Genomic DNA, 92,709 nt, shown 5'->3' with positions numbered 1-92,709 from the left:
AAAAGCATACGAGGTCCCAAAATCGCCAAGTCCAAGGAATGGCTGGAGGGCAGGGCTGCAAATGCTCATGTGTCGACGGCTCGCGTGCTTAAGGCCCATAAAAAGAAAACACCTTGAAAGGGCTGGCCCTTACGGCGACTCACTTTTTTTTCAAACGCCAAAAAAAAGTAAGCAAAAAAAGGCTCGCCCCGAGCGTCCGGCCCCTCGCTTAGGCTCGGCGTTCCTTCGTTCCGGTATTCATCTGGGGGCATCGCCTCCGGTCGGCTTCGCTTCGACCTCCTCTCGATGTGTTCGACTGCGTCGAACGGCGCTACGCGCCTACCCCCCAGATGAACACCTCCACTCAGCCTCCCGATGGGGCGGGCAAAGCAAGATCAAAATCAAAAGCTGCAGGCGAGCTAACGCTCGGCCTGTTGAGTGGTGAGAAGCGAAAGGCGTACGCCGATCCCCTGTGGGAGTGAGCCTGCTCGCGATGACGGCCTGACAGCCGACCAATCTCTTTCTGCCAAACATCCGATCCCTGTGGGAGCGAGCTTGCTCGCGAAGCTGTTGATCTTGCCGTTGCCGTTGCCGTTGCCGTTGCCGTTGCCGTTGCCGTTGGCTTTGGCTTTGGCTTTGGCTTTGGCTTTGGCTTTTGACGTTGATCTTGATCTTTCGCCCCTTCGGCAGGCCGAGCGGAGGTGTTCATCAGGGGGTAGGCGCGTAGCGCCGTGCGGCGAAGCCGCACACATCGAGAGGAGGTCGTCGCGAAGCAGGCCGTAGGCGATGCCCCCTGATGGACACCGTAGCGAGGGAACACTGAGCTTTAGCGAAGTGCCGTACGCCGGGGCGAAGCCTTTTGCTTACTTTTCGCTGGGCCGGCATTCCGGCGTTTGGAAAAGTGAGTCGCTGTAAAAGCGAAACCGTAATCAGCCGTTACCGCAGCAACGGATATGTACACCAAACCCAAAACCCAATCACCCCACCTGATACCGAATCATTCAGCACCCACCCATATCCCCCAGGTTAACAAAACATAACGTGGCGTCGATTGTCAGACCTTTCCAAACCCCGATAGGATAAGCCAGCTTCCGAAGGGGCTCTAGATTGCGTATTTCAGGACTATGCTCCAGAAAAGGCAATCCCAAAGAGCATCCCTTATGGCGCCCAGAAAGGTTGAACAACCTAACAATAATAATGGGGGAAGGTCTATGAGTGAGCCTGTCATGGGTGTGGGTATCTGCCGCCCGCCGGCATTACGCAAATTCGCGTTGCTGGCTACAGCGCTCTCGCTGTTGGGCTGTGCCGTGCTGTCGGCACCTGTGCTGGCCGCTGCTGCGCCAGCATCCGACATTGTTTATTCCGTTGAATCCGCCAAAGCCAGCAAGAGCCTGATGCTCGACGTCGTGCACGCCGGCAAGCGCCTGGTGGCGGTCGGTGATCGCGGGCACATTTTATATTCAGATGACCAGGGCGCGACCTGGACCCAAGCCAAGGTGCCGACGCGGCAACTGCTGACGTCGGTGTATTTCGTCGACGACAAACACGGTTGGGCCGTCGGCCATGATGCGCAGATCCTCGCGAGCGAGGACGGCGGCGTTACCTGGACCAAGCAATTCGAAGATTTGAAACGCGAATCTCCGCTGCTCGACGTCTGGTTCCAGGACGTCAACAGCGGCTTTGCCGTAGGCGCTTACGGCGCGTTGCTGGCCACCACCGACGGCGGCAAGAACTGGGAAGATGTCAGCGATCGTCTGGATAACGAAGACCAGTACCACCTCAACGCCATCGCCGCGGTCAAGGATTCCGGGCTGTTCATTGTCGGCGAGCAGGGCAGCATGTTCCGCTCCGCCGACTGGGGCCAGACCTGGGAGAAGCTTGAAGGTCCCTATGAGGGCTCACTGTTTGGCGTGATCGGCACCGCTCAAGGCAATACGCTGCTGGCCTACGGGCTGCGGGGCAATCTGTTTCGCTCCACCGATTTCGGTACGACCTGGGAGCCGATTGAGCTCAAGGCCGCTCGCGGTGCGCTGGAATTCGGTCTGTCCGGCGCGACGCTGCTCGACGACGGCTCCATCGTGATCGTCGGCAACGGTGGCTCGGTGATCCGCAGCAACGACAACGGCGAAACCTTCAGCGTGTTCAACCGTCCGGATCGCATTTCCGTTTCGGCAGTCACCGCAGCGGGCAACGGCAATCTGATTCTGGCAGGACAGGGTGGCGTTCGCGTCACCTCGCCAACCGGCGCAGAGAACGGAAAAAATGGGTCGTCCAAATGAGCCGGGCAAATAATAAGAAGGCGGGTCTATGACATCCTTGAGCACTCATCATCATGACAAGGCGACGTTTCTCGAACGCCTGATTTTCAACAACCGCCCGGCAGTGATCGTCATCTGCCTGCTGGTCAGTATCTTCCTGTTCTGGCAAGCGACGCTGATCCGGCCGTCCACCAGTTTCGAAAAAATGATCCCGCTCGAGCATCCGTTCATTCAAAAGATGATGGAGCATCGCAACGATCTGGCGAACCTGGGCAACACGGTGCGCATCTCGGTGGAAGCCACTGATGGCGACATCTTCTCCAAGGAGTACATGGAGACTCTGCGTCAGATCAATGACGAGGTGTTCTACATTTCCGGGGTTGACCGTTCCGGTCTCAAGTCGCTGTGGAGCCCGAGCGTACGCTGGACCGAAGTGACAGAGGAGGGCTTCGCCGGTGGTGAAGTGATTCCGCAGAGCTACAACGGCTCCCAGCAAAGCCTCGATCTGTTACGCAATAACGTGCTCAAGTCCGGTCAGGTCGGGCGTCTGGTGGCCAACGACTTCAAGTCGAGCATTGTCGATATCCCGCTGCTGGAGTCCTACCCGGACCCGCAGGACCAAGGCAAGTTGCTGGCGCTGGACTATCGCAAGTTCTCTCACGAACTCGAAGACAAGATCCGCAACAAGTTCGAAGCCCAGAACCCTAACGTGAAGATCCACATCGTCGGTTTCGCCAAGAAAGTCGGCGACCTGATCGATGGGTTGGTCATGGTGGTGATGTTCTTCGGCATCGCCTTCATCATCACGTTGATCCTGCTCTACTGGTTCACCAACTGCATGCGCAGCACCGTGGCGGTGTTGAGTACCACGCTGGTGGCGGTGGTCTGGCAGCTCGGTTTGATGCACTTCTTTGGTTTCGGGCTCGATCCCTACTCGATGCTGGTGCCGTTCCTGATCTTCGCCATCGGTATTTCCCACGGTGTGCAGAAGATCAACGGTATTGCCTTGCAGTCCAGCGAGGCAGACAACGCCCTGACTGCGGCGCGGCGCACGTTCCGTCAGCTGTTCCTGCCGGGGATGATTGCGATCCTCGCGGATGCGGTGGGTTTCATCACGCTGCTGATCATCGACATCGGCGTGATTCGTGAACTGGCCATCGGCGCGTCTATCGGCGTGGCGGTCATCGTGTTCACCAACCTGATCCTGCTGCCGGTGGCGATTTCCTACGTTGGCATCAGCAAACGCGCGGTCGAACGCAGCAAGAAAGACGCGCACCGCGAACACCCGTTCTGGCGTCTGCTTTCGAATTTTGCCAGCCCGAAAGTGGCGCCGGTGTCGGTTGTCCTGGCCTTGTTGGCCTTCAGTGGCGGCCTCTGGTACAGCCAGAACCTGAAAATCGGTGACCTGGATCAGGGCGCTCCGGAACTGCGTCCGGACTCGCGCTATAACAAGGACAACAACTTCATCATCAGCAATTACTCCACCAGTTCCGACGTGTTGGTGGTGATGGTCAAGACCAGGTCCGAAGGCTGCTCGCGCTACGAAGCCATGGCGCCGATCGACGAGCTGATGTGGAAGATGCAGAACACCGAGGGCGTGCAGTCGGCGATTTCGCTGGTGACCGTGTCCAAGCAGATGATCAAGGGCATGAACGAAGGCAACCTGAAATGGGAAACCCTGTCGCGTAACCCGGACGTGCTGAACAACTCGATCGCTCGGGCTGATGGTCTGTACAACAACAGTTGCTCCCTGGCGCCGGTACTGGTGTTCCTCAACGATCACAAGGCCGCCACGCTGGATCGCGCCGTACATGCAGTGCAGGACTTCGCCAAGGAGAACAACAAGGAAGGCCTGGAATTCATCCTCGCGGCCGGTAACGCCGGGATCGAAGCGGCCACCAACGAGGTGATCAAGGAATCAGAGCTGACCATCCTGATCCTGGTGTACATCTGCGTGGCGACCATGTGCATGATCACCTTCCGTTCATGGGCGGCGACGTTGTGTATCGTGCTGCCGCTGGTCCTGACCTCGGTACTCGGCAACGCCCTCATGGCCTTCATGGGCATCGGCGTGAAAGTCGCGACCTTGCCTGTCGTGGCACTCGGGGTGGGGATTGGCGTGGACTACGGGATCTACATCTACAGCCGCCTGGAAAGCTTCCTCCGTGCCGGTCTGCCGTTGCAAGAGGCGTACTACCAGACGCTGAAATCCACCGGTAAAGCCGTGCTGTTCACCGGCCTGTGCCTGGCGATCGGCGTGTGCACCTGGATCTTCTCGGCCATCAAGTTCCAGGCCGACATGGGCCTGATGCTGACCTTCATGCTGCTCTGGAACATGTTCGGCGCACTGTGGCTGCTACCAGCGCTGGCACGCTTCCTGATCAAACCGGAGAAACTGGCGGGGCAGAAGGGCAACTCGCTGTTCGCTCACTGATTCCAGGCTGTAATAGAAAAGCCGCAACCTCAGGGTTGCGGCTTTTTTATGGGTGCCAAGCGCGGATCAGCGTGGTTCCAAGGGTAGAAAACTTTGCTCGGCCAAGGATTTAGTGATGAATCCATGATGTATTTCGATCTTTTGTTTCGGGTCCTTGGCCTTCGCCAAGGCCGATTCATAGGTTTCGTAGCGTTGCTCCCTGGTTTTCAAGTGTGCCTGGGTGTAGTTCGCCTTGGCATCGTTGGCCTTTGCGTAGTGAAAATGACCATACCACCAGGGTTGGTTTTCACGGTTGAGCAAGACGTACTCCTGCACGAAATCCTTGCGCCCGGTTTTCAGCTGAACCCGTGCGCCAATGATTCGCGCGTAAAGTTGGTTGTGATGTTGCAGGTATTCCAATCCCTCGCTGGTGGGAGCCTGGTACAACGTCATGCGGGTGCGCAGTTCCGTCGCCTTGTTCTCCAGAACCCGGGCCTTGTCCCGCAGTTCGGTGAGAAGTGTGGCGTCTTTTTCGCCGGTTGACGGGGCGTGCTCATGGTTTTCCAGCTTGTCGGCGAAATGCATGAGCTTTTGCCCTTCACGCTGCAACTGCTCTTCGATTTCCTTGGGTGAGCTTGCACGTTGTGCGTAGCCCTCGATCTTCCTGACCTGCTCATCGACTTTCGCCAACGCTTTGCGGGCGTCGCCCTTGAGTTGCGGGTAGGGGCGGGAGGTGGCTTTGGGTTCCGGTGTTTTGGCTGCAACCATTTCGACCCAGACATCGGGCGAGTCTTCACGGAAAGACGTCAAGGGGCTGTCTTCCATAGGCCCTTTTATGTCAACGATTTCGCCGCCCTGATTGTCGGTGTTCGGGCGAACGTCGCCAATCAACATACCTTTGGACGTTTTGATCACCTTTTTCCGGCTGGCCGTGGAAGGCTTCCTGCCACCGGCTGTTCCTTTCGAAGTACCCGCTTCTTGCGTGGATGATTGCGCCTGTGCGGGTGACGACCTTTGAAGTTCATCGGCCAGGCGCTGCTCGGCATCGACGCGCAATTGCTCGATGATCTCGCGCAAGCGGTTGAACGCCGGCATATGCAACTCATCGGCGCTGAAGATTTCGATACTCCCCAGGGCGTCCTGCGCCTTGTTGTAGCGGTCGACTAGGTTGTCGAGCACAGCGATGCGGTCCGAGGATTCATAAACATGGGCAGACTGTAATTCCGCATGGGACCGGGACAGCATCACCAAGGGGTCGATGGCTGCTTCCAGGGCGGTGGTGGTGTCGCTCAGGAGTGTCTGGACGCTGAGGATTCGCAGGGTAATCAGTTGAAAAATCTTGACCCTTAGGGCTGTCAGCTCGTTTTCCGGTCGACCCTTGTTCAACTCTTCCAGCGCTTGCGCACCCAGCTGGGGGATCTGTTCAAGTTCTTGCAGCCGCTTGTCCACTTCTTCATAGGACTTGATCATGACTTCATTGATTTCGCTGGTTGTGCGTACAAAGTCGAGGTAGCGATCCCAGAGTCCTTCGTCCCCGGTAATCAGCGCCTCATAAAGTCGCCCCGCGGTGCTGAACTCAGAGGAGTTCGCGTTGGCGGCTTCACGATCATGGTCAGCCATGACAATCCGTTTACGTTCATTTTTGATGATGTTGCCCAGCAATACGCTGCGCATTTTTTCGTCGACAGGTAGGCCCGTCAAGGCGCTTTTTTCCTTGATGCCGGCGATTAGCGTTACATAGCTTTGAGTCTGGATGTCCAGCTCCTGGACGTACCGCTGGCGGAAAGTGGAGCGCTCTTGCTCAGTGCTGGAAGGGCTCTTGAGTTTCAACTGTGCCAGGTTGTCGGCAATGTCGACGCGTCTTACCGTGCGATCCTGCTGATCGAGAAAGTCCTGAAACTGCTGCTCCAGCTCCCCGATTCGCTGTTGTTGTTGCTCGCGCAACGCATCAATTCTTTTTTTGCGGCCACCGCCGAGCAGTTTCAGCCCTTGGTCCAGGGTCCATCTGCCCTGGCCATCGGACTTCAGTTTGAATCCGAGATGATCAGGATGTTCAGGGTGTACCAGATAGACCTCGCCAAATCCCGGTACGATGCTCACGCGAAAAAACAGGGCTGCGACGGTGGCGTGCCATTTGTCGTTGATTCGGTACAGCCCTTTGAATGGGCCGGAGGCAATCGGGTCTGGCAGCTTAGCCGGCCACGGAACCCGCACGGCCTTGAGTTTTTCGAACAATCGGGCCGAGGCTGAATCGCGAGCGGTGGACAGGCTGAAGTCCAGCAGGGTGTTGCCACTGCCCGGTGGCTCGGAGGGTAATCCCGGCGAAGCCTCGGTGATTTCAGCCCTGGTTGTATCGAAGGGGTGCGCGGTGGGCTGACGCAATGGGGCCAACACCTGCGCAAACTCTGGGGCAGCGTTGGGGGGGAGTGCGTTGGGGCTGGCTTCGCGAAGTGGCGCATGCAGCAGTAACAGCCCAATGTTGAGCAACACATCGACCCAGGCTTGCTCCCGCGACATGGCGTCATCGCTGTCCAGTGCTGGCAGGTCCTGGATCAGGCTATGGGTAATTTGCAGCATCCAGCCCACCAGCATGGCAGGGCCGCGCGCCAGGGGTAAAAGCAGGTTGTTGAACAGCAGCCAGCCACCTTCGAGGATGATCGCCCAGCGGCTCTCGGCATTGGACACCGATTGCCGGTCAGCCAGTTCGACCAATGCACGGGCATTACTATCGAACAATTGCATTAGCAACCGACCGTGTTCCAGCGCCGCGATCCAGTCGGCGGCGGCTTCGTTGCCTGCCAGAATCGCCGGTTTCGGCTTTTGAAGTGGTACGAAATCATCGCCAATGTGGAAGTGAGTAATGTGTGGTTCGTTGAATCCGTTGTTGTCGTAGACAGGTCGTGCACGGTCCGTCAGCCACGTCAGTACGCTGCTCTGCAATTGACCCGGTTGCGCAATGGCGCGCCACAGGGCTTGGCGGGTCGGGAATTGCTGGAGCGCCGGAACATACAGCGGCCGGTAGAGGATGTGCGGACCATCGGCGTGCAGATCACGGGGCTCGATGATGAACATGTTGCTGACCACGTCGCATTCGGCCTGTGGCTTTCTTTGGAAAGCCAGGGGGCGCAGGACAATTTCCTGCTCGTCCACGAATCGCTCAGCCGTGGTGCCGTGCATCAATGCTTCGACGTAGCGATAGCCCTGACGAGTGAAGCCTTGTTCAGCCTTGATCGCCTGTTCCAGGGCCAACATCGGCAAGTGAACGGCAAGCTCCAGGCCGAACAGTCGCTGGCGTTCCCGCGCTTGCGGGGTGTCGTCAAGCAATTGGGCCTGAATAAACTCAGGGTAGTGTTTGCCAACATTCACTCGGTTGACCAGATCCAACAGATAAGCCTCTGTGACCCAGTCTGGAATCACCAGGCCTGCGGTGTGACGGATGGTTATTCGGCCATTGGGTCTACTGGCCAGGTTATTGATTGCCAGTTGGGTCAACGACATTTTGGTCCGGTGAATATAACCGCTGCCCAAGTCGCCGACGGGTACATGGAAGGTGAGCTCCAGCTGATCGGCGTCATAGTCGGGGGCGGTGGGTCGATCTTCGCTCATCTGTTGACGCAGGGCTTTTTTGGCGAAGGTATGAAGGTCGTCGATACCTGTCTGAAACGAGCGGCCTGCCGCCTGTTGCTTGAGGCTTGCGAGGGCCAGCACCTGTTTGCGATAGGCCATGCGGTCGGTAGCTTCGGCCTTTTGCAACCACTGGGGAATCGTTTTCTGTATCAGGGGAAGGTGAGTGAGGTCTGTTCCAATGCTCGCCTGGGCGCCAATGAATCGCGTGGCCGGATCGGTGATGGCCTCGTAGCGTTTTTCCAGGTCGTCCAGGCTAGTGCGTGCCGGCAGCGTCAGCGCGGCCAGGTCATCGAGCTGTTGGTTCAGCAGCAGGGCTGCCTGGGTGTCGAAAAGGTTGCCGTCAGGTTCGTAACGTTTCCAGGCAATGGCATCGGCCATCAGGCCCGGTTCAAACCGTGTGCACCAGGCCCGCCCGAACGCCTCAAGGGACGGAAATGATTCGATGCCACCGGACACGCTACACAGCAGACGGGTTTCACCGCAGATCAGCAAAATGTCAGGACTTTGCAGGCTGACCGACAGCTGATTTTTGCTCAACGTGGTTTCGATGAAGCAGGCGTGAATCCTGCCTTTGGACCCGGGAGCCTCAAGGCGCTGCTGTTTATCGGGGTTGTTGCAGAGCTCGGTGAGGAGGTCGGCTTGCAGGCTGTTGGTTGACGAGTGGCGAACAGAGGAGGTTTTCAGCACGCCGGCCAGCAAATCAGCAATCCATTGCCAGCGACTGACGCTATTGTCGGTCGCTGCGTTCCAATAGGCACTGAGGTCTTCCTGGAAGCCGATATGAACAGTGGCGGTCAATTCAGCCATGATGCCCGCGATAATTTGCATATCAGGTTCGCGACGGCGGGTGCTATCGACCGACAGGCGCACGGGCGCTTTGTTGGTTAGAAAACACTGGCGACCGTACTGTTCGTCCAGCCGCGGTGCAGTGCCGCTCGCCAGGTAGTTGAGCGCCACGTCGAGCAACAGGGTGAGCGTCCAGCCGCCCCCGGGGAACGGCTGTGCGAGACGAGTGCGCTCGGGATCGAAATCCAGTGACGGATATTTTTCCAGCAGGCTGCTCTGGAGCAGGTGGGCGGTTACCGAGCGTAATGTCGGACGAGTGCCGAACTGTGCACTGACCGCGCGGGCTGTGACGTCGGTATACGCCGTGGTGTCCGGCGATAGAGCTGTAGGCATGATGCAATCCTTTGCATGATTGGAATCATGAGCCTACGGAACAGGCGATTGCCGGGTGCGGTAGCCGGATACCGCACCCTCATTGGTTGAACAGGGTAGTGCCCCTGACTGCCGATTACTCGGGATCAGCGCCCAGCACCGCATTCAACGCACTACGCGCATCATCCAGCTGCACCAACGTCGCATGCCGCGCACCCAGCGCATCCCGGTTCTCGATCGCCGTCAGAATCGCCTTGTGCCGGGGCAATGCCAGTTCATGCAGATTCGGTCGCTGGTTGGAATGCTTCAAGGCTTCGGCAATCGCCACGGATAGCATGTTGCACAGGTTGGCCAGCAAGTCGTTATGGGTTGCATCGGCAATCCGGCTATGGAAATCCAGGTCCGGTTGCAGCAGCGCTTCCGGCGTCGGCGCCGCTTCCATGCGTTGGTAGGCTTCACCGATGGAGGCGATGTCCGCGTCCGTGGCGAACTGCGCGGCGAGGGCGGCCGCGGCGGGTTCGATGATGCTGCGCACGCTGGTCAGCAAATCGAAGAATTCATTTTGCGGGCTGCTTTGCATCAGCCAGTGCAGCACATCCGGATCGAGCATGTGCCATTCCTTGCGCTGCTTGACCACCGTGCCCACTCGCGGACGGGAATACACCAGACCCTTGGCGACCAAAACCCGGGTGGCTTCGCGCAGGACTGGCCGACTGACCGCGTACTCTTCGCATAACAAGGCTTCGGCGGGCAGTTTGTCACACGGCTTGAAACGTCCGGAAACGATCTGCATGCCCAGTTCCTGGACGATGCGCGAGTGCATGCTTTTGCGGTCGGAAGGTTTGCGGTAATCCATGGGGAACGGCGCGATCCTGTGGGGTGGGGTGCCGCGCATGATAACAGGCGCGGCGAGGACGGTCGCCAGAGCAAGCACAGTCCTGAATCAGATGAAGATCAAAATGTGGGAGCGGGCTTGCTCGCGAAGAGGCCATCACATGCGACATTGTTGTTGCATAAGCTACCGCCTTCGCGAGCAAGCCCGCTCCCACAGGGGAGTTGTGGGTTTAGTGAGAGTGGCGCGGGACTTCAGAGCCACGACAGCCGACCAGGAAGTCGAAATCGCAACCCTGATCCGCCTGCAGGACATGATCGATGTACAGCTGACGATAACCGCCCACGATCAATTGCTGCGGCGGTTGCAGATCGGCCATGCGCGCCGCCAGTTCGGCGTCTGAAATGTCCAGGTGCAGACGACCGTTGGCGCAATCGAGTTCGATCCAGTCACCTTCTTTCACCGTCGCCAAAGGTCCGCCAGCGGCCGCTTCCGGGGCCACGTGCAGAACGACAGTGCCGTACGCCGTGCCGCTCATGCGCGCATCGGAAATGCGCACCATGTCCGTCACGCCCTGGGCCAGCAACTTGGCGGGCAAGCCCATGTTGCCAACCTCGGCCATGCCCGGATAACCCTTCGGACCGCAGTTCTTCATCACCAGAATCGAGTTGGCATCCACCTCCAGCTCCGGATCGTTGATCCGCGCCTTGTACATGTCGAAGTTTTCGAACACCACCGCCCGCCCACGATGTTGCATCAGTTCGGCGCTGGCGGCTGAAGGTTTGAGCACCGCACCCAGTGGTGCGAGGTTGCCGCGCAACACACAGATGCCACCGTCGGCGCGGATCGGGTTGTCGAGGGTGCGGATCACTTCGTCCTGGCCATAAATCGGCGCGTCCTTGGTGTTCTCGCCGAGGGTCTTGCCATTGACGGTCAAAGCATTCGGATGCGGAATCAGGTTGGCTTCACCCAGGCGACGCAGTACCGCTGGCAGGCCACCGGCGTAGTAGAACTCTTCCATCAGGAAACGCCCGGACGGTTGCAAGTCGACGATGGTCGGCATGCCGCGACCGATGCGGGTCCAGTCATCCAGATCCAGCTCGACGCCGATGCGCCCGGCAATGGCTTTCAAATGGATCACGGCGTTGGTCGAACCACCGATGGCAGCGTTCACGCGAATGGCGTTTTCGAAGGCTTCTTTGGTGAGGATTTTCGACAGTTTCAAGTCTTCGCGAACCATCTCCACCGCGCGCATGCCGGACATGTGCGCCAGCACATAACGACGCGCATCGACCGCTGGAATCGCCGCGTTGTGGGGCAGGGAAGTGCCCAGTGCTTCAGCCATGCAGGCCATGGTCGACGCGGTGCCCATGGTGTTGCACGTGCCGGCCGAACGGGACATGCCACCCTCGGCCGCAAGGAAATCGTCAATGGTGATGGTGCCCGCTTTCACTTGCTCGCTGAGCTGCCAGACCACGGTGCCCGAGCCGATGTCCTGGCCCTTGTGTTTGCCGTTGAGCATCGGCCCACCGGTGACGACGATCGCCGGCACGTCGCAACTGGCCGCGCCCATCAACAACGCCGGGGTGGTTTTGTCGCAGCCGGTCAGCAGCACAACGCCGTCAATCGGGTTGCCGCGAATGGCTTCTTCGACGTCCATGCTCGCCAGGTTGCGGGTGAGCATGGCGGTCGGGCGCAGGTTCGATTCGCCGTTGGAGAACACCGGGAATTCCACGGGAAAGCCCCCAGCCTCGATCACTCCACGTTTGACGTGCTCCGCAATCTGGCGGAAATGCGCGTTGCACGGGGTCAGTTCCGACCAGGTGTTGCAGATGCCGATGATCGGCTTGCCGTGGAACTGGTGGTCGGCGATGCCCTGATTCTTCATCCAGCTGCGGTACATGAAGCCATTCTTGTCGGCGGTGCCAAACCATTGGGCGGAGCGCAGGGTGGGTTTCTTATCAGACATGATCGGTTCTCTTATTGTATGACTATATTGTTCGAGCTGAGGTGTAACATAGGCGCAAATTCGGCTGTTTGGAAGTGTTGTTGCGTAAATAGTATTACTATATAGTCCGTTTCAACGGAGGGATTGCCCTGGCGGTTTTCCACGAGAGGCGTCCCCCGAGGTTCTATAACAACAACAATCGGAGACCGATCTCATGAGCCAGGAATTGCGGCTTATTCGTCGCATCACGCTAAAACTGATCCCCTTCCTGATCCTGCTGTACCTGATCGCCTATGTGGATCGCTCCGCCGTAGGCTTCGCCAAATTGCACATGGGCGCCGACCTCGGCATCGGTGACGCCGCTTACGGGCTGGGTGCCGGGCTGTTTTTCATTGGTTATTTCCTGCTGGAAATCCCCAGCAACCTGATGCTCGAACGCTTTGGCGCGCGGCGTTGGTTCGCGCGGATCATGGTCACCTGGGGCGCCATCACCATCGGTATGGCCTTCGTCCAGGGGCCGCACAGTTTCTATGTGATGCGTTTTATGCTCGGCGCGGCGGAAGCCGGGTTCTTCCCGGGCGTTCTCTACTACATCACCCAATGGTTTCCGGTGCGCCATCGCGGCAAGATCCTCGGGTTGTTCATCCTTTCCCAACCCATCGCCATGTTGATCACCGGCCCGGTGTCCGGTGGTCTGCTCGGCATGGACGGCGTACTTGGCCTGCATGGCTGGCAGTGGCTGTTCATGGTCATCGGCACCCCGGCGATCCTGTTGACCTGGCCAGTGCTGCGTTGGCTGCCGGACGGTCCGAAACAGGTGAAGTGGATGGACCAGGCCGAAAAGGACTGGCTGACCGGCGAACTGAAAAAGGATCTCGAGGAATACGGCCAGACCCGCCACGGCAATCCGTTGCACGCCCTCAAGGACAAACGTGTCTTGCTGCTGGCGCTGTTCTATCTGCCGGTGACCCTGAGCATCTACGGCCTGGGTTTGTGGCTGCCGACCCTGATCAAGCAGTTCGGTGGCACGGATCTGGTGACCGGTTTCGTGTCGTCGGTGCCGTACATCTTCGGGATCATCGGGTTGCTGATCATTCCGCGCAGTTCCGACCGCTTGAATGATCGCTACGGCCACTTGGCGGTGCTTTACGTGTTGGGCGCCATCGGCCTGTTCCTCAGCGCCTGGCTGACCGTGCCGGTGCTGCAATTGGCGGCGTTGTGCCTGGTGGCCTTCGCGCTGTTTTCCTGCACAGCAGTGTTCTGGACGTTGCCGGGCCGTTTTTTTGCCGGCGCCAGTGCCGCGGCCGGAATCGCTTTGATCAATTCGGTGGGCAACCTGGGTGGCTACATCGGTCCGTTCGTGATCGGCGCGCTGAAGGAATACACCGGCAACCTGGCTTCGGGCCTGTATTTCCTTTCGGGTGTGATGGTGTTCGGGCTGGTGTTGACCGGTGTGGTCTATCGCCTGTTGGAACGCAAGCACGTGCTGCCGGCCGATCAGTTCGCTGCCAGCGCCCGGGGTGCTACCCGCACCTAAGGATTCACACCTATCAACTGTGGGAGCGGGCTTGCTCGCGAAGACGGAGTGTCAGTCGCCGGTGATGTCGGATGTGACGGCCTCTTCGCGAGCAAGCCCGCTCCCACAGGGTGCGATGCCAACTTCAAGATTGTTCACAGGAGAAGATTCATGCGTTTAGTTCAGTTCGAATTGAGTAACGGCGAGCGCCGGGTGGGCGTGGTCGAGGACGGTCTGGTGCGCGAAGTGCAGGACGCGCGCACCGTTCGCGATCTGGCGTTGGCCGCGATCGAGGCCGGCGTCAATCTTGAGCAACAGGTGAAAACCCTGGGCCTGGGCATCAGCCATGACTATGCCGAACTGCTGGCCAAGTTGCGAATCCTGCCGCCGCTGGATCACCCGGACCCGGCACACATGCTGGTCAGCGGCACAGGCCTGACCCATTTGGGCAGTGCGTCGGCCCGGGACAAGATGCATCAGCAAGTCGGCGACGAAGCCGCGATGACCGACACCATGCGCATCTTCAAATGGGGCGTGGAGGGAGGCAAACCGGTAGCGGGGCAGGCCGGTGTACAACCGGAATGGTTCTACAAGGGCGACGGCAGCATCGTCGTGCGTCCGGGCCAACCGTTCCCGTTGCCACCGTTCGCCGAAGACGCGGGGGAGGAGCCGGAACTCAGCGGGCTCTACGTCATCGGCCACGACGGCAAACCGTATCGACTCGGTTTTGCCGTGGGCAACGAGTTCTCCGATCACGTGATGGAACGCAAGAATTACCTGTACCTGGCCCACTCCAAATTGCGCAGTTGCAGTTATGGCCCGGAACTTCGGGTCGGTGAACTGCCGAAGCATCTGGCGGGCACCAGCCGCATCCTGCGCGACGGCGAAGTGCTGTGGCAGAACGAGTTTCTCAGTGGCGAGGCCAACATGTGTCACAGCCTGGAAAACCTCGAGTACCACCATTTCAAGTACAGCCAGTTCCTGCGCCCGGGCGATGTACACATTCACTTCTTCGGCACCGCGACCCTGTCCTTTGCCGATGGCATTCGCACCCAGCCGGGTGACGTGTTCGAGATCAGCCAGGCCGAGTTCGGTGCACCGTTGATCAACGGGATTGCACCGGTTGAAGCAGCGTTCGAGCCCGGCACTGTTGGCACCCTTTAAGGAGATAGGCATGACCCGAATTCTTGGTCACAACTACATCGGCGGTCAGCGCAGTGCGGCCGGTCAACTCAATCTACAGAGCATCGACGCCAGCACGGGCGAAGCGTTGCCGTTCGATTTCTCCCAGGCGACGCCGGAAGAAGTCGACGCCGCCGCCAAGGCTGCCGCCGCGGCTTACCCGGCCTATCGCAGCCTGAGCGCCGAACGTCGGGCGCAATTTCTCGACGCGATTGCCGATGAACTGGACGCGCTGAGCGATGACTTTGTGGCGCTGGTCTGCCGCGAAACCGCGCTGCCCGCCGCTCGGATTCAAGGCGAGCGCGGTCGCACCAGCGGCCAGATGCGCCTGTTCGCCAAGGTGCTGCGTCGCGGTGATTTCTACGGTGCGCGGATCGATCTGGCGTTGCCTGAGCGCAAACCGTTGCCGCGCCCGGACTTGCGTCAGTACCGCATCGGCCTTGGGCCGGTCGCCGTGTTTGGTGCCAGTAACTTTCCGTTGGCGTTCTCTACGGCCGGTGGCGACACCGCGTCGGCGTTGGCCGCCGGTTGCCCGGTAGTGTTCAAGGCCCACAGCGGTCACATGGCCACAGCCGAGTTCGTGGCCGACGCGATCATCCGCGCCGCTGAGAAAACCGGGATGCCGGCCGGCGTGTTCAACATGATCTACGGCGGTGGGGTTGGCGAAGCGCTGGTCAAGCATCCGGCGATTCAGGCGGTTGGCTTTACCGGTTCGCTCAAGGGCGGCCGTGCGTTGTGTGACATGGCCGCAGCCCGTGCGCAGCCTATTCCGGTGTTCGCCGAAATGTCGAGCATCAACCCGGTAATCGTGTTGCCGCAGGCGCTGCACGTTCGCGCCGAATCGGTCGCTCGTGACCTGACTGCTTCGGTGGTCCAGGGTTGCGGTCAGTTCTGCACCAATCCCGGTTTGGTGATTGGTATTCGTTCGCCGCAATTCACCACATTCGTGCAACAGGTGGCGGGGCTGATCGGCGATCAACCGGCGCAAACCATGCTCAATGCCGGGACCCTGAGCAGCTATGGCAAAGGCCTGCAAAAACTCCTCGCTCATCCGGGCATCGAGCACCTGGCCGGCAGTGCGCAACAGGGCAATCAGGCGCAACCGCAGCTGTTCAAGGCCGATGTCAGCCTGTTGATCAATGGCGACGAAGTGCTGCAGGAAGAAGTGTTCGGCCCGACCACGGTGTTCGTCGAGGTCGCCGATCAGGCGCAACTCAGCGCCGCGTTGAACGGCCTGCACGGCCAGCTGACGGCGACGATCATTGGCGAGCCGGCGGACTTCGAGCAGTTCGCTGAGCTGACGCCGTTGCTGGAACAGAAGGTCGGACGGATCCTGCTCAACGGCTATCCGACTGGCGTGGAAGTCTGCGATTCAATGGTCCACGGCGGTCCGTATCCGGCCACTTCCGATGCGCGCGGCACCTCGGTGGGCACCTTGGCCATCGACCGTTTCCTGCGCCCGGTGTGCTTCCAGAACTACCCCGACAGCCTGCTGCCGGAGGCCTTGAAGAATGGCAATCCGCTGCGTATTCAGCGGTTGGTGGACGGGCAGCCGTCCCGCGACGCGCTGTAATCGCCAAGCACAACCCCCAGTGGGAGCGAGCCTGCTCGCGAATGCGGAGTGTCAGTCGATATCAACCTTGGCTGATACACCGCTTTCGCGAGCAGGCTCGCTCCCACATTTGTTCGGGGTTGTGTGTGAGTTTAGTGACCGACACGGAGTTGCTCCTGCATTGAGCTATCATTGCGTCTTTCCCATTCAAAGATTGACTGCCATGACCGCCCCAACCGACACCTTGCTCGCCACCCTCGAACACTGCGATATGGTGGAAATCGACGGGCTGCATGCCTTCGAATTCTCCCTCGATGAAGACGATAACCTGCACATCGAATGCCTGGACGGTCGTGTGTCCAAGCACTGGGAATTCTCCCCGGCCGAGGTCGAGGCCGCGACCTTCGATCCAGACCTGCAAAGCTGGCTGATCACCGGCAGTTCCGGCGAGCACCGGTTGGTGTGCATGACCGCGTTCCGCGGTGATGACGATGAGGAAGAAGCGAATGAGGATGCGTAAGCTCTGGCCATTGTTGATGGCCGGCAGCGTCGGCGCGATGGGTTTTCAGGTTGCGTCGGCCGACGACTATCAGTTGCTGGTCGGTTCCTACACAGCCGGTCAGAGCCAGGGGATTTATCGCCTGAACTTCGACAGCGCTACCGGGCAGATCGACGCCAAGCCGTTGCAAGTGATCAAGAGCGAAAACCCATCCTGGCTGACCCTGTCCAAGGATCAGCGTCAGCTGTTCGTGGTCAACGAAAACGGCCCGGGACAGACCGATCCGGTAGGGCGCGTCAGCAGTTATGCGATCGATCCGAAAACCCATGAACTGAGCCTGATCAATCAGGTGCAGAGCCTGGGCAACGAGCCGACGCATTCGGGCCTCAGCGCTGAAGCCAGTCACCTGTTTGTTAGCAACTATTCGGTGTCTGAAGATCCGGGCGGCACCCTGGCGGTGTTGCCGGTGGACGCCGATGGCAAACTCAAACCCGTGGTGCAGATGAGCAGCCATCCATCGAGCCGGGTCAATCCTGAACGGCAGATGTCGGCACACGTGCATTCCACGGTGTCCTCGCCGGACGGCCAGTATGTGTTCTCCAATGACCTGGGCGCTGACAAGATCTTTGCCTACCGCTTCGACCCCAAGGCTAACCCGGAACTGCCCTTGACCGCCGCTACACCGGCGTCCGTCCAATTGCCACCCGGCAGCGGTCCGCGTCATTTGCTGTTCAGCGCCGATGGCAAACACGCGTGGCTGACCATGGAAATGAGCGCGCAGGTTGCGGTGTTCGATTACAAGGATGGCCAACTCAAGCAAACGCAGATGGTTGAGCTGGCGGCGGGGCAACCCGTTTCGGACAAGGCAGCCGCTGCACTTCACGCGTCAAGCGATGGCAAGTTCCTCTACGTTAGCAACCGTGGGACCGCCAATCAGTTGCTGGTGTTCGCCATCGATCCTGCGACCGGGCACCTCAAGGAACTGCAGCGCCGTTCCGTAGACGGTGATCACCCGCGCGAGTTCAGCCTCGATCCGAGTGGCAAGTTCTTGTTGATCGCCAATCAGAAAAGCAACCAGATTGTCGTCGTCGAACGCGATTCAAAGACAGGCCTGCTGGGTAAAACCGTGCAAAAACTGCCGATGGATGCCCCGAGCGACCTCAAGTTCATGGTGCGTCAATAAGCCGCAGGCCCCGGTTGATGGGGCCTGCATCCTTCTATTAATGACGCTGATATCTGCTAATGCTACAAAAGATTTCAAGGCGCCAACCTCGAAGGTTAAGTTTGCTTCACGGCCCCACCGGGCAAGCAAGCCAACTGAATCCGAGGAACACCGCCATGAACTTCAATCTCTTCTCTGTAATCGCCGCTTCCGCAATCTCTGCCACCGTTGCGTTGCCAGCCAGCGCCAACGTTGAAATCAGCGACAAAAAATCCCACGCCCAAAGCTACACCCAGAAATACCTGCAACAGAGCGCCAACTTTTACGCGGCTCTGGATCACAAGACCCAAGGCTGAAATTTGAACCCTGCACCTTTTATGCAGGAGCGAAGTCACTTGAGTGGATCGAGCTGAAAAGCTTTGAGAAACCTGAGTGATGTCGCTCCTGCATAACGCGTTTACGACAGCATTATATTGCCATCAATGTAATGCTTGATATCACATGGCCACACGTTTAAATTTGACGCTGATTTTTTGACTCCTTCTCCTGATAAGGATCGACAGCATGGCAATGCGTCTGGCCGTGGTTCTTCTGTTTCTCTATTCCACTCCCATTCTTTCGGCTGCCCAGCCCGTTACAGACGAGCCGGATGCGGCCCGTGAACGCATGATTAGTTTTATTGAAGACTGAGATAGTTTGGTTTAATGATTAACGAAGCTGATGGTTACTATGGGTAATCCTGAGTGGTTACCACCGGTTTTTTGATCGATTCTGTGGGCATCGAAACATGCCTGCGGAGAACATCATGGCCAGCGCAATCATCACTTCTGCCAAACACGGCGCCTACCTGGCTATCGCTCTTTATGCGGTGCTGGTGCTGGTTGTCAGCCTCTCGCCACAATCGCGTCAACCGCTAGAAGCGCCGATTCAGGTCGCTCGTCCCGGCATTCAGTTTGAACACCGTTCGCAAACCGCGATGGTCGATCAGGCTGAACTCGCGGGAGTCGCCGGGGAATGAAAGGGCACAGACTTTGGGTCATCGCCTTCCTGGCGTTCATGACCAATGGATCTTCCTTGTTGGGGATCGGACAGGGCTCGGCGGGGTCGGTGGCACGGACTATCGAAGCCAATCACAACCTTGCTCGTAACATTGAAACCGCGAAGGCCTTGGGGCTGCTGGCCGGGAATCCGCCAATCGAACGCCAGAACGACTTCTTCGGGCCGTTCCACGTGGATTGCTCGGTATTGGAGATGTGCTCGGTATTGGCCTGAATGCCAGCGGCCACAATGGACCGCTACTTTGCCATTACTCCGATGAAAAGCTCCGACTCCAGAAACCGCTGCAACCAGGCCTGCAAACGGCGATAGGGCGTCTGCCCAAACCACTCGCGATCGACATGGGCGAACTGCCGCACGAACGGCATCAGTGCCACATCCGCCAGGCTCGGATGCTCGGCCAGCAAGAAGTCGCGTCCCTCCAGCAACTCATCGAGCCTGCGCAAAAACACCTCGCCCTCAGCTCGATAAAACTCCATTGGCTGTTCGGGGTATCGCTCGGCGTACTTGTAGCGATTCAGGTGCACTTTGAACACCTGATCGTTTTCTTCGATCAACCCGGCGATGTGTTGCTGCCCGACAGGATCGTCCTTGAGCAACCAATCCTGCGGATCATTCTGCGCCAGGGCCCAGTGCATGATCGCCAGGCTTTCATCGATCACCTGACCGTCGACGCTCAGCACCGGCACCGTGCCTTTGCTCGACAGCGCAAGCATTTCGGCAGGTTTGGCCTTCAGACTGACCTCGACAATGCTCACCGCAACCCCGGAGTAGCGCAGGGTCATGCGCGCCCGCATTGCGTAGGGGCAGCGGCGGAAGGAATACAGCGTATTCATTTCACCTCCAGCGTACTCAGGCCGTTGCCCTGACGGCGGACCTGAATCTGCACCGGAATCCGTTCATGCATTTCCTGTACGTGTGAAATCACCGCGACTTTTCGTCCCTGGGCTTGCAAGCCGTCGAGAGCATCCATGGCCAGTTGCAGGGATTCCGGATCGAGGCTGCCGAAGCCTTCGTCGATGAACAACGATTCGATTTTCAACGTGCTCGATGCCATCGACGCCAAACCGAGCGCCAGGGCCAGTGACACCAGGAACGTCTCGCCGCCGGACAACGAATGCACCGAACGCAGTTCATCACCCATCTCGGTGTCCATCACCAGCAAACCGAGCATGCTGCCGCCACGTTTGAGGCGGTAGCGCCGCACCAGTTGCCGCAACTGAACGTTGGCGTGATGCACCAGCAGGTCGAGGTTGTAGGCCTGGGCGATCTTGCGGAAGGTGTCGCCCGTGGCCGAACCGATCAGGGCATTCAAACGTGCCCAGCGCTGGTATTCGGTATAGGCGTCGGCAATCTGCTGCGCGAGGGCCTGATTGGCGTTTTGCCGGCGCTGATCCTCGGCCTGTTCGGCGCGCAGTTCGGCGCAACGGTGTTCGCTGGCGGTGAACTGGTTTTGCAATTCGGCAAGCGCCGTCGCCAGCTGTTCGAAGTCGAGATTGCCGTTGTGCTGTGCCTGGTGATTGAGCAGACGCTGATCGCGTTCCTGTAACAGGACCTTGGTTTGTTCGATAGCTTTTTCGCTTTGCTGCAATTGCCGGCGCAGTTCGCTGAGCTGCTGGTCGTCGACACTCAGCAGATCTTCCAGACCACCGTCATCCAGCTCCGGATGCAATGCGCGCCATTCGGCAATCTTGCCGCTCAGCTCGCGATCTTCGGTGTCCAGTGCCTGCGAGCGTTCCTGCTGAGCCTTGAGTTCGGCGCCCAGCTGCACCAGCCGCGTGCGCACGGTTTGCAATTCCTGATTGGCCGTGGCTTCGGCATTGCGGGCCTGTTCGACGGCTTGATCCAGTTGCTGCTGCCACTGCTCGGCGCTGGCGTGTTCGCCGAGCAATTGCGTGAGTTTTTGCTGGCAGGCCTGTTGCTGGTCGGCGAGGGCGGTGAACTGCTGGCGGGCCGTTTCCAACTGCTGGAGGCGAGTGAGTTGGCGGTCCTGTTCTTTCTCCAGCGTTTGCTGCCGTTGTTGCTGTTCGCTGAGTTCATCGCGTTGCTGATCGAGTTGTTCCAGGCGCTGGCTGATCTGCCGGTCCAACTGCATGAAGGTCGCGGCCGGCTCGTTGCGCAGCGCTTGCAGCGTATCGGCCGGGAGCAGGGTGCTGAACGCCGTCAACTCCTCGTCCAGACGCTGGCGATCACGGCTCAACTCACGTTGCTGGTTGGCCAGGTGCTGGGCCGCTTGCTGGCTCGCCGCTTCAGCGCTACGCAGTTGCTGTTGAAGGCGCGCGGCGTCTTGCTGCAGGGTGAGCAGGGCGGTTTGCCGTTGTTCGTCCTGAGTGATGCTTTGGTTCAACTGGTTATTTTGCTGCACCAACCAGGCATCGCGTTTAGCCGCATCCTGCGTGAGCAATTGCGCAGACAACGGATGGGCTTCAAGGCTCGGTGCCAGGCTCTGTTGCTGCGTCGCGAGGTGTTCTTGCTGTTGCAGCAACTCCTTTTGCTGAGCAATCACGCCGCCCACTTCAGCGCGCAGGTCAGTGAGCTTTTCTTTCAGCAGGTCGACGGCTTTCTGGGCGTTGGCCTGTTCGCTTTCATCATGCCGGCCAAGGCTCTGCAGCAGGGCTTCGGGCTGATGATAGGGATGGTCGGGACTGCCACAGACCGGGCACGGCTGATCGTCCTGCAACTGCTCGCGCAGTTCTTCGACACTGGCGCTGCGGGCCAGGCGCTGGCGCTCCAGCAGTTCGCGGGTGACGCTCAGGGTCTGTTCGGCAATGACCAATTCGTTCTTGGCTTTCACGCCGTCCTGGGTCAGACGTTCTCGTTCTTGCTGAGCGGTGAGCTGGCGCTGCTGGAGTTCGGACGCGCGCTTGTCCAGTTCCTGCTGACTGGCCCACAGGCGTGTCAGCTCCTCAAAGGCTCGCTGCTGCTTGCGGTTGTCTTGCAACAGACTCCCGAGAATCCGGATCTGCTCGGCCACCGCTTCCGGTTCGGCGCCGGCTTCCTTGTACAGCACTTCAAGGCTCTGGCGCTGAGTGGACAGGTCCTCGGCGGCGCGAGCGGCGCTTTGTTCCAGGGCGGCCAGTTCGGCCTGGCCCTTGTTCAGGCGATTGCCGATCAGCATCAACTGTTGCAGGCGATCACGGTAGGCGTTCCAGGCATCGCTCAAGGGTGCTAGAGGGGTGCTTTGTTCAAGCTCCCCGGCAATCCGCTGCAGACGTTCGGCGACCTGTTTCTGTTGGTCGAGCAGGCCTTGGATCGTGTTTTGGCCCTGAGTGCAGGCCAGTTCCGTCTGCTGCTTGAACTCGGCACTGAGGCTGGCGTCCTTGACCAGACGGGCGAGGGTGCTTTGCTCTTCGAAGGCCTGACGCAGCAGTGGCGCGCTGGTGGTGTGTTGGCCTTGGGCTTCGACGAGTGCCGCCTGCGCGGCGCTCAGGCTGTGTTCGAGTTGCGTCTGGCGCTCGTTCAACTCGGTTTGCTGTTGGGTGTGTTGCTGAATCTGCGCGGCCAGCGGTGTGAGCTGGGCGGTGAGTTCAGTCTTGCGGGCGAACTGGTGCCGTTGGGGGGCCAGTTGCTCCAGGCGAGTCAGCTTCAAACGTTCGCCGGCCAGACCTTCCCAGTGCTGCCGGGCCGATTGCAGCTGCTCGGTGGCGCTCTGTTGTTCGTCCTGCAACTGACGCAAGTCCTTGAGCCAGGTGTGTTGCAGCTCCAATTGCTTGAGTTGCGCTTGCTGGGTCTTGAGTTGTTGCTGTGCCTCGTTGAAGCGTTCATCGAGTTCCGCGCGCGCTTCGGGCGACAGCGGCGTCACGCCGGTGGCCTGGTCCTGCAACAGCTTGTGGGTTTCGCGAGCCTCTTTGGTTTTGTCGAACGCCCGGCGACCGAGGCGCGTATACAGCGCGGTGTCGGTGAGTTTTTCCAGCAGTTCGCTACGTTCGTTGTCGTTGGCCTTGAGGAAAGCACTGAATTCACTCTGGGCCAGCAGCACCGCGCGGGTGAATTGCTCGAAGTTCAGGCCCAGAACGGATTCGAGCTGGGTTTTGAATTCAACTTTCTGACTGGCCAGCAGTTGATCCAGATCGATGTCGCGCAAACTCTGACGGCTGGCTTGCAGCTTGCCGCCGGCCTTCTCCCGGGCGCGATTAGCTTCCCAGCGAGCGCGGTAGCGACGGCCATCGATGCCAACGAAATCGACTTCGGCATACCCTTCACCCGTGCCGCGACGCAGCAATGTGCGGGGGTCGCCAGTGCTGATCTCGCCGTCGGCGTCTGGCGCTTTGGCAGACACCTGGGCATTGCTCAGCCGAGGCACAGCACCGAACAGCGCCAGGCACAAGGCGTCGAGCAAGGTGCTTTTACCGGCGCCGGTCGGCCCGGTGATCGCGAACAGACCGGCGCTGGCCAACGGCTCAGCGGTAAAGTCGATTTCAAAAGGCCCGGCCAGTGAGGCGAGGTTTTTCAGGCGGATCGCGAGGATCTTCATGGTTGTTCGCTCTCCATCTGCACGTCTTGCAACAGCTCGGCGAAGTCCTTGAGGGTTTGCTCGTCGACCTCGCTGCCGTAGTTGTCCTGCCAGGCGCGGCTGAACAGTTCCTGAGGCGAGAGCTGGTCGAGTTCGATCAAGGTCGTGCCGTCATCGACGCCATCGCGGCTGCCGTTGCCAGCGTATTCAGCGGCGATCCGCACCAGCCGCACGGCTTTGCCTTGCAGGGCGGTTTCCACTTGATAACGCAAGTCGGGTTGCGGCTCATCGAGGCGCACCCGAACTTCCAGCCATGGCTGGCGCTGGATATCGGCCAGTAGGTCGATATTTGGCAAATCGGCCAATTGCAGGAGGATTTCCGCCAGTGGCGCGGGACCGATGCGTTGCAGATTCACCGCCCGGGGGATCAGTTTGGGTTCGACGCTGACCAGGGTTTCGCCTTTCAGTGTGATGTCGAGAATCTGGTGCTGATAGCCAATCTCGGAGAACGACAACGGAATCGGCGAGCCGCTGTAGCGGATGCGCTCTTCACCATTGACCTTCTGCGGCTTGTGCAAGTGACCGAGGGCGACGTAACTGATGCTCGGCCCGAACAGGTTGGCGGGCAGCGCTTCGGCGTTGCCGATGATCAGGCTGCGCTCGGAGTCTTCCGACACCGAGCCGCCGGCCATGTGCGCGTGGCTGATGGCGATCAGCGCCTGACCCGGTTTGCGCTTGGCATTGGCCGCTTCGATCAGCCATTCGTGAACCTGACCGATACCGCGCAGGTAGTTGTCGCCCAGGTGCGCGCCGGTTACTTCGGCGGGGCGCAGGAACGGCAGCGCCAGGCACCAGGCGACGGTTTTGCCTTTGGCATCCGGCAATGGCAGCAGCAGGCGCTCAGCGTCGAGTTGGCCATCATCCAGCCACAGCACACGACCCAGCGCATGCGTACGCAAACGCCGCATCAACGGCGCGGGCAGTTCGATCCGCGAGCCGGAATCATGGTTGCCGGCGATCATCACGATGGTCAGCTTCGGCTGTTGTTCATGGGCGCTGACGATGAAGTCGTAGAGACGTTCCTGGGCTTTGACCGGCGGGTTGACCGTGTCGAAGATATCGCCGGCGATCAGCAGCACGTCTGGCTGGTCCAGCTTCAGCTGGCGCAGCAGCCATTCGAGAAAGCAGGCGTGTTCGAAATCGCGTTCCTGGCCGTGCAGGTTTTGCCCAAGGTGCCAGTCGGAGGTGTGAAACAGACGCAAGGTGAACTCCGTAGGAAATAAGGTGATGGCCGCGAGAAAAATGATGGCGGCTAAAGGGGAGGGAGTTTACTGGCAAACACGTTGCAGGTGGTCAACGCCACAATCCTGTAGCAGCTGGCTTGGCCAAGCTGCTACAGGGGATGCGGTGGCAGTGGTTATTTGGGATAAAGCGGCGGCAATCCACTGTCGCCCACCGGATCCTGAACCCGCTCGGCAATCGGAATCGCCTTGATCGCCCGCCACAGGTCTTCACCTTGCCAATGCTGGCCGGTTTCGCTGTAGAGCGCGCCGTTCAAGCCGTCGAGGGCGTCGGACAACGGCACAAAGCGCGCCGCCATATCGGCCAGGGTTTCCGGTTGTTGTCGGGCCCAGGCGTCGAGGGCCTGGCGGGTGGCGTGGGAGTCGTTGGCCTGACAGGCGCGTTTGAGATCGTCGAGCACGGTGCGCGGGCTCGGGCCGGTCTGCGCCGCACGCAGGATCGCCGGTTGCCAGCGGGCGCGCCACCAGAGACCGAAGCCCAGCAGGGTGGTGCAGGCCAGGATCAGGGTGCTGAGTTTCCACCACCAGAGGGCTTCGTTGTCGGCTGCGGAAAAGACTTGGGGCATGCCGGCCGGGGTGTCGACCATCAGGCTCGGGTTGTTCGCCACTGGCAGGGTTTGAGCCGGCAGGCTGCTGTGATCGAGGTGGTCCTCGAAGGTGTTCCACCAGATCACTTCAACCGCTGGCAATTCGATTGCGCCACTGCGCGTCGGGACGAGGGCTTCACGGTCTTCGCGACTGCCGATCAGGCCTCGTTCGCTGTTCTGGTTGCCCAGTACCGGTTGATCCGGGTAGCGCCGCAAGCCGTTGACGTCGGTGGCGGGCAGCGGTGGCAATTGCGAACTGTCCAGCCCCTCAGCCTTTACCGTCAGGCTGCGGGTCAACGAATCACCCACCTGCGCATGATCCGGTTCCGGGTTCCAGCTTTCGCTCAGGCTGAGGCTGCGGGCCGGCAGCCACGGCACGTCAGCCGGGTAGGTGATGGGTTTGGCCTTGACCGTCAGCAGAATCTCGGCGGAGCTGACTCGCATCAATTTGCCGGATTTCGGTGCCTGCGTGGCGGCGTCCTTGGCGGGCTGTGCGTCCACCAGTGCGGCATTGAATACCTGCGGCGGGATGACCAACTCACCGCTGTGTTGCGGGTAGATCGCGTAGCGCATTTCGATCACGCCGTGGCGCAGGCCATTGATGTCTTTCTCATAGGTGCGTGCTTCGCCCAGTTGCTCGATGCGCACATCGGGGATTTGCAAAGGGGGCAGGCTGCTGTCGTCGTACAGCGACACCGAATGGTAGATGCGCAAGGTCAGGATCGCCTGGGCCTGTACGTACACGCTGTTTTGATCGAGACTGGCGTCGATGAACACCGGGTCCCGTTGGGTCGGGCTGTCCTGGGTTTCGGTCTCGACCACTTGCACGGTGATCGGCTGGCTCTGCACGTCACCCAGTTGCAGTGACGGAATCACCACGCTGCCGTTTTGCCGAGGCAGCAGGGTGATGATCCAGCGGGTGGTCGCACGGTTGTCGCCGTTCAGGGTGGTCAACTGGTTGACCTGACGGGTGCCGCGCACGTCGAACGCCGGCTCCAGTGGTGTCAGGTCGGGCTTGCCGAACTGCGTCACGTCGTTGGTTTCCAGGGTCAGTTCAATCGTTTCGCCGCTGTTCAGGCGACTGCGATCCACACTGGCGACCAGCCCCGCAGCCTGGGCCTGAACAGTGCAGATCAGCAGTGCGAGCAAGAAAGTGGTGAAGCGGGTCATCGAGTTTTTCCCTGATCCTGATGTTGTTGCTGTTCATACCAGAATTTGCGCCTGAGCAATTCACCCGGGTCATCCGGGATCTTGCGCAGCCATTGCTCCAGCGCCTGGCGCTGTTCACCGTCGATGCTGTCGTTGGCCGGGCGCATCGGTGGTCGGGTGCTGTCTTCATCCCCCAGCTCACTGCCCGGGACTTCATTGGTGCCGGGTTTCGACGGCGCTTTGCTCTGTTGGTCAGAGTCCGTCGTGGTTGGTTGGCCGTCGGTTTTCGGTTCGCCCTTATCCGACGGTTGCGTGGCCGCGCCCGGCGGCGGTTCTTGCGTGGGGGGCTCGGTCTCGTTGCCGGCGTTTTTGTCCTGATCAACGGGCGGTGGAGTGTTTTTCTGCTTGAGCAGAGTTTCCACCAGCGCTTTGTTGGTCAGGGCGGGACGCAAATCCGGTTGGCGTTCCAGTGCCTGATCGTAGGCATCCAGCGCGGCTTCCAGCTCGCCGCTTTTGGCCAGGGCGTTGCCACGATTGTAGTGGGCGTGGGCGTCGCTGCCTTCGGCGAACCGCTGGGCGGCGCCGCTGTAGTCGCCTGCCTCGTAGAGCGCGACACCTTGCCATTGTCGATCTTCAAAATGCTGCGCCGCCTCGGCCGGGCGCTTTTGCTTGAGCAGGATCAAACCCTGTTGGTCGGGCCGCAGCCACAAATCGTTGAAGTCGAAGGCATAACTCGGTTGTGGCAGCAAAAACAGCAGTGGCAAGCAGAACAGCCAGCCGCGACGACCGGCGCACGCCGCCAGCAGCAGCAACGGCAACAACAGCCAGTAACCCTGATCGGCCCACGTATCGAGGCGCAGGGTATGGCCGTCGTTGCGCAGCGCGCGTGGTCCCTCGAGCAAGCCGAGTGCACGCAAGTCGGCATCGTCCAGGCGCGCGTGGCGATAGCTTCCGCCCAGGTCGTTGGCAAAGGCTATCAGGCTTGGCTCGTCCAGATGTGGCACCAGAATCGCGCCTTGGTCGTCCTTCAGAAAACTGCCGTCCTCCTGGGTGATCGGCGCGCCTTCGGCAGTGCCGATACCGAGCATCAGAAATTGAGTCGATTTGCCGTCCAGCGCCTGCTCAATCCCCTGGCGTTCCAGTTCGGTCAAGGTCGAACCGATCAGCAGGATCCGCCCGTCACCGAGGGCGCCCTGTTTCAGCAGGGCAAGGGCCTTGGTCACCGCCAGGTCGGCGCGATGTCCCACTTGGGGCATCAGCGAAGGCTTGAGGGCATCCAATAGATTACGGCTGGTCGACAGGTCATCAGATAGCGGCACCAGCGTGTGAGCGCTGCCGGCGTAGACGACGATCGCGGTCTGGGCATCGCTGCGGTTCTCCAGCAGGTCGAACAGCTTGCGCCGAGCCTGTTCCAGCCGGCTGGGCGGTACGTCGGTGGCGAGCATTTCCGGGGTCAGCTCAAGGACCACGACCAATGGGTCGGCGGGTTTCTGGCTGGCTTGCTCGACACGTTCCCAGCTCGGCCCAAGCAGCGCCAGAACGGTCAGCACCCAGGCACATCCAAGGATGACCCACGGCAATTTGCTGTCGCGACCGCTGCCACCACTGAGCAGCGCGGCATGGAACGCCGGTGGCAGAATCATCTGCCAGCGCCCGGCGCGTTTCTGCCGATGCCAGAGTTGCCAGAGCAACCAGCCAAGCAATGGCAACAACAGCAACCACCAGGGGCGAAACAAGTACGGCCAGAGTGCGCTCATCGGCGCCTCCGCAGACGCAGGCGTTTCAGCCGCTGGCGCCAGTCGGGCAGTTGAGTTTGCAGAAGGTCCTTGGTGAACAGTCGCCGCAACGGGTTGTCCGGCCAGCGCTCGCGAACAACCAACAGCATGCTCAACAGCAACGCCAGCGCCAAAGGCCAGTGGTACAACGCCTGGGCCGGGCGGGCCTGAGTCGGTTGCTGGGTCACCGGTTCCAGTTGGTCAAGGGTGTCCTTGATCGCTTGCAGTTCCTTGCCATCATGGGCGCGAAAATACTGGCCGCCCGTGGCTTCGGCGATCGCCATCAAGGAGGGTTCGTCGAGGTCGAGGCTCGGGTTGACCCCCAGGAAACCCAAAGTGCCGCTTTGCTCCGGATCGGCGCCGATGCCGATCGGGTAGATTTTCACGCCTTCGCTAGCCGCCAGCCGCGCAGCCGTGAGCGGGTCGATTTGGCCACCGTTGTTGGCGCCGTCAGTGACCAGAATCAGTACGCGACTTTGTGCCGGGCGTTGGCGCAGGCGTTTGAGGGCCAGGCCGATGGCATCGCCGATGGCGGTGTTCTTGCCGGCGATGCCGATCCGCGCCTCGTCGAGCCACACGCGCACCGTGTGCCGGTCGAACGTCAGCGGTGCTTGCAGATACGCCTGGCTGCCGAACAGGATCAGGCCGACGCGATCGCCATCGCGACTTTCAAGGAAGTCACCGAGCAAGTGCTGAACCAGGGTGAGTCGACTGACTTCTTCGTCCTGCCATTGCATGTCGGGGAAATCCATCGAGCCGGACACGTCGACCGCTACCAGCAGATCGCGACCGCTGGCGGCGATGGGCAGCGGTTCGCCAAGCCATTGCGGGCGCGCCGCCGCGATCAGTAGCAACAGCCACAGCAGAATGAACGGTGCCTGTTGGCGCCAGGCCGGCAGGTTGGCCCGGGCGCGGCGGCGGACCAGGCCTTCGAGGTCGCCGAGGAAACTGACTTTGAGCGCCGGCTCGCCACTGTCGGCGACAGGCAGCACGATGCGCATCAGCCAGGGCAGCGGCAACAGGGCAAAGACCCACGGCCAGGCGAACTCAAACATGTTTACGAATCCAGGTGTCGACCGCTTGAGTCAGGCCGGCGATGGCCTTGTCGTCGAGTTTGCATTCGGGTTTGTAGGCGCCTTCGACCAGCACCATCCAGCGGGTCAGGCCGGCGGCCGGGCAGCGATTGTCGAGGAATGCCAGCCATTTGCGCCCATTGAGGGTGTGGCTCTGGCTGTAGGGGTAATGGTTGCGGCACAGGCGTTTGAGCAAACCGTTGAGTTGCTGCAACCAGGCACCGGCCGGCGCGCCGTCGTAGGGTTTGGGCATCCGCGCGAGTTCTGCCAGCGCGGCGAGGCGCACCGGGTCCAGCGGTTGTTCGGCGCGCACGATCGGGCGTTTGTTCGCAAAGAAGTGCCTGGCCTTCCACAGACCGAAACCAATGAACGGCACTAACACCAGCAACAGCCACCAGCCCGGTGCCGGTGGCCAGAATTCGATGGGTGGCGGGGAGATCAGCGGTTGCAGTTGATCGAGGCTGCTCATCGGCCTTTCCCCGGTTTCTGCGGGTTCAGGTATTCGCGCAATTGTTCAACCATTTCGCTCTGGGTGCTCAGGGGCATCAGCAACACCCGCAGCTTCTGCGCGAGCAATTCCCAGCGAGCGAGGCGCGCTTCGGCCTGGGCGCGATAGGTCTGGCGCAGCTCGAAATTCAGGGTGTCGAGCTCCAGTTGCGCACCGCGTTCGGCAAAACGTAAAAGCCCGGCGGCGGGCAGGGCGTGATCCAGCGGATCGGATACCGGCAGCAGTAATAGATCGCAATGCCGCGACAACAGGCTCAGCTGCTGTTCGGCGCCCTCGGTCAGGGTGCGTTCGTCGCAGATGATGATCACCAGGCTGCCGGGACGCAGTACTTCCCGGGCGCGACGCAGGGCAATGTTGAAGGCGTCCCGGTCCGGCTCGTTTTCCGTGTGCAGCGACTGATTGACCCGCACCAGCCGGTTGAGCAATTGCAGCAGGCTCTGTTTGCTGCGTCGTGGCTTGATTTCATAGTGCTCGTTGTTGCCGAACACCAGTCCGCCGACCCGATCGTTATGACCCAGTGCGGCCCAGCCGATCAGGCTTGCTGCCTGGGCGGCGAGCACCGATTTGAACATCAGCCCCGAGCCGAAAAACAGTCGGCGGCTTTGCTCGACCATGATGAAAATCGGCCGCTCCCGCTCTTCATGGAACAGCTTGGTGTGGGGTTCCTGGGTGCGGGCGGTGACGCGCCAATCGATGCTGCGCACGTCATCGCCGGCCTGATAGACCCGCACCTGATCGAAGTCCACCCCGCGCCCGCGCAGTTTGGAGTGGTGCAGGCCGATCAGCGGGCTGCGCTGGCTCGGTGTGGAAAACAGTTGCACTTCACGCACGCGATGACGCATCTCGATCAGTTCGGCGAGGCTGACACGGATGCCCGGCTCGGGCGGCAGGATGACGTTCATCGGGGTCAAGCGACGGCTACGACGTCGAGAATCCGCTGGACCACCCGGTCCTGGTCGATGCCCGCGGCTTCGGCTTCAAAGGAAAGAATGATGCGGTGGCGCAGTACGTCGAACAGCACAGCTTGAATGTCTTCCGGGCTGACGAAGTCGCGACCGGCCAGCCAGGCGTGGGCCCGGGCGCAACGGTCGAGGGCAATCGAGCCGCGCGGGCTGGCGCCATAGGCGATCCACTCGGCCATCTCCGGGTCGAACTTGGCCGGGGTGCGGGTGGCCATGACCAGTTGCACCAGGTATTCCTCCACGGCATCGGCCATGTACAAGCCAAGGATTTCCTTGCGTGCGGCAAAAATCGCCTGCTGGCTGACCCGGCGCTCGGGCTTGGTTTCGCCGTTCAGCGCTTCGCCACGGGCCTGTTGCAGGATCCGACGTTCGACGGCGGCGTCCGGGAAGCCGATTTTCACATGCATCAGGAAGCGGTCGAGCTGCGCTTCGGGCAATGGATAGGTGCCTTCCTGCTCGATCGGGTTTTGCGTGGCCATCACCAAAAACAGCGGCGACAGCTCGTAGGTGCTGCGCCCGACGCTGACCTGGCGCTCGCCCATGGCTTCGAGCAGGGCCGATTGAACCTTGGCCGGGGCGCGGTTGATTTCGTCCGCCAGTACCAGGTTGTGGAAGATCGGGCCTTGCTGGAACACGAAACTGCCGGTTTCCGGGCGATAGATTTCCGTACCGGTGATGTCGGCCGGCAACAGGTCGGGGGTGAACTGGATGCGATGGAACTGTGCTTCGATGCCTTCGGCAAGTTCTTTGATGGCCTTGGTCTTGGCCAGGCCCGGAGCGCCCTCGACCAGCATGTGGCCGTCGGCGAGCAAGGCGATGAGCAAGCGCTCGATGAGTTTTTCCTGGCCGAGAATCTGCGTTGAAAGAAAGGTTCGCAGCGCTAGCAGCGCTTCACGATGTTCCATCGATGACTGTTCCTGGAAAGGGTGACCGAAGACGTTCGAATAACGCCAGGGCTGGGGGCGTTACTTTAATCTATCGCGGGGGGCGGCGACTAACGGCATTTTGTGCAAAGTGCAGGAATTGATTGGCGAGATTGTTTGAATTTTGTAGGACTCAGAGGGTGATGGTGTTCTTTCGGGCCTCTTCGCGAGCAAGCCCGCTCCCACATTGGAATTGTGCTGGACGCAAATTTTGCATCCGCAGGAGATCCCCTGTGGGAGCGAGCCTGCTCGCGATGAGGCAGGTTCAGGTACCCGAGACTCAGGGGCTCAGAGCTGACTTATGTAGGTGCCAGTACCCTTGAGGATGTTCTGCAGTGTTTCTTCCACTTCCGCCAAGTCGCTCGCATCAGTGCTGTGAATGATTTCCAGCGAATCATCACCATTGAGCGCATCGGCGTCAGCAGCAGCGATTTCGATCAGCAGGCGGGTAGCGCTGAGGGTGACTTTTACGCCGTCCAGCGTCGAAGGCTCGTCGCCAAGGCTGATGTCCAGCGCGTCCTCGTCCGGGTAGCGGGTCATCAGGAACATATCGCCCTGATCGCTGTGGCAGCAGAGCATGGCCATGTTGTCTTCTTCGTCGTCGCACGGGTTGACGATCAAGAGGGCGGTGGTCATTTGCATGGGGAATTCCTGGCTCGACGAGCGTTGTGAAGACGAACAAAGGGCGATTCTGCCAGCCCTGGGGAATTTCTGCTCGCCTGAGTGTCTGAGGATGTGTCGTGAACATCTGGGGTATTGCTGGTCATTTCTGGTACGGATGTGCCGCTAAACCGGGCTTAAACCCCCCGTTTTGCCGTGTGGCTGCTAGTGTTGTTCGATGCACAAGGCGCAAGCTGCGTACCGATGACCGAATATGTCGCAGCGCTGCAAGCACGGGGCTTGCCGCACTGGTTAAGCTGCGCAACGGATGAGCACCTGTAAAGGCATTGCGCTGCACCTTGCCCAGTCGTTTTTGCAGATGCCCATTCATGGAAGGTGAATGTGACCTGAGTGTCTCGTCCAGCTTCACCCACCTGTCATCCTGTTTCCTCTGCCCGAGAATCAGGAACAGGGTGACGGATTGCCCCGAAAGGGGTTTGCACGCGACGCTTCCATCAATAACAAGCCCAAGCGGAGTACCACAGATGGCGTTCTTCACCGCAGCCAGCAAAGCCGACTTCCAGCACCAACTGCAAGCGGCACTGGCCCAGCACATCAGTGAACAGGCACTGCCACAAGTGGCGCTGTTCGCGGAACAATTTTTCGGCATCATTTCCCTGGACGAGCTGACCCAGCGTCGGTTGTCCGACCTCGCCGGCTGCACCCTTTCTGCGTGGCGCCTGCTTGAGCGCTTCGATCACGCGCAACCGCAAGTGCGCGTCTACAACCCCGATTACGAACGCCACGGCTGGCAGTCGACCCACACCGCGGTCGAAGTGCTGCACCACGACCTGCCATTTCTGGTGGACTCGGTACGCACCGAGCTGAACCGTCGCGGCTACAGCATCCATACTCTGCAAACCACTGTGCTGAGCGTACGTCGCGGCAGCAAGGGCGAGTTGCTGGAAATCCTGCCGAAAGGCACCCAGGGCGAAGGCATTCTTCAAGAATCGCTGATGTACCTGGAAATCGACCGTTGCGCCAACACCGCCGAGCTCAATGTCCTGAGCAAAGAGCTGGAACAGGTACTCGGTGAAGTCCGCGTCGCAGTTGCCGATTTCGAGCCGATGAAAGCCAAGGTCCAGGAAATCCTCACCGGCCTGGACAACAGCCAGTTCGCGGTCGACCCTGAAGAAAAAGGCGAAATCAAAAGCTTCCTGGAATGGCTGGTGGGCAACCACTTCACGTTCCTGGGCTATGAAGAGTTCGTGGTGCGCGATGAAGCCGACGGCGGCCACATCGTCTACGACCAGGACTCCTTCCTCGGCCTGACCAAATTGCTGCGCACCGGCCTGACCTACGATGACCTGCGCATCGAAGACTACGCCGTAAACTACCTGCGCGAACCGACCCTGCTGTCGTTCGCCAAGGCTGCGCACCCAAGCCGTGTACACCGTCCGGCTTACCCGGATTACGTGTCGATCCGTGAAATCGATGCCGACGGCAACGTGATCAAGGAATGCCGTTTCATGGGCCTGTACACCTCCTCGGTGTATGGCGAGAGCGTGCGGGTCATCCCGTACATCCGCCGCAAGGTCGAAGAAATCGAACGCCGTTCCGGCTTCCAGGCCAAGGCTCACCTGGGCAAGGAACTGGCTCAGGTGGTTGAAGTGCTGCCGCGCGACGACCTGTTCCAGACCCCGGTCGACGAACTGTTTGCCACCGTGATGTCGATCGTGCAGATCCAGGAACGCAACAAGATTCGCGTGTTCCTGCGCAAAGACCCGTACGGTCGTTTCTGCTACTGCCTGGCCTACGTGCCGCGCGATATCTACTCCACCGAAGTGCGCCAGAAGATCCAGCAAGTGCTGATGGATCGCCTGAAAGCCTCGGACTGCGAGTTCTGGACCTTCTTCTCCGAGTCCGTGCTGGCCCGCGTGCAGCTGATTTTGCGCGTCGATCCGAAGAACCGTCTGGACATCGACCCGGTTCTGCTGGAAAAAGAAGTCGTGCAAGCCTGCCGCAGCTGGCAGGACGACTACGCGAGCCTGGTGGTCGAAAGCTTCGGCGAAGCCCACGGCACCAACGTGTTGGCCGACTTCCCGAAAGGCTTCCCGGCCGGTTACCGCGAGCGTTTCGCCGCGCATTCGGCTGTGGTCGACATGCAGCACCTGCTGAGCCTGAAAGAATCCAACCCGCTGGTGATGAGCTTCTATCAGCCACTGGGTCAGGTCTCCGGTCAGCGCGAGCTGCACTGCAAGCTGTATCACGCCGATACCCCGCTGGCGTTGTCAGACGTATTGCCGATCCTGGAAAACCTCGGCCTGCGCGTGCTGGGTGAATTCCCGTATCGCCTGCGTCACAACAATGGCCGCGAGTTCTGGATTCACGACTTTGCGTTCACCGCCGCTGAAGGCCTGGAACTCGACATCCAGCAACTCAACGACACCTTGCAGGACGCTTTCGTCCACATCGTGCGCGGCGATGCCGAGAACGATGCGTTCAACCGCCTGGTGCTGACTGCCGGCCTGCCATGGCGCGACGTCGCGCTGCTGCGTGCCTACGCCCGTTACATGAAGCAGATTCGCCTGGGCTTCGACCTGGGTTACATCGCCAGCACCCTGAACAACCACACCGACATCGCTCGCGAGTTGACCCGGTTGTTCAAAACCCGTTTCTACCTGGCGCGCAAGCTGACCGGCGACGATCTGGAAGACAAGCAGCAACGCCTGGAACACGCGATTCTCAGCGCCCTGGACGACGTTCAGGTACTGAACGAAGACCGTATCCTGCGTCGCTACCTGGACCTGATCAAGGCCACCCTGCGGACCAACTTCTACCAGACCGACGCGCACGGTCAGAACAAGTCCTACTTCAGCTTCAAGTTCAACCCGCACCAGATTCCAGAGCTGCCGAAGCCAGTACCGAAGTTCGAAATCTTCGTTTACTCGCCACGTGTCGAAGGCGTGCACCTGCGCTTCGGTAACGTTGCTCGCGGTGGTCTGCGCTGGTCTGATCGTGAAGAAGACTACCGCACCGAAGTCCTGGGCCTGGTAAAAGCCCAGCAAGTGAAGAACTCGGTCATCGTGCCGGTGGGCGCGAAGGGCGGCTTCCTGCCGCGTCGCCTGCCACTGGGTGGCGGTCGGGACGAGATCGCGGCCGAGGGCATCGCCTGCTACCGCATCTTCATCTCGGGCCTGTTGGACATCACCGACAACCTGAAAGACGGTGCGCTGGTACCGCCGGCCAACGTCGTGCGGCATGACGACGATGACCCGTACCTGGTGGTCGCTGCGGACAAGGGCACTGCAACCTTCTCCGACATCGCCAACGGTATCGCCATCGACTACGGCTTCTGGCTCGGCGATGCGTTCGCATCGGGCGGCTCGGCCGGTTACGACCACAAGAAAATGGGCATCACCGCCAAGGGCGCGTGGGTTGGCGTTCAACGTCACTTCCGCGAACGCGGCATCAATGTTCAGGAAGACAACATCACGGTGGTCGGCGTCGGCGACATGGCCGGTGACGTGTTCGGTAACGGTTTGTTGATGTCCGACAAGCTGCAACTGGTCGCAGCGTTCAACCACCTGCACATCTTCATCGACCCGAACCCGGAGCCGGCCAACAGCTTCGCCGAGCGTCAGCGCCTGTTCGACCTGCCGCGTTCGGCCTGGTCGGATTACGACACCAGCATCATGTCCGAAGGCGGCGGGATCTTCTCCCGTAGCGCGAAAAGCATCGCGATTTCCCCGCAGATGAAAGAGCGCTTCGACATTCAGGCTGACAAGCTGACCCCGACCGAACTGCTGAACGCCTTGCTCAAGGCACCGGTGGATCTGTTGTGGAACGGCGGTATCGGTACTTACGTCAAAGCCAGCAGCGAAAGCCACGCCGATGTCGGCGACAAGGCCAACGATGCGCTGCGCGTGAACGGCAACGAACTGCGCTGCAAAGTCGTGGGCGAGGGCGGTAACCTCGGTATGACCCAGCTGGGTCGTGTCGAATTCGGCCTCAATGGCGGCGGTTCCAACACCGACTTCATCGACAACGCCGGTGGTGTGGACTGCTCCGACCACGAAGTGAACATCAAGATCCTGCTGAACGAAGTGGTTCATGCCGGTGACATGACCGACAAGCAACGTAACCAGTTGCTGGCGAGCATGACCGACGAAGTCGGCAACCTGGTGCTGGGCAACAACTACAAGCAGACTCAGGCACTGTCCCTTGCGGCACGCCGTGCCTTCGTGCGGATTGCCGAATACAAGCGTCTGATGAACGATCTGGAAGGCCGCGGCAAGCTGGATCGCGCCATCGAGTTCCTGCCGTCTGAAGAAGCGATCAACGAGCGTCTCGCGGAAGGCCATGGCCTGACCCGTGCAGAGCTGTCGGTGCTGATCTCCTACAGTAAGATCGACCTCAAGGAAGCGCTGCTCAACTCCCAGGTGCCGGACGACGATTACCTGACGCGCGACATGGAAACCGCTTTCCCGCCGACCCTGGTGAGCAAGTTCTCCGACGCCATGCGCCGTCACCGTCTGAAGCGTGAGATCGTCAGCACCCAGATCGCCAACGATCTGGTCAACCACATGGGCATCACCTTCGTTCAACGACTCAAAGAGTCGACCGGCATGAGCCCGGCGAACGTGGCCGGTGCTTACGTGATCGTGCGCGACATCTTCCATCTCCCGCACTGGTTCCGTCAGATCGAAGCACTGGACTACCAGGTTTCCGCTGACGTGCAACTGGAGCTGATGGATGAGCTGATGCGTCTGGGCCGTCGCGCTACGCGCTGGTTCCTGCGCAGCCGTCGTAACGAGCAGAATGCTGCCCGTGACGTCGCGCACTTCGGTCCACATCTGGCAGCGCTGGGCCTCAAGCTCGACGAACTGCTGGAAGGCCCGACCCGCGAAGGCTGGCAGACCCGTTATCAGGCGTACGTTGCGGCTGGCGTTCCTGAGTTGCTGGCGCGCATGGTTGCAGGCACCACTCACCTGTACACCTTGCTGCCGATCATCGAAGCGTCCGACGTGACCGGTCAGAACGCCGCCGACGTGGCGAAGGCATACTTCGCCGTGGGCAGCGCGCTGGACATCACCTGGTACCTGCAACAGATCAGCGCTCTGCCGGTTGAAAACAACTGGCAGGCCCTGGCCCGTGAAGCGTTCCGCGATGACGTCGACTGGCAACAACGTGCGATCACCATCTCCGTCCTGCAACAGGGCGACGGCACCCAGGACGTGGAAACCCGTCTGGAACTTTGGATGGAAGAGCACGAAGGCATGATCGAACGCTGGCGCGCCATGCTGGTAGAAATCCGTGCCGCCAGCGGCACTGATTACGCCATGTATGCGGTGGCCAACCGTGAGTTGCTGGATCTGGCGTTGAGCGGTCAAGCGGTAGTGCCCGTCACTGCCGCTAGCATTGCCAGCGCTGAGTTGGAGCCGGCGGCCTGATCAGGCGCTGAATGAAGAAGCCCCGTCTTGAGAAAGACGGGGCTTTTTTTTGCCTGAAAGTTTGCGCTGTCTGGTCGGGCCCTTTCGCGAGCAAGCCCGCTCCCACATTGGTTTTGCGTCGTACACAGAACTAATGTGGGAGCGGGCTTGCTCGCGAAGGGGCCATCAACCTCAATACAACTTTTTGCCTATTTTATTATCGATCATCGACACTTTATCTGTCGGCCTGGTCAATAAATTACTGAGCGACTGGTCAAACTTTTGCAAAGCCCTGACTTGCACATTCTGTTGTTCGTTTATATCGGCAACGATCTCTTCGCTGCGTTTATAGTCCGCCCATAACGGACTCAGTTCTTTAGCGTCATGACCCTGCGCAGTGCCGATGTAGTTGAAGTTGGAATCGTAGAACGCTGCGCTGACATTTGCGCTGATGTCCGAACTGCGCGAGGTCATCAATTGACTGCGCGTGTCGACAATGGCGACCACGTCCGGTTTAGCGGCCTTGAGACTTTGCATGTCCGGATACACCGTCACCGAGCCAAACTGACGTTGCAAGGATGCTTTGACCCAGTCCACCGCCAGGTCCGGTTTGGAGGTGGCGACGTAGGCATCGTGAATCGACTGCACCAGCAGGCTCTGGCCGAAACCGGTGCCGGCGTTGGCCTGGTAATCCTGAAGGTAGTCGCGGTTGGTCTGCGTGTTGCGGCTGTACACGATGCCCAGGGACACGTTGCTGCCATGGGTGACATGCGTGGCGCTGCTGCGGCCGACCGGTCCGGTGAAAATGCCGTCGAGCGAAGAAACAGCTTTCGGTGCAGTGGGTATTGAACAACCCGTTAAAAGAATCGTTATCGTCAAGGTACTGACAAGTGCAAGTTTCATGGTGTTTCTCCCGTGAAACAACTTGAGTCGGAACGTTAATAGGCCGGACACAGTCGGCGGAGATTCCAGACTAAACCTGTCGACACTGAATGAAATGGCCAATCACTACACTTGTCAGGTGATCACTAGTTTTTGTTTGGTTTAAAAGATCCCGGTTAATTGCGCCGGGAAATAAACAGGCCCGAATTGTTAATTCGAGCCTGTTTATTTATGGCTGGCGCAACAGCTATCAGTTTTCCAAAGGGATCAATACTTTTTCGTCGGGCGCTAACACCATAAATACCAACAGTTTGGCGGGTTTGGTGGCACTGGCATTTTTCGAGACCAAATGCTCCGAGCCGGCTGGCTCATACCAGTATTCACCGGCCTTGTAAGTGATCGGCTTTTCGCCTTTGACCTGGGAAATGATTTCTCCCGAAATGACGTAAGCCATGGCCGTGCCGTCGTGCTTGTGGGCGATGGATGATTGGCCGGGTTTGTAATCGACTTCGATCATCAGCGCTTTTTTGCCCGGTGCGTTTTTCAACATCTGGTCCTGCAACACCGTGACCTTTTCCGAAGGGGCGGCTTCGTGAGCGTATGTCGCGGCGCAAAAGGTCAGGGCCAGGGCGGCGAGGGGCGCAGCACAGTAGCGTAAGGCATTCATGGGTTATCACCTGCTGTGGTTAGAGTCAGGGACCACAGTAAGTCTCGGCCAAGGCCAATCAAACAGCCAATTTTCGTGAAGGCGAGGGGACCAATCCTGCGCGTTGAAAAAACAAGATCGCCGCCTCCAGCTACTTCTACAGAGGTACCCATAGCCCTGTAGGAGTAGCCGAAGGCGGCGACCTAATTTTTAAACGATAGGAAAGCTGTTGAAGTCGACGCTGTTGGCCAGGCGGCTGTCGATCAGGCTGATAAAGCCTTGTACTTCAGGGCAGTTGAAATGCATGTGCATGGCCGCTTCCGATTGCCAGCGGGCACTGACCGTCCAACGGTTGCCGTCCTCGGGGCAGCGGTCGACCATATAGGAATCGCAGCCCGGTAATTCGCGCAGGGTGTCGACGATTTTTTGCAGTTGCTTACCCAGTTCGTCCGAGCGGCCGGCGGCGGCCTGCACCTTAACGGTATTGATCACTTCGTTGGACATTGCTCACACTCCTGAATCAGGCCGGACGAATCCTGCTCATTGAGGGATAACGTTTATGCAGGATAGGCCTGCATTCCCGGACCACCAATAGCCAATCGCGGGATAAAAACGCAGACCAATTCGTCAGGCGACATGCTGCAAAATGTCCCGCAGGCGGTCCAGGGCGATGTCGATGTCCAGGGTTTCGATGGCGCCAAAACCGAGGAACAGCCCGGACTGCGGCGCTTGCTGATAGAAAAAACTGTCGATGGGATACACCCCGACTTCGACCTTTTTTGCCAGCTCGATCACCAATGGAATATCGATAGACACTTTGCACATAACCACCATGTGGAACCCGGCGGTGGTCGGAACCGCCTCGAGCCACGGTGACAGATCGCCGGCCATGCGCTCAAGGATCCGCTCACGGCGTCCGGCATAGATCGTATGGCAGCGCCGGACATGCTTGAGCAGACAACCTTCGGCGATGAACTTGGCCAGCGCCCATTGGGGCAGGGTGGACGTGTGCAGGTCGGTGAGCTGCTTGGCGCGAATGACCGCTTCGAGAATTGCCGGCGGCAGGATCGCATAACCCAGGCGCAGCTCCGGTAGCAGGGTTTTCGAAAAGGTCCCGACGTAAGCGACGATGCCGCGTTCATCCATGCTTTGCAGCGAATCGGTGGGCCGGCCTTCGTAGCGGAATTCGCTGTCGTAATCGTCCTCGATGATGATCGCGCCCAACTCATGGGCCCGCTCCAGCAGCGCCACCCGGCGCGCCTGGCTCATCGGCATGCCGAGCGGAAACTGGTGCGACGGGGTGACGTAGATCAGGCGGGTGCCAAGGGGGATTTTGTCCACTTGAATGCCTTCGGCATCCACCGGGACGCCGATCACCGTGGCGCCGTGGGTACCGAACAACAGGCGTGCGGGCGGGTAACCGGGGTCTTCCATGGCGACGATGCTGCCGGGCCGCGTGAGCACCCGGGAGATCAGGTCCAGCGCCTGTTGCGCACCGTTGCACACCACCACGTCTTCGTCCTGGCAATTGACCCCGCGGGAAAACGCGATGTGCCGGGCAATCGCATTGCGTAACGCCGGCAGGCCTTCGGGCAAACTGTAGAAGCCCTTGGACGCAGCGATCTGGCGCAAGGCGTGAGCGGTGCAGCGCCGCCAGTCATCCTGGGGGAACTGGCCCTTGCTGGTGGCGCCGCCGATGAAGTCGTAACGCAACGAGCCTTCCAGCGTCGGATGGCGCAGAAACACTGGCAAGTTGCGCCAGGACTCGATGACCTCGGCACTGGCCAACTCCGAATGGCTCTGCTTACGGGTGATTTTCGCCGGTCGGGCGTTGACGTAGGTGCCTTTGCCGATGACTCCGGTGAGGAAGTTTTCGTAGGTCAGTTGCGTGTAGGTGTCGGAAATGGTCTTGCGCGAAATGCCCAGTTGTTCAGCCAGTAAACGGCTGGGCGGCAGCTGCGTCCCGGCTGCCAGACGGCCGGATTCGATGGCGCTGCGCAGTTGGTTGTACAACTGGCCTGCCAGGTCCTTGCGGCCGTTGATGACAACGTGAAGTTCCATACCGGCGAAGCTCCTGGGGCGATTGAGGCGCGTGTGCGTCGGGCCAGATTACCCGCATGAACGCCTGCGCAAAAGTTGCGTGGGCGAAAAACCTCCGATTGGTCTGGTGCCTGAGTGGTCCACGGGTATTTCGCAGAATTGGATCTGTAACGTCGGCGTATCAGCGCCTACCTTGAGGGGCACACATTCGATCCACGAGGTCACGCCATGAACGCCCGCTTGGATTACTACAGCGCATCGCCCAAGGCGATGAAAGCGATGATTGCCATGGAGGCGTTGACCAGTAACCTCAGCATCGAGCCGGCCTTGCTGCACTTGATCAAGATCCGCGCCTCGCAACTCAATGGCTGCGCTTTCTGCACTGACATGCACTCGGTGGATGCCCGGCGACTCGGCGAGACTGACCGTCGGTTGTATTCGATCGTGGTCTGGCGCGACAGTGGCTTCTTCAATGCGCGAGAACGCGCGGCGCTGGCCTGGACCGAAGCCGTCACGTTGCTCTCTGAAAGCCATGTGCCGGACGACGTTTACACGCAGGCCCGGGAGCAGTTCAACGAGGGCGAGATGGTCGACCTGACCATCGCCGTTACCACGATCAACAGCTGGAATCGCCTGGCGGTAAGTTTTCGGCAAACCCCTGGAGGCTGAATCGATTTTCCGCTCCGAGTGTCACGTCAGGTTCATAAACCCTGCGCAGGATGAGGCTCTCAAGGACAGATCGACAGGGAGTCAGCGATGCGATTCATGGAAACCACAGCGCGCCAGCGAGTTGCCGAGTACCGCTTGCCCGTAGAAAAAACCTCATCCTGGCGCGCACTGGCGGCAGAGATCGATCCGGTACTGGCGCAGTCTTTTCGGGTCAGTGCCCGTTGCGGCTGTTTCATGCAGGCGGCCCGCAGTCTCAGTATCAAGGCCACCCAACTGCGTAAACAACTGGCGCAGCTTGAATCGCAACTGCAGTGTTCGCTGTTCAGCCACTCAGAGAATGGCGTTGCCCTCAGTCGTGACGGATTGCAGCTGCAATCGCAGTTGATTGCTTTGGCCCACGAGCGCGACTTGCCGGTGATTGAACAGCCGTTGATTCGCCTGGCCGTCGCCGAATCGATCCTGCATGACATTCTCGGTCGCGATCTGGTTGCCTTGTTGCGGCGCAACGCCAGCGTGCGCCTGGACATCATCACCCTGGACAGTGAACTGTCCCTGCAAGCGGTCAGCGCCGATGTGGTGCTGTGGCTGGCCGGCACCGAATCACCGCTGCCCGGCCCGAGTTTTGCGGTCAGCGAGCCCCGGCGTCTGGCACGGCTTGACTACCTGCCTCACATCGCCAAACGGTATTCACGGGTGGCGTCGCGGCCAGACAGCCTCGACGACTTGACGGATTTCCTGTTGGTGCAATGGCAGCATGACCGTCAGGTCGACTGTTTCCGGCCGTGGAATACCCTCGTGGATCAGCGCCTGGCCGGGGTGGTGCAGTTGCATTCCTATGAACTGATGCTGGAAATGATCCGTTGCAGCGCCTGCATTGGCCTGTTGCCCGGATACATCAGCCGCTTCGATCGCGGCCTTATTGAGTTGCCGGGACTGTTCAGTCAACCGATGCAGCGTCAGGTGTGGATGGCGGTCAATGCCGAGTCCGAGGGTTCAGCGCAGGTGCAGATGATGGTTGAGCTGATCCAGAACACCTTCGAAGAGCGCCGAGAGTGGTTCGAGGGGTGACCGCCATCCAAAATGTGGGAGCGGGCTTGCTCGCGAAAGCGATTTCACATTCAACGATGATGTTGACTGCCAGCCCCCCTTCGCGAGCAAGCCCGCTCCCACATGGTTCTCGCCACACTGGAAGATTGCGGTATAGAGTGGGCGGCCATGTCTGTCTCAAGGATGAATCACCCATGCCCGCCACTGACGCTGTCATCACCCTCGAACGTTTCAACGAATCCCACATCGACGGCATTACCGCGCTCTACAACGACCCGGCCATTGCCCGTCAGGTGCTGCAAATGCCGTTTCAGTCCACCGAGGCCTGGCGCAAACGCCTGGCGCCGGACAATGAACGTGTGGTGCAGCTGGTGGCGCTGCATCAAGGGGCGGTCATCGGCAATATTGGCCTGGAGCAGTTTTCAAGGATCCGCCGCAGCCATGCCGGCAATCTCGGCATGGGCATAGCGACAGCCTGGCAGGGCAAGGGCGTCGGCTCGAAGCTGTTGGCGGCGGCGTTGGACATCGCCGACAACTGGATGAACCTGCAACGGCTCGAGCTTTCGGTGTACGCCGACAACGAAGCCGCCATCGGGCTGTATCGCAAGTTTGGCTTCGATACCGAAGGGCTGTTTCGCGACTACGCCGTGCGTGACGGCGTGCTGGTCGATGCCTTGAGCATGGCGCGGCTGCGTCGCCCGCCCAAGGCCGGTTGAATCACTCGCCCAACGCGAACGCCACCGCTGCCTGTGCATGCAGTTCGGTGGTGTCGAGCAAGGGCAGGGCGCTGTGCTCGGGTTTGATCAGCAGGCCGATTTCGGTGCAACCGAGGATGATTGCCTGGGCGCCACGTCGGGTCAGTGATTCGATGATCTGCTGATAGACCTTGCGTGACGGCTCGCTGATCACCCCGACGCACAACTCGTCATAGATGATCCGGTGGACGGCCTGACGTTCATCGGCCTCCGGCACCAGCACGGTCAGCCCCATCGAAGTCAGGCGTTCCTTGAGGAAGTCCTGCTCCATGGTGAACGCTGTGCCGAGCAGTCCGATTTTCAGCGCGCCAGCCTCGACGGCAGCTTGACCCGCCGGGTCGGCGATGTGCAGGAACGGAATACTGATCGCTGCCTGAATCTGCCCGGCCACTTTGTGCATGGTGTTGGTGCACAGCACCACGCAATCGGCGCCACCCGCCTGCAACCGTTGCGCCGCATCCACTAGAATCGCCGCGGCATCGTCCCAGCGCCCCGCATGCTGGGCCTGTTCGACAGGGCCAAAGTCGACGCTGTACATTAACAATTTCGCCGAACGCAACGGCCCGAGTCGGTCGCGCACCTGTTGGTTGATAAGACGGTAATACTCGGCGCTGGACTCCCAGCTCATGCCGCCGATAAGGCCGATGGTGCGCATGTTGTGCTCCTGGTGATGGCAACCCTTTGTTCGAGCATGCCCTTATTTGAGAGTACCCATGGCTCTTCATCGCGATCTATCAGGAAATTTCACATGCCAACAGTGCTGAGCCAGGAGCTGCTGGACGGCAGACTCTGCTTGCAGCTTATGCCCCGTGCGGCTTACAGCGCGCGTGACCCGGTGCAGTGGCAAACCCTTGGGGTGACGCTGGAACGTCAACAGGGCGTGCACGCCATCGATTCGGATCACCGGGTGGATTTCGACACCTTGCCTGGCGTGCTGGCTTACACCCCGATCGGCGTGGAAGTGTTTTCCGAATCGGCCAGCGGTGGCGAATACCTGCTGATGCGACTGGACGAGCCGTTGGCCGATCAGCATTTACCCTCGGTTGACCACCGTGTGCAGTCTTCAGGCAATCGCCGCGCGCTGGTGCTGGGCCGGGAGCTGCGGCGTCTGTTGCTCGCTCCGCAACCGGACAGGCTGGCGCTTGAGCAAAGGGCGGTGGAGTTCGTTGGTTTGGTGAGTCCAAAGGTCGATACCGCGCAACGCGTCACGCCCAGGGATTTCACCCGAGTGCTGGACCTGATCGCCGAGCAGTTCCACGAGCCCCTGCCCCTTGAACAATTGGCCGCCACCTACGGGCAAAACGAGCTGCGCTTTCTGCGCGACTTCACCCGGGCCATCGGCCTGACACCCCACGCTTACCTCGTTGAAGTGCGGCTTCAGGCGGCACGCTGGATGATTGAACATACCGACCTGTCCCTGGCCGACATCGCCCTGGACGCCGGCTTTGCCCACCAGTCCCACATGGGCAGTGCCTTTCGCAAATACCTGGCCATGACCCCCAGCCAATACCGTTCACGCTTTTAGTCGTACGCCGGCAACGCGCATCTGCCATGCTCAACGTCCGCAGCACCGCTTCAACAAAGGAACACCACAATGGACGACGTACAGCAACTGGGTGAGATGCTTCGCCATTACGCAGAAAGCGAAGCGCACAAGAAGCAACTGTTCGAGTCGCAATCGGCCGTGTGGGCGACGCGCATTGGTGAACTGTTCAATCAGATCCAGCAATGGCTGGAACCGGTCCAGGCGCCGAATCTGCTGGAGGTGAGCCGCGAGGCCTATGTCGCCTCGGGACCGAGCGTTCCGGTCGAAACGTCGACCTTCAAGACCGAGAAGCTGTCCATTGTGATCGCCGGTAAGCCGGTGGAGTTTGTGCCCGATGTGATGGGTGCCGGCGGTCAGATTTCACTGGCCGTGATGGGCCTGACAGCGGCGCGGTACGGCAGCATTTCGTTGGTATGCCTGCCACCGTCCAGCAACTGGCAATGGCGCAAGACCAATGGCTTGAAAGACCCGGATACCTTTGCATTCGATGCGAATTTTCTGGCGCAGCAGTTGCAGAGCCTGATTCCCCGCGAACGCAGCTGAATTCTCTGACCTGACACATACCCCTGTGGGAGCGGCGATGCGCCGCTCCCACATTGATCGGCGTGGCGTCAGAATTCCAGGTTGTCCCAGCCCGGTTTTGCTTCTTCCGGCGCAACCGCCTTCACGGTTTTCCCCGTCGCCAACTCCACCCGCCGTGCCACCTCCGGGTCATCGGCAAACGGAATCAAACTGGCTTCCTCCAGACTCTCTGTCGTCTGGTATTTCAGGCAGTATTCAACCGCCAGCCAAAGCCCCACGACCCCCAACACATTCAGCACGACCTCAATCATCTCAAGCCCCTCGCCTCAGGCAATCTGCGCTTCGCGGTGGGCCATTTCGATGTCCGAAACCCGCACCGTGCGCCAGACGTTGTAAGCCATCAGCAACATGCCGCTGAGGAAGAACACACCGCCGACGAAGCGCACCACGAACCCCGGATGGCTGGCCTGCAAGGCTTCGACGAAGGAGTAGGTCAGCGTGCCGTCATCGTTGATCGCACGCCACATCAAGCCCTGGGTGATGCCGTTGACCCACATCGAGGCGATGTACAGCACGGTGCCGATGGTGGCGAGCCAGAAGTGCGCGTTGATCAGCCCGATGCTGTGCATCTGCGTGCGACCGAAGATTTTCGGGATCATGTGGTACAGCGAGCCGAATGTGATCATTGCCACCCAACCCAGAGCGCCGGCGTGAACGTGGCCGATGGTCCAGTCGGTGTAGTGGGAGAGGGCGTTGACCGTCTTGATCGCCATCATCGGCCCTTCGAAGGTCGACATGCCGTAGAAGGCCAGGGACAACACCAAAAAGCGCAGGATCGGGTCGGTGCGCAACTTATGCCAGGCCCCCGAGAGCGTCATCATGCCGTTGATCATCCCGCCCCAGCTCGGCGCCAGCAGGATCAACGACATCGCCATGCCGAGCGACTGCGCCCAGTCCGGCAGCGCGGTGTAGTGCAAGTGATGCGGGCCGGCCCAGATGTACAGGGTGATCAGCGCCCAGAAGTGCACGATCGACAAGCGATAGGAATACACCGGCCGCCCAACCTGTTTCGGCACGAAGTAATACATCATCCCCAGGAACCCGGTGGTCAGGAAGAAGCCCACCGCGTTGTGCCCGTACCACCACTGCACCATGGCGTCGGTCGCCCCGGAATACACCGGATAGGACTTGAACCAGTCCACCGGAATCGCCAGGTGATTGACCACGTGCAACATGGCGATCACCACGATAAACGCGCCGAAGAACCAATTGCCGACGTAGATGTGCTTGGTCTTGCGCTGCACCACGGTGGTGAAAAACACGATGGCATACGCGACCCAGACCACGGTCATCCACACCGCGCCGGAGAACTCGATCTCGGCGTATTCCTTGGTGGTGGTGTAGCCCAGCGGCAGGGTGATCAGCATCACCACAATCACCGATTGCCAGCCCCAGAAAGTGAATGCCGCGAGCTTGTCCGAAAACAGCCGCACCTGGCAGGTACGCTGTACCGCGTAGTAACTGGCGGCGAATTGCGCGCTGCCGGCAAAGCCGAAAATCACCAGGCTGGTGTGCAACGGGCGCAAGCGGCCGAAGGTGGTCCATGGCAGGTCGAGGTTCATCTGCGGCCACACCAGTTGCGAGGCGATCCACACCCCCATCGCCATCCCCACGACACCCCATACCACGGTTGCCACGACGAATTGGCGGACGACCTTGTAGTTATAGGCCTGTCCGATTGTTGCTGTGCTCATGGTCAATGCTTCCACGGTTGCAAAGTCTTGCCAGGCCACCCGGACTGGCATGTCGTGCACTGTAGAAACCTTGCGAAAAACAAAACAGGCTCAGGAAAACATCATTTGTGCGGATCAGATTTAAGGTAACCCTGCGGCCATCTGCCACAACCTGATACGGTTTTTTAGCGTCCAACTGAATCTGTAACGCATTGCGCCGCAGGTCCATAGTCACCTCAAGAAAACGGGCCATAGAGCTTCTAACTCACCCAAATCGCTGTGGGAGCGACCTGTGGTGAGGGGATTTAGCGAAACGTCGCACCGCCCCGTTCGGCTGCGAAGTCGTCAATCCGGACAAAAGGATCTGTCTGGACGGACGCGGGGCCGCTTCGCGACCCAACGGGGATAAATCCCCTCGCCACAGGTCGCTCCCACAGGGGTTGTGCAGAGCCCGATCAATCCTGATGAGGTAGCCACATGTATCAGTACGATGACTATGACCGGGCCCTGGTCTTTGAGCGGGTCGCGCAGTTTCGGGATCAGGTCGAACGCTTCATGGCGCAGGAGTTGAGTGAAGAAGAATTCCTGCCGCTGCGTTTGCAAAACGGTCTGTACATGCAAAAACACGCCTACATGCTGCGCGTGGCGATTCCTTACGGCACGTTAAGCGCGCCGCAAATGCGCACGCTGGCGAGCATCGCCCGGGATTACGACCGTGGCTACGGCCACTTCACCACGCGACAGAACATGCAGTTCAACTGGATCGAACTGGCCCAGGTGCCGGACATCCTCGAACGCCTGGCGCAAGTGGAAATGCACGCGATCCAGACCTCCGGCAACTGCGTGCGCAACATCACCACCGAAGCCTTTGCCGGGGTGGCTGCGGATGAAATGATCGACCCGCGACCGCTGGCGGAAATCCTCCGGCAGTGGTCGACCATCAACCCGGAATTCCTGTTCCTGCCGCGCAAGTTCAAGATCGCTATCTGCTCGGCGGAGCAGGACCGGGCGGCGATCATGATGCATGACATCGGCCTCTATCTTTACCCGGGACCCGACGGACAGAGGTTGCTGCGGGTCATCGTCGGCGGCGGGTTGGGGCGCACGCCGATCCTTGGTTTACAGATTCGCGAAGGGTTGCCGTGGCAGCACCTGCTGTCCTACGTCGAGGCGGTGCTGCGGGTCTACAACCGCCACGGTCGGCGCGACAACAAGTACAAGGCGCGGATCAAGATTCTGGTCAAGGCGCTGGGCATCGAAGCCTTCGCCCGGGAAGTGGAAGAGGAGTGGCAGTACCTCAAGGACGGCCCGGCGCAGTTGACCGATGTCGAGTATGAGCGCGTGGCCAGTGCCTTTGTGCCGCCGGATTACCGCGCGCTGGCGGACACCGACCTTGATTTCGGCACACGCCTTTCCGAAAACCCGGCCTTCGCCCGTTGGGTATCGCGCAATGTCCAGCCGCACAAAGTGCCGGGCTATGCCAGCGTGGTGCTGTCGACCAAACCGGGTATTGCCTCGCCGCCGGGTGATGTCACGGCCGAGCAAATGGAGGCGGTTGCCCGTTGGTCCGAGCAGTTCGGTTTTGGCGAAATTCGCATCGCCCATGAACAGAACATTGTGTTGCCCGACGTGCCCAAGGCTGATCTCTACTCGCTCTGGTGCCTGGCCTGCGAACAGGGCCTGGGCTGCGCCAATATCGGCTTGCTGACCGACATCATCGCCTGCCCCGGCGGCGACTTCTGCGCGCTGGCCAATGCCAAGTCGATCCCCATCGCGCAAGCCATTCAGGCACGCTTCGAAGACCTCGACTATCTGCATGATCTGGGCGACATCAGCCTGAACATCTCCGGCTGCATGAACGCCTGCGGTCACCACCACATCGGCAACATAGGCATTCTGGGGGTCGATAAGAACGGCAGCGAGTGGTACCAGATCACCCTCGGCGGTGCTCAGGGCAAGAACAGCGCATTGGGCAAAGTCATCGGCCCGTCTTTTAGCGCCGCCGAAGTGCCCGAGGTGATCGAGCAAATCATCGCCACGTTCGTCAATTACCGCGAGAGCGAGGAAGTGTTCGTCGACACCTTGCAGCGCATCGGTCTGGAACCGTTCAAAGAGCAGGTCTATCCGAAGCTGCTGGAGGTGTCGGCATGAACAATTTGCTGCGGCTGGAGGAGGGTGTGGCACGGATTGTCGCTGATGATCCCTGGACCCTGGTCAGGAATGTCAACGATGAATGGCCGGCGGGTGCAGTGATTCTGCCGTTGGCCCGCTGGCTTGAAGGGCCACCGCAAAAGGGCGTGTGGTTGGGGCCGGACGATGAGGTGGAATGCCTCAAACCGTGGTTTTCACACCTGCCGCTGATTGCCCTGGATTTTCCGAGTTTCCGTGATGGTCGCGGTTACAGCCAGGCGTACTTGCTGCGCACTCGATTGGGCTGGACGGGCGAGTTACGCGCGGTCGGCGACGTACTGCGCGATCAACTCAGCCACATGCGTCAATGCGGGTTCGACAGCTTCGCGGTGCGTGAGGACAAGTCCGCCGAAGATGCGCTCAAAGGGCTGGCGGGGATGAGCGTGTTGTATGGGCGTTCGGTGATTGAGCCGCGACCGTTGTTCAGGCGACGTTGAGGGTTTCGCTTGGGTCGATGATGTCACTTTGGTAGAGTCCGCATCTCATAAGGAAGTCGTACCGAAAGGAGTCTGGTTTGAGTGTGGGCAAGAAAATTTTAGGGTTAACCGCGTTACTGCTGATGTTGACCCTGTGGGGCGGTTACTTTTATGTGTTTCAGGAAAACCGCGGCGGGCAGTTGGGTGGCGCGTTCGACAGTTACGCCTGGTGCGGCACGCCACCGGCTGCCGATGCGCTGTCGCTGGGCAAGGATCAACTGACCCTGCGCATCACCAACAACCTGCGTGGCGAGTTCATGCTCAGCGGCGCGGTGATTGTTTCCGAGCGCACCTTCAACCGCTACGACCTGGGCCGTAACGAGCTGCGCTTGCGCCTGGAACCGCTGCAATGGTCCTACGGCGCCACGCCGATTTTCCTCGAACAGGTCAGGATCAAACCCCTGAGCCGTAACCTCGCCTCAGACAACAAAAGCGCCTACGCGGAGCTCGAGCCACGCCCGATTGGCGTGCAGGGGCGCGCCACCGAGTTTCCCTTCGACACCTACCGTTATGGCTATAAACCGGTGCTGTATTACCTCAAGGGCAATGAGCGCATCGACCTGCGCTTTCGCCACATCACCACGGTGATGGAGATGTCGAACACCTTTACGCCCATTCAAAAGTACAACCGGGTCGAGTACATCAATGAGAAAAACTCGCTGGTGCGCGACGAGGATTACAAGCCATACGCCGCCAACGAATGCGCGTTCAGCGTCGAGCGCAAAGGCTCGTTCAAGGTGATTGTCTTGCTGTTGCTGCTGGTCATTTGCCTGCCGCTGATGCACGTGTTTTATCGCGACGAGCCCGGCATCGATTTTCTCGCCACGCTGGTGAGTATCGGGGCGATCCGGTTGTTTCTGGTGGGGCCGTTGCAGGACTTTCAGTTATACAACATCGACTTCCTGTTCGGCGCAGCGATATTGCTGGTCGGCACGGTGTCGTTGATCAAGGCGATGCGGGCGAATAGTCGGCGGGAGTTGGCGCTCAAAAGCGGTTCGTCCTGGTGATTCCACCGTCGATATAGCAGCTGCGTTGTGGTGAGGGGATTTATCGAAACGTCGCACCGCCCCGTTCGGCGGCGAAGCCGTCGTGAATTCAGACGACGCGGTGCATCAGATAGATCGTGCGTTCAGGTTTTACGACCGCTTCGCGGCCGAACGGGGATAAATCCCCTCGCCACACGCAGCTGCTACAGACCTGGCGCAAGGCTTATTTCAGCGCCGGATCCCCCCTGTTCATTTTCTTCCAGCCCTGCAACAGCACCTGCGCCTTGGGTTCCTGCCCGTTATCCAGGTAGTACTGGATCAATGACAACCGGGCATTGCGATTGGCCGGTTGCACTTTCAGCAGCCGCTCCAGCTCTTGGCAGGCTTCATCGACCTTGCCGCTGTCATGCAACGCCACCGCTAACACGTAACCGTACTGAGCGTTCTGAGGTTCCAGTTGCGCGGCCTTGCGCAGGGCCGGCATGGCCTGGGCGGATTTGCCCGCGCGCACTAGCGACAGGCCTTGAGTGTGTTGCAGCAGGGCGGCATCCGGGTGTTCTTTCAGGCTCTGTGCCAGCAGCGTCTGAGCGTCCTGATTGCGTCCGTTCGCCTCCAGCCATTGCACCAGCGTCACCAGCGCCGGGTAGAAATCCGGATCGCGCTTGAGGGCGGTGCGCAGCAGCGCTTCGACTTCACCGCTACGACCGCTGGCTTGATAGAGCATGGCCAGGTTGAGATTGGCTTCAGCGCGTTCGGCCAGGTTCTTCTGGACCGCCTCGTACTCGGCGATGGCTGCATTCCAGTTGTCCTGGGCGCTGCCCAAGCCATTCCGGGCCACGCTCAGCAGGTCCCGGGCTGCGGCTATCCGCACAGCTTTCACCGGGTCGGCCAGCAATGGCGTCAGCAGCGGCGCGCGCTCCGGTGGCGACAGAAACGCGCTGATCGCCCGGACGGCGCTTTCACGCACTTGCGGGGCCGGGTGGTTCAAGTCCTGGGTGGCCAGTTTCAACGCCTGTTCGCTGGGGTACAGCGGCAACTCGGCGAGCAGGGTTGCGCGCTGAATCGCTGGCAAATGGCTGCGCTGAAGCTGCTCGTACAAGGCTTGTGCCGCGCCGGGCTGACCGTTGCGAATCAGCCACAGGCTTTCGTCGTAACGCGGTGCCTGCGCGGTGGTGGTATTCCAGAGCTTGAATTGCTCGGTGACCTTGTCGCCCGCCTTGCCCTGGTGACAGGCCAGGCAAGCGTCCGGCGTGCCGAGTTTTTTCGCCCGCTCAGGGTTGGGAATGCTGAAACTGTGGTCATGCCTGAAATCATTTCCCATGTAGAACTTGCCGGGCATGTGGCAATCCACGCACTGCGAACCTGGTTGACCCATGGTGTGGCGCGTGTGTTCGATGGAATCGTAGTTCTTCGCTTGCAGCCCTTTGCCGTCAACGCCGTCCACCGAAGTCTTGCCAGCGGGGTTATGGCATTGCAGGCAGACACCGTTGCCCGGTGCCTTGAGCTCGGTGCTGTGCGGGTTGTGACAGTTGCTGCAGCGCACGCCCTTGTCGAACATTTTGCTCTGGGCGAAGGAGCCGTGTTCGAACACTTCGTCCTTGATCTTGCCGTCCAGTGCGTACAAATCGCGGGTCAGGGGACTCGGCAGGTAGTCATCCATCAAGCGTTTGCCAGCGGTGAAGCCGTCGCCCAGTGGCGCGCGGCGCGAGTGGCAGCGGGCGCAGGTTTCGATTTCGACGGTGGCGTTCTTGTCCTTCAGGTCGACGGCAAAACCGGCATGGACCAGGTCGCCTTTTTTTGCCGTCCATTCCAGGTGATTGGAGGCTGGGCCGTGGCAAGCCTGACAGCCGACACCGAGGCTGTTCCAGTGACTGTCGAAGGTGTTTTTCGCGGCATCGAAATTGCGCTGGTAACCGGTGGTGTGGCACTCGACGCACATGAAGTTGGCGTTCTGGCTCGGCTTGCTCCAATGCAACGGGTCCTTGAAGTTCACGCCCTGGCCCGGATAGAGGTGAAACCAGCGGTGCTTTTCGGTATCCCAGGCCACGCCGAGGGCTTGCAACCGACCTTCGCCGACCTCGATCAGGTATTGCTGCAACGGTGCGATGCCGAAGGTGTAGGCGACCTTGAAGTCGGCATTCTTGCCATCAATGCCGGGGGTGTTGACCCAGAACCCGCCGTCCTTGCGCAAGAAACGGGTGGTTTCGTTTTCTGCTTTGAAGGTGACGTTGTTGAAGTCGCCGAGCATCGTTTCGGCGTTGGCCTCCTGCATCGCCAATTGGTGATGGGAGCCTTGCCAGTCCTTGACCTGGTCGCTGTGGCAGCCTTGGCATTGCTGCTCATCGACCATCGTTGCCGGCGCCACGGCGACCGGTTGCGGTTTGGCCGGCTGAGCGACCGGAGTGCTGACAGGCGCATAAGTCACGGGGGCCGGTTTGCTGCTGAACAGAAACCAGCCGATGCCCGCTATGGCCAATAGCAAAACGGCAATGGTGACGGGAAACAGGTAACGGTTAATCAAGGCCGGTGGCGAATCAAGGGTTGGCTGTACCGCTTTATTTTTATATTTCGGCATTACGACTTCCATAGTCCGGGTGCGTTTGCCGTCAGGCGCGGGTTCAAGCTCGATGCAGCTTTGCCGGATGACCGGCGACTGTCAAATGACGGTTGTGATCTGCTGTGCAGTGTCCAGGTCTCTCAGGCGCTGCATCACTCCCCGACAAACCACCGGAAATACGGATTCCCCCCATCCCCGCGCATCACCTCGTGAATATCCCTGGCCCACGCGTCGCGGTCACCGTCATACGCATGCAGACTCGCCCGATAAAACTGCATCAGGCGTTGTTGGTGTGCGTTCATGCGCTCGTTGAAACCCGCATCGGCATTCACCAGCGGTGGCGCTATACGCAGGTCCAGCAGGGCCGGCAGTACGCGGCTGATCTCCTTGGCACGCACCCAAGGCGCATATTCGATACGCGGCTGATCGTCGGTCACCGGTTGGGCGTCGGCGGCGAAACGCTCCAGGCCTGCACGATCGGTGACCCAGGTCGAGAGCAACGCTGCAGCAGAGCCAATGCCCACGTCCTGTAAGGTGCTGCGCACGGTGTCCTGTTGGAAGCGTTGGCTGATTTTCGCCGCGTCCAGTTCGATCGGTTCCATCGAGCCCACCAGCAGCATTTCGTGGAACTCGCTGGTCCACAGGGTGGCGTAGGGGAAAACGTCGAGAAAGCTGCGCACCAGTGAGCGTGAATCGTCGATGTTCTGGGTGGGCAGCGGCAACCACTGAGCGGCCAGGCCTTGTTTCTCCAGGCGACTGGCGGCCAACTGATAGAAGTCCCGGGAATACAGATTCACCACGCCAGCAGCGGAGGGCGGCGGTGGTTCGAGGGTGATCAAGTCGTAGCGCTGCGGGTTGCGCAGCAGTTCCTGCCGGCCATCCTGCAAGCGGATGTCAACGCCGGGGTCAGCGGCCGCATTGAAGTTGCCTTTGAACAACGGCGCGGCTTTGACCACCGATGGCAGCAACTCGGCCACGACACGGTGCTCCAGCCCCGGATAGCGCGTCAGGGCGCCCGCGGTGATGCCAGTGCCAAAACCGATCACCAGCGCCGAGCGCGGTTCGCCATTGTGGATCAGCAGCGGCAGCAGTGCCTGGATACGCATGTAGCGCAGTGACGGCATGGCGTCGCCGGTATTGGATACACCCTGGATGTACAAGCGCTGGAACGCTTTTTGTCCTTTGCCCTGAGTGACCACGGCGACGGTTCCACCGCGTCCTTCTTCGTAGAACGTCAACGTCGCGTTGCGAGCGCCGGGAAGCAGGCTGGCGAGTTTGTTCACGGGCGTTAAAACGGCCAGCGCAATCGACAACAGGCCAAGAGCGACCACCGCCTGGCGCCGGCCTTTCTTGACCCCATGACCCTTGCGCACCGCGAAGTATCCAATCCCGGCGGCGACAATCGCCAGCAGGCCCAGGGTTCGGACCAGCCCCAGCAACGGGATCAGCACAAACCCGCAAAGCATCACCCCGACAATCCCGCCCAGCGTATTGAACGCCACCACCGCGCCGACCGCCTGACCGACTCGCTCGCGGCCGACGCTCAAACGCAGGGCCAGCGGAAATGCGGCGCCGAGCAGCAGGGTCGGTACAAACACGATGCTCATTGCCGCCACCGCAAACCGCGCGGTCATGCCCAACAGGTCACTCGCACCCAACGACAACACCCAGGTTTCAGCCAGGCTTTGGGCGACCACCAACCAGCGTCCGAGCAGGGCGATTTCCAGCAACGCGACAAGCCCGGCACCGGCAATCAACAAGCCGAACACACCCCAGGGATCACGAATGCGGTTAACCCGACGGGCCAGCAGGATGCTGCCCAGAAACAGCCCGGTGAGGTACGTCGCCAGCACCACTGCAAAGGCGTAGGTACGAGTGCTCATGAACTGCACGATGGATTGCGACCAGACCACTTCGTAACCGAGGGCCACGCCACCGGCGATTGAGTACAGCCACAAGGCAACGCGATCGGGCACTTTGTCGGCGTGGTGCTTGACCGGTGCCTCGTTCGGCAGCGAGCGGTGGCGTTGGAACCACAAGGCACCGACGGCGGCCAGCAGATTCAGCATCGCCGCCGCCAAGGCACTGCCGCGTACACCGAGGGTTGCAATCAACACAAACGCCGCGAGCAGGGTGCCGGCGATGGCCCCGGCGGTGTTCGCCGCATAGAGCTGCCCGCCGGCCTTGCCCAGCTGTTGCGGGTTTGCGGCCAATGCACGAACCAGCACCGGCAGGGTGCCGCCCATCAGCAGCGCCGGAATGCCCACCAGCGCAAACGGCAACGCCCAGGCCAGCAGGCCGACATGTTGCTCCAGCCAGGCAAACGGGCTGGCCGCGAGGCTCATGGCGAAGGTCGCCCCGACACCGAGCACGGCCACCAGCACTTCCAGCCCTGCATAGAGCAGCACTGGCTTTTGCAAGCGATCGGCCCATTGGCCGAACAACAAACCGCCTAACGCCAATCCGGCAAAAAAGGCGCTGATTCCGGTGGTAATGGCGTACACCTCGACGCCGACCACCAGTGACAGCTGCTTGATCCACAGCACCTGATACACCAGCGCTGCGGCCCCGGAGACGAACAGCAGCAGGGCGGGAACAAGCAACGCCGGAGATTTGATCCGAGTGGCGGGTAGAGCCGACGACTTGCTGGCGACACGTGAGGACATTGCGGATTGCCTTGTTCCAATTCAAAAAATACGGCGACCGTTGTGGCCCCTTCGCGAGCAAGCCCGCTCCCACAGTGGATTTGTGCCGCACTGCAGATCCACTGTGGGAGCGGGCTTGCTCGCGAAGGGGGGACGACGCGATCTCAAGCCAAAAACAGGGCCGCTCGCTGGTGAAGGCGAGCGGCGGTCAAGCGGTCTTACTGTGCAGGCTGGTTCTTCATTTTTTCCGCAATTTTTGCATCCACGGCCGCGCGGATCTGGTCAATGCTGAAGCTGGCCGGTTTCTGGCTTGGCGGATACTCGATAAACGTTTGCAGGAACTGCGCCGACTTGCCGACGGCTACAGCAGCCAGGTAGACGTTCTTGGTTTGCCAATCGTAATACTGATCGGAAACGATGTCGGCCCGCTCATACGGATCCATCCGCAGATTGAAGATTTTCGGTACCCGCAAGCATACGAACGGCTCGCTCCACACCTTGAACCCGCCCGGTGCGCGTTGTTCGCAGAACACTGCTTTCCAGTTATCGAAACGCATGGACACCAGTACACCGTCGTCGTTGAAGTAGTAGAACTCCTTGCGTTCGCCTTTAGGTTGTTGGCCCGTCAGGTAGGGCAGTTGGTTGTAACCGTCCAGGTGCACCTTGAAACTGGTGCCGCCGGAAGTCGGGGCCCAACCTTTCAGGAGTTTGTCTTTCACCCCGGCATCGCCGGCAGCAGCCAGCAGGGTCGGGAACCAGTCCATGCCCGAGAACATTTCATTGGACACTTCCCCAGCCTTGATCTTGCCCGGCCAGCGAACAATCGCCGGTACCCGATAGGCACCTTCCCAGTTGGAGTTCTTCTCGTTACGGAACGGCGTGGTCGCCGCGTCCGGCCAGGAGAACTGGTTCGGGCCGTTGTCGGTGGAGTAGACGACGATGGTGTTGTCGGCGATTTTCAGGTCGTCGAGGGTTTTCAGCAGTTTGCCGACGTCGCCATCGTGTTCAAGCATGCCGTCCGCATACTCGTTGCCGGGCATGCCGCTCTGGCCCTTCATCGAATCGCGCACGTGAGTGAACAAGTGCATGCGGGTGGTGTTCATCCAGACGAAGAACGGCTTGTCCGCCTTGGCTTGTTTCTCGATAAATGCTTGCGCCGCAGCAGTGGTTTCGTCGTCGATGGTTTCCATGCGCTTGGCGGTCAAGGCGCCGGTGTCTTCGATCTTGCCGTCGGCGAAGCTGTGAATCACGCCACGCGGGGAGTTGGCCTTGACGAACTCAGGGTCATCCTTGGGCCAGTACGGGCGTTCGGGTTCTTCTTCGGCGTTGAGGTGGTACAGGTTGCCGAAAAATTCGTCGAAACCGTGATTGGTCGGCAGGTACTCATCCCGGTCGCCCAAGTGGTTCTTGCCGAACTGGCCGGTGGCGTAACCCTGGGACTTGAGTGCCTGGGCGATGGTGATGTCGCGTTTTTGCAAGCCCACCGGGGCACCCGGTATACCGACTTTCGACAGACCGGTGCGCAATGGTGTCTGCCCGGTAATGAACGACGAACGCCCCGCAGTGCAACTGTTCTCCGCGTAATAGTCGGTGAACATCATGCCTTCTTTGGCAATCCGGTCGATGTTCGGCGTCTTGTACCCGACCACGCCCATGGAATAGGCGCTGATGTTGGTCTGGCCGATGTCATCGCCGAAGATCACCAGAATGTTGGGTTTTTCAGCGGCTGCGGCTGTTGCCGAAATCGCCATCACCGAGGCTGCCACCAGGGCGAATTTCGGTAGCCACTTGTGTATGCGAGTCATCTGACTTGCTCCTTTTCTCACTGGCGTCGCTCATGCGCGACAAACGTTTTTTGCAGTCCTGCGTAACGCTTTTTTATTGCACGTGCTCGGGGGTGGGGGCCTGGAAAGGATAGATCCGGCGCCACTCGGCGGCCATATCCACGATAGTCCAGCCGCGGGTTTTTGCTTCGTCCAGAGCCTTGTCCAGACGACCGATTTGGGATTGACGGTCATAAGCCCATTCGCGTTTGGCGTCGGTGTGATGCACCAGCCCCATGAAGCGTTTGCCCGGCCCGGCGGCAGTCCACTGCAACATTTGCAGGTCGCCGTCGGAGTTGCCGAACGCGAGGATCGGGCGCCGGCCGATGACCGCGTCGATGCTTTCCGGTTTGCCCGGGCCGTCATCGTTGTGGGCCAGTTTGGCGGTGCGCAGGATCGACGGTTGGCCGTCCTTGAACTGGTAGGCGGTGACAAACGTGGTGCCGATCACCTGTTCCGGCGGGATGCCGTAGACCTGCTCGGCGAAGGCGCGCATGAACGCGGTGTCGCCGCCGGAGACGATGTAGGTTTTGAAATTCTGGCTGCGCAGGTAATCGAGCATTTCCCGCATCGGCTGGAAGATCATCTCGGTGTAGGGCTTGCCGGTTCTCGGATGGCGCGCCTGGGTCAGCCAGGTTTTGGCGTAGTCGTCGAAGGCTTCGGTGGTCATGCCGGTGTGGGTGGCACCGAAGATTTTCAGGATGCCGTCCATGCCTGACTCGCCGAGGGCCTTCTGATCATTTTCGAGCACGGCCTTGAAGGGCTGGGTGGTTTTCCATTCCGGGTGCTGCGGTGCGGTGCGCTTGACCTCTTCCAGGGCAAACAGCAATTCGAAGTACATCGGCTGCTCGCTCCATAGCGTGCCGTCGTTGTCGAACACGGCGATTCGATCGGCGGGTTTGACGAAGTCCTTACTGCTTTGATCGGTCACGGCCTGGACGAACTCGACGATGTTGTTTTTCGCCGGGCCGTCGTTCCACGAGGGCAGGGGCTCGCGAGTCTGGGCCAGCACCGGCAGGCTCAGCGCAAGGGTTAACAGCAGCGTCAGCCCGTAGCGGTAACGCAGCGATATCGGGTTCGTCATGGGACATCCTTCGCGTGAGCGGGATTGAGTGGACGCAGTGCTGGTGCGGCTGACGCTGTGTCGCGTTTGGCCTGACTATGCAGCGTAGACAAGGATTGCCTTAGTTGGCGTAGCGCCTGGTCTTCGGTGGGTTGACGGCTGTAACAGGCGCGTAACAGGTCTTGCAGGCACGGACCAAGGTTCGTCAGTTTCAGGCCCATGCGGCAGCGTCTGGCCCACAGGTACAGGGCGCTCAACTGTGCGGGTTTGCCGTCGATTTGCGCCGGAATCTGCCGCCAGGCGTAGTCGGCGGACTCCAGCCACGCGGCGCGTCGGGCGCTGCGTCGGGCCTGCCATTGAAGGTACGCACGATAGACGAACGGACGGGCAAACCAGCCGAGCAGCGTCACGGCCAGCAGCAGCGCTAAAAGCACCAGCCAATGCCCGGAGAGATGCACGCGACCTCGCTGAGTGAGTTTTTTCAGGTCTTCGGTGATCGAAAACACCGGTCGATAAGCGCTGTTGGCCGCGGCATCGAAGGTGACGGCGGGGACTTGGGCCGTTCGGGTCTGTCCAGTGCTGGCGTCCCACCATTTCAGCTCGATTGACGGCAGGTGATGGCGGCCTTCGGTGTCGATCCGATAGGTCGCAGTGTCGATGCGCTGGCCGCCGTTGAAATGGCCGCGACCGTCGTCGAGGTTGCTGATTTGCGGGGCTTTCGGATAGCGGCTGAGGCCGGCGACATCCGCCAGTGACGGCGCGGGCAGCGACATGGCCAGGGCGTCGTCGGCCTGCAATGTCAGTTGCCGGGTGAGGCTGTCACCGACCTTCAGGGGTGTCGCCGAATTGAGGACTGTTTGCGTGAAGCGCAGCCCTTGGGCCACCAGCACCGGTTCGCCGGGTTTGAACCCCGGTGGTTGTGTGGCAATGAAGTGCAGTGGCTGGCTTTGGGCAGTCAACGGCGTGCTGGCCTGACCGGGCGTGGCGTGCACCGTCAATGCCGGGATGTCGAAACCCTGGGCCAGATTCGGGGTGATTCGGTAGCGGTAGCGCATGCCGTTGAACGACTTGCCGTCGAGCGTCTGGTTCAGGTGTTCGGCATGGCCGTCGGGCGGCATGACCAGTGCGCCGGGCAGCTTCAGGTCGGGCAGGGTGGGGGCGTCGGTGAACCAGCTGTCGGTGAGGACATCGAGTTGCAGTTCCAGAATGCCGCCGACCATGATTGAGTTGGTGGGTTGCAGGTGGGACTGGACACGTAGCTCGGGTTCGGTGGCAATGGCGCTGGTGCTGATCAGGGAGAGGATCAACAAGGTGCCGAATTTAGTGGTGAATGACCTGGCGCCTTCGCGAGCAAGCCCGCTCCCACAGGGGATTTGCGGTGCATCCGGATCAAATGTGGGAGCGGGCTTGCTCGCGAAGGGCGCGACTCGGTCTATCAGACGGATCATGGTTTGCCTCCCGCCTGATCCTGCAAGCTGAATTTCTGCTTCAGGAACTTCGCCGGCGACGTGCTGAGGTTCTGCAACCACAGGGCATCCGACGCCGCTTGCTCGGTCTCGACCGGTTTGCTCTGACCCTTGCCCGGCGCCTTGTCCATTTTGATGTCGTCGGGTTTGACCTCAGGTGCGTTCTGTTCGGCGCTGTCGGTATCTTTCTGCAAGGCGATGGCCAGGGCCAGGTTGGCGGTGGCTTCAGGGAATTGCGGTTGCATTTTCAATGCCTGGGTATACGCGGCGATGCCCTGATCAAACTTGAAGCGGCGCACGTAAATATTGCCCAGGTAGAAATACGCCTGCGGGGTGTCGAGCCGCGCAAAACTGGCCAATGCCAGGTCGTAATCGGCGGCGTTGTAGGCGGCAATGCCTTTCCAGTAGGGATCGACGAAGTGCGCGGCGGCCTGCGGGAAGTGCTCGTGCTCGAAGGCCCAACGGCCTTGCTGATCAGGGGTAAAAAAGGCATCGGTCAATGCGTTGGCTTCGGCCGGCGCCAGCTGAAATCCGATGCTGAATGCCAGCAACCACCCGGCCATCCAGTTCAGGCTCCAGCCCTTGCGCACGCTAAAGAAGGCGATCAGCAGCAACGGCCAGCACAGCCAGTAACCGGCGTCTTTCCAGTGCAGTTCGCGCTGTTCATCGCTGGCCGCCTGGAAGTGCTGCTGGGCGTGCAGCTCGATCCAGTCCAGGTCGTCGTCATTGAACGTCAGGCTGCCCAGCGGCGCATCCAGCGTTGATCCAAGCTGTTTGAGGGCTGCCTGATCAAACCTGCCGAGTGCCGGACGACCATTGCTGTCGGTACGTGGCTGGCCGTTGGCGTCGTGGATGATCCCGCCATCCTCGCTGCCGACGGCCAGAATCAGCACTTGCAGCGCGCTGTCGTCCAGTTGCTTGTCCAGACCGCTGAGTTGCGAGGTGTCGCCGCCGTCGGTGATCAGCAGCAGGGTCCCCGGCGTTTTCTCGGCGATCAGCAGGCGTTTGGCTTGCTCGATTACGGCGCCGACATTTTTCCCCGGTTTGCTGATCAGGTCGGTGCTCAGGGCTTGAATGAAGGTGTCGAGCAGGGCGGGATCGTCGGTTGGCGGCAATACCAGGTGCGCGCTGCCGGCGTAGGCGATCAACCCGTTGCGCGCACCGGCGCGACGCTGGATCAGGTCATGCACCTTGTTTTTGGCCGCTTCCAGACGACTTGGCTGTACGTCGGTGGCGTCCATCGACGGTGACAGGTCGATGGCGATGATCAGTGGCGCGCGGTTTTCCAGAAAATCTGGACGGTCCTGTTCCCAAGTGGGCCCGGCAGCGGCGATGGCACCCAGCATCAACAACACGCAGGCCAGGTGCACGGGCCGAAAGCGCTGCTGATCCTGCGGCGTAATCAGCAAATGCGGCAACAAGTGCCCGGCGATATTGCTACGCAAGCGCCGTTGCACGTCGCGACTGCGGCGCCACAGCCAGGGCAACAGGGCGCCGAACGGCACCAGCAACAGCCACAGTGGACGCAGGAAATGGAAGTCGCTGAGATTGATCTCCATCTCAAGCCTCCTGCCGCTGACGCGCGAGTGTCAGGTGCGGACGGAGCAGGGCGCCTAAGTGATAGAGCGCGAGCAAACCGATCGCGGCCACCATTGGCCACCAGAACAGATCCTTTTTCGGCTGATGACTGAGGGCTTTCACTTGATGCGGCGTGAGTTTGTCGAGGGTGGCGTACACCTGATCCAGCGTATTGCGATCTTCAGCACGGAAGAACTTGCCGCCCGTGGCCTCGGCGATTTGCTGCAAACCCTGAAGGTTGACCTTGGCTTCGCCCGAGGCGTCAGGGTCGCCAATGCCGATGGTATGAATGACCACGCCTTTGGCGGCCGCCATGGACGCCGCGTGATCCGGCGTAATGGCGCTGCTGGTGTCGTTGCCGTCGGTGAGCAGGATCAGGACTTTTTCCTGTTCGTGGGCCTGGTCGAGCAGTTTCAGGCTCAGACCGATGGCGTCGCCGATGGCCGTGTTGGGGCCGGCCATGCCGATGCCGGTGTCGTCCAGCAACAGTGACAGGCTGGCGTGATCGAGGGTCAGCGGCGCCTGCGGGTAAGCCCCGCTGCCGAACACGATCAGGCCCAGCCGATCATCTTTGCGCTTGTCGATAAAGCCATGAACCACGTCCTTGACCGCCGCCAGACGGTTGATCTTCTGGCCGTTGGCGTCGGTGAAATCAGTGGTTTCCATGGACTGGGAAATGTCGATGGCCAGCATCAGGTCACGCACCGGTTGCTGGCGCTCGATCGGTTTTTCAACCAGCACCGGGCGAGCGGCCGCCACCAGCAACAGTGCCCAGACCAGCAAATTCAGCAGCAATTGCCAGCGATTGCTGCGTGTGCCGGCCTGGCTGGGTGCCTGGCCGACCGCGCGGCTCATGGCGTTGAAAAACGGTACGCGCACGGCGCTGCGGGCTTCGCGGTAGTCGGGCAGGTAGCGGTAGCCGAGCCACGGCAATGGCAAAAGGATTAGCAGCCAGGGGTAATCAAGCTGCCACATGGTGATGCTCCACCCAGTGTTTGCAGGTGGCGAACAGTTGATTGCGCTTGTCGCTCGGCAATGCAAGCAATTCGGTGTCCGGCGCATAAGCAAGCTGCGCCAGTTGCTGGCTGAAATCGGTCGGCAACGGCTGTGCACTGTGCCGCACCAGGAATGCCTGCCAATCCTTTCCCCCAAGCGTGGCGGGATTTTGTCGGAGTGGGCTTGCTCGCGAAGGCGTCTGATCAGACGACATCAATGTTGAATGGGAGTCCGTCTTCGCGAGCAAGCCCGCTCCCACATTGTTTGCATTCCATCCAGGGGATGGCATCGACAGGGCTACGCGTTTGAGCAGTTCTGGCAGTTCGCGCAGGGCATTGAGTGGATCATCGCTGTTTTGCAGTTCAGCCAGTCGCACCAACGCCTCGCGCCGGTAACGATCCCGCCGCCACTGCCAATACCTCCGTGCGCTGACCAGCAAAACGGCAATCACTAACAGCCAGAGCAACACCCACCAACCCCACGTCTGCGGCGCATAGCTCACCGGCGCGGGCAGGGCGATTTCCTTGAGCTGTTCGATGCTCGGGATGTTCGGGTTCATCGCCGACCTCTGCCGAGCTTGCCCAGTTCGGCGCGCAATTGTTCCTGCGCCTCGGTGGCGGTGCTGAACATCATCAGCGGCACCTGACTGCGGCGCAGCAACGTGGCGACGTCCTTGAGCCGACCACTGAGGAAGTCCCCCAGCGGCTGATGAACGCTGCGTTGCTCGACGGCCAGTTCCACCTGCAACTGGCCTTGAGTGATCAACAAACGACCGTTTTTCGGCAGGTTCAGCGCCAACGGGTCGTAGACCTGCATCGCAATCACATCGTTGTGAGCCGCCAACTGGCGCATCAACTGCAGGGTACGCTCACCGGTGCCGGCGAAGTCGCTGACGATGCAAATCAGGTGATCGTGACCGGCCACCGCCAGGCAATGCTGTAAAACCTTGTCGAGTTGGCCCTCGCCTTCGGCGTCCGGATTGGCTGCGTTCAGATGCTGATTCTGCTCAGCGATGCGACTGCACAGCGCTTCGACACGTTTACGGCTGCGCAACGGGGCAATGGCCTCGATGCGCAAATCGTTGAACACCAGGCCGCCGACCCGATCTCCTGCGTGGAACACCATCCACGCGGCCAACGCGCCAAGTTCGGCGGCAATGGCGGATTTGAAACTGCGCTGGGAGCCGAAGAACATCGACATGCGCTGATCGACCAGAATCAATGCCGGGCGGTCGCGCTCTTCGGTAAAGGTGCGAACCACCGGTTTTCCAGTGCGTAGCGACGCCCGCCAATCCAGATGACGCAAGTCGTCTCCCGGCTGGTAGCGGCGCAGTTCATCGAAGTTCAACCCACGGCCACGCAGGCGTGAGGCATGGTTGCCGGCGAGAATGCTGCCTTGCGGCTGACGCGCGAGGAAACTCAGGTCGCGCGCCTTGAACTCCAGGGCCATCAACTGCGCCAGGGAGACATAGACCAGACCGTCCGCACTGTCCATTTTCTGCCTCAGGCCGGAATCGCGACGTTGTCGAGCAGGCGATCAAGCACCTGATCGGCAGTGACACCGTCAGCTATCGCGTCATAGCTCAGTTGCAGGCGATGACGCAGCACCGGATGCACCACGGCGCGAACGTTGTCCGGCGAGACAAAATCCTGCCCCTGCAACCAGGCATCGGCCCGGGCGCAACGATCCAGGCCAATGCCGCCGCGAGGGCTGGCGCCGATGGCGATCCAGCGACCGAGGTCGGCATCGTAATCGGCCGGGTGGCGGGTGGCATTGATCAGGTCGATCAGGTAGCGGTCGATGGCCGGGGACACGTGAACGGTGCTGACTTCCCTACGCGCCGCGAAGATCACCTCTTGGGACAGTGAAAAGCCCTGCACCGCAGCCGTTTTGGCGCCCAACGCAAACTCCTCTTCACGCAACAGGCGCAGCACCTGGCTTTCGTTTTCCGCGCTCGGGTAATCCAGCAGAACTTTCATCAGGAACCGGTCCATCTGCGCTTCCGGCAGCGGGTAAGTGCCTTCCTGTTCGATCGGGTTCTGGGTCGCCACCACGATGAACAGCTCCGGTAGCACATGACTGTTGCCCGCCACCGTGATTTGTCGTTCTTCCATGGCTTCCAGCAACGCGGCCTGAACCTTGGCCGGGGCGCGGTTGATTTCGTCGGCCAGGATCAGGTTGCCGAACAGCGGCCCGGGCTGGAACTGGATCTCGTTCTTGCCATCGATCTGGTGCAGCACCTCGGCACCGGTGATGTCTGACGGCAGCAGGTCGGGAGTGAACTGGATGCGACTCATCTTCGCGTCCAGGTGTTTGGCCAGCGCCTTGACCGTGCGGGTCTTGGCCAGGCCGGGCAGGCTTTCAAGCAACAAGTGCCCGTTGGCCAACAGACCCAGGATAATCTGACGGATCACCTGATCCTGGCCGAGCACAGCTTCGGCGATGCTGGCTTGCAGGGCGTTGAGGTCATTGAGTGCGGTCATGGGATGTTTCACTCCTAGAAAAACGCCAACGTCAGGTTGATGCTGAAACCGTTACCTTCAGGGCGGTTCTTGGTGTCGAATTCCGGTACCCAGCGGGCGCTGACGCTGGCCTGGGCATCGGCAAATTTTCCGGCCCAGCCCACCACCGGCCCGGCGCCCACCGAGCGGCCGCGAAAACCGTTGAGTGAATCGGCGGTCTGGCCCTTGTCATCGGTGATCTGCTGCACGTAACCGCCGACAATGCCGGCGTTCCAGCCGTTGCCGAACCCGTGGGTCCACAGCGCATCGAGGGTGAAGATGTTGCCGTTGCGATAATCCGTGGCGTCGTTCTCGGTGTAGAACTCCAGGCCGCTCGACAGGGTGAACTCGCCGCCCTTGCCGTCCAGATGGGTGAAGGCCACGGTGGGCATGAAGGTGTAAGTGTTCTGGCCGGGGTTGGCTAGACGATCGTCGTTATAGGCACCGGTCGGCACGTAGATCGGCAAGGAAAGCGAGAGGTGGTTGACCTCGTCGAAGTGATAGCCGGCGGCGATTGGCGTAATCAGCATGTCGGCGAACTGTGTGCCGGTGTCTTCGCTGCCCAGTGTCCGCCCGCGCGGGCCGGTAATACTGATGCTGACGTCGGTGTACTGCACCGGCACACCGATGGCCGAGGCGTAGTTCCAGCGACCTTTGCCGGTGTCCCAGATATGGGTGAAGTTGGCCATGGTGTAGGAGACTTTCATGTCCAGGCCTACACCGACTTCACCGGAGATCGGCGCACCCTTGCCGCCCTTGAGTTCACCGTCATACCAGATGCTGGTGAACGACGTGACCCAGCCGGGTTCCGGCGGCACGATCCCGGCATTGGAAAACACCTGTTGCCCGGTGATCGGCCGACCGACACCGCCCTCCGCCCCGAGGGTCAGCGAGCTTGTACCGAGCACGCACAGGGCCAGTAAAGGACGCACAACAAAAGGCCTGACCATGACGGGCTCCGTTTATTGTTTTGGTTGATTGACGGGGTTCAGCAGCGGCATTTTCCATTCGCCACTGGTGACTTCCGGTTTCGGCAGGTACAAGCGCAAGACCCCGTAGAACGGGCCATTTGGCGCGGGGAGCCAGTTGCTTTGGAGGTCCTTGGCCGGTGCCTTGTGCTGCACATAAAGCGTCAGCCCACCGTCGGCGTCGAACTTGAGATTTGGCAACATCCGCGAGTTGATCAGGTAACGATTCAACGGGTTGGCCACCAGCAATTTGTTCTTGCCGTCGTACATCGTCAGCGACCAGAACGCGTCGGCCGGGGGCAGGGCGCCCTTGTCGAAATGCAGGGTGTAATCGTGTTTCGAGGCGTCGACCGGCTGGCCGTCCTTGTCGACGAAATAACCGATGTAATTCGCCTCTTCGGCGGAGTTGCCGAAGATCCCCATGTTGGCGCCGGCGTAGCGGTACAGGTAGTTGCCGTTCAGGTGATCGCGACTGCCGAAGAAGTCACCGCTGGTGACCTGGTGGGTGTCGACCTTGTCTTTTTTGAACTGGGCAAACTCGGTTTTGGCATCGCTGATACCGTCCTCCAGCGCCTTGCGCTGCTCAGGCGTGAGCGCGTCCAGTTTGAAAGGCTTGCCGGCTTCAACACCGATTTTTGCAAAGCGTGCGAGCAGGTCCTTTTCCGCATCCTGGGACGGGGCGAACGACAGCATGAAGTTCAGGTAGCGGAACAGGTCGGGCGTCTCGCTCATGGTCGGCGTGGGTTTCGGCCAGTCGATCTTTGGCGCGGCGGGCGGGGCTTTTTGTTTGACGTAGTGGCTGAGCGTCTCGACCTTGTAACCCTTCTGGATCTCCTTGACCTTGCCCACGTCCTTTTCATCGAACAACTGCGTGCGATACAGCGCGTAGGCGATGTTGGTTTCACTGCGCAGCAGCCGATCCATTTCCACCGGTTGCTGACCTTGCCAGGTCGGCCCGGCAATCATGAAATGCCCGCCATTGTTGCCCGTGCTGCGTGTGCCCAGGTATGCAAAGTTCTGCGTATAGGCGTCGATCAACTGCACCGAGTAGTAACGGTGCTCGTCGATGGCCGGCAAGGTCAGCACCACCGGTTCGGCGCGCAGGTCCATCCAGACGAAGGAGTAGGGCGTGTCGGCGTTCGGGGTGACGAAGGCGGTGTCTTTGGCGGTGAACGCCTTGGCGGTGTTGCCGATCTGGTTGAACGGTGCCTTGAAATTCGGGCTCTTTTTGTCCACGGCCTGGGTGTAGAGGGTCTTGTACATCTCTACCACAGGGAAGCCGTACAAGTAGGCTTCCCTGGCGATGCCCCGGGCTTCTTCCGGGGTGGCGGTGAAGTCGGCCCAGGCGCTGGTGCTCAGGGCGAGTGACAGTGCGGTGAGCAGCATGCGGGTATTCATAAAATTTCCTTATAAAACGCTTGGGCGTCATTCCACAGCCGTGATGTCGTCGAGTTTCCAGCTTTTATCGAAGTAGGCTTCGGTGGGCGCGTACAGACGGAAATAGCTGAACCAGTGTTTGCCCGGCACGGTTTGCACCCAGTTGTTCTCGAAGTCTTTGGGTGCGGTCGGGCCGAAGTACAGGTCCACCGAGCCGTCGGCGTTCTTTTTCAGGTCCTGACGGGACGACAGATCGGCCTTGCGCTGCGGGTTGTCGATCAGGCAACGGCTGTCGATGTCGTAGACGGTCATCGACCAGAACTGCTTGGCCGGCGGGTTGGCGCCGACGTGCAGGCGATAACTTTTGCCGCCGTCGAGCCAGTTGCCCTTGGCGTCTGTGTAGGCGCCGAGGTAGGTCTGGCCCAGGCCTGGTGTCCTGGAAACCATGCCCTTGGTGTTGGTCACCGCTTCGTAGAACCAGGCACTGCGTTCCCACAACTGGTCGTAATAAGCCACGCGCTGGGACGGCTCGGCGATGTTCAGCACGGTGTCCCATTGCCGGTCTTTCCAGTACTGGGCGTCTGGAAAACGCTTGGCAAAGGTGTTGGCCTTGGCGATCAGTTCGCCGACCTGCGCACCTTGTTCGAGTGCCTTGCGTTGGTTGTCGTTGGGGTTGAAGGGTTTGTCTTTTTCGATGCCCAGGCTGGCCAGCATGGCCATGTAGAAACGGTCACGTTCGTTGACTGGTTCTTTCTGGATGATCTGGTGCAAGCGCTCCCAATACGCCAGGCCACGTGGCTGCGTGCCGGACCAGGCCTTGCCGCCGGGGGAGAGCAGTTGGGTCTTGGCCGGTTCGGCGCGTTTGGCGTACGGGTACATCTTGAAGTGTTCGACCAGCGCTTTGCCCTTGGCCGGGTCCGGATCGAGGACGCGAAAACCCACCAGCACGTTCATCGTTTCCGACTTGGCGAGGTAATACTTGCCGGCGTCGGCCGGTGGCTCGGCACCCGGTGGCAGCACCAGATACTTGCCGCCCTTGCCTTTGTCCGGGCCGGTCTGGCCCATGTCGATGATTGCCCGCTGCCAGAAATCACCCACACCGCCCGCCGTCGGGCCGGGCGGCAGTTCGATCACCAGCGGACCGGTTTCATTCAGGTCGACGAAGCCGAGGATGTACGGCGTGGTGGCGTTGGCGGTGATCACGCCCAGTTTGTCTTCGTAACTGTTGAGCAACATCAGGTCGCCGCTGTGGGCGCCGAGTTTGTCGCGAAACGCTTCCTGCCATTGCGCGTAGGACACCAGCGGCAAGGCCCACAGATAACTCTGGGTCGCCTGTTGGAAATCCAGTTCGGCGTAGAGTCTGGCAATCGATTCATGGGCCGGCAGTTCACCTTCCATTGCGATTTTTCCGATTCGGGTATCGAGGTCTTGAGCGCCGACTCCGCAACTGACGAACATGGTCATCAGGCTGAAACCGGCTGCGCGAATTGCACCGTGCATAGAAAAGTCCTTATTTGCCAAACGTGACGTTGATCCCGGCAAACAGCGTGAACGGCGGCTTGTCGGTGCCCAGTTCATCCTGATCGGCGGTGGGTGCGGTGATTTGCGGACCGATGCCCAGCTGCACACCGTCGCTCTTGAGCAGGAAAATATTGAACAGGTTCAGGTCACCGATGCCGGTGCTGTAGCCGTTGTGCGGGTTACTTTTGTTGGCCGTGTCGGCGTTATCCGCGTGGGCATAAATGGCAGACGCTTTTGATGCTGCCAATAGAAAGGCGTGTGTCCCCGAATTGTTCGACATGATTCCCCCGTTCCTTCGTGGCTCATTGGACAACCCGGCACTTGGCGGCCGTTACTGCGAAATCTCTTTCCTATCAAGCCTGTAGGACACGTCTGTTGAAGCTAGCAGCTAACTCGGGGTTCGCCACTAGGTACCGACATTTTGATCATTCCCACGCAGGCGCGTGGGAATGATCCGTGGTTCAGTGCTTGTTCATCTGCGCACGCACCCGCTCTTCCTGCTCCCGCAGTTCCGGTGTGAACTCGTCCCCGAAATCTTCGGCTTCGAACACCTGGCGAATCTCGATCTCGGCGTCGGTGCCCGGCATCGGATTGGGGCAGCGCTTGACCCACTCGATCGCCTCCTGTTTCGACTTCACCTGCCATATCCAGTAGCCGGCGATCAGCTCCTTGGTTTCGGCGAACGGGCCGTCGATCACCGTGCGCTGGTCACCCGAGAAACGTACACGGGCGCCTTTGCTGCTGGGCTGCAGGCCATCGCAGTCGATGAGGATGCCGGCCTTGGTCAATTCCTCGTTGTAGTTGCCCATCGCAGTCATCAGTTCTTTGCTGGGCATCACACCGGCCTCGGAATCCTGGCTGGCTTTCACAATGATCATGAATCGCATGGTCTTATCTCCGCTGGATGTGAGTGACTCACAGACTAGTCGAATGGCCGTCGCCTGAATCGACAACGCTGGCTGCCTTTCGTCATGAACGCCTGATTGCGGCCGGCGAGGGCGGTACGCTGTACACCGACCCTGTGGGAGCGGGCTTGCTCGCGAAAGCGGTGGGTCAGCTTGCATCAGTGCTGGATGTGCCGAGGCCTTCGCGAGCAAGCCCGCTCCCACAAGGGAATTGTGTTGATTGTCAGAGTTGTATCCAATTTAGGCGGCGACACTTCACAATTTGTATCTGGGCATAGGTCGTCGGGCCATTTCGTGGTTAACTTCGGCCTCTTCAAATTCTCTACAACAACGTTCAGAAGGACTCCGTTCATGGCTCAAGTCACTCTTAAAGGCTCCCCGGTTCAAGTCAACGGCCAACTGCCACAAGCCGGTTCCAAGGCGCCAGCCTTTTCCCTGGTTGCCGGCAATCTGTCCGACGTGACCCTGGCGAGCTTCGCCGGCAAGCGCAAAGTGCTGAACATCTTCCCAAGCGTCGATACCCCGACCTGCGCGACTTCGGTTCGCAAGTTCAACGCCCAGGCCAGTGATGTCGCCAACACGGTCGTGCTGTGCATCTCCGCTGACCTGCCGTTCGCTCAAGCACGCTTCTGCGGCGCCGAAGGCCTGGAAAACGTACAGAACCTGTCGACCCTGCGCGGTGCCGAGTTCATCGAGAACTACGGCGTTGCCATCGCTGACGGCCCGCTCAAAGGCCTGACCGCCCGTGCCGTCGTGGTTCTGGACGAAAACGACAACGTTCTGCACAGCGAACTGGTCAAGGAAATCGCTGAAGAACCGAACTACGAAGCAGCACTTGCTGTTCTGAAGTAAGTCTAGTTTTACAATTGTTAACGGCCTGGCACTGTCCAGGCCGTTTTCATTTGTGATTCAGTGTCTTGGCCAAACATCCTGTTACGTAAGCCAAAGGTAAATTGCCGGTAAAGCCGCTTTGCTTAATGCCCGCCAGTGCTTATCGTTCAGCCTCCTGTAGAAGAAGCCCACGCGCCCAATGGTTGATCATTCCATGCAATCCTCCGTTTCCCGTAGTCCCCGTCGCTGGCTGTTCGGCCTGCTTGTCCTGTTGGTCATCGCTGGCCTGTGCTGGAAGTTCTGGCCCGCTGGCACTGCCCAAAAAGAGGGCGCAGGGCAAAAAGCCGTTGCCGGGCATACCGGCAAGTCGGGGGGGATGCGTCCGGGTTTCGGCGGGGCGACCGGGCCGGTTCCAGTGCGTGTCGCGCCGGCGGTCAAAGGCGACTTCCCGCTGTACTACAAGGCGCTGGGCACCGTGACGGCGCTGAACACCATTAATGTGCGCAGCCGCGTCGGTGGTGAACTGATGAAGATTTCATTCGAGGAAGGGCAGATGGTCAAGGCTGGCGATCTGCTGGCTGAAATCGACCCGCGTCCTTACCAGAACGCCTTGCTTCAGGCCGAAGGCACCTTGCTGCAGAACCAGGCACAACTGAAAAACGCCCAGGTCGATGTGGAACGCTATCGCGGCCTGTATCGCGAAGACAGTATCGCCAAACAGACCCTGGACACCGCCGAAGCGCTGGTGGGTCAGTATCAGGGCACAGTCAAAACCAATCAGGCGGCGGTCAACGACGCCAAGCTCAATCTGGAATTCACCAAGATCCGCGCCCCGATTGCCGGGCGTGTAGGCTTGCGTCAGCTGGATGTCGGCAACCTGGTGGCAGCCAACGACACCACCGCCCTGGTGATCATCACCCAGACCCAACCGATCAGCGTTGCCTTCACCTTGCCGGAAAACAGCCTGGAAACCGTGCTGGCCCGTTATCGCACCGGCGCCAAACTGCCCGCCGAAGCCTGGGACCGTGGCGACACCAAGTTGCAGGCCACTGGCGTCTTGCAGAGCCTGGACAACCAGATCGACGTCACCACCGGCACCCTGAAATTCAAGGCGCGTTACGAAAACCGCGATCAGGCGCTGTTCCCGAACCAGTTCGTCAACGTCCACCTGCTGGCCGACACCCTTAAAGACGTGGTTCTCGCACCTTCGGCAGCGATTCAGTTCGGCACCAACGGGACGTTTGTCTATGCCCTGGACGGCGACAAGAAAGTCGCGATTCGTCAGTTGAAAGTCGGCGCCAGTGATGGTGAAAACACCGTGGTTACCGAAGGCCTCGCCCCTGGAGATCGCGTGGTCCTTGAAGGCACTGACCGCTTGAAGGAAGGCAGCGAAGTGGAAGTGGTCAACGACACCAAGGATGTACCGACCACCCCGACCGGGCACCTGCAAGGCAAATCGGCCGCTTCGACGCCTGACGCGACGACCACCGACAAGGCGAAAAAGGGCGGCGCATGAACATCTCGCGGCTGTTCATCCTTCGCCCGGTCGCCACGACCCTGAGCATGCTGGCCATTATCCTGGCCGGCGTGATCGCCTATCGGCTGTTGCCGGTGTCGGCATTGCCTCAGGTCGATTACCCGACCATCCGCGTCATGACGCTGTATCCCGGTGCCAGCCCGGATGTGATGACCAGCGCCGTGACGGCGCCCCTTGAGCGTCAATTCGGGCAGATGCCCGGCCTGACCCAGATGGCCTCGACCAGTTCCGGCGGCGCTTCAGTGCTGACCCTGCGTTTCAGCCTCGACATCAACATGGACGTCGCCGAGCAGCAGGTGCAGGCGGCGATCAACGCTGCGACCAATTTGCTGCCCAAGGACCTGCCGGCGCCGCCGGTGTACAACAAGGTCAACCCGGCGGACACCCCGGTGCTGACCCTGGCCATCACCTCCAAGACCATGCTGCTGCCCAAGCTCAATGACTTGGTCGACACGCGCATGGCGCAGAAAATTGCCCAGATCAGCGGCGTCGGCATGGTCAGCATTGCTGGCGGCCAGCGTCAGGCGGTGCGGATCAAGGTCAACCCTGAGGCGCTGGCGGCCAATGGCTTGAACCTGTCGGACGTACGCACCTTGATCGGCGCGTCCAACGTCAACCAGCCCAAGGGCAACTTCGACGGCCCGACCCGGGTGTCGATGCTCGATGCAAACGATCAACTGACCTCGCCCAAGGACTACGCCAACCTGATCCTCGCCTACGCCAACGGCGCGCCGTTGCGGCTCAAGGATGTGGCGGAGATCGTCGATGGCGCGGAAAACGAACGTCTGGCGGCGTGGGCCAATGAAAACCAGGCCGTGCTGCTGAACATCCAGCGTCAGCCTGGCGCCAACGTCATCGAAGTGGTTGACCGGATCAAAGCCCTGCTGCCGAGCATCACTGACAACCTGCCGGCCGGTCTCGAAGTGACCGTGCTGACCGACCGCACCCAGACCATTCGCGCCTCGGTCACCGACGTGCAGCACGAATTGTTGATCGCCATTGCGCTGGTCGTGATGGTGACCTTCCTGTTCCTGCGTCGGGCCAGCGCCACGATCATTCCGTCAGTGGCCGTGCCACTGTCATTGATCGGCACCTTCGGCGTGATGTACCTCGCGGGCTTCTCGGTCAACAACCTGACCCTGATGGCACTGACCATCGCCACCGGTTTCGTGGTGGACGATGCGATCGTCATGCTGGAGAACATTTCCCGATTTATCGAAGAGGGCGACAGCCCCCTGAATGCGGCGCTCAAGGGCGCCAAGCAGATCGGCTTCACCCTGATCTCCCTGACCCTGTCGCTGATCGCCGTACTGATCCCGCTGCTGTTCATGGCCGACGTAGTGGGGCGGCTGTTCCGCGAATTTGCCATCACCCTGGCGGTGGCGATCCTGATTTCCCTTGTCGTCTCCCTGACCCTGACGCCGATGATGTGCGCGCGTTTGCTCAAACGTGAGCCGAAGGAAGAAGAGCAGGGCCGTTTCTACCGGGCCAGCGGCGCCACAATTGATTGGATGATCGCGGCTTACGGGCGCAAGTTAAAGTGGGTTCTCAAGCATCAACCGCTGACCCTGATGGTGGCCATCGGCACGCTGGCGTTGACCGTGTTCCTTTACATGGTGGTGCCCAAGGGCTTTTTCCCGGTGCAGGACACCGGGGTGATCCAGGGTATTTCCGAAGCGCCGCAGTCGATTTCCTTTGCGGCCATGAGCGAACGTCAGCAGGAACTGGCCAAAGTGATCCTGGCGGATCCGGCGGTGGAGAGCCTGTCGTCCTACATCGGCGTGGACGGTGACAACTCGACGCTGAACAGCGGCCGTCTGCTGATCAACCTCAAATCCCACAGCAATCGCGACCTGAGCGCCACCGAGGTGATTGCACGCCTGCAACCGGAACTGGACAAACTCACCGGCATTCGCCTGTTCATGCAACCGGTGCAGGACCTGACCATCGAAGACCGCGTCAGCCGGACTCAATACCAGTTCAGCATGTCGTCGCCGGATTCCGAACTGCTCACTCTGTGGAGCGGTCGTCTGGTGGACGCACTGGCCCAACGGCCAGAGCTGACCGACGTTGCCAGCGATTTGCAGGACAAGGGCCTACAGGTCTATCTGGTGATCGACCGCGATGCGGCGTCGCGGGTCGGTGTGTCGGTGTCGAACATCACTGATGCGCTGTACGACGCCTTCGGTCAGCGACAGATTTCCACCATCTACACCCAGGCCAGCCAGTACCGCGTGGTGCTGCAATCGCAGTCGGGCGAGAGGATCGGCCCGGAGGCGCTGAACCAGATTCACGTGAAAACCACCGATGGCGGGCAAGTGCGCCTGTCCAGTCTGGCGCACATGGAGGAGCGTCAGGCCCAACTGGCGATCACTCATATCGGGCAGTTTCCGGCGGTGATGATGTCCTTCAACCTCGCGCCCGGCGTGGCGCTGGGGCATGCGGTGGAGATCATCGACCAGGTGCAGAAGGACATCGGCATGCCGATTGGCGTGCAGACCCAGTTCCAGGGCGCGGCCGAGGCATTCCAGGCGTCGCTGTCGAGCACCTTGCTGCTGATTCTGGCGGCGGTGGTCACCATGTACATCGTGCTCGGCGTGCTCTACGAGAGCTACATCCACCCGATCACCATTCTCTCGACCTTGCCCTCGGCGGCGGTCGGCGCCTTGTTGGCGTTGCTGTTGAGCGGCAATGATCTGGGCATGATCGCGATCATCGGCATCATTTTGTTGATCGGTATCGTGAAAAAGAACGCGATCATGATGATCGACTTCGCCCTCGACGCTGAGCGCAATCAGGGCATGGACCCGGAAACAGCGATCTATCAGGCGGCGCTGCTGCGTTTCCGGCCGATTCTGATGACCACGCTGGCCGCGTTGTTCGGCGCGGTGCCACTGATGCTGGCGACCGGTTCCGGCGCGGAACTGCGTCAACCATTGGGTCTGGTGATGGTGGGCGGCTTGTTGGTGAGTCAGGTGCTGACGCTGTTTACCACTCCGGTCATCTACCTGTACTTCGACCGCCTCGGTCGGCGCTGGGGCCGCAAGTCTGAAACCGTGGAAGCGGCAGAACAGCCATGAACCTGTCCGGACCTTTTATCAAGCGCCCGGTCGCAACGATGTTGCTGAGCCTGGCGATCCTGCTGCTGGGCGGCGTGAGCTTCGGCCTGTTGCCGGTATCGCCGCTGCCGCAGATGGACTTCCCGGTGATCGTGGTCCAGGCGAGTCTGCCCGGTGCGAGCCCGGAAGTCATGGCCTCGACGGTGGCCACGCCACTGGAACGCTCCTTCGGCGCCATCGCCGGGGTCAACACCATGAGCAGCCGATCCAGCCAGGGCTCGACCCGGGTGATTTTGCAGTTCGACCTGGACCGCGACATCAACGGCGCGGCGCGGGAAGTGCAGGCGGCGATCAACGCTTCGCGCAATTTGCTGCCGAGCGGGATGCGCAGCATGCCGACCTACAAGAAGGTCAACCCGTCCCAGGCGCCGATCATGGTGCTGTCGCTGACCTCCGATGTACTGGAAAAAGGCCAGCTCTACGATTTGGCCTCGACGATTCTGTCCCAGAGCCTGTCTCAGGTGCAGGGCGTCGGCGAAGTGCAGATTGGCGGCAGTTCCCTGCCGGCGGTGCGCATCGAACTCGAACCGCAGGCGCTCAACCAGTACGGCGTGGCGCTGGACGATGTGCGCAACACCATCGCCAACGCCAACGTGCGCAGGCCCAAAGGCTCGGTCGAAGATGCCCAGAGGCTGTGGCAGGTTCAGGCCAACGATCAACTCGAGAAAGCCAAGGATTACGAGTCGCTGATCATCCACTACGCGGACGGCGCGGCCCTGCGCCTGAAGGACGTGGCCAAGGTCAGCGACGGCGTCGAAGACCGCTACAACAGCGGCTTCTTCAACAACGACGCGGCGGTACTGCTGGTGATCAACCGCCAGGCCGGCGCCAACATCATCGAGACGGTCAACGAAATCAAGGCTCAACTGCCAGCGTTGCAGGCCGTTTTGCCGGCCAGCGTGAAGCTGAACGTGGCGATGGACCGGTCGCCGGTGATCAAGGCGACCTTGCACGAAGCGGAAATGACCCTGCTGATTGCCGTGGCGCTGGTGATTCTGGTGGTGTTCCTGTTCCTCGGTAACTTCCGCGCCTCGTTGATTCCGACCCTTGCGGTGCCTGTGTCGCTGGTCGGCACCTTTGCGGTGATGTACCTCTACGGATTCTCCCTGAACAACCTGTCGCTGATGGCGCTGATTCTGGCCACCGGGCTGGTGGTGGACGATGCCATTGTGGTGCTCGAGAACATTTCCCGGCACATCGACAAAGGCGTACCGCCGATGAAGGCCGCGTACCTCGGGGCGCAGGAAGTCGGCTTCACCTTGCTGTCGATGAACGCCTCGCTGGTGGCGGTGTTCCTGTCGATCCTGTTTATGGGCGGGATTGTCGAAAGCCTGTTTCGCGAGTTTTCCATCACGTTGGCGGCGTCCATCGTGGTGTCGCTGGTGGTCTCCTTGACGCTGACGCCGATGCTCTGCGCCCGCTGGCTCAAGCCGCATACGCCGGGTGAGGAAAACCGTTTGCAGCGCTGGAGCCAGCGCGCCAACGAGTGGATGGTCGGCAAATACGCCACAAGCCTTGACTGGGTGCTGCGTCACCGCCGGTTGACGTTGCTTAGCCTGATCGTGACAGTCGGCGTTAACATTGCGCTGTATGTCGTTGTTCCTAAAACATTTATGCCTCAGCAGGACACCGGCCAACTGATCGGTTTCGTGCGCGGTGACGACGGATTGTCATTCAATGTGATGCAGCCAAAAATGGAAACCTTCCGCCGCGCCGTGCTCAAGGATGACGCGGTGCAAAGCGTTGCCGGCTTCATCGGCGGCACCAACGGCACCAACAACGCCTTCATGCTGGTGCGGCTGAAACCGATCAAGGAACGCAACATTTCTGCGCAAAAGGTCATTGAGCGCCTGCGCAAGGAAATGCCCAAGGTCGCCGGTGCACAGCTGATGCTGATGGCCGATCAGGACCTGCAGTTTGGGGGCGGTCGTGAACAGACCACGTCCCAGTATTCCTACATCCTGCAAAGCGCCGACCTTGGCGAGTTGCGCGAGTGGTATCCGAAAGTTGTTACCGCACTCAAGGCGTTGCCGGAACTGACCGCGATTGACGCCCGTGAAGGGCGCGGCGCCCAACAGGTGACCCTGATCGTCGACCGCGATCAGGCCAAACGCCTGGGCGTCGACATGGACATGGTCACCGCGGTGCTGAACAACGCCTATAGCCAGCGGCAGATTTCGACGATTTACGACAGCCTTAACCAGTATCAGGTGGTCATGGAGGTCAATCCGAAATATGCCCAGGACCCGATCACCCTCAAACAGGTTCAGGTGATCACCGCTGACGGTGCGCGGATTCCGCTCTCGACCATCGCTCATTACGAAAACAGCCTGGAAGACGACCGCGTCAGCCATGAAGGCCAATTCGCCTCCGAGAGCATTTCCTTCGACATGGCCGAAGGCGTGGCGGTGGAGCAGGGCACGGCGGCCATTGAGCGGGCTATCGCCAGACTGGGTATGCCGGAAGACGTGATCGTGAAAATGGCCGGCACTGCCGACGCCTTTGCCGCGACCCAGAAGAGCCAGCCGTGGATGATTCTCGGAGCGCTGGTGGCGGTGTATCTGGTGCTCGGTGTGCTGTATGAAAGCTACATCCATCCGCTGACCATTCTTTCGACCTTGCCGTCGGCCGGGGTTGGCGCGTTGCTGTCGATCTATGCGCTGGGCGGTGAGTTCAGCCTGATCTCGTTGCTCGGGCTGTTCCTGTTGATCGGCGTGGTGAAGAAAAACGCCATTCTAATGATCGACCTTGCCTTGCAGCTGGAGCGGCATCAGGGCATGGCGCCGCTGGAATCGATTCGCAGCGCTTGCCTGCAACGTCTGCGGCCGATTCTGATGACCACCCTGGCGGCGATCCTCGGCGCGTTGCCGTTGCTGCTGAGCCGCGCCGAAGGTGCGGAAATGCGTCAGCCACTGGGCCTGACGATCATTGGCGGACTGGTTTTCAGCCAGGTGCTGACCCTTTACACCACCCCGGTGGTTTACCTCTATCTCGACAAACTGCGCCATCGCTTCAACCACTGGCGTGGGGTGCGTACCGATGCTGCTCTGGAAACTCCGCTATGACTGACCGTTCGCTTATCACTCTGGCTGCACCGCTGGTAACGGCCCGAGGCTCGCGCTTGTTGAGCCTGGCGCTGTGCGTCGCGATGCTCAGCGCCTGCGCCATCGGCCCGGATTACCAGCGCCCGCAAGCGGCTGCACCGGCGCAATACAAGGAAGCGGCAGGCTGGCGTCAGGCCAACCCCAGCGATTCCCTGGCCCGTGGCGCCTGGTGGGAGTTGTATGGCGATCAGCAGCTCAATGGCCTGATCGAAAAACTTAACAGTGCCAACCAGACCGTCGCGCAGTCCGAAGCCCAGTACCGTCAGGCCCAGGCCTTGGTGCGCAGTGCCCGTGGCGCGTTTTTTCCGACCGTGGACCTGACCGTCGGGAAAAACCGCTCCAGCCAGGGCACCGGCAGCAGCAGTTCGAGCCTGACCAGTTCTTCCAGCGGGATTCGCGACACTTACACCGCACAGGCCGGCGTCAGTTGGGAGGCCGACGTTTGGGGCAAGTTGCGCCGAGGCCTTGAAGCTGACACCGCCAACGCCGAGGCGAGTTATGCCGATCTGGCGGCGATGCGCTTGAGCCAGCAGTCGGAACTGGTGCAGAACTACCTGCAATTGCGGGTGATCGACGAGCAGAAACGCCTGCTGGAAGCGACGGTCGAGGCCTATCAGCGCTCGCTGACAATGACTGAAAACCAGTACCGCGCCGGTGTCTCCGGCAAGGATGCGGTGGCGCAGGCCCAGACTCAGCTTAAAAGCACCCAGGCTGACAGGGTCGATCTGATCTGGCAGCGTGCTCAATTCGAGAATGCCATCGCCGTACTGATCGGGCTACCGCCGGCCGAGTTCAGCCTGGCTGAAACCAAAGACATTCCCGCGTTGCCCGAGATACCGCTGAGCCTGCCTTCGCAATTGCTCGAGCGCCGCCCGGACATCGCCTCCGCCGAACGCTCGGTGATGGCGGCTAATGCCAATATCGGTGTGGCCAAGGCGGCCTATTACCCGGACTTCACCCTGAGTCTGAACGGTGGCTATAGCAGCAGCACCTACGCCAACTGGATCAGCTTGCCAAACCGCTTCTGGTCGGTCGGACCGCAATTGGCCATGACCTTGTTCGACGGCGGTCAGCGCTCCGCGGAAGTTGACCGCAGCGAAGCGGCCTACGACGAGACCGTGGCCAAGTACCGCCAGACCGTGCTCGATGGCTTCCGTGAAGTGGAAAACTATCTGGTGCAGCTCAAGGTTCTGGAAGACGAAGCGGGCGTGCGCCAGGAAGCACTGGACGCGGCGCGTGAATCCTTGCGCCTGACCCAGAACCAGTACAAGGCCGGTGTGATCGCTTACCTGGGCGTGGTGGTGGTTCAGGCCACAGCGTTGAACAATGAACGTAGCGTGCTGAGCCTGTTGCAGAGCCGGTTGATTGCCAGCGTGCAGTTGATCGCGGCATTGGGCGGTGGCTGGGATGGGGCATTGCAAGTAAGCGAAAAAGAGTAGGGGCTGCGAGCCTGTGGCAGGGTGTCAAACAAGCGTTTCATCGGCTTGATGGCCATTTGCTTATTTTGTCAGTGCGTTCTTTTGCGCAATCAGTACAATCGCCCGATTTGCCCCCCGAGAATGGAAGCAGTACGGAGGGGCTGTCGCGAGTAGTCTCATGCTTATCGGTAGCTATTCCCCCACGCTGGTCATCATCTCGCTTTTTGTGGCGATTCTCGCCTCATATACCGCGCTCGACCTGACCGAACGCATCGCCACGGCCAAGGGCCGGGCCGTGCATCTATGGACGGCGGGCGGCGCCTTTGCCATGGGGGTTGGCGTGTGGTCGATGCATTTCATCGGCATGCTCGCGTTCAAATTGCCCATCGACCTCGGTTACGACGTCGGCATCACGTTGCTGTCACTGCTGACCGGCATCCTGTCCTGCGGCTTTGCCCTGTGGCTGGTCAGCCAGCCACAATTACCAGCCTGGCAATTGGCATTCGGCGCGCTGGTCATGGGTTCCGGGATCAGCGCGATGCACTACACCGGCATGGCCGCCATGCGCATGCAGCCGGGTATCGATTACGATCCGACGCTGTTCGGCGCTTCGCTGCTGATCGCCGTAGCCGCCTCGGGCGCCGCGTTATGGATCGCTTTCCGCCTGCGCCAGCACACGCCTTATGTCGGCCTGATCCGTGGCGGTGCGGCGGTGATCATGGGGTTCGCGATCGTCGGCATGCATTACACCGGCATGGCGGCGGCGCGTTTCCCGGAGGGCAGCTTCTGTGGCGCGGCCGTCAGCGGTCTGAACGGCAAGGGCCTGGACAATCTGGTGCTGATCACCACCCTGGCAGTGTTGAGCCTTGCCTTGTTGACTTCGATCCTCGATGCGCGCCTTGAGGCCCGCACCGCAAGCCTTGCCCACTCATTGACCGAGGCCAACCGCGAACTGACTCAACTGGCCTTGCATGACACCCTGACCGGCCTGCCGAATCGCGTGTTGCTGGCTGACCGCATCGATCAGGCGATGTCCATGGTGCAGGAGCAGGGCGGTTGTTTCGCGTTGATGTTCATCGATCTGGACGGTTTCAAACCCGTCAACGATGCCTTCGGTCACCATATGGGCGATCTGTTGTTGCGTGAAGTCGGTCTGCGCTTGCGCGAGGATTTGCGCAGCCACGACACCCTGGCGCGGATCGGCGGTGATGAGTTCGTTTTACTGGTGCAGCTCGGCGAACAGAATGACGCATTGAGCCTGGCGGCCCGTCAGGTCGGGCTGATCGCGCGTTCATTCCGGGTCGCCGAACATGACTTGCAGATTTCCGCCAGTGTCGGCATCGCGATTTATCCCGGTAACGGTGAAACCGCCGAAGAGTTGCTGATGAACGCCGACGCGGCGATGTATCACGCCAAGGGCGCCGGCAAAAACGGCTACAGCTTCTTCGATGCTTCGATGAACAGCAACGCGCGTAAACAGCTGCAATTGCTGCAGGACTTGCGTATCGCTCTTGATCAGCAGCAATTCAGTCTCTATTACCAACCCAAGTTCGATGCCAACAATGGCCGGCCGGTCGGTGCCGAGGCATTGCTGCGCTGGGAGCATCCGACCCAGGGCATGTTGCTCCCGGACAAGTTCATCGAACTGGCGGAAAAGACCGGGCTGATCATTCCGATTGGCGAATGGGTGCTCAACGAAGCCTGCCGCCAGATGCGCGAGTGGTACGTGCTCGGGTACACCGACTGGCGCATCGCGGTGAACCTTTCAGCCCTGCAGTTCTGCCACGCAGGCCTGGTCCAGAGCGTCGCCAAAGCCTTGGCCACTCACCATTTGCCGGCCAACAGCCTGACCCTCGAGATCACCGAAACTACCGCCATGAGCGATGCCGATGCGAGCATGACGGTGCTTCAGGAACTATCGACAATGGGTGTCGACCTTTCGATCGACGACTTTGGCACCGGCTATTCGAGCTTGATGTACCTCAAGCGCTTGCCCGCCAACGAACTGAAGATCGATCGTGGTTTTGTCCGCGATCTGGAGCGTGACAGCGATGACGCCGCCATCGTTTCCGCCATCGTTGCCCTCGGCCAGGCACTGGGGTTGCGGATCGTCGCCGAAGGGGTGGAAACCGACTCGCAGCAAGACTTCCTGACGCAACTCGGTTGTGATTCGCTTCAGGGTTACCTGCTCGGGCACCCGCTGCCGGCTGAACGCTTCATGGTGGATATTCTGCGTGCAGAGCAATTGGCGGTGAGTTGAGAACGATGTGATTGATGTGAGCCCATGCAAAAGCCAGCGATGACGGTTATTCTTGGCCCCGACCGCTAACGCTTGGTATGGGGGAAGTTTCGCATGGACAAAGTCATCGTCATCACTGGCGGCAGCCGTGGTATCGGCGCCGCCACAGCCCTGTTGGCCGCCGAACAAGGCTATAAGATCTGCATCAACTACCTGGCCGACGAATCCGCTGCGCAAACGGTGCTGGAGCAAGTCCGCGCCCTCGGCGCCCAAGCCATCGCGGTGCGCGCTGACGTCAGCATCGAAGATGAAGTGATCGCGCTGTTCCATCGCGTGGACACGGAGTTGGGCCGGGTCACGGCACTGGTGAACAACGCCGGCACCGTCGGACAGAAGTCCCGGATCGATGAAATGTCTGAGTTCCGTATTCTCAAGATCCTCAGGACCAACGTCCTGGCGCCGATCCTCTGCTCCAAACACGCGATCCTGCGCATGTCGCCCAAGCATGGCGGGCAGGGTGGCAGCATCGTTAACGTGTCCTCGGTGGCCTCACGCCTGGGCGCGCCCAATGAATACGTCGACTACGCCGCCTCCAAAGGTGCGCTGGATACGTTCACCATCGGCCTGTCCAAGGAAGTGGCTGGCGAAGGCATCCGCGTCAACGCCGTGCGCCCGGGTTACATCTACACCGATTTCCATGCGTTGAGCGGTGACCCGGATCGGGTCAGCAAGCTGGAGTCGGCGATCCCGATGGCTCGGGGCGGGCGTCCGGAAGAAGTGGCTGAGGCGATTGTGTGGTTGCTGTCGGACAAGGCTTCCTATGCGACCGGGACTTTTGTTGACCTCGGCGGCGGGCGTTAATACTTCAGATTTGCACTGTTTGATCTGGCCGCTTCGCGAGCAAGCCCGCTCCCACAGGATTTGTGTCGTTCACAACCTTCTGATCGACACCGTCCATTGTGGGAGCGGGCTTGCTCGCGAAGGCGTCAGTCGTGACGCCACCAAACCCTCAGAACGACCGCACAATCCGCCCCAACGTCTCCATCGCCTTCTCGGCCGTCTCATCCCAGGGGCTACCGTAGTTCAGGCGGATACAATTCCTGAAACGCTGGGTCGGTGAAAAAATCGGCCCGGGCGCAATGCTGATTCCTTGCGCCAACGCCATCTGAAACAACTTCAGCGAATCCATCTGCGGTGGCAATTCCAGCCACAAAAAGTAGCCGCCGGCCGGTTGGCTGACGCGAGTCTGTGCCGGGAAGTAGCGCGCGATGGCGGCGAGCATGGCGCTTTGCTGTTCTTCCAGGGCGTAACGCAGTTTTCGCAGGTGCCGGTCGTAGCCGCCGTGTTGCAGGTAATCGGCGATGGCCGCCTGGGCCGGCATCGACGCACACAGCGACGTCATGAGTTTCAACCGTTCGATCTTCTGCGCATAACGCCCGGCGGCGACCCAGCCGATGCGGTAGCCGGGGGCCAGGCTTTTGGCGAACGAACCGCAGTGCATCACCAGCCCTTCGGTATCAAAAGCCTTGGCCGGTTTCGGCGCCTGTTGGCCGTAATACAGTTCGGCGTAGACGTCGTCTTCGATCAGCGGCACCTGATGGCTGCGCAATAGCTCAACCAGTTCCTGCTTCTTCGCCTCGGGCATCGTCGCGCCCATCGGGTTCTGGAAGCTGGTCATGCACCAGACAGCCTTGATCGGGTGCCGTGCCAGGGTTTGCGCGAGTACGCCAAGGTCGATGCCATCGCGCGGATGCACCGGGATTTCCACGGCTTTGAGCTTGAGCCGCTCGAGGATTTGCAGGCACGCGTAGAACGCCGGGGCTTCGATGGCCACCAGATCGCCGGGCTCGGTGACCGCTTGCAGGCACAGGTTCAGCGCTTCCAGCGCGCCGTTGGTGATCAGCAGCTCTTCCATGGGCAGCATCAGCCCGCCAACCATGTAGCGCAGGGCGATTTGTCGACGCAGTTGCGGGTTGCCCGGCGACATGTCGGTGACGACCATGCGCGGGTCCATCTCGCGCGCGGCGCTGGCCAGGGAGCGGGACAGGCGCTGCAGCGGGAACAGGGTCGGGCTGGGGAAGGCTGAGCCGAAGGGCACGGTGTTCGGGTCCTTGATCGAATCGAGGACCGAGAACACCAGTTCGCTGACGTCGACTTCGGTGGACTCGTTGACTTGGCTGCTGATCACCGGCTCCGAGAACGGACTCGGCGCGTGCGCGTTGACGAAGTAGCCGGAACGCGGGCGGGCGCGGATCAGGCCGCGGCGTTCGAGCAGGTAATAGGCCTGGAACACTGTGGAGGGGCTGACCCCGTAAGTCTGGCTGGCGTAGCGCACCGATGGCACACGCTGGCCGGGGCCGAGAACGCCGGAGCGGATCAGTTCAGCGATGTCGTCGGCGAATTTTTCGTAGCGTTTCATCTAAGTCCCGCAATCGAATGGGTTCAATTAGCTGTTGTGGCTAGGGGGCCTTGTGGCTAGCAGGCTGTTGTGGCGAGGGGATTTATCCCCGTTCGGTTGCGCAGCAGCCGTAAAATTTTGGGGCCGCTTCGCAGCCCAACGGGGATAAATCCCCTCGCCACAAGAGCCCCCTAGCCACAGGGAGCCTGCTTTCCACAGGGCACCGCAGTCTAAGGGATCAACGATTCATCGGCGCAACAAACCGGCTCTTCGCCACGCTATAAATCCCTGGCTCATCACTGTCGACAATCTTGAAGCTGATCGTCTGCGAACTGCTGCTCGGCCGTTCCGTGGTCATCGCCACCGACACCGGCACATCCACAATCTCGCCCGGCGCCAGGCTCAGTTCGGTCTTGCCTTGCAACTGGAAGCCGTCGCCATTGACCAGCGTCAGACGGTAATCCTGACGTTGCTGGGTCTTGTTGATGACTTTCAGGCTGTAGATGTTTTCGATCTGCCCCTGACTGTTCTCGCGGAACAGGCCACGGTCCTTGCTCACGTCCAGCGAGACCATCGGCCGCTCCACCAGCGCCAGGGCAAGCGCACCGATCATCACCAGCAGGACCGCGGTGTAGCCGATCAATCGCGGCCGCAACCAATGAGTCTTGCCACCCTGCAATTGATGCTCGGAGGTATAGCTGATCAGCCCGCGGGCGTAGCCCATTTTGTCCATGATCGAATCACAGGCGTCGATGCACGCGGCGCAACCGATGCATTCCATCTGCAAACCGTCGCGGATGTCGATGCCGGTCGGGCAGACCTGTACACACACCTGGCAGTCGATGCAATCACCGAGACCGACTTCTGCCGGTGCCACGTCACGTTTGCGCGGGCCACGGTTTTCGCCACGGGCCACGTCGTAGGAGATGGTCAGGGTGTCTTTGTCGAACATCACGCTCTGGAACCGCGCATACGGACACATGTGCATGCACACCGCTTCACGCAGCCAACCGGCGTTGATGTATGTCGCGCCGGTAAAGAACAGCACCCAGAACAGGCTGACGCCGCCCATTTGCAAGGTCAGCAGTTCTTCGGCCAGCGGCCGGATCGGGGTGAAGTAGCCGACAAAGGTCAGGCCGGTCAACAGGCTGATGGCCAGCCACAAGGTGTGCTTGGCCGAGCGCCGGACCAGTTTGTTCAGGCCCCAGGGCGCGGCTTGCAGCTTGATCCGCTGGTTGCGTTCGCCTTCGGTGAGCTTCTCGCACCACATGAAGATCCAGGTCCAGGAGCTCTGTGGGCAGGTGTAACCGCACCACACTCGCCCGGCGAACACGGTGATCGCAAACAGGCCGAACGCGGCAATGATCAGCAGCGCCGACAGCAGGATGAAATCCTGCGGCCAGAAGGTTGCGCCGAAAATATGGAATTTGCTTTCGGAAAGGTCCCAGAGCACCGCCTGGCGGCCGCCCCAGTTCAACCACACCGTGCCGAAGAACAGCAAAAATAGAAACCCCGCGCCGCTCATGCGCAGGGTGCGGAATAAACCGGTGAAGCTGCGGGTGTGGATCAGGTTGTCGCTGGACTTGGCCTTCATCTTTGGACGCGAAGGCTCATAGCTTTGAACGGACGGGGCACTTTCAACAATTCGGACGGGGATTCTATCGCTCATGGTCTTTCGCTCATCAGCCTCCATCAGGCCTGAGCACTATGAGCGGCGATCTGTTTGCATAACAGACTCACCTATTGCAATAAAAAGCGGATCAGATGGCCATTGATCCGCTGCCTGCGACAAGTTGATGCACCCGCTACAGCGGGGCGCAGACACCTATATCAAGCGTCTGCAGGGGTTATTGATCCGGGTCAGTCAAATCACCGAACCACTGTCGGTGGCCTTCAAATGCTTACGCCCGTCGACTGCGCCTGCTACGGTCAATGCGTCGGCTTCTGCTTCGGTAATGTAGAAGCGCTGGCCATTGAGCTCCACCGCCGACATGGCTTTTTCCGAGTCGGTAATGATGGTGACGTCGGGACACAAACGAATTTCTTCGCCGTTCTCGGTAATGAAGAAGCAGGTCTGGCTTTCGATGCGCACAGTCATGAAGGTGTCCTTTTTTCTGCGGGATCTAAAGCGTTAGGGCGCAGCCGAGGATCATCGTTCTGTGCAACCGATTAATGGTCGACGCGGTCCACCCTGAAACGATCCTTCATAAGGACAACACCATGAACGCCTGGTGGCATGAGGTTTGGGTGACCCTGCAAGCGGAGTTCGCCGACGTTGGCGACGCTTCACAACTGACGCGCATTACCGTGCGTTTACTGATTGCTGCGATGTTGGGCGGGATTCTCGGTTTCGAACGCGAGCACAAGGGCAAGGCCGCCGGGGTTCGCACCCACATGCTGGTGGCCCTCGGCGCCGCGCTGTTCGTGCTGGTGCCGCAAATGTCCGGCTCGCAAGCCGATGCCATGAGCCGGGTGATGCAGGGTGTGATCGCCGGGATCGGCTTTCTCGGTGCCGGCACCATCCTGAAAAACCAGGAAGGCGATGAAGGCCATGTGAAAGGCCTGACCACTGCCGCCGGGTTGTGGATGACCGCCGCCATTGGCGTCTCGGCCGGGTTGGGACGAGAAGCGACGGCGGTGCTCAGTACGTTGCTGGCGTTGGCGATATTCAGCGTGATGCCGAGGATTGTGAAATTACTCGATAAAAATCACACGCCGGAAAGGTGGTAGATCAAGCTTTCGTATGATTGGCTCTCCTAGAAGTATTCTCTGGCTGCTGACGCGCAGATGAATGCTTCGTCAAGGCTAGTGGCGCTGTAATGTTTTTTGAATTCATCTCCAGACTGAAAAGGCTTAAACGTACGGTTACTTATCATGTAGAAGCGATCGCAATTAGCGGCGATCTCTTCGATATTATGTGACGAGACTAAGATGGCCACACCTTCTCGTGCAGCACCTCTCAGGCACTTCCATATATAGTGACGAAACTCTGCGTCAACTCCTGCGCTTGGTTCGTCCAAGATAACCAGGTCTGCATTTAGAGCAAGCAAAGTCAACGTGAAGAACCACCGCTTTTCACCATAACTGCAGATCGAAGATTTCTTGTTCCATATTTCAGTGTAACGCTCGATAATCTCAGGGCTCCACGCTTGAAGTTTCTCAAGTGCTTTCTGTTGGCTCAGCGTTTCTGACGAGCATAGGAGGGTGGTCATTCTGAAAATATCAAACATACGCAGAGAATGTGGAGTGCTGAGGGATTGAGATAAATACACCTGGTTTTTGAATGTGTTAACTATTTCGGTTTTTTTTATGTTTGTTAGTCCGCACAGAATATCAAAAAAAGTGGTTTTCCCACTGCCGTTTGGGCCGAGCAGCCCTGTGATGGAACCTGAATGCACGGCAATTGAAGCATTGGCGAATATGGGGTTCTTCATGTAGCTGAAGGAAAGGTTAGTAACCGTTAGTGAGTTCATTAATATCTACTCCATACTGGATTTATTCTCAAGAGACGTAGAGTTGATAGTAGAGTGCTTAAAAATAATATAACTATTATAAATGTCAGTGCTCTGTTATTCGTCATTCCTTGTAAGATGATATCGTTTGCCATGGCTAAAGGGTTTGTACTTCGGATGATGCTTGAGACTTCCGACGAGGAACTAGCCCCATAGATCCCAAGAATTAGCATCGAGAATGAAGCGATTGAATAAAAAGTATTTGCATTTTGGAATGTGATGGGTGGCAGTGTTAATAAAAGCCCTGGTATGCTGAATAGAAGAAAGCAAAGATAGAATCTGCCAGCAATAATAAATATCTCTTCAATAGATAATGATCCAAACGCAGGTCGTGTCAGGCAGTAAAACGCCATGCAATAAAGTATCGATATGAGAGAGTACGCAAAAAACTGTCCTAGCAGGAACACAATTCGTGCTTCAAACTTGTATATGAACGATCTAATAAATCCACTTTCCCTTCGGCCAATTATATAAAATGAGAATCCGAAAAAAGCTACACTTGAGGAAATATAAGCATAAAACCAAGATGTGGCTGCAATGTAATCAGAGCTGTATGGTGGTGTGTTTCCTCTAGAGTAGTTTAGTAGATAAAATAATGCGGCAGGAGATAAAATGGTCCAAAAAAAAGCAGTTGGCTCCTTGATTTGTTCTTTTATGAAAATAAAGCTAAGCTCAATCGCGCGTTTAACTTTGTTGTCTGACATGATTTGTTCTCTTCAGGGAAATGGAACCATGAATTTTTTACGGGTGTCATCGACTTCATGGAAGAATGAATCTGAGTAGCGGTTACGAATATTTATATTTTGTGAGCTGTTCATGTGTAAAAACAAATCGGGCGATAAGTACTTGCTAGCAAAATAGTTGGAGTTTTCAATTGCTATAGGTTTTATATAGATAAAGCCATTAATACCTTGGGTTTCGAGCGTTTTTAACAGGCCGGGAGCATCAAAACGTTCTTTGTGATGTGGCACCTTCTCATGAGATTGTAGTGTTGTGGTTATCTCTTGGTAGGTTCGATAATTATTGCAGCTTAGAAAATATTTTAGATAGGGATCTTCAATTTCTTTGTGCTCGCTATTGGTGGCGCAGAATAAATCTATAAATCGAAATGTTTGCCATAGCTCACGAATCGATTTGTCCAGCGCCTCTTCAAAACTGGCCGTATATGCCATTCCCGCGCAGTATTTGACATGCCTATTGTCGGCTGCGCTTCCATAAACGATGAGCACGCAAGCGCCAGGGAACCGCGGGTCAGAAATATCGATAACGGTCGTATCCCCAGCCAGTGCGAGATGCTGATACAGCTTCGCTGAGTGTGCATTATTTAATTTGGCGATCGCTATATTTATAGGGACTATTGTTCGGCATTTCTTTGTAAGCCAGAATTTTGTCAGGAATTGCCTTTCAAGTTGCTCCTTTAACGAACCAAATATGGCGATCATGGGATCCCAGTGGAAGCTGCAACCACATGTATCTCGTAAAGGGTATATTGTGCTGTCATTTTCAATTTTATGCCTACTCAACGATATACAGGCAGTTGGCACATGGCACTGTGAAAGATCGCTAGCTCGGTAAACTTCAGATAATTGGAATTTATGGTTCCAGATATCATCCAGTAATTTATTTCCTTCACATGTTTGGTGGAGCGCCTTGCAAAAGTCTTTGCTTTCTGCTTCGGACATAGAAAAACCAAGATTGCCGGTCTTGTCAGGCATGACTTCCATATAAAAATGTCGTCTTTCAAAATATTCGCCTAACGCGGCTCGTATCGCTTCGGATCCGGCGCCAATGCCCGACCCACCGTTCCCCCATGAATCATCAGTTTCTGCTGACATTGGCATAGAAGTCAGACACGATGGCTGATATATAATCGAGTTCGGTAGCGATGAATAATTATTTTGATTGTAAATGTTCATTCTGTTTGACCTACAAAATGTACGCATAGAGGAAGAAAGACCGCTGGATTCAATCCAATTGCTTTGCATACCATCGTATCTGTGTAAGCCGACCATAGACGGCTTCGTAATTTAAGTTTTTTTGCCTGTAACTCTATCAACATATACATTGATCCTGCCTCCATGAGAGCTAAACGGTATCCGCGATATCTATACTTAAACATTGTCTTTGGCAGATAGGCGGCGTAGATAATTGCAACGCTAGGCGAACCAATATTGCCCGGAGCTGAAAGAATTGCGGAACGTAGTTCTTTTGTACATGCCGTATCCTGCATAATTTCGAATTTTGCAGATTGAGGCAACAAATGCAGAATTTTTTCTGGACATGGCCAGGTTGACTCATCATCCATTAACGAGCAAACAAATACTTCTATTGGATAAAGGGCTCCGCCACTTGGGTATCCTCGTTTATAGTTGTTTATATTTTTTGCGGTTAGCGGATTTACTAGTTTTTCTATTGTGCTGAAATCTATATTTTGGTTGATGAATGACTCGCACGAATCATTTCGATATAAGCAGCCAGATTCTTCGGTTGTTTTCAAAGGCAGGCTTATATCTAAGTCTGGATAAAGCTTGAGTTCATTTCCTGTCAGTGCAGTCAGATATTTGGCATCAATGAAATGCAGAGCGGTTGAGTTTTTGAAAGCCTCGTGAATTATATAGTTTCCTTTGTTGTGAAAGTCCAAGACTTGCTCGTGGACAACAGAATCCAGAAACCTAAGGTAATAGTCATGCGGGATGTTCTTCATGTGCTGACCCTTAAACAGTCACACATGCACCAGTGTGAAATTGATGATTCTGATACATTTCCATTGCTAAGAGATAGGGTGGTTTCCTGAAGTATGTTGTCTTGGAATCGGCAGATTCCATTTGAACCCGTTATGAGTTTTACTTTTTGTACAATTGCGCCAATAATCAAACATTTCTGGTATAAGGAATAGTGTGGTGTCGGAATGGGTATATGTTTACTTCGGCAAAAGTTCAAAAGGCTCGACCAAGTATTTTTGCTTGGTTTGTACGTCTCATGATTAATCAACCTGTCTATCGAGCAGAAATGACAAGGGTTTCCTATTTTCGGAAAGTAAGGTTGACCTATTACATAGTTGTCTCCATTCGAATAGCAGATGCTAACTGCGCTTTCAGGGTGATTGGATGTGATCTGGAAATAGATTTTCTTTAAGTCGTTATACTCGTAATTTTTACAAGCCAATATAATATAGCTGCAAGAATCTACAGTTATTCTCTGTGCCAATTCAGATATTTTGCAGACACTTGTCGAACTGGGCAGTTCATCCAGCAAGAGCGATTCAAATTGTGCGGTGTCATCCCAGTCATGAGCTACTATGATTGTTTTAAAATAAAAAGCATCTTTCTCTGTTTGTATGTCGATGATGCCTTCAAGGGATTGGTATGCTTCTTCTTGATCTAGGTTGTATTCGCTGAATAAGCCCAAAAGCTCATTGTCAGTTATGCTGCTTCGATTGTTTAGCCTTCTAATTACCTCTAGTAGTGAAGGTGACTTTACGCGCGACACACCTTTTTGAGAAATGACGACGCTATCACTGTTGAAATTCAGTAGATTGTAGTTTTGTATGCTGAGCTTCATGGCTTTCCCTGTCGAGGTCTTTCCATATGAGGGCGGAAAGACCTCGCCTCCCTTTAATGTAAAGTCTTATTGTTTGGAGCGCTCATTTTCGCCGCCGGAAGTAACGGCATTGCCGCCGGAACCGCCAGATCCTCCGCTTCCCCCCTTACAACC

Annotated in this window: 69 protein-coding genes and 1 pseudogene; 28 read left to right on the top strand and 42 right to left on the bottom strand. The window is 59.4% G+C overall.

The window, feature by feature from the left end; all coding sequences use genetic code 11:
• Positions 1-1,190 precede the first annotated feature (1,190 nt).
• Both KGB03_RS08990 and KGB03_RS08985 read left to right on the top strand, forming a co-directional pair.
• The gene (locus KGB03_RS08990; protein WP_192409467.1) at positions 1,191-2,258 is read left to right on the top strand and encodes a WD40/YVTN/BNR-like repeat-containing protein; all 1,068 of its coding nucleotides are present in this window, start codon (positions 1,191-1,193) and stop codon (positions 2,256-2,258) included.
• Positions 2,259-2,286: 28 nt separating this feature from the next.
• Entirely contained in the window at positions 2,287-4,671 is a 2,385-nt protein-coding gene (locus KGB03_RS08985; protein ID WP_192409466.1) for an efflux RND transporter permease subunit, read from the top strand.
• Between the two features lie 66 nt (positions 4,672-4,737).
• Here KGB03_RS08985 and KGB03_RS08980 read toward each other — a convergent pair whose 3' ends face one another.
• The 3 genes from KGB03_RS08980 to KGB03_RS08970 form a co-directional block, all read right to left on the bottom strand.
• Positions 4,738-9,456 (bottom strand): DUF6543 domain-containing protein, encoded by a 4,719-nt coding sequence (locus tag KGB03_RS08980; RefSeq protein WP_218534610.1) that lies wholly within the window; start codon positions 9,454-9,456, stop codon positions 4,738-4,740.
• Between the two features lie 115 nt (positions 9,457-9,571).
• Complete coding sequence (locus KGB03_RS08975; protein ID WP_156886757.1) at positions 9,572-10,291, bottom strand: FadR/GntR family transcriptional regulator; 720 nt, start codon at positions 10,289-10,291, stop codon at positions 9,572-9,574.
• 208 nt (positions 10,292-10,499) lie between these two features.
• Entirely contained in the window at positions 10,500-12,236 is a 1,737-nt protein-coding gene (locus tag KGB03_RS08970; protein ID WP_218534612.1) for an IlvD/Edd family dehydratase, read from the bottom strand.
• A 193-nt stretch (positions 12,237-12,429) separates the two neighbouring features.
• Between KGB03_RS08970 and KGB03_RS08965 the strand changes: the two genes are divergently transcribed.
• The 9 genes from KGB03_RS08965 to KGB03_RS08930 all read left to right on the top strand — a co-directional run bounded on the left by KGB03_RS08965 (position 12,430) and on the right by KGB03_RS08930 (position 19,398).
• A complete protein-coding gene (locus tag KGB03_RS08965; protein ID WP_223526862.1) occupies positions 12,430-13,752 on the top strand; it encodes an MFS transporter in 1,323 nt (440 codons plus the stop codon).
• Between the two features lie 150 nt (positions 13,753-13,902).
• Positions 13,903-14,895 (top strand): AraD1 family protein, encoded by a 993-nt coding sequence (araD1, locus tag KGB03_RS08960; protein ID WP_192409464.1) that lies wholly within the window; start codon positions 13,903-13,905, stop codon positions 14,893-14,895.
• Between the two features lie 10 nt (positions 14,896-14,905).
• On the top strand, positions 14,906-16,486 hold the full coding sequence (locus KGB03_RS08955; RefSeq protein WP_223526861.1) for an aldehyde dehydrogenase (NADP(+)): 1,581 nt from the start codon (positions 14,906-14,908) through the stop codon (positions 16,484-16,486).
• A 202-nt stretch (positions 16,487-16,688) separates the two neighbouring features.
• A complete protein-coding gene (locus tag KGB03_RS08950; protein ID WP_111451548.1) occupies positions 16,689-16,985 on the top strand; it encodes a DUF5629 family protein in 297 nt (98 codons plus the stop codon).
• Positions 16,978-18,147 (top strand): lactonase family protein, encoded by a 1,170-nt coding sequence (locus tag KGB03_RS08945; RefSeq protein WP_223526863.1) that lies wholly within the window; start codon positions 16,978-16,980, stop codon positions 18,145-18,147. Before KGB03_RS08950 ends, KGB03_RS08945 begins: the two co-directional genes overlap by 8 nt.
• Before the next feature lie 155 nt (positions 18,148-18,302).
• Positions 18,303-18,482, top strand: coding sequence for a hypothetical protein (locus tag KGB03_RS08940; protein ID WP_192409462.1), 180 nt, complete (start codon positions 18,303-18,305; stop codon positions 18,480-18,482).
• Positions 18,483-18,690: 208 nt separating this feature from the next.
• A complete protein-coding gene (locus KGB03_RS31095; RefSeq protein WP_256364976.1) occupies positions 18,691-18,816 on the top strand; it encodes a hypothetical protein in 126 nt (41 codons plus the stop codon).
• A 115-nt stretch (positions 18,817-18,931) separates the two neighbouring features.
• Positions 18,932-19,144, top strand: a complete 213-nt coding sequence (locus tag KGB03_RS08935; RefSeq protein ID WP_218534616.1) for a hypothetical protein — start codon at positions 18,932-18,934, stop codon at positions 19,142-19,144.
• Complete coding sequence (locus KGB03_RS08930) at positions 19,141-19,398, top strand: hypothetical protein (protein ID WP_192409461.1); 258 nt, start codon at positions 19,141-19,143, stop codon at positions 19,396-19,398. The genes KGB03_RS08935 and KGB03_RS08930 overlap by 4 nt, the downstream gene beginning before the upstream one ends.
• A 23-nt stretch (positions 19,399-19,421) precedes the next feature.
• On the opposite strand, the gene KGB03_RS08925 is transcribed toward KGB03_RS08930, so the two are convergent.
• From KGB03_RS08925 to KGB03_RS08880, 10 genes are all read right to left on the bottom strand, one after another.
• On the bottom strand, positions 19,422-20,018 hold the full coding sequence (locus KGB03_RS08925; protein WP_223526860.1) for a glutathione S-transferase: 597 nt from the start codon (positions 20,016-20,018) through the stop codon (positions 19,422-19,424).
• The gene (locus KGB03_RS08920) at positions 20,015-23,656 is read right to left on the bottom strand and encodes an AAA family ATPase (protein ID WP_223526859.1); all 3,642 of its coding nucleotides are present in this window, start codon (positions 23,654-23,656) and stop codon (positions 20,015-20,017) included. The genes KGB03_RS08925 and KGB03_RS08920 overlap by 4 nt, the downstream gene beginning before the upstream one ends.
• Entirely contained in the window at positions 23,653-24,897 is a 1,245-nt protein-coding gene (locus tag KGB03_RS08915; protein WP_223526858.1) for an exonuclease SbcCD subunit D C-terminal domain-containing protein, read from the bottom strand. The genes KGB03_RS08920 and KGB03_RS08915 overlap by 4 nt, the downstream gene beginning before the upstream one ends.
• Before the next feature lie 155 nt (positions 24,898-25,052).
• A complete protein-coding gene (locus KGB03_RS08910; RefSeq protein WP_223526857.1) occupies positions 25,053-26,693 on the bottom strand; it encodes a BatD family protein in 1,641 nt (546 codons plus the stop codon).
• Complete coding sequence (locus tag KGB03_RS08905; protein WP_223526856.1) at positions 26,690-28,429, bottom strand: tetratricopeptide repeat protein; 1,740 nt, start codon at positions 28,427-28,429, stop codon at positions 26,690-26,692. The genes KGB03_RS08910 and KGB03_RS08905 overlap by 4 nt, the downstream gene beginning before the upstream one ends.
• On the bottom strand, positions 28,426-29,502 hold the full coding sequence (locus KGB03_RS08900; RefSeq protein ID WP_218534621.1) for a vWA domain-containing protein: 1,077 nt from the start codon (positions 29,500-29,502) through the stop codon (positions 28,426-28,428). Before KGB03_RS08900 ends, KGB03_RS08905 begins: the two co-directional genes overlap by 4 nt.
• On the bottom strand, positions 29,495-29,989 hold the full coding sequence (locus KGB03_RS08895) for a DUF4381 domain-containing protein (RefSeq protein ID WP_192409455.1): 495 nt from the start codon (positions 29,987-29,989) through the stop codon (positions 29,495-29,497). The genes KGB03_RS08900 and KGB03_RS08895 overlap by 8 nt, the downstream gene beginning before the upstream one ends.
• Positions 29,986-30,930, bottom strand: coding sequence for a DUF58 domain-containing protein (locus tag KGB03_RS08890; RefSeq protein WP_008150798.1), 945 nt, complete (start codon positions 30,928-30,930; stop codon positions 29,986-29,988). Before KGB03_RS08890 ends, KGB03_RS08895 begins: the two co-directional genes overlap by 4 nt.
• A gap of 5 nt (positions 30,931-30,935) precedes the next feature.
• Complete coding sequence (locus KGB03_RS08885; RefSeq protein WP_008150800.1) at positions 30,936-31,895, bottom strand: AAA family ATPase; 960 nt, start codon at positions 31,893-31,895, stop codon at positions 30,936-30,938.
• Positions 31,896-32,201: 306 nt separating this feature from the next.
• Positions 32,202-32,555 carry a hypothetical protein gene (locus KGB03_RS08880; RefSeq protein ID WP_218534622.1) on the bottom strand — a complete coding sequence of 118 codons (354 nt, stop codon included), beginning with the start codon at positions 32,553-32,555 and terminating at the stop codon, positions 32,202-32,204.
• A gap of 503 nt (positions 32,556-33,058) precedes the next feature.
• Here KGB03_RS08880 and KGB03_RS08875 point away from each other — a divergent pair.
• Positions 33,059-37,966, top strand: coding sequence for an NAD-glutamate dehydrogenase (locus KGB03_RS08875; protein ID WP_218534623.1), 4,908 nt, complete (start codon positions 33,059-33,061; stop codon positions 37,964-37,966).
• Positions 37,967-38,137: 171 nt separating this feature from the next.
• Here the strand turns inward: KGB03_RS08875 and KGB03_RS08870 are convergent, their stop codons facing one another.
• From KGB03_RS08870 to KGB03_RS08855, 4 genes are all read right to left on the bottom strand, one after another.
• On the bottom strand, positions 38,138-38,848 hold the full coding sequence (locus tag KGB03_RS08870; protein WP_223526855.1) for an ATPase: 711 nt from the start codon (positions 38,846-38,848) through the stop codon (positions 38,138-38,140).
• 229 nt (positions 38,849-39,077) lie between these two features.
• Positions 39,078-39,494, bottom strand: coding sequence for a cupin domain-containing protein (locus KGB03_RS08865; RefSeq protein ID WP_111451560.1), 417 nt, complete (start codon positions 39,492-39,494; stop codon positions 39,078-39,080).
• A 189-nt stretch (positions 39,495-39,683) separates the two neighbouring features.
• Positions 39,684-39,977, bottom strand: a complete 294-nt coding sequence (locus tag KGB03_RS08860; protein ID WP_192409451.1) for a putative quinol monooxygenase — start codon at positions 39,975-39,977, stop codon at positions 39,684-39,686.
• Between the two features lie 123 nt (positions 39,978-40,100).
• Positions 40,101-41,534 (bottom strand): PLP-dependent aminotransferase family protein, encoded by a 1,434-nt coding sequence (locus KGB03_RS08855; protein ID WP_223526854.1) that lies wholly within the window; start codon positions 41,532-41,534, stop codon positions 40,101-40,103.
• Positions 41,535-41,741: 207 nt separating this feature from the next.
• Here KGB03_RS08855 and KGB03_RS08850 point away from each other — a divergent pair, with 207 nt between their 5' ends.
• The 3 genes from KGB03_RS08850 to KGB03_RS08840 all read left to right on the top strand — a co-directional run bounded on the left by KGB03_RS08850 (position 41,742) and on the right by KGB03_RS08840 (position 43,945).
• Positions 41,742-42,182, top strand: coding sequence for a carboxymuconolactone decarboxylase family protein (locus KGB03_RS08850; RefSeq protein ID WP_008150813.1), 441 nt, complete (start codon positions 41,742-41,744; stop codon positions 42,180-42,182).
• An 87-nt stretch (positions 42,183-42,269) separates the two neighbouring features.
• Positions 42,270-43,250, top strand: a complete 981-nt coding sequence (locus tag KGB03_RS08845) for a LysR family transcriptional regulator (protein ID WP_223526853.1) — start codon at positions 42,270-42,272, stop codon at positions 43,248-43,250.
• Positions 43,251-43,423: 173 nt separating this feature from the next.
• The gene (locus tag KGB03_RS08840; RefSeq protein WP_223526852.1) at positions 43,424-43,945 is read left to right on the top strand and encodes a GNAT family N-acetyltransferase; all 522 of its coding nucleotides are present in this window, start codon (positions 43,424-43,426) and stop codon (positions 43,943-43,945) included.
• Position 43,946: 1 nt separating this feature from the next.
• On the opposite strand, the gene KGB03_RS08835 is transcribed toward KGB03_RS08840, so the two are convergent.
• Positions 43,947-44,639, bottom strand: a complete 693-nt coding sequence (locus tag KGB03_RS08835; RefSeq protein ID WP_223526851.1) for an aspartate/glutamate racemase family protein — start codon at positions 44,637-44,639, stop codon at positions 43,947-43,949.
• 93 nt (positions 44,640-44,732) lie between these two features.
• Here KGB03_RS08835 and KGB03_RS08830 point away from each other — a divergent pair, with 93 nt between their 5' ends.
• Positions 44,733-45,509 (top strand): helix-turn-helix domain-containing protein, encoded by a 777-nt coding sequence (locus tag KGB03_RS08830; RefSeq protein WP_223526850.1) that lies wholly within the window; start codon positions 44,733-44,735, stop codon positions 45,507-45,509.
• A gap of 69 nt (positions 45,510-45,578) precedes the next feature.
• Entirely contained in the window at positions 45,579-46,073 is a 495-nt protein-coding gene (locus KGB03_RS08825) for a hypothetical protein (RefSeq protein WP_223526849.1), read from the top strand.
• Positions 46,074-46,141: 68 nt separating this feature from the next.
• Here KGB03_RS08825 and KGB03_RS08820 read toward each other — a convergent pair whose 3' ends face one another.
• Both KGB03_RS08820 and ccoN read right to left on the bottom strand, forming a co-directional pair.
• Positions 46,142-46,363, bottom strand: coding sequence for a cbb3-type cytochrome c oxidase subunit 3 (locus tag KGB03_RS08820; RefSeq protein WP_218534632.1), 222 nt, complete (start codon positions 46,361-46,363; stop codon positions 46,142-46,144).
• Between the two features lie 15 nt (positions 46,364-46,378).
• Positions 46,379-47,806 (bottom strand): cytochrome-c oxidase, cbb3-type subunit I, encoded by a 1,428-nt coding sequence (gene ccoN / locus KGB03_RS08815; RefSeq protein WP_192409442.1) that lies wholly within the window; start codon positions 47,804-47,806, stop codon positions 46,379-46,381.
• Between the two features lie 456 nt (positions 47,807-48,262).
• On the opposite strand from ccoN, the gene KGB03_RS08810 reads away from it, so the two are divergent.
• The 3 genes from KGB03_RS08810 (at position 48,263) to KGB03_RS08800 (ending at position 51,458) form a co-directional block, all read left to right on the top strand.
• Positions 48,263-49,936 (top strand): nitrite/sulfite reductase, encoded by a 1,674-nt coding sequence (locus tag KGB03_RS08810; protein WP_223526848.1) that lies wholly within the window; start codon positions 48,263-48,265, stop codon positions 49,934-49,936.
• The gene (locus KGB03_RS08805) at positions 49,933-50,412 is read left to right on the top strand and encodes a DUF934 domain-containing protein (RefSeq protein WP_218534634.1); all 480 of its coding nucleotides are present in this window, start codon (positions 49,933-49,935) and stop codon (positions 50,410-50,412) included. The genes KGB03_RS08810 and KGB03_RS08805 overlap by 4 nt, the downstream gene beginning before the upstream one ends.
• Positions 50,413-50,489: 77 nt before the next feature.
• Entirely contained in the window at positions 50,490-51,458 is a 969-nt protein-coding gene (locus KGB03_RS08800; protein ID WP_223526847.1) for a hypothetical protein, read from the top strand.
• Between the two features lie 202 nt (positions 51,459-51,660).
• Here the strand turns inward: KGB03_RS08800 and KGB03_RS08795 are convergent, their stop codons facing one another.
• The 15 genes and pseudogenes from KGB03_RS08795 to KGB03_RS08725 form a co-directional block, all read right to left on the bottom strand.
• Positions 51,661-54,012, bottom strand: coding sequence for a tetratricopeptide repeat protein (locus KGB03_RS08795; protein ID WP_223526846.1), 2,352 nt, complete (start codon positions 54,010-54,012; stop codon positions 51,661-51,663).
• 134 nt (positions 54,013-54,146) lie between these two features.
• Positions 54,147-56,660: a fused MFS/spermidine synthase gene (locus tag KGB03_RS08790; RefSeq protein ID WP_223526845.1), complete on the bottom strand. Its 2,514-nt coding sequence runs from the start codon at positions 56,658-56,660 to the stop codon at positions 54,147-54,149.
• A gap of 197 nt (positions 56,661-56,857) precedes the next feature.
• A complete protein-coding gene (locus KGB03_RS08785) occupies positions 56,858-58,444 on the bottom strand; it encodes an arylsulfatase (RefSeq protein WP_223526844.1) in 1,587 nt (528 codons plus the stop codon).
• Positions 58,445-58,517: 73 nt separating this feature from the next.
• Positions 58,518-59,546, bottom strand: coding sequence for an HAD family hydrolase (locus tag KGB03_RS08780; protein ID WP_223526843.1), 1,029 nt, complete (start codon positions 59,544-59,546; stop codon positions 58,518-58,520).
• Complete coding sequence (locus KGB03_RS08775) at positions 59,543-60,973, bottom strand: hypothetical protein (protein ID WP_223526842.1); 1,431 nt, start codon at positions 60,971-60,973, stop codon at positions 59,543-59,545. The genes KGB03_RS08780 and KGB03_RS08775 overlap by 4 nt, the downstream gene beginning before the upstream one ends.
• On the bottom strand, positions 60,970-62,550 hold the full coding sequence (locus KGB03_RS08770; RefSeq protein WP_223526841.1) for a VWA domain-containing protein: 1,581 nt from the start codon (positions 62,548-62,550) through the stop codon (positions 60,970-60,972). The genes KGB03_RS08775 and KGB03_RS08770 overlap by 4 nt, the downstream gene beginning before the upstream one ends.
• A gap of 1 nt (position 62,551) precedes the next feature.
• Positions 62,552-63,544, bottom strand: a complete 993-nt coding sequence (locus tag KGB03_RS08765) for a vWA domain-containing protein (RefSeq protein WP_223526840.1) — start codon at positions 63,542-63,544, stop codon at positions 62,552-62,554.
• Positions 63,531-64,124, bottom strand: a complete 594-nt coding sequence (locus tag KGB03_RS08760; RefSeq protein WP_223526839.1) for a DUF4381 domain-containing protein — start codon at positions 64,122-64,124, stop codon at positions 63,531-63,533. Before KGB03_RS08760 ends, KGB03_RS08765 begins: the two co-directional genes overlap by 14 nt.
• On the bottom strand, positions 64,121-65,059 hold the full coding sequence (locus tag KGB03_RS08755) for a DUF58 domain-containing protein (RefSeq protein WP_218534644.1): 939 nt from the start codon (positions 65,057-65,059) through the stop codon (positions 64,121-64,123). The genes KGB03_RS08760 and KGB03_RS08755 overlap by 4 nt, the downstream gene beginning before the upstream one ends.
• Positions 65,060-65,067: 8 nt before the next feature.
• Positions 65,068-66,048, bottom strand: a complete 981-nt coding sequence (locus tag KGB03_RS08750) for an AAA family ATPase (protein ID WP_223526838.1) — start codon at positions 66,046-66,048, stop codon at positions 65,068-65,070.
• A 14-nt stretch (positions 66,049-66,062) separates the two neighbouring features.
• The gene (locus KGB03_RS08745; RefSeq protein ID WP_218534646.1) at positions 66,063-67,016 is read right to left on the bottom strand and encodes a transporter; all 954 of its coding nucleotides are present in this window, start codon (positions 67,014-67,016) and stop codon (positions 66,063-66,065) included.
• 12 nt (positions 67,017-67,028) lie between these two features.
• Positions 67,029-68,432, bottom strand: coding sequence for a DUF1254 domain-containing protein (locus KGB03_RS08740; RefSeq protein ID WP_223526837.1), 1,404 nt, complete (start codon positions 68,430-68,432; stop codon positions 67,029-67,031).
• A gap of 27 nt (positions 68,433-68,459) precedes the next feature.
• A complete protein-coding gene (locus KGB03_RS08735; RefSeq protein WP_223526834.1) occupies positions 68,460-69,911 on the bottom strand; it encodes a DUF1254 domain-containing protein in 1,452 nt (483 codons plus the stop codon).
• A 58-nt stretch (positions 69,912-69,969) separates the two neighbouring features.
• A pseudogene (locus tag KGB03_RS08730) lies at positions 69,970-70,212 on the bottom strand (hypothetical protein); the annotation flags it as partial.
• Between the two features lie 181 nt (positions 70,213-70,393).
• Positions 70,394-70,819: a YciI family protein gene (locus tag KGB03_RS08725; RefSeq protein ID WP_218534649.1), complete on the bottom strand. Its 426-nt coding sequence runs from the start codon at positions 70,817-70,819 to the stop codon at positions 70,394-70,396.
• Positions 70,820-71,188: 369 nt separating this feature from the next.
• Between KGB03_RS08725 and tpx the strand changes: the two genes are divergently transcribed.
• The 7 genes from tpx (at position 71,189) to KGB03_RS08690 (ending at position 83,946) form a co-directional block, all read left to right on the top strand.
• A complete protein-coding gene (gene tpx / locus KGB03_RS08720) occupies positions 71,189-71,689 on the top strand; it encodes a thiol peroxidase (protein ID WP_008150862.1) in 501 nt (166 codons plus the stop codon).
• 178 nt (positions 71,690-71,867) lie between these two features.
• Positions 71,868-73,184: an MdtA/MuxA family multidrug efflux RND transporter periplasmic adaptor subunit gene (locus tag KGB03_RS08715; protein WP_192409435.1), complete on the top strand. Its 1,317-nt coding sequence runs from the start codon at positions 71,868-71,870 to the stop codon at positions 73,182-73,184.
• A complete protein-coding gene (locus KGB03_RS08710) occupies positions 73,181-76,285 on the top strand; it encodes an MdtB/MuxB family multidrug efflux RND transporter permease subunit (RefSeq protein ID WP_223526832.1) in 3,105 nt (1,034 codons plus the stop codon). The genes KGB03_RS08715 and KGB03_RS08710 overlap by 4 nt, the downstream gene beginning before the upstream one ends.
• Positions 76,282-79,389, top strand: a complete 3,108-nt coding sequence (locus KGB03_RS08705) for an efflux RND transporter permease subunit (protein ID WP_192409433.1) — start codon at positions 76,282-76,284, stop codon at positions 79,387-79,389. Before KGB03_RS08710 ends, KGB03_RS08705 begins: the two co-directional genes overlap by 4 nt.
• Positions 79,386-80,867 carry an efflux transporter outer membrane subunit gene (locus KGB03_RS08700; RefSeq protein WP_192409432.1) on the top strand — a complete coding sequence of 494 codons (1,482 nt, stop codon included), beginning with the start codon at positions 79,386-79,388 and terminating at the stop codon, positions 80,865-80,867. The genes KGB03_RS08705 and KGB03_RS08700 overlap by 4 nt, the downstream gene beginning before the upstream one ends.
• Before the next feature lie 157 nt (positions 80,868-81,024).
• Complete coding sequence (locus KGB03_RS08695) at positions 81,025-83,106, top strand: putative bifunctional diguanylate cyclase/phosphodiesterase (protein ID WP_223526830.1); 2,082 nt, start codon at positions 81,025-81,027, stop codon at positions 83,104-83,106.
• Positions 83,107-83,199: 93 nt separating this feature from the next.
• The gene (locus tag KGB03_RS08690; RefSeq protein ID WP_218534653.1) at positions 83,200-83,946 is read left to right on the top strand and encodes an SDR family oxidoreductase; all 747 of its coding nucleotides are present in this window, start codon (positions 83,200-83,202) and stop codon (positions 83,944-83,946) included.
• Positions 83,947-84,094: 148 nt separating this feature from the next.
• Here KGB03_RS08690 and mapR read toward each other — a convergent pair whose 3' ends face one another.
• From mapR to KGB03_RS08675, 3 genes are all read right to left on the bottom strand, one after another.
• Positions 84,095-85,504, bottom strand: a complete 1,410-nt coding sequence (mapR, locus tag KGB03_RS08685; RefSeq protein ID WP_076031034.1) for a GntR family transcriptional regulator MpaR — start codon at positions 85,502-85,504, stop codon at positions 84,095-84,097.
• A gap of 217 nt (positions 85,505-85,721) precedes the next feature.
• A complete protein-coding gene (gene ccoG, locus KGB03_RS08680; RefSeq protein ID WP_223526829.1) occupies positions 85,722-87,152 on the bottom strand; it encodes a cytochrome c oxidase accessory protein CcoG in 1,431 nt (476 codons plus the stop codon).
• A gap of 195 nt (positions 87,153-87,347) precedes the next feature.
• Positions 87,348-87,581: a DUF3203 family protein gene (locus tag KGB03_RS08675; RefSeq protein WP_218534655.1), complete on the bottom strand. Its 234-nt coding sequence runs from the start codon at positions 87,579-87,581 to the stop codon at positions 87,348-87,350.
• A 122-nt stretch (positions 87,582-87,703) separates the two neighbouring features.
• Between KGB03_RS08675 and KGB03_RS08670 the strand changes: the two genes are divergently transcribed.
• Positions 87,704-88,213: an MgtC/SapB family protein gene (locus tag KGB03_RS08670; RefSeq protein ID WP_218534656.1), complete on the top strand. Its 510-nt coding sequence runs from the start codon at positions 87,704-87,706 to the stop codon at positions 88,211-88,213.
• 26 nt (positions 88,214-88,239) lie between these two features.
• On the opposite strand, the gene KGB03_RS08665 is transcribed toward KGB03_RS08670, so the two are convergent.
• The 4 genes from KGB03_RS08665 to KGB03_RS08645 all read right to left on the bottom strand — a co-directional run bounded on the left by KGB03_RS08665 (position 88,240) and on the right by KGB03_RS08645 (position 92,556).
• The gene (locus KGB03_RS08665; RefSeq protein WP_218534657.1) at positions 88,240-88,956 is read right to left on the bottom strand and encodes an AAA family ATPase; all 717 of its coding nucleotides are present in this window, start codon (positions 88,954-88,956) and stop codon (positions 88,240-88,242) included.
• Positions 88,957-89,711: 755 nt separating this feature from the next.
• Positions 89,712-90,911, bottom strand: a complete 1,200-nt coding sequence (locus KGB03_RS08655; RefSeq protein ID WP_218534658.1) for a YcaO-like family protein — start codon at positions 90,909-90,911, stop codon at positions 89,712-89,714.
• Entirely contained in the window at positions 90,908-91,699 is a 792-nt protein-coding gene (locus KGB03_RS08650; RefSeq protein WP_218534659.1) for a SagB/ThcOx family dehydrogenase, read from the bottom strand. Before KGB03_RS08650 ends, KGB03_RS08655 begins: the two co-directional genes overlap by 4 nt.
• Entirely contained in the window at positions 91,696-92,556 is an 861-nt protein-coding gene (locus KGB03_RS08645; protein ID WP_223526822.1) for an McbB family protein, read from the bottom strand. Before KGB03_RS08645 ends, KGB03_RS08650 begins: the two co-directional genes overlap by 4 nt.
• Positions 92,557-92,709: the final 153 nt, after the last annotated feature.

Source organism: Pseudomonas sp. BF-B-26 (assembly GCF_019956495.1).
Classification (GTDB): Bacteria; Pseudomonadota; Gammaproteobacteria; order Pseudomonadales; family Pseudomonadaceae; genus Aquipseudomonas.
Note: the sequence above shows the minus strand (reverse complement) of the source record. Positions and strands in the feature narration are given on the sequence as shown.

Excerpts from the sequence above, each read along its gene's own strand:
- KGB03_RS08990 (WP_192409467.1), top strand. The coding sequence starts at position 1,191 with ATGAGTGAGCCTGTCATGGGTGTGGGTATCTGCCGCCCGCCGGCATTA.
- KGB03_RS08985 (WP_192409466.1), top strand. The coding sequence starts at position 2,287 with ATGACATCCTTGAGCACTCATCATCATGACAAGGCGACGTTTCTCGAA.
- KGB03_RS08980 (WP_218534610.1), bottom strand. The coding sequence starts at position 9,456 with ATGCCTACAGCTCTATCGCCGGACACCACGGCGTATACCGACGTCACA.
- KGB03_RS08975 (WP_156886757.1), bottom strand. The coding sequence starts at position 10,291 with ATGGATTACCGCAAACCTTCCGACCGCAAAAGCATGCACTCGCGCATC.
- KGB03_RS08970 (WP_218534612.1), bottom strand. The coding sequence starts at position 12,236 with ATGTCTGATAAGAAACCCACCCTGCGCTCCGCCCAATGGTTTGGCACC.
- KGB03_RS08965 (WP_223526862.1), top strand. The coding sequence starts at position 12,430 with ATGAGCCAGGAATTGCGGCTTATTCGTCGCATCACGCTAAAACTGATC.
- araD1 (WP_192409464.1), top strand. The coding sequence starts at position 13,903 with ATGCGTTTAGTTCAGTTCGAATTGAGTAACGGCGAGCGCCGGGTGGGC.
- KGB03_RS08955 (WP_223526861.1), top strand. The coding sequence starts at position 14,906 with ATGACCCGAATTCTTGGTCACAACTACATCGGCGGTCAGCGCAGTGCG.
- KGB03_RS08950 (WP_111451548.1), top strand. The coding sequence starts at position 16,689 with ATGACCGCCCCAACCGACACCTTGCTCGCCACCCTCGAACACTGCGAT.
- KGB03_RS08945 (WP_223526863.1), top strand. The coding sequence starts at position 16,978 with ATGCGTAAGCTCTGGCCATTGTTGATGGCCGGCAGCGTCGGCGCGATG.
- KGB03_RS08940 (WP_192409462.1), top strand. The coding sequence starts at position 18,303 with ATGAACTTCAATCTCTTCTCTGTAATCGCCGCTTCCGCAATCTCTGCC.
- KGB03_RS31095 (WP_256364976.1), top strand. The coding sequence starts at position 18,691 with ATGGCAATGCGTCTGGCCGTGGTTCTTCTGTTTCTCTATTCCACTCCC.
- KGB03_RS08935 (WP_218534616.1), top strand. The coding sequence starts at position 18,932 with ATGGCCAGCGCAATCATCACTTCTGCCAAACACGGCGCCTACCTGGCT.
- KGB03_RS08930 (WP_192409461.1), top strand. The coding sequence starts at position 19,141 with ATGAAAGGGCACAGACTTTGGGTCATCGCCTTCCTGGCGTTCATGACC.
- KGB03_RS08925 (WP_223526860.1), bottom strand. The coding sequence starts at position 20,018 with ATGAATACGCTGTATTCCTTCCGCCGCTGCCCCTACGCAATGCGGGCG.
- KGB03_RS08920 (WP_223526859.1), bottom strand. The coding sequence starts at position 23,656 with ATGAAGATCCTCGCGATCCGCCTGAAAAACCTCGCCTCACTGGCCGGG.
- KGB03_RS08910 (WP_223526857.1), bottom strand. The coding sequence starts at position 26,693 with ATGACCCGCTTCACCACTTTCTTGCTCGCACTGCTGATCTGCACTGTT.
- KGB03_RS08905 (WP_223526856.1), bottom strand. The coding sequence starts at position 28,429 with ATGAGCGCACTCTGGCCGTACTTGTTTCGCCCCTGGTGGTTGCTGTTG.
- KGB03_RS08900 (WP_218534621.1), bottom strand. The coding sequence starts at position 29,502 with ATGTTTGAGTTCGCCTGGCCGTGGGTCTTTGCCCTGTTGCCGCTGCCC.
- KGB03_RS08895 (WP_192409455.1), bottom strand. The coding sequence starts at position 29,989 with ATGAGCAGCCTCGATCAACTGCAACCGCTGATCTCCCCGCCACCCATC.
- KGB03_RS08890 (WP_008150798.1), bottom strand. The coding sequence starts at position 30,930 with ATGAACGTCATCCTGCCGCCCGAGCCGGGCATCCGTGTCAGCCTCGCC.
- KGB03_RS08885 (WP_008150800.1), bottom strand. The coding sequence starts at position 31,895 with ATGGAACATCGTGAAGCGCTGCTAGCGCTGCGAACCTTTCTTTCAACG.
- KGB03_RS08880 (WP_218534622.1), bottom strand. The coding sequence starts at position 32,555 with ATGCAAATGACCACCGCCCTCTTGATCGTCAACCCGTGCGACGACGAA.
- KGB03_RS08875 (WP_218534623.1), top strand. The coding sequence starts at position 33,059 with ATGGCGTTCTTCACCGCAGCCAGCAAAGCCGACTTCCAGCACCAACTG.
- KGB03_RS08870 (WP_223526855.1), bottom strand. The coding sequence starts at position 38,848 with ATGAAACTTGCACTTGTCAGTACCTTGACGATAACGATTCTTTTAACG.
- KGB03_RS08865 (WP_111451560.1), bottom strand. The coding sequence starts at position 39,494 with ATGAATGCCTTACGCTACTGTGCTGCGCCCCTCGCCGCCCTGGCCCTG.
- KGB03_RS08860 (WP_192409451.1), bottom strand. The coding sequence starts at position 39,977 with ATGTCCAACGAAGTGATCAATACCGTTAAGGTGCAGGCCGCCGCCGGC.
- KGB03_RS08855 (WP_223526854.1), bottom strand. The coding sequence starts at position 41,534 with ATGGAACTTCACGTTGTCATCAACGGCCGCAAGGACCTGGCAGGCCAG.
- KGB03_RS08850 (WP_008150813.1), top strand. The coding sequence starts at position 41,742 with ATGAACGCCCGCTTGGATTACTACAGCGCATCGCCCAAGGCGATGAAA.
- KGB03_RS08845 (WP_223526853.1), top strand. The coding sequence starts at position 42,270 with ATGCGATTCATGGAAACCACAGCGCGCCAGCGAGTTGCCGAGTACCGC.
- KGB03_RS08840 (WP_223526852.1), top strand. The coding sequence starts at position 43,424 with ATGCCCGCCACTGACGCTGTCATCACCCTCGAACGTTTCAACGAATCC.
- KGB03_RS08835 (WP_223526851.1), bottom strand. The coding sequence starts at position 44,639 with ATGCGCACCATCGGCCTTATCGGCGGCATGAGCTGGGAGTCCAGCGCC.
- KGB03_RS08830 (WP_223526850.1), top strand. The coding sequence starts at position 44,733 with ATGCCAACAGTGCTGAGCCAGGAGCTGCTGGACGGCAGACTCTGCTTG.
- KGB03_RS08825 (WP_223526849.1), top strand. The coding sequence starts at position 45,579 with ATGGACGACGTACAGCAACTGGGTGAGATGCTTCGCCATTACGCAGAA.
- KGB03_RS08820 (WP_218534632.1), bottom strand. The coding sequence starts at position 46,363 with ATGATTGAGGTCGTGCTGAATGTGTTGGGGGTCGTGGGGCTTTGGCTG.
- ccoN (WP_192409442.1), bottom strand. The coding sequence starts at position 47,806 with ATGAGCACAGCAACAATCGGACAGGCCTATAACTACAAGGTCGTCCGC.
- KGB03_RS08810 (WP_223526848.1), top strand. The coding sequence starts at position 48,263 with ATGTATCAGTACGATGACTATGACCGGGCCCTGGTCTTTGAGCGGGTC.
- KGB03_RS08805 (WP_218534634.1), top strand. The coding sequence starts at position 49,933 with ATGAACAATTTGCTGCGGCTGGAGGAGGGTGTGGCACGGATTGTCGCT.
- KGB03_RS08795 (WP_223526846.1), bottom strand. The coding sequence starts at position 54,012 with ATGCCGAAATATAAAAATAAAGCGGTACAGCCAACCCTTGATTCGCCA.
- KGB03_RS08790 (WP_223526845.1), bottom strand. The coding sequence starts at position 56,660 with ATGTCCTCACGTGTCGCCAGCAAGTCGTCGGCTCTACCCGCCACTCGG.
- KGB03_RS08785 (WP_223526844.1), bottom strand. The coding sequence starts at position 58,444 with ATGACTCGCATACACAAGTGGCTACCGAAATTCGCCCTGGTGGCAGCC.
- KGB03_RS08780 (WP_223526843.1), bottom strand. The coding sequence starts at position 59,546 with ATGACGAACCCGATATCGCTGCGTTACCGCTACGGGCTGACGCTGCTG.
- KGB03_RS08775 (WP_223526842.1), bottom strand. The coding sequence starts at position 60,973 with ATGATCCGTCTGATAGACCGAGTCGCGCCCTTCGCGAGCAAGCCCGCT.
- KGB03_RS08770 (WP_223526841.1), bottom strand. The coding sequence starts at position 62,550 with ATGGAGATCAATCTCAGCGACTTCCATTTCCTGCGTCCACTGTGGCTG.
- KGB03_RS08765 (WP_223526840.1), bottom strand. The coding sequence starts at position 63,544 with ATGTGGCAGCTTGATTACCCCTGGCTGCTAATCCTTTTGCCATTGCCG.
- KGB03_RS08760 (WP_223526839.1), bottom strand. The coding sequence starts at position 64,124 with ATGAACCCGAACATCCCGAGCATCGAACAGCTCAAGGAAATCGCCCTG.
- KGB03_RS08755 (WP_218534644.1), bottom strand. The coding sequence starts at position 65,059 with ATGGACAGTGCGGACGGTCTGGTCTATGTCTCCCTGGCGCAGTTGATG.
- KGB03_RS08750 (WP_223526838.1), bottom strand. The coding sequence starts at position 66,048 with ATGACCGCACTCAATGACCTCAACGCCCTGCAAGCCAGCATCGCCGAA.
- KGB03_RS08745 (WP_218534646.1), bottom strand. The coding sequence starts at position 67,016 with ATGGTCAGGCCTTTTGTTGTGCGTCCTTTACTGGCCCTGTGCGTGCTC.
- KGB03_RS08740 (WP_223526837.1), bottom strand. The coding sequence starts at position 68,432 with ATGAATACCCGCATGCTGCTCACCGCACTGTCACTCGCCCTGAGCACC.
- KGB03_RS08735 (WP_223526834.1), bottom strand. The coding sequence starts at position 69,911 with ATGCACGGTGCAATTCGCGCAGCCGGTTTCAGCCTGATGACCATGTTC.
- KGB03_RS08725 (WP_218534649.1), bottom strand. The coding sequence starts at position 70,819 with ATGCGATTCATGATCATTGTGAAAGCCAGCCAGGATTCCGAGGCCGGT.
- tpx (WP_008150862.1), top strand. The coding sequence starts at position 71,189 with ATGGCTCAAGTCACTCTTAAAGGCTCCCCGGTTCAAGTCAACGGCCAA.
- KGB03_RS08715 (WP_192409435.1), top strand. The coding sequence starts at position 71,868 with ATGGTTGATCATTCCATGCAATCCTCCGTTTCCCGTAGTCCCCGTCGC.
- KGB03_RS08710 (WP_223526832.1), top strand. The coding sequence starts at position 73,181 with ATGAACATCTCGCGGCTGTTCATCCTTCGCCCGGTCGCCACGACCCTG.
- KGB03_RS08705 (WP_192409433.1), top strand. The coding sequence starts at position 76,282 with ATGAACCTGTCCGGACCTTTTATCAAGCGCCCGGTCGCAACGATGTTG.
- KGB03_RS08700 (WP_192409432.1), top strand. The coding sequence starts at position 79,386 with ATGACTGACCGTTCGCTTATCACTCTGGCTGCACCGCTGGTAACGGCC.
- KGB03_RS08695 (WP_223526830.1), top strand. The coding sequence starts at position 81,025 with ATGCTTATCGGTAGCTATTCCCCCACGCTGGTCATCATCTCGCTTTTT.
- KGB03_RS08690 (WP_218534653.1), top strand. The coding sequence starts at position 83,200 with ATGGACAAAGTCATCGTCATCACTGGCGGCAGCCGTGGTATCGGCGCC.
- mapR (WP_076031034.1), bottom strand. The coding sequence starts at position 85,504 with ATGAAACGCTACGAAAAATTCGCCGACGACATCGCTGAACTGATCCGC.
- ccoG (WP_223526829.1), bottom strand. The coding sequence starts at position 87,152 with ATGAGCGATAGAATCCCCGTCCGAATTGTTGAAAGTGCCCCGTCCGTT.
- KGB03_RS08675 (WP_218534655.1), bottom strand. The coding sequence starts at position 87,581 with ATGACTGTGCGCATCGAAAGCCAGACCTGCTTCTTCATTACCGAGAAC.
- KGB03_RS08670 (WP_218534656.1), top strand. The coding sequence starts at position 87,704 with ATGAACGCCTGGTGGCATGAGGTTTGGGTGACCCTGCAAGCGGAGTTC.
- KGB03_RS08665 (WP_218534657.1), bottom strand. The coding sequence starts at position 88,956 with ATGAACTCACTAACGGTTACTAACCTTTCCTTCAGCTACATGAAGAAC.
- KGB03_RS08655 (WP_218534658.1), bottom strand. The coding sequence starts at position 90,911 with ATGAACATTTACAATCAAAATAATTATTCATCGCTACCGAACTCGATT.
- KGB03_RS08650 (WP_218534659.1), bottom strand. The coding sequence starts at position 91,699 with ATGAAGAACATCCCGCATGACTATTACCTTAGGTTTCTGGATTCTGTT.
- KGB03_RS08645 (WP_223526822.1), bottom strand. The coding sequence starts at position 92,556 with ATGAAGCTCAGCATACAAAACTACAATCTACTGAATTTCAACAGTGAT.